Annotated in this window: 97 protein-coding genes, 4 tRNA genes and 1 pseudogene (2 of these 102 only partly in view); 52 read left to right on the forward strand and 50 right to left on the reverse strand. The window is 66.2% G+C overall.

Going from position 1 to position 113,955, the window contains the following annotated elements:
- Positions 1–516 carry the 5' portion of a tetratricopeptide repeat protein gene (locus METUNV1_RS03155; RefSeq protein WP_008058765.1) on the reverse strand. It extends 366 nt beyond the left edge of the window, so 516 of the gene's 882 nt are visible here — the first part of the coding sequence; its start codon is at positions 514–516; its stop codon lies beyond the left edge, outside the window.
- A 208-nt stretch (positions 517–724) separates the two neighbouring features.
- Between METUNV1_RS03155 and purL the strand changes: the two genes are divergently transcribed.
- Complete coding sequence (gene purL / locus METUNV1_RS03160) at positions 725–4,696, forward strand: phosphoribosylformylglycinamidine synthase (RefSeq protein ID WP_008058767.1); 3,972 nt, start codon at positions 725–727, stop codon at positions 4,694–4,696.
- Between the two features lie 297 nt (positions 4,697–4,993).
- Positions 4,994–5,932 carry a GGDEF domain-containing response regulator gene (locus tag METUNV1_RS03165; RefSeq protein WP_008058769.1) on the forward strand — a complete coding sequence of 313 codons (939 nt, stop codon included), beginning with the start codon at positions 4,994–4,996 and terminating at the stop codon, positions 5,930–5,932.
- Between the two features lie 3 nt (positions 5,933–5,935).
- On the opposite strand, the gene METUNV1_RS03170 is transcribed toward METUNV1_RS03165, so the two are convergent.
- The 7 genes from METUNV1_RS03170 to METUNV1_RS03200 all read right to left on the reverse strand — a co-directional run bounded on the left by METUNV1_RS03170 (position 5,936) and on the right by METUNV1_RS03200 (position 14,576).
- Positions 5,936–6,961 carry an ADP-ribosylglycohydrolase family protein gene (locus tag METUNV1_RS03170; protein WP_008058770.1) on the reverse strand — a complete coding sequence of 342 codons (1,026 nt, stop codon included), beginning with the start codon at positions 6,959–6,961 and terminating at the stop codon, positions 5,936–5,938.
- The gene (locus tag METUNV1_RS03175; protein ID WP_008058772.1) at positions 6,961–7,767 is read right to left on the reverse strand and encodes a phosphatase PAP2 family protein; all 807 of its coding nucleotides are present in this window, start codon (positions 7,765–7,767) and stop codon (positions 6,961–6,963) included. Before METUNV1_RS03175 ends, METUNV1_RS03170 begins: the two co-directional genes overlap by 1 nt.
- Before the next feature lie 3 nt (positions 7,768–7,770).
- Complete coding sequence (locus METUNV1_RS03180) at positions 7,771–8,565, reverse strand: metallophosphoesterase family protein (RefSeq protein WP_008058775.1); 795 nt, start codon at positions 8,563–8,565, stop codon at positions 7,771–7,773.
- Between the two features lie 19 nt (positions 8,566–8,584).
- A complete protein-coding gene (locus METUNV1_RS03185; protein ID WP_008058777.1) occupies positions 8,585–9,535 on the reverse strand; it encodes a diacylglycerol/lipid kinase family protein in 951 nt (316 codons plus the stop codon).
- 55 nt (positions 9,536–9,590) lie between these two features.
- The gene (locus tag METUNV1_RS03190; RefSeq protein ID WP_008058779.1) at positions 9,591–10,523 is read right to left on the reverse strand and encodes a ketopantoate reductase family protein; all 933 of its coding nucleotides are present in this window, start codon (positions 10,521–10,523) and stop codon (positions 9,591–9,593) included.
- Between the two features lie 153 nt (positions 10,524–10,676).
- On the reverse strand, positions 10,677–14,111 hold the full coding sequence (mfd, locus tag METUNV1_RS03195) for a transcription-repair coupling factor (RefSeq protein WP_008058780.1): 3,435 nt from the start codon (positions 14,109–14,111) through the stop codon (positions 10,677–10,679).
- Between the two features lie 102 nt (positions 14,112–14,213).
- A complete protein-coding gene (locus METUNV1_RS03200) occupies positions 14,214–14,576 on the reverse strand; it encodes a nucleotide pyrophosphohydrolase (protein ID WP_008058782.1) in 363 nt (120 codons plus the stop codon).
- Between the two features lie 125 nt (positions 14,577–14,701).
- Between METUNV1_RS03200 and METUNV1_RS03205 the strand changes: the two genes are divergently transcribed.
- Both METUNV1_RS03205 and METUNV1_RS03210 read left to right on the forward strand, forming a co-directional pair.
- Complete coding sequence (locus METUNV1_RS03205; RefSeq protein ID WP_008058783.1) at positions 14,702–16,582, forward strand: potassium transporter Kup; 1,881 nt, start codon at positions 14,702–14,704, stop codon at positions 16,580–16,582.
- A 141-nt stretch (positions 16,583–16,723) separates the two neighbouring features.
- Positions 16,724–17,254: a cytochrome b gene (locus tag METUNV1_RS03210; RefSeq protein ID WP_008058784.1), complete on the forward strand. Its 531-nt coding sequence runs from the start codon at positions 16,724–16,726 to the stop codon at positions 17,252–17,254.
- Between the two features lie 25 nt (positions 17,255–17,279).
- Here METUNV1_RS03210 and METUNV1_RS03215 read toward each other — a convergent pair whose 3' ends face one another.
- The 4 genes from METUNV1_RS03215 to mtnA form a co-directional block, all read right to left on the reverse strand.
- A complete protein-coding gene (locus METUNV1_RS03215; RefSeq protein ID WP_008058785.1) occupies positions 17,280–17,849 on the reverse strand; it encodes a rhodanese-like domain-containing protein in 570 nt (189 codons plus the stop codon).
- A 52-nt stretch (positions 17,850–17,901) separates the two neighbouring features.
- Entirely contained in the window at positions 17,902–20,517 is a 2,616-nt protein-coding gene (locus tag METUNV1_RS03220; RefSeq protein ID WP_008058786.1) for a response regulator, read from the reverse strand.
- Positions 20,518–20,632: 115 nt separating this feature from the next.
- Positions 20,633–21,262: a class II aldolase/adducin family protein gene (locus METUNV1_RS03225; RefSeq protein WP_008058787.1), complete on the reverse strand. Its 630-nt coding sequence runs from the start codon at positions 21,260–21,262 to the stop codon at positions 20,633–20,635.
- A gap of 144 nt (positions 21,263–21,406) precedes the next feature.
- Complete coding sequence (gene mtnA / locus METUNV1_RS03230) at positions 21,407–22,462, reverse strand: S-methyl-5-thioribose-1-phosphate isomerase (RefSeq protein ID WP_008058788.1); 1,056 nt, start codon at positions 22,460–22,462, stop codon at positions 21,407–21,409.
- Between the two features lie 66 nt (positions 22,463–22,528).
- On the opposite strand from mtnA, the gene METUNV1_RS03235 reads away from it, so the two are divergent.
- Both METUNV1_RS03235 and METUNV1_RS03240 read left to right on the forward strand, forming a co-directional pair.
- A complete protein-coding gene (locus METUNV1_RS03235) occupies positions 22,529–23,695 on the forward strand; it encodes a methionine aminotransferase (protein ID WP_269746535.1) in 1,167 nt (388 codons plus the stop codon).
- An 8-nt stretch (positions 23,696–23,703) separates the two neighbouring features.
- Positions 23,704–23,916 (forward strand): RNA-binding S4 domain-containing protein, encoded by a 213-nt coding sequence (locus tag METUNV1_RS03240; protein WP_008058801.1) that lies wholly within the window; start codon positions 23,704–23,706, stop codon positions 23,914–23,916.
- A 49-nt stretch (positions 23,917–23,965) separates the two neighbouring features.
- On the opposite strand, the gene hpnE is transcribed toward METUNV1_RS03240, so the two are convergent.
- Genes hpnE through hpnC form a run of 3 tightly spaced genes read right to left on the reverse strand, consistent with a single transcriptional unit; the run spans position 23,966 to position 26,933 of the window.
- Positions 23,966–25,261, reverse strand: a complete 1,296-nt coding sequence (gene hpnE / locus METUNV1_RS03245; RefSeq protein WP_008058802.1) for a hydroxysqualene dehydroxylase HpnE — start codon at positions 25,259–25,261, stop codon at positions 23,966–23,968.
- Between the two features lie 8 nt (positions 25,262–25,269).
- Positions 25,270–26,103 carry a presqualene diphosphate synthase HpnD gene (gene hpnD / locus METUNV1_RS03250; protein WP_008058803.1) on the reverse strand — a complete coding sequence of 278 codons (834 nt, stop codon included), beginning with the start codon at positions 26,101–26,103 and terminating at the stop codon, positions 25,270–25,272.
- The gene (gene hpnC, locus METUNV1_RS03255; RefSeq protein WP_008058810.1) at positions 26,100–26,933 is read right to left on the reverse strand and encodes a squalene synthase HpnC; all 834 of its coding nucleotides are present in this window, start codon (positions 26,931–26,933) and stop codon (positions 26,100–26,102) included. The genes hpnD and hpnC overlap by 4 nt, the downstream gene beginning before the upstream one ends.
- 45 nt (positions 26,934–26,978) lie before the next feature.
- On the opposite strand from hpnC, the gene METUNV1_RS03260 reads away from it, so the two are divergent.
- Positions 26,979–27,063 (forward strand) — tRNA-Leu (locus tag METUNV1_RS03260).
- A gap of 33 nt (positions 27,064–27,096) precedes the next feature.
- On the opposite strand, the gene METUNV1_RS03265 is transcribed toward METUNV1_RS03260, so the two are convergent.
- From METUNV1_RS03265 to METUNV1_RS03285, 5 genes are all read right to left on the reverse strand, one after another.
- Positions 27,097–27,723, reverse strand: a complete 627-nt coding sequence (locus tag METUNV1_RS03265; RefSeq protein ID WP_008058811.1) for an SAM-dependent methyltransferase — start codon at positions 27,721–27,723, stop codon at positions 27,097–27,099.
- A 21-nt stretch (positions 27,724–27,744) separates the two neighbouring features.
- Positions 27,745–28,428 (reverse strand): GTP cyclohydrolase II, encoded by a 684-nt coding sequence (gene ribA / locus METUNV1_RS03270; RefSeq protein ID WP_008058812.1) that lies wholly within the window; start codon positions 28,426–28,428, stop codon positions 27,745–27,747.
- A gap of 88 nt (positions 28,429–28,516) precedes the next feature.
- Positions 28,517–29,236 (reverse strand): LrgB family protein, encoded by a 720-nt coding sequence (locus METUNV1_RS03275; RefSeq protein WP_008058813.1) that lies wholly within the window; start codon positions 29,234–29,236, stop codon positions 28,517–28,519.
- Complete coding sequence (locus METUNV1_RS03280) at positions 29,233–29,571, reverse strand: CidA/LrgA family protein (protein ID WP_008058814.1); 339 nt, start codon at positions 29,569–29,571, stop codon at positions 29,233–29,235. Before METUNV1_RS03280 ends, METUNV1_RS03275 begins: the two co-directional genes overlap by 4 nt.
- A 109-nt stretch (positions 29,572–29,680) precedes the next feature.
- Positions 29,681–30,709: a Fe(3+) ABC transporter substrate-binding protein gene (locus METUNV1_RS03285; protein WP_008058815.1), complete on the reverse strand. Its 1,029-nt coding sequence runs from the start codon at positions 30,707–30,709 to the stop codon at positions 29,681–29,683.
- 154 nt (positions 30,710–30,863) lie between these two features.
- Between METUNV1_RS03285 and METUNV1_RS03290 the strand changes: the two genes are divergently transcribed.
- A complete protein-coding gene (locus tag METUNV1_RS03290) occupies positions 30,864–31,184 on the forward strand; it encodes a DUF2325 domain-containing protein (RefSeq protein ID WP_008058816.1) in 321 nt (106 codons plus the stop codon).
- On the opposite strand, the gene METUNV1_RS03295 is transcribed toward METUNV1_RS03290, so the two are convergent.
- Positions 31,185–31,736, reverse strand: a complete 552-nt coding sequence (locus METUNV1_RS03295; protein ID WP_232416273.1) for a C40 family peptidase — start codon at positions 31,734–31,736, stop codon at positions 31,185–31,187.
- A gap of 224 nt (positions 31,737–31,960) precedes the next feature.
- Here METUNV1_RS03295 and METUNV1_RS03300 point away from each other — a divergent pair, with 224 nt between their 5' ends.
- Positions 31,961–33,133, forward strand: a complete 1,173-nt coding sequence (locus tag METUNV1_RS03300; protein ID WP_008058818.1) for a GGDEF domain-containing protein — start codon at positions 31,961–31,963, stop codon at positions 33,131–33,133.
- A 58-nt stretch (positions 33,134–33,191) separates the two neighbouring features.
- Positions 33,192–35,081 (forward strand): propionate--CoA ligase, encoded by a 1,890-nt coding sequence (locus METUNV1_RS03305; RefSeq protein WP_008058819.1) that lies wholly within the window; start codon positions 33,192–33,194, stop codon positions 35,079–35,081.
- A 65-nt stretch (positions 35,082–35,146) separates the two neighbouring features.
- On the opposite strand, the gene METUNV1_RS03310 is transcribed toward METUNV1_RS03305, so the two are convergent.
- Both METUNV1_RS03310 and METUNV1_RS03315 read right to left on the reverse strand, forming a co-directional pair.
- The gene (locus METUNV1_RS03310) at positions 35,147–36,004 is read right to left on the reverse strand and encodes a D-hexose-6-phosphate mutarotase (RefSeq protein WP_008058820.1); all 858 of its coding nucleotides are present in this window, start codon (positions 36,002–36,004) and stop codon (positions 35,147–35,149) included.
- Between the two features lie 44 nt (positions 36,005–36,048).
- Positions 36,049–36,480, reverse strand: coding sequence for a DUF1841 family protein (locus tag METUNV1_RS03315; protein WP_008058821.1), 432 nt, complete (start codon positions 36,478–36,480; stop codon positions 36,049–36,051).
- Positions 36,481–36,678: 198 nt separating this feature from the next.
- Here METUNV1_RS03315 and METUNV1_RS03320 point away from each other — a divergent pair, with 198 nt between their 5' ends.
- Complete coding sequence (locus METUNV1_RS03320) at positions 36,679–37,674, forward strand: glycosyltransferase (RefSeq protein WP_139026275.1); 996 nt, start codon at positions 36,679–36,681, stop codon at positions 37,672–37,674.
- A gap of 23 nt (positions 37,675–37,697) precedes the next feature.
- Here METUNV1_RS03320 and ppsR read toward each other — a convergent pair whose 3' ends face one another.
- Positions 37,698–38,510 carry a posphoenolpyruvate synthetase regulatory kinase/phosphorylase PpsR gene (gene ppsR, locus METUNV1_RS03325; RefSeq protein WP_008058823.1) on the reverse strand — a complete coding sequence of 271 codons (813 nt, stop codon included), beginning with the start codon at positions 38,508–38,510 and terminating at the stop codon, positions 37,698–37,700.
- 169 nt (positions 38,511–38,679) lie between these two features.
- Here ppsR and ppsA point away from each other — a divergent pair, with 169 nt between their 5' ends.
- A complete protein-coding gene (gene ppsA, locus METUNV1_RS03330) occupies positions 38,680–41,055 on the forward strand; it encodes a phosphoenolpyruvate synthase (protein WP_008058824.1) in 2,376 nt (791 codons plus the stop codon).
- A gap of 180 nt (positions 41,056–41,235) precedes the next feature.
- On the opposite strand, the gene METUNV1_RS03335 is transcribed toward ppsA, so the two are convergent.
- Entirely contained in the window at positions 41,236–41,439 is a 204-nt protein-coding gene (locus tag METUNV1_RS03335) for a cold-shock protein (RefSeq protein ID WP_008058826.1), read from the reverse strand.
- A gap of 382 nt (positions 41,440–41,821) precedes the next feature.
- Here METUNV1_RS03335 and METUNV1_RS03340 point away from each other — a divergent pair, with 382 nt between their 5' ends.
- Both METUNV1_RS03340 and METUNV1_RS03345 read left to right on the forward strand, forming a co-directional pair.
- On the forward strand, positions 41,822–42,727 hold the full coding sequence (locus METUNV1_RS03340) for a phosphate/phosphite/phosphonate ABC transporter substrate-binding protein (protein WP_008058827.1): 906 nt from the start codon (positions 41,822–41,824) through the stop codon (positions 42,725–42,727).
- Positions 42,727–46,347, forward strand: a complete 3,621-nt coding sequence (locus METUNV1_RS03345) for an EAL domain-containing protein (RefSeq protein WP_008058829.1) — start codon at positions 42,727–42,729, stop codon at positions 46,345–46,347. The genes METUNV1_RS03340 and METUNV1_RS03345 overlap by 1 nt, the downstream gene beginning before the upstream one ends.
- 10 nt (positions 46,348–46,357) lie before the next feature.
- Here the strand turns inward: METUNV1_RS03345 and cysN are convergent, their stop codons facing one another.
- Together cysN and cysD are read right to left on the reverse strand one after the other, a co-directional pair.
- Positions 46,358–48,268 (reverse strand): sulfate adenylyltransferase subunit CysN, encoded by a 1,911-nt coding sequence (gene cysN, locus METUNV1_RS03350; RefSeq protein WP_008058832.1) that lies wholly within the window; start codon positions 48,266–48,268, stop codon positions 46,358–46,360.
- A gap of 82 nt (positions 48,269–48,350) precedes the next feature.
- Positions 48,351–49,289: a sulfate adenylyltransferase subunit CysD gene (gene cysD, locus METUNV1_RS03355; protein WP_008058834.1), complete on the reverse strand. Its 939-nt coding sequence runs from the start codon at positions 49,287–49,289 to the stop codon at positions 48,351–48,353.
- 202 nt (positions 49,290–49,491) lie between these two features.
- Here cysD and cysQ point away from each other — a divergent pair, with 202 nt between their 5' ends.
- Together cysQ and METUNV1_RS03365 are read left to right on the forward strand one after the other, a co-directional pair.
- Complete coding sequence (cysQ, locus tag METUNV1_RS03360) at positions 49,492–50,268, forward strand: 3'(2'),5'-bisphosphate nucleotidase CysQ (RefSeq protein WP_008058835.1); 777 nt, start codon at positions 49,492–49,494, stop codon at positions 50,266–50,268.
- A gap of 8 nt (positions 50,269–50,276) precedes the next feature.
- The gene (locus METUNV1_RS03365; RefSeq protein WP_008058837.1) at positions 50,277–52,007 is read left to right on the forward strand and encodes an SLC13 family permease; all 1,731 of its coding nucleotides are present in this window, start codon (positions 50,277–50,279) and stop codon (positions 52,005–52,007) included.
- Positions 52,008–52,019: 12 nt separating this feature from the next.
- Here the strand turns inward: METUNV1_RS03365 and METUNV1_RS03370 are convergent, their stop codons facing one another.
- The gene (locus tag METUNV1_RS03370; protein WP_008058844.1) at positions 52,020–53,210 is read right to left on the reverse strand and encodes a BaiN/RdsA family NAD(P)/FAD-dependent oxidoreductase; all 1,191 of its coding nucleotides are present in this window, start codon (positions 53,208–53,210) and stop codon (positions 52,020–52,022) included.
- A 77-nt stretch (positions 53,211–53,287) separates the two neighbouring features.
- Between METUNV1_RS03370 and METUNV1_RS03375 the strand changes: the two genes are divergently transcribed.
- Complete coding sequence (locus METUNV1_RS03375) at positions 53,288–55,312, forward strand: cache domain-containing protein (RefSeq protein ID WP_008058846.1); 2,025 nt, start codon at positions 53,288–53,290, stop codon at positions 55,310–55,312.
- A gap of 54 nt (positions 55,313–55,366) precedes the next feature.
- Here METUNV1_RS03375 and METUNV1_RS03380 read toward each other — a convergent pair whose 3' ends face one another.
- Entirely contained in the window at positions 55,367–56,566 is a 1,200-nt protein-coding gene (locus tag METUNV1_RS03380) for a phospholipase A (RefSeq protein WP_008058847.1), read from the reverse strand.
- An 89-nt stretch (positions 56,567–56,655) separates the two neighbouring features.
- A complete protein-coding gene (locus METUNV1_RS03385) occupies positions 56,656–57,858 on the reverse strand; it encodes an ammonium transporter (RefSeq protein ID WP_008058849.1) in 1,203 nt (400 codons plus the stop codon).
- A 268-nt stretch (positions 57,859–58,126) separates the two neighbouring features.
- On the opposite strand from METUNV1_RS03385, the gene gdhA reads away from it, so the two are divergent.
- Positions 58,127–59,470, forward strand: a complete 1,344-nt coding sequence (gene gdhA / locus METUNV1_RS03390; RefSeq protein WP_008058851.1) for an NADP-specific glutamate dehydrogenase — start codon at positions 58,127–58,129, stop codon at positions 59,468–59,470.
- A 129-nt stretch (positions 59,471–59,599) separates the two neighbouring features.
- Here gdhA and METUNV1_RS03395 read toward each other — a convergent pair whose 3' ends face one another.
- Positions 59,600–60,805: an amino acid aminotransferase gene (locus tag METUNV1_RS03395; protein WP_008058853.1), complete on the reverse strand. Its 1,206-nt coding sequence runs from the start codon at positions 60,803–60,805 to the stop codon at positions 59,600–59,602.
- 170 nt (positions 60,806–60,975) lie between these two features.
- Between METUNV1_RS03395 and uvrB the strand changes: the two genes are divergently transcribed.
- The 3 genes from uvrB (at position 60,976) to METUNV1_RS03410 (ending at position 65,942) form a co-directional block, all read left to right on the forward strand.
- Entirely contained in the window at positions 60,976–63,024 is a 2,049-nt protein-coding gene (gene uvrB / locus METUNV1_RS03400) for an excinuclease ABC subunit UvrB (RefSeq protein WP_008058854.1), read from the forward strand.
- A gap of 148 nt (positions 63,025–63,172) precedes the next feature.
- Positions 63,173–65,287, forward strand: coding sequence for a protein-disulfide reductase DsbD family protein (locus METUNV1_RS03405; protein ID WP_008058856.1), 2,115 nt, complete (start codon positions 63,173–63,175; stop codon positions 65,285–65,287).
- A 37-nt stretch (positions 65,288–65,324) separates the two neighbouring features.
- Positions 65,325–65,942 (forward strand): redoxin domain-containing protein, encoded by a 618-nt coding sequence (locus METUNV1_RS03410; RefSeq protein ID WP_008058858.1) that lies wholly within the window; start codon positions 65,325–65,327, stop codon positions 65,940–65,942.
- Between the two features lie 182 nt (positions 65,943–66,124).
- Here METUNV1_RS03410 and METUNV1_RS03415 read toward each other — a convergent pair whose 3' ends face one another.
- The gene (locus tag METUNV1_RS03415; protein ID WP_008058860.1) at positions 66,125–67,042 is read right to left on the reverse strand and encodes a crotonase/enoyl-CoA hydratase family protein; all 918 of its coding nucleotides are present in this window, start codon (positions 67,040–67,042) and stop codon (positions 66,125–66,127) included.
- Between the two features lie 391 nt (positions 67,043–67,433).
- Here METUNV1_RS03415 and tfpB point away from each other — a divergent pair, with 391 nt between their 5' ends.
- Positions 67,434–69,224, forward strand: coding sequence for a type IV pilus assembly ATPase TfpB (gene tfpB / locus METUNV1_RS03420; RefSeq protein ID WP_008058863.1), 1,791 nt, complete (start codon positions 67,434–67,436; stop codon positions 69,222–69,224).
- 16 nt (positions 69,225–69,240) lie between these two features.
- Here tfpB and METUNV1_RS03425 read toward each other — a convergent pair whose 3' ends face one another.
- The 6 genes from METUNV1_RS03425 to METUNV1_RS03450 form a co-directional block, all read right to left on the reverse strand.
- Complete coding sequence (locus METUNV1_RS03425) at positions 69,241–69,903, reverse strand: FecR family protein (protein WP_008058865.1); 663 nt, start codon at positions 69,901–69,903, stop codon at positions 69,241–69,243.
- A 97-nt stretch (positions 69,904–70,000) separates the two neighbouring features.
- A complete protein-coding gene (locus METUNV1_RS03430) occupies positions 70,001–70,492 on the reverse strand; it encodes an MOSC domain-containing protein (protein WP_008058867.1) in 492 nt (163 codons plus the stop codon).
- 37 nt (positions 70,493–70,529) lie between these two features.
- Positions 70,530–71,984, reverse strand: a complete 1,455-nt coding sequence (locus METUNV1_RS03435) for a Y-family DNA polymerase (RefSeq protein WP_008058874.1) — start codon at positions 71,982–71,984, stop codon at positions 70,530–70,532.
- A gap of 32 nt (positions 71,985–72,016) precedes the next feature.
- Positions 72,017–72,739: a translesion DNA synthesis-associated protein ImuA gene (imuA, locus tag METUNV1_RS03440; protein ID WP_008058876.1), complete on the reverse strand. Its 723-nt coding sequence runs from the start codon at positions 72,737–72,739 to the stop codon at positions 72,017–72,019.
- A complete protein-coding gene (lexA, locus tag METUNV1_RS03445) occupies positions 72,736–73,344 on the reverse strand; it encodes a transcriptional repressor LexA (protein WP_008058878.1) in 609 nt (202 codons plus the stop codon). The genes imuA and lexA overlap by 4 nt, the downstream gene beginning before the upstream one ends.
- Positions 73,345–73,660: 316 nt before the next feature.
- A complete protein-coding gene (locus METUNV1_RS03450) occupies positions 73,661–74,155 on the reverse strand; it encodes an FxDxF family PEP-CTERM protein (protein WP_043358937.1) in 495 nt (164 codons plus the stop codon).
- A gap of 407 nt (positions 74,156–74,562) precedes the next feature.
- Between METUNV1_RS03450 and METUNV1_RS03455 the strand changes: the two genes are divergently transcribed.
- From METUNV1_RS03455 to METUNV1_RS03485, 7 genes are all read left to right on the forward strand, one after another.
- Entirely contained in the window at positions 74,563–75,123 is a 561-nt protein-coding gene (locus tag METUNV1_RS03455) for a peroxiredoxin (RefSeq protein WP_008058882.1), read from the forward strand.
- Positions 75,044–75,523, forward strand: a complete 480-nt coding sequence (locus METUNV1_RS03460; RefSeq protein ID WP_008058883.1) for an FKBP-type peptidyl-prolyl cis-trans isomerase — start codon at positions 75,044–75,046, stop codon at positions 75,521–75,523. Before METUNV1_RS03455 ends, METUNV1_RS03460 begins: the two co-directional genes overlap by 80 nt.
- A 116-nt stretch (positions 75,524–75,639) precedes the next feature.
- The gene (gene galE, locus METUNV1_RS03465) at positions 75,640–76,656 is read left to right on the forward strand and encodes a UDP-glucose 4-epimerase GalE (RefSeq protein WP_008058885.1); all 1,017 of its coding nucleotides are present in this window, start codon (positions 75,640–75,642) and stop codon (positions 76,654–76,656) included.
- Between the two features lie 130 nt (positions 76,657–76,786).
- Entirely contained in the window at positions 76,787–77,014 is a 228-nt protein-coding gene (locus METUNV1_RS03470) for a hypothetical protein (protein ID WP_008058887.1), read from the forward strand.
- A gap of 48 nt (positions 77,015–77,062) precedes the next feature.
- Positions 77,063–77,548, forward strand: coding sequence for a type II secretion system protein (locus METUNV1_RS03475; RefSeq protein ID WP_008058888.1), 486 nt, complete (start codon positions 77,063–77,065; stop codon positions 77,546–77,548).
- Entirely contained in the window at positions 77,548–77,934 is a 387-nt protein-coding gene (locus METUNV1_RS03480) for a type II secretion system protein (RefSeq protein WP_008058890.1), read from the forward strand. Before METUNV1_RS03475 ends, METUNV1_RS03480 begins: the two co-directional genes overlap by 1 nt.
- A complete protein-coding gene (locus METUNV1_RS03485) occupies positions 77,906–78,622 on the forward strand; it encodes a general secretion pathway protein (RefSeq protein WP_232416272.1) in 717 nt (238 codons plus the stop codon). Before METUNV1_RS03480 ends, METUNV1_RS03485 begins: the two co-directional genes overlap by 29 nt.
- Before the next feature lie 6 nt (positions 78,623–78,628).
- Here the strand turns inward: METUNV1_RS03485 and METUNV1_RS03490 are convergent, their stop codons facing one another.
- From METUNV1_RS03490 to METUNV1_RS03510, 5 genes are all read right to left on the reverse strand, one after another.
- On the reverse strand, positions 78,629–79,117 hold the full coding sequence (locus tag METUNV1_RS03490) for a DUF456 domain-containing protein (RefSeq protein WP_008058895.1): 489 nt from the start codon (positions 79,115–79,117) through the stop codon (positions 78,629–78,631).
- Positions 79,114–80,232 (reverse strand): YbdK family carboxylate-amine ligase, encoded by a 1,119-nt coding sequence (locus tag METUNV1_RS03495; RefSeq protein ID WP_008058898.1) that lies wholly within the window; start codon positions 80,230–80,232, stop codon positions 79,114–79,116. The genes METUNV1_RS03490 and METUNV1_RS03495 overlap by 4 nt, the downstream gene beginning before the upstream one ends.
- On the reverse strand, positions 80,232–81,404 hold the full coding sequence (locus tag METUNV1_RS03500) for a cation:proton antiporter (RefSeq protein ID WP_232416271.1): 1,173 nt from the start codon (positions 81,402–81,404) through the stop codon (positions 80,232–80,234). Before METUNV1_RS03500 ends, METUNV1_RS03495 begins: the two co-directional genes overlap by 1 nt.
- 226 nt (positions 81,405–81,630) lie before the next feature.
- Positions 81,631–83,166 (reverse strand): fumarate hydratase, encoded by a 1,536-nt coding sequence (locus METUNV1_RS03505; RefSeq protein ID WP_008058902.1) that lies wholly within the window; start codon positions 83,164–83,166, stop codon positions 81,631–81,633.
- A 79-nt stretch (positions 83,167–83,245) separates the two neighbouring features.
- Positions 83,246–83,770, reverse strand: coding sequence for a TIGR00645 family protein (locus tag METUNV1_RS03510; protein WP_008058903.1), 525 nt, complete (start codon positions 83,768–83,770; stop codon positions 83,246–83,248).
- Positions 83,771–83,990: 220 nt separating this feature from the next.
- Here METUNV1_RS03510 and acs point away from each other — a divergent pair, with 220 nt between their 5' ends.
- The 4 genes from acs to METUNV1_RS03530 all read left to right on the forward strand — a co-directional run bounded on the left by acs (position 83,991) and on the right by METUNV1_RS03530 (position 90,010).
- Complete coding sequence (acs, locus tag METUNV1_RS03515) at positions 83,991–85,961, forward strand: acetate--CoA ligase (RefSeq protein ID WP_008058905.1); 1,971 nt, start codon at positions 83,991–83,993, stop codon at positions 85,959–85,961.
- Between the two features lie 53 nt (positions 85,962–86,014).
- Entirely contained in the window at positions 86,015–87,505 is a 1,491-nt protein-coding gene (locus tag METUNV1_RS03520; RefSeq protein ID WP_008058907.1) for a DUF294 nucleotidyltransferase-like domain-containing protein, read from the forward strand.
- Between the two features lie 169 nt (positions 87,506–87,674).
- Entirely contained in the window at positions 87,675–87,935 is a 261-nt protein-coding gene (locus METUNV1_RS03525; protein WP_008058908.1) for a DUF4212 domain-containing protein, read from the forward strand.
- 2 nt (positions 87,936–87,937) lie between these two features.
- Positions 87,938–90,010, forward strand: a complete 2,073-nt coding sequence (locus METUNV1_RS03530; protein WP_008058909.1) for a VC_2705 family sodium/solute symporter — start codon at positions 87,938–87,940, stop codon at positions 90,008–90,010.
- Positions 90,011–90,370: 360 nt separating this feature from the next.
- Here METUNV1_RS03530 and METUNV1_RS03535 read toward each other — a convergent pair whose 3' ends face one another.
- Complete coding sequence (locus tag METUNV1_RS03535) at positions 90,371–91,006, reverse strand: transposase (RefSeq protein WP_008058910.1); 636 nt, start codon at positions 91,004–91,006, stop codon at positions 90,371–90,373.
- On the opposite strand from METUNV1_RS03535, the pseudogene METUNV1_RS03540 reads away from it, so the two are divergent.
- From METUNV1_RS03540 to METUNV1_RS03560, 5 genes and pseudogenes are all read left to right on the forward strand, one after another.
- A pseudogene (locus METUNV1_RS03540) lies at positions 91,006–91,194 on the forward strand (transposase); the annotation flags it as partial. The gene METUNV1_RS03535 and the pseudogene METUNV1_RS03540 sit on opposite strands and share 1 nt — an antisense overlap.
- Positions 91,195–91,407: 213 nt before the next feature.
- Positions 91,408–95,031, forward strand: a complete 3,624-nt coding sequence (locus METUNV1_RS03545) for an ATP-binding protein (protein ID WP_157257862.1) — start codon at positions 91,408–91,410, stop codon at positions 95,029–95,031.
- Complete coding sequence (locus METUNV1_RS03550) at positions 95,024–95,653, forward strand: condensin complex protein MksE (protein WP_043358945.1); 630 nt, start codon at positions 95,024–95,026, stop codon at positions 95,651–95,653. The genes METUNV1_RS03545 and METUNV1_RS03550 overlap by 8 nt, the downstream gene beginning before the upstream one ends.
- The gene (locus METUNV1_RS03555) at positions 95,650–96,867 is read left to right on the forward strand and encodes a hypothetical protein (protein ID WP_008058916.1); all 1,218 of its coding nucleotides are present in this window, start codon (positions 95,650–95,652) and stop codon (positions 96,865–96,867) included. Before METUNV1_RS03550 ends, METUNV1_RS03555 begins: the two co-directional genes overlap by 4 nt.
- Positions 96,864–97,727, forward strand: coding sequence for a DUF7281 domain-containing protein (locus METUNV1_RS03560; protein ID WP_008058919.1), 864 nt, complete (start codon positions 96,864–96,866; stop codon positions 97,725–97,727). Before METUNV1_RS03555 ends, METUNV1_RS03560 begins: the two co-directional genes overlap by 4 nt.
- A 249-nt stretch (positions 97,728–97,976) precedes the next feature.
- Here METUNV1_RS03560 and METUNV1_RS03565 read toward each other — a convergent pair.
- Positions 97,977–98,066: transfer RNA gene (locus METUNV1_RS03565), tRNA-Ser, on the reverse strand.
- A gap of 78 nt (positions 98,067–98,144) precedes the next feature.
- Positions 98,145–98,714, reverse strand: coding sequence for a lytic transglycosylase domain-containing protein (locus METUNV1_RS03570; RefSeq protein ID WP_008058921.1), 570 nt, complete (start codon positions 98,712–98,714; stop codon positions 98,145–98,147).
- 148 nt (positions 98,715–98,862) lie between these two features.
- On the opposite strand from METUNV1_RS03570, the gene gspG reads away from it, so the two are divergent.
- Genes gspG through METUNV1_RS03610 form a run of 8 tightly spaced genes read left to right on the forward strand, consistent with a single transcriptional unit; the run spans position 98,863 to position 106,780 of the window.
- Positions 98,863–99,279: a type II secretion system major pseudopilin GspG gene (gene gspG, locus METUNV1_RS03575; RefSeq protein WP_008058928.1), complete on the forward strand. Its 417-nt coding sequence runs from the start codon at positions 98,863–98,865 to the stop codon at positions 99,277–99,279.
- Between the two features lie 2 nt (positions 99,280–99,281).
- Entirely contained in the window at positions 99,282–100,466 is a 1,185-nt protein-coding gene (locus tag METUNV1_RS03580; protein WP_008058929.1) for a type II secretion system F family protein, read from the forward strand.
- Positions 100,463–102,160 (forward strand): GspE/PulE family protein, encoded by a 1,698-nt coding sequence (locus tag METUNV1_RS03585; protein ID WP_008058930.1) that lies wholly within the window; start codon positions 100,463–100,465, stop codon positions 102,158–102,160. The genes METUNV1_RS03580 and METUNV1_RS03585 overlap by 4 nt, the downstream gene beginning before the upstream one ends.
- A complete protein-coding gene (locus METUNV1_RS03590; protein WP_232416270.1) occupies positions 102,141–102,848 on the forward strand; it encodes a hypothetical protein in 708 nt (235 codons plus the stop codon). Before METUNV1_RS03585 ends, METUNV1_RS03590 begins: the two co-directional genes overlap by 20 nt.
- The gene (locus METUNV1_RS03595; RefSeq protein ID WP_008058933.1) at positions 102,845–103,393 is read left to right on the forward strand and encodes a hypothetical protein; all 549 of its coding nucleotides are present in this window, start codon (positions 102,845–102,847) and stop codon (positions 103,391–103,393) included. Before METUNV1_RS03590 ends, METUNV1_RS03595 begins: the two co-directional genes overlap by 4 nt.
- Positions 103,390–103,950 (forward strand): GspMb/PilO family protein, encoded by a 561-nt coding sequence (locus METUNV1_RS03600; RefSeq protein ID WP_008058936.1) that lies wholly within the window; start codon positions 103,390–103,392, stop codon positions 103,948–103,950. Before METUNV1_RS03595 ends, METUNV1_RS03600 begins: the two co-directional genes overlap by 4 nt.
- A complete protein-coding gene (locus METUNV1_RS03605; protein ID WP_008058939.1) occupies positions 103,947–104,453 on the forward strand; it encodes a hypothetical protein in 507 nt (168 codons plus the stop codon). Before METUNV1_RS03600 ends, METUNV1_RS03605 begins: the two co-directional genes overlap by 4 nt.
- On the forward strand, positions 104,450–106,780 hold the full coding sequence (locus METUNV1_RS03610; RefSeq protein WP_008058940.1) for a secretin N-terminal domain-containing protein: 2,331 nt from the start codon (positions 104,450–104,452) through the stop codon (positions 106,778–106,780). The genes METUNV1_RS03605 and METUNV1_RS03610 overlap by 4 nt, the downstream gene beginning before the upstream one ends.
- Positions 106,781–106,887: 107 nt before the next feature.
- Here METUNV1_RS03610 and METUNV1_RS03615 read toward each other — a convergent pair whose 3' ends face one another.
- Positions 106,888–107,181 carry a helix-turn-helix domain-containing protein gene (locus tag METUNV1_RS03615; RefSeq protein WP_008058942.1) on the reverse strand — a complete coding sequence of 98 codons (294 nt, stop codon included), beginning with the start codon at positions 107,179–107,181 and terminating at the stop codon, positions 106,888–106,890.
- Between the two features lie 327 nt (positions 107,182–107,508).
- Between METUNV1_RS03615 and METUNV1_RS03620 the strand changes: the two genes are divergently transcribed.
- The 4 genes from METUNV1_RS03620 (at position 107,509) to METUNV1_RS03635 (ending at position 109,867) form a co-directional block, all read left to right on the forward strand.
- Positions 107,509–108,747, forward strand: coding sequence for an aspartate kinase (locus tag METUNV1_RS03620; RefSeq protein ID WP_008058944.1), 1,239 nt, complete (start codon positions 107,509–107,511; stop codon positions 108,745–108,747).
- A gap of 82 nt (positions 108,748–108,829) precedes the next feature.
- Positions 108,830–108,923 (forward strand) — tRNA-Ser (locus METUNV1_RS03625).
- A 68-nt stretch (positions 108,924–108,991) separates the two neighbouring features.
- A tRNA-Arg gene (locus METUNV1_RS03630) sits at positions 108,992–109,068 on the forward strand.
- Positions 109,069–109,537: 469 nt separating this feature from the next.
- Positions 109,538–109,867, forward strand: coding sequence for a hypothetical protein (locus METUNV1_RS03635; RefSeq protein WP_232416269.1), 330 nt, complete (start codon positions 109,538–109,540; stop codon positions 109,865–109,867).
- Positions 109,868–109,910: 43 nt separating this feature from the next.
- Here METUNV1_RS03635 and METUNV1_RS03640 read toward each other — a convergent pair whose 3' ends face one another.
- The 3 genes from METUNV1_RS03640 to METUNV1_RS03650 are packed head-to-tail and all read right to left on the reverse strand — an operon-like array spanning position 109,911 to position 112,843.
- Positions 109,911–110,906 (reverse strand): cytochrome d ubiquinol oxidase subunit II, encoded by a 996-nt coding sequence (locus tag METUNV1_RS03640; RefSeq protein WP_008058948.1) that lies wholly within the window; start codon positions 110,904–110,906, stop codon positions 109,911–109,913.
- The gene (locus METUNV1_RS03645; protein ID WP_008058955.1) at positions 110,903–112,288 is read right to left on the reverse strand and encodes a cytochrome ubiquinol oxidase subunit I; all 1,386 of its coding nucleotides are present in this window, start codon (positions 112,286–112,288) and stop codon (positions 110,903–110,905) included. Before METUNV1_RS03645 ends, METUNV1_RS03640 begins: the two co-directional genes overlap by 4 nt.
- A gap of 9 nt (positions 112,289–112,297) precedes the next feature.
- Positions 112,298–112,843: a GbsR/MarR family transcriptional regulator gene (locus tag METUNV1_RS03650; RefSeq protein WP_008058957.1), complete on the reverse strand. Its 546-nt coding sequence runs from the start codon at positions 112,841–112,843 to the stop codon at positions 112,298–112,300.
- A gap of 221 nt (positions 112,844–113,064) precedes the next feature.
- On the opposite strand from METUNV1_RS03650, the gene ndk reads away from it, so the two are divergent.
- Positions 113,065–113,490 (forward strand): nucleoside-diphosphate kinase, encoded by a 426-nt coding sequence (gene ndk / locus METUNV1_RS03655; protein ID WP_008058959.1) that lies wholly within the window; start codon positions 113,065–113,067, stop codon positions 113,488–113,490.
- Between the two features lie 10 nt (positions 113,491–113,500).
- Positions 113,501–113,955: the beginning of a dual-specificity RNA methyltransferase RlmN gene (gene rlmN, locus METUNV1_RS03660; protein ID WP_008058962.1), read on the forward strand. 655 nt of this gene lie beyond the right edge of the window; only the first 455 of its 1,110 coding nucleotides appear in the window; the start codon lies at positions 113,501–113,503; the stop codon falls past the right edge of the window.

A 113,955-nucleotide genomic window follows, 5' to 3' on the forward strand; every position in this document is an offset into this window, starting at 1 on the left:
CAGCCGGCCGAGCGCGATCAGCGCCTCCACCCGGCCGAGCACCGCCGGCTCGAAACCCGGATCGATCGCCAGCGCACCCTGGAACAGGCCGAGCGCCGCGGTCGAATCGCCGCGGGCCAGCGCGGCCAGCGCTTCGTCGAAAGCGGGCAGCGCCGGCGAGGGCAGCAGCGTGTCCATGAAGGCGTGCAGTTCGCGGTCCGGCAGCACGCCGGTGAATTCATCGACCACCACGCCGCCGACGAAGGCCTTCACGTTCGGGATGCCGCGCACGCCGAAGCGACGTGCCAGTTCCGGGTTGTCGTCCGAATTGATCTTGGCCAGCCGCACCCGGCCGGCGTAGTCGGCCGCCAGCGCCTCAAGACGCGGCGTCAGTGCGCGGCAGGGCTGGCACCAGGGCGCCCAGAAATCGACCAGCACCGGCATGTGCTGCGAGGCGTCGATCACGTCGCGCTGGAAATTGGTCAGGTTGACCTCGATCACGTCGGCGCCGGGGCTGGCCGGGGCGTCTGCGGACATGTGCACTCCTTCTGGATACCGGTTCGGCACGCGCAGCCATCGGTCGCTCGCGTGCGGATGCAATGGTACAGGGGCCGGAGGCCGCTCCGGGCAGGGCGGTCTGCCTGCGAAGCGCAACAGCCCCTAGGGTGGCCGTGCCATAGCCTTTATAATTGACGTTTTGGCCGCACCGTCGCCGGTGCCCGCCGACCATCCCTCCGCTTCCTTCATGGCCCACATCCTCAAGCTCCGCGGCACGCCCGCCCTTTCCGCCGCCCGTCTTTCCCGTCTGGCCGACGCCTGCCGTATCGCAGCGCCCAAGCTGCGCGACCTGACGGCCACCCAGTACTTTTTCGTCGAATGTGCGGCCGAGCCCTCGGCCGAAGAGCGGGCGCGTCTGTGCGCGCTGCTCGCCGCGCAGCCGGCAGAGGCGGTCGAGGGACCGGCGCTGCTGGTGACGCCGCGTCTGGGCACGATTTCGCCCTGGTCGTCCAAGGCCAGCGACATCGCGCGCAACTGCGGCCTGACGGGCGTGCAGCGCATCGAGCGCGGCGTGCTGTACGAGCTGACGCTGTCGCGCGGCCTGCTGGGCGGCGGCGCACTGGACGACGCGGAGCGCGCGGCGCTGGCCGGCCTGCTGCACGACCGCATGACCGAATCGGTGTTCGGCAGCCTCGCTGACGCGGAGGCGCTGTTCAGCCACGTGCCGCCGCGCCCGCTGGTGAGCGTGTCGCTCGCCGAAGGCCGGGCCTCGCTGGAGCGCGCCAACGTCGAACTGGGCCTCGCCCTGTCCGACGACGAAATCGACTATCTGCTCGATGCCTACACGAAGCTGGGCCGCAATCCGACCGACGTCGAACTGATGATGTTCGCCCAGGCGAACTCAGAGCACTGCCGGCACAAGATTTTCAACGCCAGCTGGACCATCGACTACCAGCCGCAGGACATGAGCCTGTTCGGCATGATCCGCGAAACCCACAAGGCCACGCCTCAGCACACCGTGGTGGCCTATTCGGACAACGCGGCGGTGATCGAGGGCGCGACCACCGAGCCGGTGGCCCGCTTCTACCCGGACCGCACAGGTCGCTGGGGCTGGCACGAAGAGTCCATGCACTTCCTGGCCAAGGTCGAGACGCACAACCATCCGACCGCGATTTCGCCCTTCCCGGGTGCGGCCACCGGCGCCGGCGGCGAAATCCGCGACGAGGGCGCGACCGGCCGTGGCGCCAAGCCGAAAGCCGGTCTGGCCGGCTTCTCGGTGTCCAACCTGAACATTCCGGGCTTCGAACAGCCGTGGGAGCGTGTCGACGGCGAACTGTACGGCAAGCCGGAACGCATCGCCTCGGCGCTGCAGATCATGATCGACGGCCCGCTGGGCGCGGCCGCGTTCAACAACGAATTCGGCCGCCCGAACCTCGCCGGCTACTTCCGCACCTTCGAACTGCCCTTCATGGGCGAAATGCGCGGCTATCACAAGCCCATCATGATCGCTGGCGGCATCGGCAACATCGCCGCCCGTGATGCGCTGAAGATCGAATTCCCGGCCGGCACCAAGCTGGTCGTGCTGGGCGGCCCGGCCATGCTGATCGGTCTGGGCGGCGGTGCTGCGTCGAGCATGACCACCGGCACCAATACCGCCGACCTCGATTTCGCGTCGGTGCAGCGCGGCAACCCGGAAATCGAACGCCGGGCGCAGGAAGTGATCGACCGCTGCTGGCAGATGCAGGACGACAACCCGATTCTCGCGGTGCATGACGTCGGCGCCGGCGGCCTGTCGAACGCATTGCCCGAACTGGCCTATGGCGCCGGTCACGGCGCCTGGTTCGATCTGCGGGCGATCAACAGCGAAGAGTCGGGCATGAGCCCGGCCGAACTGTGGTGCAACGAATCGCAGGAGCGCTACGTGCTCGCGATCGGCCCTGAGCGCATCGCCGAATTCGAGGCGCTGTGCGTGCGCGAGCGCTGCCCGTACGCGGTGCTGGGCGAGGCGACCGCCGACGGTCAGCTCACGGTGGCCGATCCGCTGTTCAATACGAAGCCGGTCGACATGCCAATGGACGTGCTGCTCGGCAAGCCGCCCAAGATGCACCGCACGGTGTCGCGCCGCCCGGCCTATGCGCCGCCGATGGACGTGGCCGGCTACGACCTGAAGGACGCCGCCTACCGCGTGCTGCGCATGCCGGCGGTGGCCAGCAAGTCCTTCCTGATCACCATCGGCGACCGCTCGGTCGGCGGCCTCACCGCGCGTGACCAGTTCGTCGGCCCGTGGCAGGTGCCGGTGGCCGACGTCGCGGTTACCAGCGAGAGCTTTTCCGGCTACCGCGGCGAGGCCTTCGCGATGGGCGAACGCACGCCGGTGGCGCTGCTGAACGGCCCGGCCTCCGGCCGCATGGCGATCGGCGAAGCGATCACCAACCTGATCGCCGCCGACGTGCGCAGTTTCGAGCGCATCAAGCTGTCGGCGAACTGGATGGCGGCCGCCGGTCACAAGGGCGAGGACGCCGCACTTTTCGATACGGTGAAGGCGGTGGCGCTGGACTTCTGTCCGGCGCTGGGCCTGGCGATTCCGGTCGGCAAGGACAGTCTGTCGATGAAGACCCGCTGGTCTGACGGCGACACGCAGAAGGAAGTGGTGGCGCCGCTGTCGCTGGTCATCACCGCCTTCGCCGGCGTCGAGGACGTGCGCCGCACGCTCACGCCGCAGCTGCTGATCGACCCGGAAATCGAAACCGAACTGCTGCTGATCGATCTCGGCCAGATGAAGAACCGCCTCGGCGGTTCGGCCTTCGCCCAGGCTTTTGGCGTGGTCGGCGAACATGCGCCGGACGCCGACGCGGTCTTGCTCGGCCGGCTGCTGCCGGCGATCAGCCGTCTGCGTGACGCCGGCCTGGTGCTGGCCTACCACGACCGCTCCGATGGCGGCCTGTTCGCCACGCTGTGCGAAATGGCGTTCGCGTCGCATGTCGGCCTGTCGATCAATCTCGACACGCTGGCCTATGACCCGCTGCTGGTCGATGTCGATTCGCTGGCCAAGAAGCCGGACGCGGTGCGCGGCCGCTTCAACGACCGCACCTTCTCCGCGCTGTTCGCCGAAGAGCTGGGCGCGGTGATCCAGATCCGCGTCGATCAGCGTTCGCAGGTGATGGACATCCTGCGCGAAGCCGGTCTGTCCGGCGTCACCCACGGCCTCGGCAATCCGAACGACCGCGACGAAATCCGCTTCTGGCACAACGCCAAGGTCATCTTCAGCGAATCGCGGGTCGACCTGCAGAAGGCATGGACCGAAACCAGCCACCGCATCGCGCTGCTGCGCGACGACGCCGACTGCGCGCGCGAGGAATTCGCGCTGCTGGACGACAAGTCGGACACTGGCCTGTTTGCGGCGCTCACCTTCGAGCCGCAGGAAGATGTCGCAGCGCCTTACGTCAGCAGAGGTATCCGCCCGCGCATCGCCATCCTGCGCGAGCAGGGCGTGAACGGTCAGGTCGAAATGGCGGCCGCCTTCGACCGCGCCGGTTTCGACGCGCAGGACGTGCACATGTCCGACCTGATGGCCGGCCGCGTGAAGCTGGCCGACTTCAAGGGCCTGGCGGCCTGCGGCGGCTTTTCCTACGGTGACGTGCTGGGCGCAGGCTCCGGCTGGGCCAAGTCCATCCTGTTCCATCCGGCACTGCGCGACGCCTTTGCCGAGTACTTCGCCCGACCGGACACCTTCGCGCTGGGCGTGTGCAACGGCTGCCAGATGATGAGCCAGCTGGCCGACATCATTCCGGGTGCTGCGCACTGGCCGCGCTTCGAGCGCAACCGCTCGGAGCAGTTCGAGGCGCGCTTCACCCAGGTTGAAATCGTCGATTCGCCGTCCATCCTGTTCCGTGGCATGGCCGGCTCCAAACTGCCCATCGTGGTGTCGCACGGCGAGGGCCGCGCGGTATTCGCCGACGCACAGGCGCAGAAGCTGGCACGCGTCGCCATGCGCTACATCGATCACGACGGCAGCGTGGCCAGCCGCTACCCGCGCAACCCGAACGGCTCGCCGGACGGCATCACCTCGGTCACCAGCGACGATGGCCGCGTCACCATCCTGATGCCGCATCCGGAGCGCATCTTCCGCACCGTGCAGATGAGCTGGCACCCGGCGCACTGGGGTGAGGACAGCCCGTGGATGCGCATGTTCAGGAATGCGCGGGTCTGGGTCGGCTGATTGCAGACGCCGGTGAATGCACGACAGAAGGGCCTGCGCAAGCAGGCCCTTTTCTTTTGTGCCCCTTGGTTGAGTGAGCTCATCGCGGCTCCGATGCCGCTGGCGGAATGGCGCAGGGCTGCCGGCGGAATATCCGGAGGGCGCACGGCGCACCGGTAACATGGGCGAAGGCGGGTGCCCTGTTCGTGAGCGCTTCAGTTCCACCGCTTTTGGCCGATAGCCGAAAGATCGCCGGATGCAGGTGTTTCGGGGGAAGCACGCTCCGCACCGGCCGACTTTCTGCGCAGTGGTGAAACGATGAAGATTCTGCTGGTCGAGGACAGCCGGGCCATGGCTGCGGTCATGTCTGTCCGCCTTGCGTCCTTCGGGTATGAAGTGAGCGTGGCCGAGAACGGTGAAGTGGCGGTGGCCCGCTTCGCCGAGGTGGCGCCCGATCTCGTGCTGATGGACATCGAAATGCCGGTCATGAACGGTTTCGAGGCGACCGCGCGCATCCGCGCGATCGAGGCGACCCAGGACTGGGCATGGACGCCCATCCTCTTCCTGACCGCATCCAATACCCAGGAAAACCTGATCACCGCGATCGAGGCGGGCGGCGATGACTTCATCGTCAAATCGGTGCCTGAAGCGGTGCTGCAGGCCAAGATGAAAGCCATGGCGCGGATCGCCGCGCTGCGCAAGCGGCTGTCGGTCGCCAACCGGCTGCTCAGGGAACAGGCCAGCCGCGACGGGCTGACCGGGCTGTGCAACCGCCGTCACATGGACCTGACGCTGGATCTGGCCTGGAGCGAGGCGCGCAGCAGCGGGGCGCCGTTCGCACTGCTCATGCTCGATATCGACCATTTCAAGAAGTACAACGACTACTACGGTCATCTTGCCGGCGATGACTGTCTGCGCACGGTGGCGCAGACGCTGGCTTCGGTGGTCGACCGCTGCAACAGCGAGCGGCTGACCGACGGCGCCTTCGCGGCGCGTTACGGCGGCGAGGAGTTCGCGGTGCTGATGCCCCAGGCCAGCGCCCAGGCCTACGAGCGGGTGGCGCACGGCGTGATCGAGGCGGTGCGCAGCCTGGGCATACGGCACGAGCGCAATGCCGACTGGGGCGTGGTCACCACCTCGGTCGGCGGTGCTTTCGTACCTGCCGCCAACGACGAACTGATGCACGTGTTCCGGGCCGCCGACGAGCGGCTATATGCCGCCAAGGCGGCCGGACGCAATCGCGCCGTGCTGAGCTGAGGCTCAGCCGGGCAGGCGATCGCGCAGCCGCTCCAGCAGCACGCGCAGTTCGCTCTGGCCGTACAGGCCCTTCACCCATTCCGCTGGCCAGACCGCACCGGCGGCACCCAGCAGCGTGCCCAGCACCGCGCCGCGGTGACAGTTGTCACCGCCCAGCCGCACGTTGGCGAGCAGGCCGTCACGCGGCGCCGCCGCATATTTCAGCGCGAGATGCAGCGTGGCCGGCAGCGCGTCCTTCAGATAGCAGGCGGGGCTGAACTGCGCGCCGATCACCTCGTCGTCCGGTCTGCGTTCCGCCCATGCGCGGTAAGGATGGCGCAGCGCCGGGTGCTCGGCCGGCGCGGCCGCCGCCAGCGCCTCCTCCATGGACCGGCCGTGCAGCAGATGGAAGGCGAGGTCCGCGTACAGCGTGGCCGCCGCCGCCGTCTCCGTCCCCTTGTGGGTCAGCGCCACGTGTTCGGTGACCGCCGCCTGCAGCGCATCGCGGTCCTGCGCGTGGAACAGGATGAGCGGCGCCAGCGTGGCCAGCCCGCCGATGTGGATGTCCTCGACGCCGCAGTCCTCGACCTCGATACCCTGACCGTAGTGACGGAAGAAGGCGCGGTGGCATTCCTCGACATAGGTGTCGCCGTGGCTGCCCGGGGTGAGCATGAAATCGACGTAGCGCCGCGCGTAGTCGTCGCGGTCGTAGCGACCGCATTCCAGCAGCGATTCGGCCAGCAGCCGGGCCAGCTGCAGGTTCAGCGTGTTCTCGCCGGCGTGCAGGAACTGGTGGTAGTGGATGTCGCGCGGCCCGCTCCACCAGCGCTTCTGCTCGTGCAGGATGTCGTCGGTCGGCCCGGTGCAGGCGTACTGGCTGCGCCACAGGAAGCTGTCCGGATGCGGGTTGTGCGGCGGCAGATAGCCGGTGATGTCGCCGTAGTCCTGCGGGATGCGTTCGCGGCTGTAGTACCAGTGCACCGGCATGGCCAGCGCGTCGGCGATGAAACCGCCCCACCAGGCGGCGTCGAAGCGTGCAGGATCGATCATCAATGTTTTCCGTCGGTTTGTATCGGCGCGCGTCTGCGTACCCATTCGGCCACCGTGATGCACAGCGCCAGCCAGGCGCTGCCCGAGCACAGCCCGGCCAGCACGTCGCTGGCGAAATGGACCTGCAGCACGATGCGGCTGAGGCCGGTGGTGAGCGCGATCGCGACCGCGATCCACAGCACCGGCAGATGCCAGCGCGCAGGCAGCAGGCGCAGCGCCACCCAGGCGAGCACACCGTAGGCCACCAGCGTGCCCGAAGCGTGGCCGCTCGGGAAGCTCCAGCTTGTTTCGGCCGCGTAGCCATGCTCATGTACAGGGCGCACCCGCTGGAACATCGCCTTCAGGCTCACGTTCAGCAGCGAATTGCCGGCGATCGCGGCCACCCAGGTGGCGGCCAGCAGATGCTGTCTTCGCCACAGCAGCAGCAGTGCGCCGGTCACGCCGAGCGCGGTCAGCGTTTCGGTGTCGCCGAAACGGGTGAGCCGCGCGAACAGGTGCAGCGTATGTGCGTCCAGTGAACGGCTCAGTGCGCCGACCAGCGCATCGTCGAAATCGACCAGCACGCTGCCGTTATTCACCGCCAGTGCCACTGCGGTAAAGCCGGCAGCGCCGTACAGCATGACGGTGATGCCGATCTGCGCCACCCGGCGGCGGCTGTATGCGCCGTTCGCATGCAGGCGCCCGTTGGCGAACTGCAGCGCGGTGACCAGCAGCAGAGCGCTGGCCAGCAGCGCGGCGTGCAGCAGCGGCAACTGGCTGGCGATCAGGGCGGCCAGTGCTTCGGGCGAGGATGGAAAAGGGGGCATGGTTCAGTCGTTCAGGGGCAGGGCGCTCAGTGCAGCCAGTTCGAAGCGGTCATCGGCCGCGCGATAGTCCCAGCGTTCGACCGTGGCGACCCGCCGGCCGTGCGTCCGGCCGGCCCGGATCAGGTTGACCGAATTGCCGGCGTCGCGACGGGTGCGGTGCGATACCGCGGTACCCGCCTGCACCGCCCACAGCGTCCGCTCTCCGTCCGGCAGCCGGCGCACCGATGGCAGATGGATGTGGCCGCCGAGTACCAGATCGGCGCCGGCTTCGCGCCAGCGGGCGATCGCTTCGCGGTGGCCGCGTACCCGGTTGTGCCTCTCGGTGTCGCGATTGACCGCCAGCGGATGATGCAGCGCCACCACCTTCAGCACGGTATCGGCCGGCGTGGCCCGCAGCAGTTCGGCGGTCGCGGCGATCTGCACGGCCGACAGTTCGCCGTCGGAATGGCGCCAGCGGCGGGTGGAATCCAGCCCGATCAGGCGCATTCCGTCGACATCGGAGAGCGCATCGTGCGCCGGGCCGAATGCGCGACGGTAGCGGGCGTATGGCGCGAACAGCCGCAGCGGCAGATGGAACAGCGGCAGATCGTGATTGCCGGGCAGCACCATGCGGTGCGCGATGCCCAGACTGTCGGCGAAGGCGCGGGCGGCGGCGAACTGCGCCGGCCGGGCGCGCTGGGTGAGGTCGCCGCTGAGCAGCAGCAGCCGCGGCTGTTCGGCCTGCGCCAGCCGGCGCAGCGCGGCGCAGACTTCGGGCTTTTCGGTACCGAAGTGCGGGTCGGACACCTGCAGCAGCAATGGGATCACGATGGCCGGGTCAAGCGGTTTCGTCGTCGGGCACGATCAGCGACAGCGCGTCGGGCAGTGCGCGGAATTCGATCGGCGCACGCATCCAGCTCACCTCGCCATCGGTCGCCACCTTGATGCGGCTGCGCCGGCGTCCGCGCCGCAGCACGCTCAGCCGCAGCGATGAAAAGCTGAAGGACTGTACCTCATCCGCCGCCCCGAGCCGGCCGAAAGCGCCGCGCGCCAGCAGCCACAGCATGGCCAGCCGGCCGGTGGGGCGCAGCGCCAGCGCGGCCAGCCGGCCCTGATCCAGCGCGTCGGCGCCGTCGAGGCCGGTCTGTTCGAGCTGCAGCCGGTTGTTGCCGACAAACAGCGTGGACGTATGCAGCGTGCGCAGGCGGCCGGCGTGTTCCATCTCGAGCGTCATCCGGCGATGACCGCGCAGCAGCGTCACCACACCGGCCCACAGCGCGACGACGCGGCTGCGGCCGAACTGGCGCTTCCAGTCCTCGCGGTTCTCCAGCAGTACCGGGTAGAGGCCCAGGCTGGCATTGACCAGGAAGATGCGGTCGTTGACGCGACCCACCTGCACGCTGCGCAGCCGCCCGTTCAGCAGCAGCTGCACGGCGGATTCGGTGTCCGCCGGAATGCCGTACTCGCGCGAGAAATAGTTGAAGGTGCCCTGGGGCAGCACACCGAAAGGCAGTCCGCTGCCGAGCACGGCCTGAGCCACGGCGTTGATGGTGCCGTCGCCGCCGGCCGCCACCACGATGCCCTGCTGCATGCGTGCTTCCTGCACCGCCTGCCAGGCCACGGCCGGCAGGCGACGGCCGTCCTGAACCGGCAGCACCCGATGGCGTCGGCCGGCCTCGCCCAGCAGCCTTTCGATCACCTCTCGCGTATGTCCGGCGTCCTGGCTGCCCGAGCCGGTGTTGAGCACGATGAACAGCGGAGCGTCGGCGGGTGAGCGGGCTGCGGGCATCGGTGTCCGTGATGATGACGATGGCCGCGCAGCCTACGCGGCCCGGGCGCATCGATCAGCCAGCGGATTCCGACACGCGCCGCCGCCGGGCCTCGGCCGCCTGCAGGTGGGCGTGCGCCAGATCGAGCCAGGGCGTGGCCAGCGCATGCCGCGCGGCACGTGCGCGCAGATCGCCGAAGATGTGCTCGGCTTCGGTCGGCGCGTCGCGCTGAAGGTCGCGCAGCATGGACGCGGTGAGCGTGGAGCCGGGCTGGGTCAGGGTGGCGCGGTAGTCCTCCATCCGCGCGGGCGTGGGCGGATGACCGCAGGCGGTGGCGATGGACGCGCCCTCGGCCAGCAGGCCGGCGATCAGTGCCGGTCCGGCGCAGCTGTCCAGGATGTCGCCGATGGTCGCGCGCATCAGGCAGGTGGCGCCGGCCAGCGTGGCGATGAAAACCAGCTTGTCCCACATCGCCTGTTCGATGTCGGCGGATACCGTGTAGTCCGGCGACAGCGCAGCCAGCCGGTCGCCCAGCGCGGCGATGACCGCCTGCTGTGCCGGGTCGCGTGCGCCGACGATCAGCTTTTCGGTGGCGTTCAGGTGGCGGATGCCGCCGTCTGCCTCCAGCGTGAGCGCGAGGTGGGCCACACCGCCGGCCACCCGCGCCCGGCCGAAGTGTGCGTCCAGCCGGTCGAGATGGGCGACACCGTTGAGCAGCGGCAGCACCACGGTGTGCGGGCCGACCGCCGGCGCGATCGCGGTCAGCGCCGAATCGAGGTCGTAGGCCTTGCACGACAGCAGTACGAGATCGAACGGGCTGTCGACTGCGGTCAGCAGCCGCGGGGTCACCGCCACGTCGCCCAGCGGGCTGTTCACCTTCAGGCCGCCCGCCTGCAATGCGGCGGCGCGCGCCGGCCGCACGAGAAAGGTGACGTCGCTGCCACCGGCCTGCAGCCGGGCGCCGAAATAGCCTCCGATGCCGCCGGCACCCAGTATCAGTATCCGCATCTTTCGGTCTCCATGGATGGCTGAGGGACGGTCCAGCATAAGCCGGTGCGGCGCGCGCTGTACGCCCTGCCCGGGCGCGTCCTGCGCACTGTGCCGGTACGCCCGGCGATACATTTGACGCGCTGGGGCGGCCCTTGCTCCGCAGCGACGGTGTCAGCCGGCCAGCTTCTTCATCAGTTCGCGCACTGCGGCCACCCGGGTGTCCAGATCGGGGCTGGCCTTCTTCCACGACAGACGGTCCTGACCGGCCAGCTTGAAGTTCCGGTCCTTCTGCACCAGCTGGATGATGCGTATCGGTTCGATCGGCGGATTCGGCACGAAGGTGAACAGGATCTGCGTTTCGTGGGCATCGATCTTCAGGATGCCCAGCGGCCTGGCGGCGATGCGCAGACGGTGGGTTTCCAGCAGCGCGCGGGTCTGGTCCGGCATCTGGCCGAAGCGGTCCACCAGCTCTTCGCGCAGTTCGCCCAGTTCGTCGTCCTTCTCGCAGTTGGCCAGACGCTTGTACAGCGTGAGCCGCTCGTGCACGTCCGGGCAGTAGTCGGTGGGCAGCAGCGCCGGCATGTGCAGATTGATCTCCGACACGATGTCCAGCGGCTGGGTCAGGTCGCCGGCCTGTTCGCCCTTCTGCAGCGCCTTCACCGCGCTCTTGAGCATTTCGGTGTAAAGGTTGAAGCCGACCTCCTGCATTTCGCCGGACTGCGAATCGCCCAGCACCTCGCCGGCGCCGCGGATTTCCAGATCGTGCATGGCGAGGAAGAAGCCGGAGCCCAGCTCTTCCATCATCTGGATGGCTTCGAGCCGGCGGCGGCCCTGTTCGGTCGGCTTGGCGTGCGCGTCGGTCAGCAGATAGGCGTAGGCCTGGTGGTGGCTGCGACCGACCCGGCCGCGCAGCTGGTGCAGCTGGGCCAGGCCGAAGCGGTCGGCGCGGTTGATGATGATGGTATTGGCGTTCGGGTTGTCGATGCCGGTTTCGATGATGGTGGTACACAGCAGCAGGTTGTGCCTGCGCTGCGTGAACTCGCGCGTCACCCGCTCCAGCTCGCGCTCCGGCAGCTGGCCGTGGCCGACCACGATGCGTGCCTCCGGCAGCAGGTCGGCCAGACGGGTTTTCATCTCCTCGATGGTGTCGACCTCGTTGTGCAGGAAGTACACCTGGCCGCCGCGCTTGAATTCGCGCAGCACCGCCTCGCGGATGAGGCCGCGAGACCACGGGCTGACGAAGGTCTTGATTGCAAGCCGCTTCTGCGGCGCGGTGGCGATGACCGAGAAGTCGCGGATGCCTTCGAGCGACATGGCCAGCGTGCGCGGAATCGGCGTCGCGGTCAGCGTGAGCACGTCGACCTCCGCACGCAGCGCCTTCAGCGCCTCCTTCTGGCGCACGCCGAAGCGGTGTTCCTCGTCGATGATGACCAGGCCCAGACGGGCGAACTTCACGTCCTTCTGCAGCAGCCGGTGGGTGCCGATCAGCACGTCAATCTTGCCTTCGGCCGCTTCCTTCAGCGCCTGCGTCTGTTCCTTCGCGCTCTTGAAGCGCGAAATCTCGGCGATGCGCGCCGGCCATTCGTGCGCCACCTGGGCGAAGCGGTCGCTGAAGGTCTGGTAGTGCTGTTCGGCCAGCAGCGTGGTCGGCGCGAGCACCGCCACCTGCTTGCCGTCGGCCACTGCGACGAAGGCGGCGCGCAGCGCGACTTCGGTCTTGCCGAAGCCGACGTCGCCGCACACCAGGCGGTCCATCGGCCGGCCCGAGGTCATGTCGCCGACCACCGCATTGATGGCATTGATCTGGTCCGGCGTTTCCTCGAAACCGAAACCTTCGGCGAAGGCGTCCATGTCGTGCTGTCTGAAGCCGAAGGTATGGCCCTTGCGTGCCGAGCGCTGGGCGTACAGCGCCAGCAGTTCGGCCGCGGTGTCACGCACCTGGGCGGCCGCCTTCTTCTTCGCCTTTTCCCACTGTCCGGAGCCGAGCTTGTGCAGATGCACCTGGTCGCCGGGCGCGCCGCTGTAGCGGCTGATCTGGTGCAGCTGGGACACCGGCACGTACAGCTTGTCGCCGTCGGCGTATTCCAGATGCAGGAATTCGGTTTCGCCTTCGCCGAGATCCATGTGCATCAGGCCGATATAGCGGCCGATGCCGTGCTGCAGATGCACCACCGGGTCGCCCACCTTCAGTTCGGTCAGGTCGCGCAGGAAGTTCTCGGCGGTCACCTTGCGGCCGTCGCGCTTGCTGCGCGAACGGGCCTGCGACGGGTAGAGCTCGCTTTCGGTCACCAGCGCCATCGGCGGCGCGGTGAGGGCGAAGCCCTCGGCCAGCGGGCCGACCACGATGGCCAGTTTCGCGTCGACGCCCAGTGCTGCGTCGAAGCTGTCGACCGCGATGTTGGGCAGGCCGTATTCGTTGAAATAGTCGGTCAGTGTTTCACGCCGGCCGGCCGATTCGGCCACCACCAGCACGCGCTGGGCCGCGATCAGCGCACGCAGCCGGAACAGCGGGTCGTCCGACTTGCGCTCGACCGCCACGTCCGGCAGCGCCGCGACATCGGCCACTTCGTCGCCGCGGCCCAGACGCACGATGGGCCGGTTGGCCAGCGACACGTGGAACTGCTCTTCCGACAGGAAGAGGTCGGACGGCGGCAGGATGGGGCGGGCGCGCTCGCCCTTCATCAGGTCATGACGGCTTTTCGTGTCGCGCCAGAAGTCGGCGATCGCGTCATTCACCTCGAAATCGAGCGCCACCACCGCGTTGGCAGGCAGATAGTCGAACAGCGTGTCGGTGCGCTCGAAGAACAGCGGGATGTAGTACTCGATGCCAGCGCTGGGCACGCCGTTGGACACATCCTTGTAGATGGTGGACTTGGTCGGGTCGCCCTCGAAGGTTTCCCGGAAGCGCGAGCGGAAGGCCGCCCGCGCCTTGTCGTCCATCGGGAATTCGCGCGCCGGCAGCAGGCGGATTTCCTTTGTCGGAAATACGGTGCGCTGTGTATCGACGTCGAAGGTGCGGATGCTTTCGACCTCGTCGTCGAACAGGTCGATGCGGTAGGGCAGGGCGGAGCCGGTCGGATAGAGGTCGACCAGGCCGCCGCGCACGCTGTACTCGCCCGGTGCCACCACCTGGGTGACCGCGCTGTAGCCGGCCACCGTGAGCTGCAGCCGCAGGCCTTCGACGTCGAGCTTCGATCCCTGCTGCACGAAAAAGGTGTGGGCGGCCAGGTATTCGCGCGGTGCCAGCCGGTACAGCGCGGTCGAGGCCGGTACCACCAGCACGTCCAGTTCGCCGCGCATCAGCGCGTACAGCGTTTCCAGCCGCTCGGACACCAGATCGGCGTGCGGCGAGAACTGGTCGTAGGGCAGGGTTTCCCAGTCCGGCAGCTGGAAGGCGCGCAGGCCCGGGGCGAACCAGCGGATTTCGTCGAGCAGGCGCTGGGCGTCCATCGGGCGGGCGGCCACGATGACCAGCGGCGCGCCCAGGTCGCGGGCAAGCTGGCCCAGGGCGAGGGCCTGGGCGCCGCCCGGCAGTTTCGGCCAGTCGGTACGGCCGCCGGCGCGCGGCCGGGGAAGGCGGGACAGCAGGGAGGGCGATGAAGTCATGAGCGGGCAGAGCGGTGGGGCGCCGGAAAGTTCAGGCGCCGCCGGTGACGGCAGAGGCGGGATTATCGCGGAAACGGCCGGCCTGCTGCGCCCGGCAGACGCTCATTCGTACTCGTCGTACTTGCGTGCGTCGCCGCGCACCCGGTCCGCCGGGTATTTCTCCCGGTTCAGCTGCATCTTCTCGGCCACCGCGGCCGGCAGGTCGATGTCCAGCACGTCGGCCAGGCGCACCAGATAGACCAGCACGTCGGCCAGTTCGTGGCCAACCGCGGTGCGCTTGTCGTCGGCCAGTTCGCGGCCGGTGGGCAGCCACTGGAAATGTTCCATCACCTCGGCGGCCTCGATGCTCATCGCCATCGCCAGATTCTTGGGCGTGTGGAACTGTGCCCAGTCGCGTTCATCGACGAACTGGCGGACGAGGTCACGCAGGCGGTCGAGGCGGGCGGTGTCGGCGTCATGCGGCATGGTCTGTGTCGAGTTGTGGCAGGTGTGCGATTGTTGCAAAACTGCCCCTCCGCGTCGCCGTCAAGACTTGATCTTGCCAATGGTGCGGCGCAGTATCGGCAGCCTCTCTTACGCCCAGATACCCGATGACCCAGGCCAAGCACGAATCCAAGGCATTGGCGCCGCTGATGATTGCGGCGCTGGGCGTGGTTTTCGGCGATATCGGCACCAGTCCGCTGTATGCCTTCAAGGAGGCGTTCGCCGGCACCCACGGTCTGCCGCTGTCGGAAGCGAATGTGCTGGCCACGCTGTCGGCCCTGTTCTGGGCGGTCACGCTCATCATTTCGTTCAAGTACGTGTTCATCGTGCTGCGCTTCGACAACGAGGGCGAGGGCGGTTCGCTCGCGCTGGCCTCGCTGGCGCAGCGCTCGGCGCGGGTCGGCGTTCAGCGCCGGGTGGCGGCGGTGACCGCGGCCGGCGTGTTCGCGGCGGCGATGTTCTACGGCGACGCGGTGATCACGCCGGCCATTTCGGTGCTGTCCGCGGTCGAAGGCATCGCGGTGGTGGCGCCGACGCTGGAACATTGGATCGAACCGATCACCATTTTCATCCTGGTCATCCTGTTCTGCGTGCAGCGCTCGGGCACTGCCGTGGTGGGCCGCTTCTTCGGGCCGGTCACGGTGATCTGGTTCGCGGTGCTGGCCCTGCTCGGTGCCTGGAGTATCGCGCAGACGCCGGAGGTGCTGCGCGCGCTCAACCCCATGTACGCGGCCAGCTTCGTGGCCGAGAAGCCGGGCCAGTCCTTCCTGCTGCTGGGCGCCATCTTCCTCGCGCTGACCGGCGGCGAGGCGCTGTATGCGGACATGGGCCACTTCGGCGCCCGGCCGGTGCGCATGGCCTGGTATTTCATCGTGTCGCCGGCGCTGCTGATCAACTACTTCGGCCAGGGCGCGCTGGTGCTGCGGTCGTCCGAGGCGGTGAGCAATCCTTTCTTCATGCTGGCGCCGGAAGACTGGCGCCTGCCGCTGGTCGCGCTGGCGACCATGGCGACGGTGATCGCGTCGCAGGCCACCATCTCGGGTGCCTTCTCGATCACCGCGCAGGCCACCCGGCTCGGCTATCTGCCGCGCCTGCGCCAGCTGCACACCTCGGACACCGAGCGCGGACAGGTCTATATCCCGGCCGTGAACTGGATGATGCTGGTGGCGGTGGTCGTGCTGGTGCTGGAATTCGACACCTCCAGCGAACTTGCGGCGGCCTACGGCATTGCGGTGTCCGGCGACATGATCATCACCACGCTGCTCATGCTGTTCATCACCACCATGTCGCAGCGCCGGCTCAAGACGGTGCTGCTGGTGGTGCTGGGTGGCTTTCTGGTGGTGGAGGTGCTGTTCTTCGCGTCCAACCTGACCAAGTTCATGGCCGGCGGCTGGCTGCCCATGCTGCTCGGCGGCGCGCTGTTTACGATGCTGACCACCTGGAAGCGGGGCAGCAGCCTGATCACCCGCGAGCGCCGGCGCATCAACATCCCGATGAAGGATTTCGTAGGCGGCCCGCCGCTGGACGTGCCGCGGGTGCCGGGCACCGCCATCTACCTCACCTCGGACACCGAAACCGTGCCCAGCGCGCTGTTCCACAACCTGAAGCACTTCAAGGTGCTGCACGAGCGGGTGTTCTTCCTGCACGTGTCGATCGAGGACGTACCGCGGGTGCCGGACATCGACCACATCGAGGTGCATGAACTGGGCGGCGGCAACTACACGGTGGAAGTGCGATACGGCTTCCGCGAGGAACCGAACATTCCGGAGGCGCTGGCCGCGCTGGCCGATCTCGGACTGGTGCTGGAACCGATGAGCACCACCTACTTCGTCGCCCGCGCCACCGTGGTCGAAGGCCAGGGCAACGACCTGCAAGCCTGGCGGCGCGCGCTGTTCGGCTGGATGATGCGTCAGTCCGAAGGCCCGGCGAACTACTTCCACCTGCCGCCCAACCAGGTGGTGGAACTGGGCACCCAGATCAGCCTGTGACCCGGGAGGGCGACCGCACCGGGAAATTTTCCCGGCCGGTCGCGCCCGGGCTTCCGCCGGAACTGCCGCGCATTGACAATGCCGAACCTTCGGGCTGCCGCTGTCGGCCCGCACATCCTCGCTCCCCACAGGACAAGAAGAATGCGCTACACCCGCACCGCGATGTCGCTGCACTGGCTCATCGCACTGATGATCATCGGCCTGTTCGCCTTCGGCCTCTACATGGTCGAACTGCCGCTGTCACCGCAGAAGCTGAAGTACTACTCGTATCACAAGTGGGCCGGCGTCACGGTGTTCCTGCTGGTGCTGCTGCGGCTGCTCTGGCGCATCACCCACCGGCCGCCCGACCTGCCGGCCGGCATGCCCCGCTGGCAGGTGAAGGCGGCTAAGGCCGGTCATCATCTGCTATATCTGCTGATGGTGATCGTGCCGCTGTCCGGCTGGCTCATGAGTTCGGCCAAGGGTTTCCAGACCGTGTGGTTCGGTGTGCTGCCGCTGCCCGATCTGCTGTCCAAGGACGCGGCGCTGGGTGATGCGCTGCTCTGGGTGCACCGCCTGCTGAACTGGCTGTTCATGGCGGTGGTGGCCGGCCACATCGCCGCGGCGCTCAAGCACCACTTCATCGATCGCGACGGGACGCTGGCCCGCATGTGGCCGGGGCGGCGAGACTGAGCTGAGCGTCGGTGCCGGCTACGCCTCAGCGGGCGCCGGGCGGCACCCAGGCCTGGGCCGGCTCCAGCCGGTAGCTCCAGGGCAGACCGGCGTTCTTCCAGCCATTGGCGTTGCGGCGGCCCTCGACCAGATCGCCCTCGAAGCCATCCACCACATTCCACACCCGGCTGAAGCCGGCTGCCGCCAGCACATTCACCGCGCTGGTGGTGCGGTCGCCGGAGCGGCAGATGAGCACCACATCGGCGTTGCGGTCCAGCCCCTTGGCCTTGAGCAGCGCCTCGACCGCCCGCACGAAATCCGGATTCCGGTGCAGCGTGTAGCTGCGCGTCTTCGGGTCGAAATGGTCGAAGTCGATCAGCAGGAAGGGGATGTTGGCATCCATGCCGGCCGGGACGCCGACATAGCTCACTTCCGCCGGCGTGCGCACGTCGATGAACAGGGTACCGGCCGGATTGGCGTCCACCATGCGATGGGCTTCGGCGGCGCTCAGGTAGCGTTCGAGCACGGTACGGCGATTCTGCGCGACCGCATCCGGTTCGAGCGCGACGGCCGGGAGGCTGGCGCACAGCACCAGCAGGGACAGAAGGCGTTTCATCGGAGCGTCCTCCGCTTCTTGACTGCGTACCCCGCCTCGGTGGCGGGCATTATCAGGCCACGCTGAGACGCGGCTTGCCACGCAGTCGACTGCGCAGCGGGCGGTCGAGTTCGTTCAGGCGGGTGGTCAGCGTGTCCATCAGCGCTTCGCGCGACACCGACTTCGACACGAAGCAGCTGGCGCCGGCTTCGTGGGCGGCCCGTTGCCAGGCCGGATCCTCGATGCCGGACAGCAGCACGATCACCAGCTGGTCAGGCGTGTAGTGCTCGCGCAGCGCGCGGCAGGTGGCGATGCCGTCCATGCCCTGCATCAGGCCATCGAGCAGCAGCACGTGCGGGCACTGCTGGCCGACCAGCAGCAGCGCTTCCTCGCCGCTTTCCGCCTCGCGGATGCGGGTACAGCCGGCACGTTCCAGCGAACGGCGCATCAGGAAGCGTTCGGCCTCGTCGTCGTCGACGATGAGGATGTCCAGCGCGTCCGGCAGTTCGGCATTGCCGCCAGCGCCGTCGAGGCTGCATTCGATCACGCGGCGTGCGGATTCGAGCTGCATGCGGCTGGCGATCGGCACCAGCGTGGTGGCCAGCGCCCAGTCCTTTTCCATCGCGGCGGCCTCAAGCCGGCGCATGGTGTCGTGCAGGTCGAAGGCCTGGGCATGTACCGCCAGCGATTTCAGCGTGTGGGCGGCGCGGCGCAGCGTGCTTTCGTCGCGTTCGCGCAGCGCCTCCTGCAGCGACAGCACGTTGCGCTGCGATTCCTTTTCGTACAGCGCGGCGAAGCGCGCGCGGTCGGATTCGCCGATGCTGTCGATCGAGATCGACGAGGTGCCGGACACCGCGCCGTCCGGCAGCCACTTGCGCACGATGGCGTACAGGTCGTCCTCGCGGAAGGGCTTGGCGAGGTAATCGTCCATGCCGGCGGCGATGCAGTTTTCGCGGTCGCCGTCGTTGGCGCCGGCGGTCAGCGCGATCAGTGGCGTGGCCGGCAGGCCGACCAGCTGTTCGCGGTCACGGATGCGCTTGCAGGCCTCGAACCCGTCCATGCCCGGCATCTGGCAGTCCATCAGCACCACGTCGAAGCGGGCGTGTTCCAGCTGCTGCAGGGCCTGCCGTCCGTCATGCGCCTGGGTTACCCGCAGACCGAACGCTTGCAGCATGTGACTGGCGACTTCGGCATTGACCGCGCTGTCCTCGACCAGCAGCACGCTGCCGGCCAGACGCGGCAGCTTGGGCAGTGACAGCCCGCTGTGGCTGTCGTCCAGCGTGGTGTTCACCACCTTGCACGGCAGCGTCAGCGTGAACGTGGAGCCGATGCCCTGGGCGCTGCGCAGCGCGATCGAGCCGCCCAGCATTTCGGCCAGCTGGCGGGAAATGGCCAGACCGAGGCCGGTGCCGCCGAAACGGCGGGAGGCGGTGTTGTCCGCCTGTGCAAAAGCATCGAACACCCTGCCGTGGTCGCCGTCGGCGATGCCGATGCCGGTGTCGCGGACCGCCATCACCATGCGGATCGAACCGCTGGTCGGGCGTTCCTTCAGCAGCAGGTCGTCGTCGGCGGAATGGGCGCGCAGCGCGATGAATACGCCGCCATGCTCGGTGAACTTGATGGCGTTGCCGATCAGGTTCACCGCGATCTGGCGCAGACGGCCCGGGTCGCCCTCGATCCGGGCCGGGATCGCGTCATCGACATCCAGCGCCAGCGTCAGCCCCTTTTCGCGCGCCTGGGCACTGAGCAGTTCGGTCACTTCGCGCAGCGTGCGGCGCGGATCGAATTCGCTGCGCACCAGATCGAAGCGGCCGGCTTCGATCTTGGACAGATCGAGAATGTCGTTCAGCAGATCGAGCAGGTTTTCGCCCGAGCGGTACAGTGTTTCCAGATAGCGCCGCTGTTCGCCGTTCAGTTCGCTGCGCAGCAGCAGCTGGGCCATGCCGAGCACGCCATTCATCGGCGTGCGGATTTCGTGGCTCATATTGGCCAGGAACTGGCTCTTGGCCTGGTTGGCCTGTTCCGCGGCTTCCTTCGCTTCCTCGTTTTCCTGCGCCACCTGTGCGTGATGCAGCCGCAGGCGGATGAATTCCGCGGTGTTGCGCTGGAAGCGGCGGGCATTGACCACGGCGATCAGCAGGAAGAGCAGGATGAAGCCGCCGAGCACCTCGCGCTCCGGTTCCGGCGAGGACAGGTAGAACACCGCGGTCGGCAGCAGCGTGGGCAGCGCCATGCACACATAGGCCTTCCACATGCCGGTGAGCGAGAACAGGCCGACCGCGGACACCGCGACCAGACACAGCGGCACCACCATCTCATAGGGATGGCCGGGCGGCGGCATCAGCGTCACGCCCAGTGCACCCCAGGTGCAGCCAGCCGCCAGCACGCCCAGCATGAACAGCCATTTCCAGATCAGCGTTTCATTGATGCCCGGCGACACGTGGCGCCAGGCCAGGATGAGGCCGTAGCGGCCGACGTTCACCACCACCATCGCGGCCAGCCACAGCGTCAGTCCGTGTGTATCCACCACCTTGTGCAGCACGCCCCAGATCAGGCTGGACAGCACGATGGCCATCAGCAGCGTGAAGGGCGTGAGGCGATAGGCGAGCGCGACCAGTTCCGCCTCGACCTGGCGTTCCGTACCTTCGTTGCGCGGCGTGCTGCCGTGTGTAAGGAGGGACGTGGGCATGGCGCTGCTCAGGTCGGTCGCATCCGGACCGCGAGGTCCGCTCGGTAAGGGGATGACCGGTTCACGACGACCACGGGGCTTTCTTTAGCCTCAGCGCCACGGCACACCGGCGCAATCACTGGCCGTAGCTCCCGAACTTGGCCAGTACCCGGCTCATTTCCTCGGCATCGAGCAGGCGCGGCGAACCCACCTGCAGCGCGCGCCAGTACTGTTCGCACAGCGATTCGAACTCGACCGCGAGCGCCACCGCCTGCTTCAGGTCACGGCCGCACACCAGCATGCCGTGGTTGGCCATCAGACAGGCGCTGCGCCGGTCCAGCGCTTCCAGCACCGCGTCCGACAGCGCCTGTTCGCCGAAGGTGGCGTAGCGCGCGCAGCGCACGGTACTGCCGCCGAAGCGGGCAATCATGTAGTGAAAAGGCGGGATGTCCGCGCCCAGGCAGGCCAGCGAGGTGGCGAAGGGCGAGTGGGTATGCACGACCGCACCGAACTCCGGTCGGGCGGCGTAGATGTCACGGTGGATGCGCCATTCAGACGACGGCTTCAGACAGCCGCTCCAGCGGCCTTCGAGGTCGACCTCGACCATATCGTCCGGCGCGCAGTCGTCCGGTTCCATGCCGCTCGGCGTGATCAGGAATGCGGAACCGCGGCGCGCGCTGACATTGCCAGCCGCCCCGCGGTTGAGCCCGCACGTTTCCAACCGGCGAGCCGCATTGAGCACCTCGGCGCCGCTGACCTCAGTCATCAGGGTGTGCCCCTGTATTGTGGAGTGAGGCCGATTATCCTGACAACGCCGCGGAATACAAGCGTGTCGGTATGAAATGTTGACGAAGTGCCTGCCGCGGCGCGGCATCATCCGGCGCAAACCCTTGCCGGACAAGGAAGCCGTCTATCTAGAAACCACTTTAAGTTCTGTGGATGAGGGCGTCCGGCCGGCGGCGGTGTCGATCACGCCGCGCTCGGTCACGATGGCGCTGACCAGTGCAGCCGGGGTCACGTCGAAAGCCGGATTGGCGACCTGCCGGCTGTCGTCGAGCACGGTGATGCCGCCTTCGGCGCCGCGCACCACGCGCACCTCGTCGCCGCTGCGTTCCTCGATCGGGATGGCGTCGCCGTCGGCGCACGTCAGATCTATGGTCGACCACGGCGCTGCCACCCAGAAGGGCCGTGCGTGCGCACGCGCCGCCAGCGCCTTGAGATAGCTGCCCACCTTGTTCGCTGTGTCGCCGTTGGCGGCGATGCGGTCGGCGCCGATCACCACCGCGTCGACCTTGCCTTCGCGCATCAGCTGGCCGGCCGCGTTGTCGGCGATCACGGTGTGCGGCACGCCGGCGCGCGCCAGTTCCCACGAGGTGAGCAGGCCCTGGTTGCGCGGCCGGGTTTCCGACACCCAGACGTGGAGGTCCAGCCCCGCCTGCCGCGCCAGGTAGATGCCGGACAGCGCGGTGCCCCAGCCGGTGGTGGCCAGCCAGCCGGCGTTGCAGTGGGTCATCAGATTGATGCGGCCGGTCGCCGGCAGCGCGTGGATGAGCGTCAGCGTGTGCTCGCCGATGGCGCGGTTGGCGGCGCGGTCCTCGTCGCAGATCGCCAGCGCCTCGTGCCAGGCAGCGTCGGCGCGGGCGGAAGGTGCCAGCGGCTGCACCGCGCGCGCGACCCGGTCCAGCGCCCAGGCGAGGTTTACCGCGGTCGGCCGGGTGGCGGCCAGCATGCGTCGCGCGGCGTCGAGCGCCGCGTCGTCGGCCGCCTCGCGCAGCGCCAGCGCCAGACCGAAGGCGCCGATGGCGCCGATCAGCGGCGCGCCGCGCACCTGCATGGTGGCGATTGCGTGCGCCGCCTGCGCGGCCGTGTCGATGCGCAGTTCGTGCTCGGCGAAGGGCAGGCGGGTCTGGTCGAGAATGTGGAGCACATCGTCAGCGATGCGCAGCGGACTGGGTGTGTCGTTCATGGATTGGGCCGGGCGGGCCGTATTGCGTCGGGGCCTGAAGCATAATCCGGGCTCCAAGCCAGATCGATGTCTGCCATGCAGGATTTCAGCGGCCGCGTGCCGTCCAAGCTGCCCGACGTGGGCACCACGATATTCACCGTCATTTCGCGCGAAGCCGCCGAACTGGGCGCACTCAACCTGTCGCAGGGCTTTCCCGACTTCACCGCCGGGCCGGAACTGTTCGACGCGGTGGCGCGCCACATGCACGCCGGCGACAACCAGTACTCGCCGATGGCCGGCCAGCCGGCGCTGCGCGCCGCGGTGTCCGCCAAGATGGCGGCGGTGTACGGCGCACAGTACGACCCGGAGACGGAGATCACCATCACCGCCGGTGCGACGCAGGCGGTCTATACCGCGATCACCGCGCTGGCCGGGCCGGGCGACGAAGTGATCATTTTCGAGCCGGCCTTCGACAGCTATCTGCCGGGCATCCGGCTGGCCGGGGCCATACCGGTGTTCGTGCGGCTGGAGGCACCGCATTTCATGCCCGACTGGAACGCGGTGGCGCGTGCCATCACGCCGCGTACCCGGCTCATCATCACCAACACGCCGCACAATCCGACCGGCGCCACCTGGTCGCTCGACGACCAGCGCCGGCTGGCCGCGCTGTGCGACGGCCGCGACATCCTGGTCATTTCGGACGAGGTGTACGAACACATCATGTTCGACGGCCGCGAACACGCCAGCGCCTGCCGTGTGCCGGAACTGGCAGCGCGCACGCTGCTGGTGTCCAGCTTCGGCAAGACCTTTCACGTGACCGGCTGGAAGGTGGGCTTCGTCTGCGCGCCGCCGTCGCTGACCGCCGAATTCCGCCGCGTGCACCAGTTCAACGTGTTCGCGGTGAACACGCCCTGCCAGCTCGGCCTGGCCGACTACATGGCCGACGCTTCGCGCTATCTCGATCTTGGCGCCTTCTACCAGAAGAAGCGCGACGACTTCCGCGCCCGCATGGCCGGGTCGCGCTTCGAACTGCTGGACTGTGCCGGCACCTATTTCCAGCTCGCCCGCTACGATGCGATCAGCGACGAGCCGGACGCCGCATTCGTGCGCCGGCTGATGCGTGAAGCCGGTGTGGCCACCATACCGGTGTCCGCCTTCCACCACGATGGTTTCGACGCGAAGCTCATCCGTTTCTGCTTTGCCAAGAGCGAAGCGCTCATCGCACAGGCCTGCGAGCGCCTGTGCGCCTATTGAAAGCTGCAATGGAAAACGTCGATTTCGAACTGCGGGGCGAATACGTCGCCCTGTGCGACCTGCTGAAGATCGCCGGTGTGGTCACCAGCGGTGGCGAGGGCAAGGCGCGGGTGGATGCCGGTGGCGTGATGGTGGACGGTCAGCCGGAATCTCGCCGCACCGCCAAGATCCACGCCGGTCAGGTGGTGGAGTGCGACGGCGTGCGGATTGCCGTTCGGTGAAGGGCAGCTTCAAGCTGCAAGATTCAAGTTGCAAGGCGCGGCGGGTCTTTTACGTGCCGCTTGAGTCTTGCGTCTTGCAGCTCGCTCTGGCGAGCCGGCTGGCAGCCGTCAGGCCGCTGCGCACCGCCGCTTCCAGCGTGGCCGGGTAGTCGGGAATGAGGTAGTCGCCGGCCAGCGCGATGCGCGGGTCGGCAGGCGGCTCGATGGCGGCCCGGCCGGGCGTGCAGCGGAAGGTGGCGCGGCGTTCGCTGATGGTGCGCACCCACAGCGGTTCCGGCAGCGCCGGAAACTGGCGCTTCAGCGCGGCCAGCACCCGGCTTTCGACCTCTTCGCGGCTGCCGCGGGCGGCGGACACCACGCAGGCCAGCAGACCGGGCGGGCCGCCGAGCGCGCCGCGGTCGAATACCCAGTGCGGTTCGCCGTCAACGAATCCGGTCATGGCGGACGGCAGGCGCGTTTGGGCATCGCAGGCCACATAGACGGTGCTGATGGCTTCGTACTCCAGCGCGTGCACCGCGCGCGAGATCGGGTCCAGCGCCGGCAGGCCGTCGAGCAGCGCCGGCAGCTGGTGCGGGCTGGTGGCGAACACCACCCGCTCCGCGCTGTGAAGCTGTTCGCCGCAGTCCAGTTCGAAGCCGGTGGCTGTTTCGCGCACGCTGCGCACCCGGGTGCCGCAATGCACCGCCACGCCGCGCGCCCGCAGCCAGAACAGCGCCGGCTCCGGCAGCAGGGCGCCGAGATCGGCACGCGGCAGCAGCAGGTCGGCCGCACCGGGCTCGCCCATCAGGCTGTCGGCCAGCACCCGTGCGAACACTCGGGCACTGGCGTCGTCGATGCCGGTATTCAGTGCTGCCACGCACAGCGGCGCCCACAGGTGGCGTATGCAGCTTTCGGTCTGGCTGGTGCGGGCGAGCAGGGCGGCGACGCTTTCGTCCGCAGGCGGCGGCCGGCGGATCGCGCCCATCAGGCGCAGTGCGGCCAGGCGGTCGCGCCAGCCCAGGCCGCGCGCGCCGATGAAGGCCAGCGCCAGCGCAAGTCGCGACGAGCCGTGCGCGCGCAGCGCGAAGCCGTCGTCGAATTCCAGTGCCAGCGGCAGGCGGTCGAACAGCGTGTCCGGGTCGGCACCGACGGTGCGCATCAGCGCCAGCGTTTCGCTGTAGGCGCCGATCAGGATGTGCTGGCCGTTGTCCAGCGGCAGGCCGTCCATGCGCACGGTGCGCGCACGACCACCCGGCTGCGGCGCCGCTTCGAACAGCGTGGGCTGCAGGCCGCGGCGCACGCAGTCGACCGCGCAGGCCAGCCCGGCCCAGCCGGCGCCGATGATGGCGATCGAAGTGCCTGGCACAGGAGCGCTCAGTTCTTCAGCCAGGTTTTCCACGCCAGCCACAGCTTGCGCAGCGGCGTGAGCGCGATGCGCCGGTCGAGCACGCGGCAGCCGTCGCGCTCGATCTCGTCGAGCAGCGTGCGGTAGATGGCGGCCATCACCAGCCCCGGGCGCTGGGCCGAGCGGTCCTGCGCCGGCAGCGCAGCCATCGCCTGTTCGTAGTATTGACGCGCACGCGCGATCTGGAATTCCATCAGCTGCCGGAATGCGTCGCTGTAGCGCGCGTTCAGGATGTCGGCCGCGCGCACGTTGAAGCGCTGCAGTTCTTCCACCGGCAGGTAGATGCGGCCGCGCCGGGCGTCCTCGCCCACGTCGCGGATGATGTTGGTGAGCTGGAAGGCGATGCCCAGGTCGTGCGCGTACTTCTGCGTGTCGCGGTGGGTGGAACCGAAGATCTGCGACGCCAGCAGACCGACCACCGAGGCGACCCGGTAGCAGTAGAGCTGCAGGCCCTTGAAGTCGAGATAGCGCGACTGGTCGAGGTCCATTTCCATGCCGTCGATGATTTCGAGCAGCTGTTCGCGCGGCAGGCCGTAGTCGCGGATGGCTGGCAGCAGCGCCAGGCAGACCGGGTGCTCCGGCGCGCCGTCGAAGCAGGCATTGATCTGGCCACGCCACCAGGCAAGCTGGGTGCGGGCGATGCCGGCGTCGTCGGTTTCGTCGACCACGTCATCCACCTCGCGGCAGAAGGCGTACAGCGCGGTGATCGCGCGGCGGCGCGGCGGCGGCAGGAAGAGGAAGCTGTAATAGAAGGACGAGCCGCTCTTTGCAGCCTTGTCCTGACAGTATTCGTCGGGGGTCATCGGTCGGTCAGGGCCCTGAACAGGATCAGCGGCCAGTCGGTACGGCCCAGTTTCGGGCGATGGCGGAAGACATCGTAATCGACCTGCTCGATGCGCTGCAAAATGCGCAGCCCGCCCTGCACGATCAGGCGCAGTTCCCAGCCCAGCCGGCCGGGCAGGCGGCGGGTGAGTGGCAGGCCCGAGCGCATCAGCGCGCGGGCCTCATCGACCAGGTGTTTCATCATGGCGCGGAAGGCGTCGTCACAGCGTGCTTCGCGCAGCTGCGACTCGGTCACTCCGAAGCGCGCCAGCGTGTCCAGTGGAATGTAGATGCGGCCGGGCGGGATGCCGTCCGGATTCTTCTTCAGATCGATGGCCACGTCCTGCCAGTGGTTGATCACCTGTAGCGCGCTGCAGATCGCGTCCGACTGCGCGAGGCTGGTCGCGTCATCGACCCGGTACAGGCAGAGCAGCAGCCGGCCGATCGGGTCGGCCGAGCGGCGGCAGTAGTCGCGCAGTTCGGCGTCATCGGCGTAGCGGGTTTTCACCACGTCCTGCGCGAAGGCGTCGAGCAGGTCGTGCAGCAGCGGCAGCGGCAGCGACCAGGCGCGCACCGCACGGGCGAGACGGGCGTGTATCGGGTCGTCCGGCATGCCGCCCTGCTCGATGATGCGCAGCTGGGCGCGGCAGTTTTCCAGCGCGGCCAGACGGGCTTCGGGCGCGGCATCTCCTTCGTCGGCGATGTCGTCGGCATGGCGGGCGAACCAGTAGAGGGCCGACACCGGCTCGCGCAGCGCGGGCGGCATCAGCACGGACGCGACCGGGAAGTTTTCGTAGTGATCGACCGACATGGGGCGCCGAGTATACCGGGGGCGGGTGTACAATCCGCGCCGCGTGCCCAGGTGGCGAAATTGGTAGACGCACTGGATTTAGGTTCCAGCGCCGCAAGGTGTGGAGGTTCGAGTCCTCTCCTGGGCACCAGCCGGACGACCCGGCCGGTTACGCAGATGCAGGTCAGGCCGGCTTTCTGGCCACCATGCCGATCACTGCCGACCGCCCGCAATGGGCGCTGCCCTCGTCGAGTTCGTCCTCGTACTCGTCCAGGCGTTCGATCTCCAGCCCGGCAAAGGCCTCGCGCAGCAGTGCGGCGGTATACAGGTTCTCGACCGCGGACGGCCCGCCGGTGCGGTATTCGAGCTGTTTCGGCGTATAGCCCTGCAGCACGATGCGGCCGCCCGGGCGCAGCGTGCGCTGCAGCCGCTCGAACAGCGCCGCGCGCTCGTCCGGCGCGGCGAACTGTATGAATACCGCCACCACCAGATCGAAGGCGTCGTCCGGATAGATCCAGTTCAGCGCATCGGCCAGCGCGAAATCCACCTTCACGCCGCGCGATGCGGCCAGCGCCTCGGCCTTCTCGATGGCCACCGGCGACAGTTCGGTGGCGGTCACGTCCAGCCCCTGTTCCGCCAGCCAGACCGCGTTGCGGCCTTCGCCGTCGGCCACGCTGAGCGCGCGCATGCCGGGGGCGAGCAGGGCGGCCTGGGCCGCCAGATACCGGTTGGGTGCGGTGCCGAACAGATAGGCCTCCCCGGCCGCGCGGTAACGGTCGGACCAGAAATCCTGTGCGTCAGCGAAGCTCATCGCGTGTGTCCGTGAGGCGGTTCAGTCCTGGATGTGGCCCATGCGCTGGGCCTTGGTGGCCAGATAGCGATGGTTCATCGGGTTGGCGCCGGCATGCAGCGGAATGCGCTCGACCACTTCGACACCTTCGTGCTCCAGCGCCCGCACCTTGAGCGGGTTGTTGGTGAGCAGCCGGGCCTGACGGATGCCGAGGCTGCGCACGATGTGAGCGGCGTAACGGTAGTCGCGCGCGTCGTCCTCGAAACCCAGCATGCGGTTGGCGTCCACGGTGTCGGCGCCGGTGTCCTGCAGCGCATAGGCGCGGATCTTGTTGATCAGGCCTATGCCGCGGCCTTCCTGCCGCAGATAGACCAGTGCGCCGCGGCCTTCCGCCGCGATCGCGCGCAGTGACGCTTCGAGCTGAGGACCGCAGTCGCAGCGCAGGCTGAACAGCGTGTCGCCGGTCAGGCATTCGGAGTGCAGGCGCAGCATGACCGGTGCGCCGTCGCTGAAATCGCCCAGCGTCAGCGCCACGTGTTCGAGGCCGGTGGACGGGTCCTGATAGCCGTGCAGCGTGAAATCGGCCCAGCGGGTGGGCAGGCGGCACACGACCTCCGACGGCGCGCCGGCCTGCGGCAGGGCATCGGCCGGGTGCCGGCCTGCGGTATCGCCATCCGGCAGGTGGCCGATGGCGCGGTACTTCTTTTCACTGGATTGCGTGCTCATGTGCTGCTTTGTGTTGGGGCCTGAAGGGACATGCAGGGGCAGGCCAAGGGGCGTAAGTATGGCCCATGTTGTGCTCCGGGCGGCACGGTCAGCTTAACCAGCGGGCGATCAGCGGCACGACAATTGCCGTGACGACACCATTCAATCCCATTGCAAGCGCGGAGAAGGCGCCCGCCGTCTCACCGAGCTGAAAGGCGCGCGCGGTCCCGATGCCATGGGCGCTCATGCCGATGGCGAAGCCGGTCACCGCCGGGTCACGTGTACCGGTGGCCCTGAGCAGGGCCGGGCCGATGACCGCGCCGACGATGCCGGTCAGGATGACCAGGATGGCGGTCAGCGAGGGCAGGCCACCTATCTTTTCGGAAATGCCCATGGCGATCGGTGTGGTGACCGATTTCGGCGCCAGTGAAAGCAGCGTACGCGGCTCGGCGCCGAGCGCCCGGGCAACCCACCACACCGACAGCACCGACGCCACTGATCCGGCCAGCAATGCCAGCATCGTCGGGCCGAACAGCTGCTTCAGCCGCGGCAACTGGGCATACAGCGGCACCGCCAGCGCGACGGTGGCCGGGCCGAGCAGGAAGTGTACGAACTGGGCGCCGTCAAAATAGACGTCGTAGGGCGTGCCGGTCAGCGTGAGCAGCGCGACGATGAGCGCTACCGCCAGTGCGACCGGATTGGCCAGCGGGTGTGACCCGAGCTTGAGGTAGAGCGCGTGCGCCGCCTGATAGGCCAGCAGCGTCAGCGTGAGGCCGAGCAGCGGGCTGGCCGCCAGATAGACCCACAGCTCGCGGATTTCGCCGCTCATCGCCCGCGCGCTCCGAGGCGCAGCACGGCGGCGGTGACCAGCAGCGTGACCGCGCAGCTCAGCACCACGGCGGCCAATGTCGGCAGCCACTCGCGGGCGAGCAGCCCGGCGTGCACCATGATGCCGGCGCCAGCCGGTACGAACAGCAGCGACAGGTGCTGCAGCAGGGTGTTGGCGGTCTCGCGCAGCGGCGCAGGCGTGTCGCCGCGGATCACCAGAGCGGCGAACAGCAGGGCCATGCCGACCACCGGACCCGGCACCGGCAGCCCCAGCCACTGGACCAGTACTTCCCCGATCAGCTGCAGCACCAGCAGCAGGGTGAGCGACGCGAGCATGGCGACCTCCGGCGGCAAGACATGGCCGGATTCTACGGCGTCCGCAGATGTGCCAAGGCCCCGGTCCTTGCGCTACCGGGGCCTTGTCTGGCGGGTTTCTATCGCCGGATCAGCGATAGCCGGCGCGGTCGAACACCTTCTGCGCCTGGGCGGTGGTGCGGGCCAGTTCGCCGACGTTGAGCGTGTCCGCCTTGAAATTGCCGAGCGACTTCAGTTCGGGATTGGACACGACTGCCGACTTCACGACCGGCCATTCGTTGTTGCCGTTGGCGAAATACGCCTGCGCTTCGTCGGACGCCAGATATTCCAGGAACTTGACCGCCGCCTCCTTGTTCGGCGCGGTCTTCAGCATGCCGCCGCCCGAAATGTTGATGTGGGTGCCGAAGCTGGACTGGTTGGGCCATACCACACCCACCTTTTCCATCATCGCGCGGTCTTCCGACTTGGTCGAACGCAGCAGCCGCACCAGATAGTAGGTGTTGGACACCGCCACGTCGCATTCGCCGACCGCCACCGCCTTGATCTGGTCGGTGTCGCCGCCCTTGGGCGCGCGGGCGAAGTTGGCGACCACGCCGCGTGCCCATTCTTCGGTCTTCGCTTCGCCCCAGTGCTGGATCAGCGCCGCGCCGAGCGACACGTTGTACGGGTGTGCGCCCGAACGCGAGCACAGCTTGCCTTTCAGCGACGGCTTGGCCAGATCTTCGTAGTTGGCCACGTCCGAGGACTTGAGCTTGAGCTTGTTGTAGATGATGACGCGGGCGCGGGTCGAGAACGCGAACCAGCCGTTTTCCGGGTCGCGCAGATGGGCCGGAATGCGTTCTTCCAGCACTGCCGACTTGATCGGCGCGAACAGGCCCATCGCGTCAGCCTGGGCCAGACGGGATGCGTCGACCGTGATGAACACGTCTGCCGGGCTGTTCGCACCTTCGTTGCGGATGCGCTCGACCAGTTCGTCTTCCTTGCCTTCGATGCGGTTGATCTTGATGCCGGTCTGGCGGGTGAAGTTCGAGTACAGCGCTTCGTCGGTCTGGTAATGACGCGCGGAGTAGAGATTGAGCACCTTTTCCTGGGCGATGGCCGGGGACAGCGCCAGAGCGGCGGCCACGGCGGCGGCGATGCGGATCATGCGGGCTTTCATGAGAACTCCGGAAATGTGCGGTTCGGTGCGGGCAGGCGCGCGGAGGGCGGCCACTGCCGACGCGGGCCGGAAATTATCAGAAGCATTTCGTAATTGCAAACCATTCGCAATTGCATTATTGTAAATGCGAATCGTTCTCATGAAGGATATTTGCATGGACGCAGTGCTGGTCGGGGCCGATCGCCTCGGCAACATTCCCGATGTGCTGGCCGAATTCGGCCTGAAGATCCGGCATCACATCACCGGTCGCGATCCCAAGCATCAGCGGCAGGCGCAACGCCTGCCCGGAGGCACCGACGTGGTGATCCTGTTCACCGATTTTCTCGGTCACAACGTGATGAAGGCGTTCCGCGACGCGGCGCGCGAAAGTGGCGTGCCGGTGGTGGCCTGCCGGCGTTCGGTGTGCGCGCTGAAGTCGGCGCTGGAGGGGTGCGGAGCGGTGCGCTGCGCGGAGTGTCCGCGCAGCCGGGGATGATCAGCGCAGCGACATGCCCGAGGTGTCGTCCACCTCGATGCGGCGCGCGCCATTGAAGCGCTTGGCCCAGTAGCGGCCGGTCATGTCGTCCACCCGCACGCCGCCGCCGCGGGAATTGGCGTGCATGAACTTGTTGTTGCCCAGGTAGATGCCGACATGGGAGAAGGAGCGGCGCAGGGTGTTGAAGAACACCAGATCGCCCGGCTGCAGTTCTTCCTTCGGCACGGTTTCACCGACGCGCGCCATTTCGACCGCGGTGCGCGGCAGCAGCACGCCCAGCGCATCCGAGAACACGTGGCGCACGAAGCCGCTGCAGTCAAAGCCGCTCTGCGGCGTATTGCCGCCGAAGCGGTAGCGCACGCCGAGCAGAGAAAGACCGCTGTCCACCAGATCGGTCACCGCGTCCGCTGCTGCCGCGGCGTGCTCGGCGATACGGTCGGCGGGCAGATACTGGGAGAAGGAGAACTTGCCGGATTCCGTGGTCGTGGCCGTGGCCGGTGCCTGGACCGGTTCGGCGTGGGCGGGTGCGACGGCCAGAGCAATACCGGCCACCGCCGCACACAACCACATGCGGAGAAGGGGAATTCGGATCATGGGGCCGGACTATACCGGTGCGATCCCGTACTGCCAAGTTTTCCGACACTGACCGTTTTCCGACACTTTCTTCCGTCCCGGGTGCGCCGCCGTTGCACCGTCCGCGTACTTGTTGCCCGCCATCGGGCCCGCTTCGCCCTTACAATCCGCGTTCCGATGACTTCACGGCCCGTCCGCGTTTCATGAGCGATCCGCAGCCCAGCGATGATGTGATGCACGCCAAGGTGCTTGTCGTGGACGATTCGCGCATGGTCCGGGCGTCCATCATCAAGCGCATCCGCGACCGTTTCGAGTGCCGTGAAGAAGCGGACGGTGAAGCCGGCTGGGCGGCGCTGCTGGTGGATGACAGCATCCAGGTGGTGCTGTCCGACCTCAGCATGCCGCATCTGGACGGCTACGGCCTGCTCGAGCGCATCCGCGCGTCCAACATTCCGCGCATCGCGGAAATCCCGGTCATCATGATTTCCGGCGACGAGGACGACTCGGCGCGCGAGCGCGCCCGGGCGCTGGGCGCCAACGACTTCATCACCAAGGGCATCGGCACGGTCGAACTGCTGGCGCGCATCGAATCGGCCAGCATGCTGAGCAAGGCCAGCCGCCAGCTCGCCGACAGCCGGGAGGCGCTGGCGGCCGCGTCGCCGATCGACCCGGAATCCGGTCTGGCCACGCCGCAGTACATGCAGATCCACGGCGAGCAGCTGCTGTCCGCCGCTGCGCGCTATCACGGCCAGGTGAGCGTGCTCATCGTCGGCATCGACAACTTTGCCGACATCGTGCGCAACTTCGGTCGTCACGTGACCGACCTGATCATGCGCAAGCTGGCCAAGGTGCTGGCCACCAAGGTGCGCAAGGAAGACACCTTCTCGCAGATCGGCGACGGCCAGTTCGCCATCATCACGCCGGACATCAGCCTGCAGAGCGCCGAGCAGTTCGCCAACCGCATGCGCAGCGTGATCGCCGCGACCGCGATGCAGTACCGCGGCCAGACGCTGCGCATCAGCCTGAACATCGGCGTCGCGAACAGCGTGGCCGACGGCGCGGAGTCGGTTTCGCAGATGCTGGGCCTGGCGGTCGCGCGGGCCGACATTGCGCACCGCGAAGGCGGCAACACGGTGCGCAGCAGCGGTGGCGAGCCGCAGAAATTCGCCTGGACCGCCGGCATCGTGAGCATCGAGCGCGCGCTGCTGCTGATCAAGTCCGGCGCGCAGGCGGAAATTGAGCCGCAGCTGCCGGCGCTGATCTACCGTCTGCTGCCGCTGCTCGAGTTGATCGACGTCAAGCACGAGTGCAACTTGCCGCTGGAGCGCTTGCGCGCGCTGGCCGCCGAGGCCGATACTTCGCTGCTCGGCAAATAAGCACACAACAAGAACAACCACATCAATTCAATGGATGTGCGGGGGTTGGAGGAAGTGAATGTCAGCAAGCAAGGAGTTTCGCGCCCGTTCCATCGCTCAGCGTGATGCATTCTGGGCAGAGCAGGCCGAACTGATCGCCTGGCAGGCGAAGCCGCAGCAGATCTGCGATTTTTCCCGCCCGCCGTTTGCCAAATGGTTCGTCGGCGGCACCACGAACCTGTGCCACAACGCAGTGGACAGGCATGCCGCCGAGCGCCCGGACGCCCCGGCCCTCATCTTCGTATCGACCGAAACCGATACCGAAAAGACCTATTCGTTCGCCGAGTTGCAGCGCGAGGTCGAGCGCACTGCAGCCATCCTGCAGTCGCTGGGCGTTGGCCGTGGCGACCGCGTGCTCATCTACATGCCGATGATTGCCGAGGCGGCATTCGCGATGCTGGCCTGTACCCGCATCGGTGCCATCCACTCGGTGGTGTTCGGCGGATTCGCGTCCGGCTCGCTGGCCACCCGCATCGATGATGCGAAGCCCAAGGTCATCGTGTCGGCCGAAGCCGGCATGCGCGGCGGCAAGGTCGTACCCTACAAGCACCTGCTGGACGAAGCCTGCGCGCTGGCCCAGTTCCCGCCGGAAAAGGTGCTCATGGTCGATCGCGGACTGGAAAAGGATTTTCCGCGTACCGAAGGCCGCGACGTCGATTACGCGACGCTGCGCGCGCAGCACATGGACGCGAAAGTGCCCTGCGTCTGGCTGGAATCCAGCGAACCGTCCTACATCCTGTACACCTCCGGCACAACCGGCAAGCCCAAGGGCGTGCAGCGTGACACCGGCGGCTACTGCGTCGCGCTGGCCGCGTCGATGAAGCACATTTACTGCGGCAATCCGGGCGAAACGATGTTCACGACATCGGACATCGGCTGGGTGGTCGGTCACAGCTACATCATCTACGGCCCGCTGATCGCCGGCATGGCCACGCTGATGTACGAGGGCACGCCGCTGCGCCCGGACCCGGGCATCTGGTGGAGCCTGGTCGAGAAGTACAAGGTGTCGGTCATGTTCTCGGCGCCGACCGCCGCCCGCGTGCTGAAGAAGCAGGATCCGGCCTATCTGAAGAAATACGACCTGTCGTCGCTGCGCCAGATCTTCCTGGCGGGCGAGCCGCTGGACGAGCCGACCCACGAGTGGCTGATGACCGCGCTCGACAAGCCGGTGATCGACAACTACTGGCAGACCGAAACCGGCTGGCCCATCCTGTGCGAACTGCCGGGGGTCGAGAAGACGCCGGTGCAGCTCGGTTCGCCCGGTCGCCCGGCCTACGGCTACGACCTGCGCATCTTCCGCGAGGACGGCAGCGAGTGCGGCCCGAACGAGAAGGGCATCGTCGGCATCGTGCCGCCGCTGCCGCCCGGTTGCCTGTCCACCGTGTGGGGCGACGACGACCGCTTCGTGCGCACCTATTTCTCGCTGTTCAAGTCGCCACTGGTGTATTCGTCCTTCGACTGGGGCATCCGCGACGAAGCCGGCTATCACAAGATCCTGGGCCGCACCGACGACGTGATCAACGTTGCCGGTCACCGGCTGGGCACCCGCGAGATTGAGGAAGCCATCCAGGCGCACTCGGCGATCGCCGAAGTGGCGGTGGTCGGCGTGGCCGATCAGCTCAAGGGCCAGTTGCCGCTGGCTTTCGCGGTGGTGAAGGATCCTGCCCGCATCGCGACCGCGGACGACCGTGCGAAGCTGGAAAAGGAAGTGATGCAGACCGTGGATGGCCTGCTGGGTGCGATCGCGCGTCCGGGCCGGGTCATGTTCGTGAACGGCCTGCCCAAGACCCGGTCCGGCAAGATGCTGCGGCGTTCCATCCAGGCGATCGCCGAAGGCCGTGATCCGGGCGATCTGACCACGCTGGACGATCCGAGCACGCTGGACCAGGTGCGTGCCGCGCTGGGCTGACGCTGTACGCAGGTCATGAAAAAGGCACCCTGCGGGGTGCCTTTTTCATTGCTGCGCAGCGCCGCTCAGGCCGCCAGTATCGTGTGCTGGCCCGACCAATGCTCGCCCGGGGCCAGCGTCATCGTCTTTTCGGCAATCGCCGGCTCGACGCACAGCATGCGGCGGAAATCCAGATCCGGCATGTCGGCGAGCGCCTTGCACTTGTGTTCCCACGGGTTCCACACCACCAGATCCGGGAAACCGTGGCTCTGGAAACCGAGCGCGCGCCCGCTGTCGTGCAGCACCACGGTGTCCGGCGCGTCGCGGTACAGGCGGTCCACCTCGTCCTCGACGATGAGGGCGTCCAGCCGGTCATCCTTCACCGTGTCGCCGGCGGTCGCGTCGAGATAGCGGGTGTTGCGCAGACCTTCGAGACGGCAGTTCTCGACCTCCTTCACCCGCAGATAGCTGTGCAGTGCGGCGGCGAAATCGAAGGCGGCGTCGCCGGTGTTCTCGACATCCAGTTCCAGATCCAGCCGGTTGCCGCTGACCACCACGGTCAGTTCCAGCGCGAAGTCGTGCGGCCACAGCGCACGGGTCGCGTCGTCGGTCACCAGCCTGAGGGTCGCGGTGGCGAAATCCTTCGACACCCGGCTTTCATCGACCTGCCAGACCCGGGTCCGGGCGAAGCCGTGGCGCGGCCCGTTACCGCGCTCGGCGAACTGCGGAAAGATGACCGGTATGCCGCCGCGCACCGCGCTGCGGCCATCGAAATGCGCCGCCGGCGACAGGTAGAGCCGCTCGCTGCCGCCCGCCGGTATCCAGGACAGCAGCTGTCCGCCGAACAGACTGATCAGGCAGCGTGCGCCATCGGGCGCGGTCAGCTCCAGCGCGGGCTGGCCGTGGAAATCGATGGTCAGGACTGAGGCGGAAACGGTGTTCATCGGCAATGGAGATCGGTGAGAAAGGCGGCGGATTCTAGCCGCGTTCAGGCGTCCAGACCCTGGCGCACGCAGGCCACATAGGCGGCGCCGTCCGGCGGCTGACGATCACGCTGCGCGCGCCAGATGGTTTCGCCCAGACAGTCCAGCACCCGGTGCAGCGCCGCGTGTTCGTCGCCCAGTTTCGCGCGCTGCGCCTCGAACGCCGCCCGGATGCCCGGCGGCTGGTCGATCGCCAGCTGTTCCTCTATCGCCAGGTGCAGCGACATGTGCAGGAAAGGGTTGGTTTCGCCCAGTTCCGGCGGGTATTCGCGACTGAGTGCGCGCTCGCCCTGGTCCATCAGGGACTGGTATTCCGGATGGCGGCCGATGATGGTGAGTGCGAGCACTTCCATCTGGGTCAGCGGCTGCGGACCGTTGCGCTTGGCCCAGGTGTCGAGGAAGAACTGGCGCGCCTGGTCTCGGGTCGGGTTGTACATGTGCAGGTGAAAAGCGGTGCGCGGACCGCGTATTGCAACACAGCGGCCGCCGGATGCCCAACTTCACCCTGTTGTGCGATATGTACTAGGACATATGAATTATTTCTTTCGGCCTTCACGCGCCCTAAGGTAAGTACAGCGCGCAGCCGGCCGTACGCCGGATGTGCCCGGACACGGAGGTGGCGTATGGCGTGCCAGATGGAGAGGCCGGCGGACAATCCGCCGGAGCGCGACTGGGAACCCGCGGACTGCTTCCGCCTGCTGCTGGTCGGCGGTGCGGAAGACCGGCCGCCCGCCGCGCTGGCTGCGCACTGGGCGGATCTGGCGGGCTGGGAGATCGAACAGGTCAGCAGCGTTCAGGAGGCCTGCCGCGGTCGAAGCCGCTACCGGCCGCACGCGGTACTCGCTGAAGTCGCCTCGGCCGGGGCCGCGCAGCTGCTGCGCCAGTTTCCGGAAGCGCGTCAGGTGCTCTGGCTGGACGAATGCACCGACCCGACCGCCGCGGCCGGCTTCGATGCCGCGGTCTGTGCCCACTGGTGGCAGCGCGCCCGCTACCCGGCCTCCCTGCGTGCGCGCACCGAAGTCATCCATCCCGGGCTGACGGTGCGAGACGCAGCCTTGCCGGGTACGCGCGATCCCTATGGTCTGGCGCTGCGGGCCGACGAATGGCGGACCACTTCCGAACTCGACTGGCTGGCCGGTCTGTTGCCCGGACTGGCGTCCTCACCGGTCCGCTTCGTCGTGTCCGGCCGTCCGGCGCCGGCGCTGCTCGATCTGCTGGCGCCGTTCTCGCCGCTGATCACCGCAAGCGATCGCGACGCTCAGGGGCGGGCGGCGGTGTCGCTGCATGCGGGCGGTCACAGCCAGCCGCTGCTCGAAGCGATGGCCGCCGGTTGCGCAGTGGTCGCCGCTGACCGCGAGCCTGCGCGTGAGGTGGTGCGCGACAGCGTGAATGGCGCGCTGATCGGCGACAGCGAGCAGGGCGCGGCGCGCCTGCGCACGCTGTTCACGTCGCCGGACCAGGTCAGGCGCATGGTGCGTGAGGCGCAGGATGATCTGCGGCGTGATTTCGACCCGCTCGCCGCCGCGCTGCGGTGTGCGCGGCTGCTGTCGCAGGGTCACGTCGATCCGCAGCGGATGGACCGCTGGGCCACCGGCTCGCTGCCCGGCGAGTGGATCGCGCTGCACGCCTGAACCGGCGGCCGGGGTGGCGGCGATCAGTAGCTTTCGTCGATGTCGACCGCCTGCAGCACGATGGCCGCGATTTCCTCGATCGACTTGTGGGTGGAATCCAGCCAGCGTATGCCTTCCATGCGCATCAGTTTCTGCGCCGCGTCCACCTCGAAGCGGCAGTTGTCCAGCGATGCGTAATGGCTGTTGCGGCGGCGCTCCTCGCGGATCTGGGACAGCCGATCCGGTGCGATCGTGAGGCCGAACAGCTTGGGGCGGTACTTCACCAGTTCGGTCGGCAGCTTGCCGCGCTCGAAATCCTCGGGAATCAGCGGATAGTTGGCCACCTTCACGCCGAACTGCATGGCCATGTAAAGGCTGGTCGGTGTCTTGCCGGAGCGCGACACGCCGACCAGGATCACGTCCGCCTGTTCCAGTTCCTTGTGTGACATCCCGTCGTCGTGGGCCAGCGAGAAATTGATCGCCTCGATCCGTCGCTGGTAGTCGGCACTGTCTTCCATGCCCTTCGCGCGGCCGACGCTGTGGCTGGACGGCTGCCCCAGTTCCTCCTCCATCGGTCCGACGAAGTGCTCGAACATGTCGAGGAAGAGGGCGTCTGCCTGGCGTACGGTGCGCGCCACCTCGGCATTGACGATGGAGGTGACGACGATGGGCCGGACGCCGTCGCGCATCTTGGCTTCGGTCAGGCGTTCCACGCAGTCCAGCGCGTTGTCGACCGAATCGACGAAGGGCACCCGGGTCTGGCGGAACTTCACGCCTTCGAACTGCGAAAGCAGGCTGCGTCCCAGGGTTTCGGCGGTGATGCCGGTGCTGTCCGATATGAAGAAGACGGTTCTCATGCGGGTCCGATCAGGAATCTGAACATAAACATCACGTTGCGCCCAAAAATTTCCGCAGCGCAGCAGCGACTTTAACTAGAATGCCGGGTTCCCGTGCGCCCACCCGGTGCGCGGGAACGTACACGGTCGCCGCAACAAGCGATCGCCCCATGTTCAAGAGAGGATACCCATGTCTCGCTACGTCATCCCGTTCGAACAGCTGCGCATGACTGACGTCGAAAGCGTCGGTGGCAAGAATGCGTCGCTGGGCGAAATGATCAGCCAGCTCCCCAAGTCCGTGCGCGTTCCCGGAGGTTTTGCCACCACGGCCGAAGCCTTCCGCGAGTTCCTGGCACAGGACGGCCTGGCCGGTCGCATCCACGCTGCGCTCGACGCGCTGGATGTCGATGACGTCAATGCGCTGGCCCGCACCGGCGCGCAGATCCGTCAGTGGATGATGGACACCCCGTTCCCGGCCCAGCTCGAAGCCGAAATCCGTAGCTTCTACGCGCAGCTGGACGCCGCCGGCAACGGCTCGTTCGCGGTGCGCAGTTCGGCCACCGCCGAAGATCTGCCGGACGCCTCGTTCGCCGGCCAGCAGGAAACCTTCCTGAACATTTCCGGCATCGACAACGTGCTGCACGCGATCCGCGAAGTGTTCGCCTCGCTCTACAACGACCGCGCGATCAGCTACCGCGCGCACAAGGGCTTCGTGCACGCCAATGTGGCGCTGTCGGCCGGTGTGCAGCGCATGGTGCGCTCGGACAAGGGCGCCGCCGGCGTCATGTTCACGCTGGACACGGAATCCGGCTTCCGTGACGTGGTGTTCGTCACCGCCAGCTATGGCCTGGGCGAAACGGTGGTGCAGGGCGCGGTGAATCCGGACGAGTTCTACGTGCACAAGCCCATGCTGGCCCAGAACCGCCCGGCGGTGATCCGCCGCAATCTGGGCAGCAAGATGATCAAGATGGAGTTCGCCGCGACCGCCGCTGCGGGCCGCAGCGTGCAGACCGTGGACGTGGCCGAGGCCGACCGTCACCGCTTCTCGCTGAGCGACGAACAGGTGCTGGAACTGGCCCGCTATGCGATGACCATCGAAGCGCACTACGGCCGCCCGATGGACATCGAGTGGGGTCTGGATGGCGTCGACAACCAGCTCTACATCCTGCAGGCGCGCCCGGAAACGGTGAAGTCGAACGAAGTCGGCATGACTCAGCAGAAGTTCCGCCTGAAGCAGTACGGCAAGGTGCTGGCCAGCGGCCGCGCCATCGGCCAGAAGATCGGCGCCGGCCCGGTGCGCATCGTCGATGACGCGTCGCAGATGGACAAGGTGCAGGCCGGCGACGTGCTCGTCACCGACATGACCGACCCGAACTGGGAACCGGTCATGAAGAAGGCTGCCGCCATCGTGACCAACCGCGGCGGCCGTACCTGCCACGCGGCCATCATCGCGCGCGAACTGGGCATTCCGGCCATCGTCGGCTGCGGCGACGCGACCGAAACGCTGACCGAGGGCGAGGAAGTCACCGCCAGCTGCGCCGAAGGCGACACCGGCAACATCTATCGCGGTCGCCTGGACTACGAGGTGGTGACCTCCGACCTGTCCAATCTGCCCGATCTGCCGCTGAAGGTGATGATGAACGTCGGCAATCCGGAGCTGGCCTTCGATTTCGCCCAGCTGCCGAACGCCGGCGTGGGTCTGGCCCGCCTGGAATTCGTCATCAACAACACCATCGGCATCCACCCGAAGGCGATTCTGGAAATCGATCAGGCGCCGGCGCGTCTGCGCGAGGAAATCCGTCGCCGCGCCCGCGGCTACGCGAGCCCGGAAGCCTTCTTCGTCGACAAGCTGGTCGAGGGCGTGGCCACCATCGCCGCCGCCTTCTGGCCCAAGCCGGTCATCGTGCGTCTGTCCGACTTCAAGTCCAACGAGTACAAGAAGCTGCTCGGTGGCGACATCTACGAGCCGGACGAAGAGAACCCGATGCTGGGCTTCCGCGGTGCGTCGCGCTACATTGCGCACAGCTTCCGCGACTGTTTCGAGCTGGAGTGCCGCGCCATGCGCCGCGTGCGCGACGAGCTGGGCCTGACCAACGTCGAACTGATGGTGCCTTTCGTGCGCAACACCGGTGAAGCGGCCGAGGTGGTGAAGCTGCTGTCCGAGCACGGCCTCAAGCGCGGCGAGAACGGTCTCAAGCTCATCATGATGTGCGAGATTCCGTCCAACGCGCTGCTGGCCGAACAGTTCCTCGAGCACTTCGATGGCTTCTCGATCGGCTCCAACGACCTGACCCAGCTCACGCTGGGCCTGGACCGTGATTCCGGTCTGGTCGCCGGTGCATTCGACGAGCGCGACCCGGCGGTCAAGCAGCTGCTGTCGATGGCCATCCGCACCGCCAACCGTCTGGGCAAGTACGTTGGCATCTGCGGCCAGGGGCCGTCGGATCACGCCGACTTCGCGCTGTGGCTGATGGACGAAGGCATCCAGAGCGTGTCGCTGAATCCGGACACCGTGGTGGATACCTGGCTGAAGTTCGCCGCCCACGGCAAGGAAAAGCAGGGCTGACGACGGGATTGCGGCGCGCCCTGGCGATTGCCGGCGGCGCGCCGCCTGTTCGCGGGTGGGTAACCCATGCGGACATGATCACCGGCCGGCGTACCGGCAACCGGCGAAAAAAAGCGCACCGCAGGGTGCGCTTTTTTATTTGGCGGGCTGTCCGGAGACAGCCTCAAACCGCTCGAAAAATCAGAGCGGCTTGATTTCCGAAGCCTGCAGACCCTTCGGGCCACGCGTCACTTCGAACGACACCTTCTGGTTTTCTTGCAGCGAACGGAAGCCATTGCCCTGGATCGCGGAGAAGTGCGCGAACAGGTCTTCACCGCCGTCGTCCGGGGAGATGAAGCCGAAACCTTTGGCGTCGTTGAACCACTTGACGGTACCAGTTGCCATGTGTGTATTTCCTTTGAAACTGAGTTGTGAACAAGTCACCGCGTCATGCGATGACCGTAGCGCAGGGAAACCTCAAGGGGAATATGGCAAGCGGAGTACTGACTTGAAAATCGAGAACCGACGCACAACACGTTCATGCTTGAAATCACCTACAGCCGTGCTTATACGGGAATAGTGCGCGCGACGCAAACGATATTTGCGTATCGCCGCTGACTTCAGCTCTGGCGCAGGCCTGACGTTAGAGACATGGCCGCTCGCTGACCTTACGAAACGGAGTGCGGAAGGGGGCGGCAGCCGTGGTCCATTCCGCTTGAGGGCTTGCGGATTTCGGGGGCATGATGGCTTGATCCGACTATCGTCTATTCGTTGCAGGAATGCCTGCGTGCATACCCTTTGCAAGGCGCTGCTGTGGTGCGCTGCCTGCGTGCTGGCTGGCTGTTCCGACGGCGGGCCGAAGGTGATTCTTCCGCAGTACGCGAGCCCGGCGTCGGCAGAGCCGGCGCATGTGCTCATTCTGGGTATCCACCCGCTGCACAATCCCGGGCGGCTGGACGCCATGTACGGCCCTCTGGTGGCGGCGGTCAGCGATGCGGTGCCGGGCGTCACGCTGCGCCTTGAAGCGTCGCGCGACTACGCGGAGTACGAGCGCAAGCTGCGCGACGGCCGTTTCGATCTTGCGCTGCCCAATCCCTATCAGACCGTGGTGGCCGCCGCGGCGCAGTACCGGGTATTCGGCAAGGTGGCCCGTGACGACGATTTCCGCGGCCTCATCATCCGCCGCCGCGACAGCGCCGTGAGTCAGCCTTCCGATCTGCGCGGTGCCGCCTTCAGCTGTCCGGCCCGCACCGCGGTGGCGGCCTGCATGCTGCCGCTGCTCTGGCTGCAGCAGAACGGCCTCGATGTCAGACGCGATCTGGAGGTTCGCGAAGTGGGCTCGCAGGAATCCAGCATCCTCAACGTGGTGCAGGGGCGCGTCGCGGCGGGCGCGACCTGGCCGCCGCCCTGGCGGGCCTTCCAGAAGGATTACCCGGAGCTGGCCGCCCAGGTCGAGGTACTGTGGCAGACCGATACCCTGCCCAACAACAGCCTGATGGCACGCCGTGATCTGGACGAAGCGCTGGTCAGTCAGGTGGCGCAGGCGCTGTTCGAACTGTCGTCCACGCCGGCCGGACAGGCGCTGCTGGAAAGGGCCGAGATTGCCGGTTTCGAGCCGGCGAACGCTCTGACCTATGCGCCGGTCGGCGTCATGCTTGACCGCTACAGGACGGCGATCGGGGAACTCCGGTGATGTTCAGCGAAACCGTGCGTCGCCTCCTGTCCGGCAGTCTTTCGCGTCGTCTCGCGCTCGCGATATCGCTGGTGCTCGGCGGCCTCATCACGGTGTTCGTGATCGCGCAGATCCGTCACGAAAGCGAGGTGCTGCTGGAGCGCTCGCGCGCGTCCCTGCTGGCCGAAGTCGATCTGCTGTCGCGCAGCGGCCGGGAATGGGTACTGTCCAGCGATGTCGCCGGGCTGGATGAATTGCTGGCCCCGGTACGCAGTGCCCCCGGCCTCGAATACGCGATGTATCTCGACGCGTCCGGTCGTGTTCTGGTGCATTCGGAACCGCGTCGGGCAGGCGAACTGCTGGTCGATCCGCTCAGCCGTGCCGCGCTGGCCGATACCGCTGCCGGCACGCGCCTGATCCAGCAGACGCGTGACCTGAGCGACGCCCTGGCGCCGGTGCGGCAGGGCGAACGGCTGATCGGCTGGGTCCGGGTCGCCCGCAATCACGGCGCCGAGGTGCTCGCGCTTCGCCAGGCGGTGCGCGACGGCGTGCTCTACGCCTCGGCCGCCCTGCTGCTCAGCGCGCTGCTGGCCATGGTGCTCGCCCGTGGCCTGACCGGCGATCTGAGGCGGGCGCAGCGGCTGTTCGAGCGGGTGAGGGAAGGGGATCTGTCGGCGCGCATCCAGCATCGTCGGCGCGACGAGCTGGGTGACCTTTTTTCCGGCATCAACGACACGCTGGATGCGCTGCAGCGCAACGAACACATCCTCCAGCTCACCCAGGAACGGCTCGAACTGGCGATCAGAGGCTCGAACGACGGCATCTGGGACTGGGATCTGCTCAGCAACCACGTCTACTACTCGCCGCGCTGGAAACAGATGCTGGGCTACGCCGACCATGAGCTGGACAACCGGCCGGACACCTTCCTCGACCGTGTCCACCCGGACGAACTGCCGCTGATGCTGGACCGCATCAACGATTACCTCGAAAACCGTGTGCCGGCATTCGAACTGATCATCCGTGCGCGCCATCGCGACGGCAGCTGGCGCTGGATACTGACGCGCGGTCTGGCGGTACGCGGTCGTGACGGGCGCGCGCTGCGCATGAGCGGTACCCATACCGACATCACGGCGCTGAAGCAGGCAGAGGCCGGCCTGGCGCTCGAGCGTTCGCGTCTGTACAGCCTGCTGGCCCATCTCTACACCGGGGTCATCATGGAAGACCGGGACGGGCGCATCGCGGTGTGCAACCGGGCCTTCTGCGAACTGTTCCCGCTGGTCGAGAACCCGGGCGAGCTGGTCGGTCGCCGGCGCGAAGAGGTGCTGACCGAGGTGCGCGGGCAGTTCGATGACGGCGATGCGATGCTGCAGCGGATCGACGCGATCCTGCAGCGTGGCGAGCCGGTGATCGGCGAACGGGTGCAGCTCGCCGACGGACGGGTGATCGAGCGCGACTGCCTGCCGATCCGGGTCGGCGAACTGCGTCAGGGCGTGCTGTGGACCTTCCGCGACATTTCTTCCCGGATCCGGATGGAGCGCAGCCTGGCCGCGGAAAAGGAAAGGTTGCGGGTGACCCTGCTGTCCATCGGTGACGCGGTCATTTCCACCGATGCATCCGGCCGCATCGATTTCCTGAACCCGGCGGCGGAAGCCCTGACCGGCTGGCGCAACGAGGACACCACCGGACGCCGGCTGTCCGAGGTGCTGCAGCTGATCGATCCGGTGCTCGGGCGTCCCCGGCCCGACCTGGTGGAAACCCGCCTGGAGGCCGGCGCGGCGCCTGGCGCCGGCGAATCCGTCATCGTGGCGCGCGACGGGCAGGAGAGGGTGGTGGAGCACGCGAGTTCGCCGATCCGCGACGCGGTCGGCGACATCAGCGGCACGGTTGTCGTGCTGCACGACGCCACCGACCGCTACCGCATGCAGGAGCGTCTGCGCTGGCAGGCCACGCATGACCCGCTGACCGGTCTGGCCAACCGTGTGCTGCTCGAGGACAGGCTCACCCAGGCGATGGCGCGCGCACGGCGGCAGGACAGGATGCTCGCGGTGTGCGTGCTCGATCTGGATGATTTCAAGGCGGTCAATGATCGTCTTGGGCACGAGGCCGGCGACGAGCTGCTGCAGGAAATCGCGCGCCGGCTCGAACATTCGGTGCGTGCCGACGATACCGTGGCGCGCCTGGGCGGGGACGAATTCGTGGTGCTGCTCGGGGCGCTCAAGGATGTCGATGAAATGGACAGCTGCCTGCAGCGCATGCTGGAGGCGCTGGCCGCACCGGTCGCCATTTCCGGGGAAGAGGTGGTCACGCCGGCCAGCATAGGCGTGACCCTGTATCCGCTGAACGACAGCGACGCCGATGCGCTGCTGCGCCATGCCGATCAGGCGATGTACGAAGCCAAGCAGAGCGGCGGACGCTGTTACCGCCTGTTCGATTTCCTGAACAGCCAGGTGTCGGTGGAGCGCCTGCGACAGCGCGAGCGGATCGGGGAGGCCATCAGCCGCGGGGAAATGCGGCTGCATTACCAGCCGCGGGTGGACATGCGGGAAGGTCGCATGATGGGCGTGGAGGCCCTGGTGCGCTGGCAGCATCCGGAAGACGGTCTGCTGCCGCCCGACCGCTTCCTGCCGCTGATCGAGCACGATCCGGAAATTCACCGTCTGGGCGAGTGGGTGATCCGCACCGCGCTCGCCCAGCTGGCGGCCTGGCGCGCCGAAGGTGGCCGCTTCGGCGTGTCGGTCAATATTTCGGCGCCGCATCTGCTGTCGCCCGGCTTCGTCACCCGGCTGTCGGAACTGCTGGCCGAACAGCCGCTGCTGCCGCGCCAGGCGCTGGAAATCGAGGTGGTGGAATCGGTGGCGCTGGACGACATCGAACGCGCGGCCGCGGTGGTGCGCGACATCCGGCGCCTTGGGGTGCGGGTGGCGATCGACGATTTCGGCGTCGGCTATGCCTCGCTGGGCTATCTGCGCAGGCTGCCGGTCGATGTGGTGAAGATCGACAAATCCTTCGTGCTCGACATGCTCGAGGACGAGGACGATTTCGAGGTGGTGCAGGCGGTCATCGCGCTCGCGCAGGCGCTGCGGCGCGAGGTGGTGGCCGAAGGCGTGGAAACCGCCGAGCACGGGCTCATGCTGCAGCGCCTGGGCTGCAGCCAGATCCAGGGCTACGGCATCGCCCGCCCGCTGCCGGCGGACGCACTGATGCCCTGGCTGGCCGCATGGCGACCGGATCCACGCTGGGCGGAATGGCAGCAGTCAGGCAGCGGCAGCAACGATCTGCCGCTGTTCTCCGCGGTGCGCGAATTCAATCGCTGGACCGAACAGGTGCTCGGCCTGGCTGAAGGCCGCCCGACCCGGCTGGCTGACGAAGAGATCCGCGACCCGACGCGTTGCCGTTTCGGCCTGTGGTTTCATGAGGGCGGCCAGCAGCGCTATGGCGATTTCGAGGAATACCGCGCGGTCGATCGCTCACACCGTGCGCTGCATGAACTGGCCGTCCGTGTTGCGGACAGCAGCGCACACGGTGACTGGGCGGCGGCGCAGGCGGCCGCAGTCAAGCTGCGGGCTGCGCGCGATGAACTGAGCGTGCGCATCGAGGCCCTGCAGCGCGCGGCTCGCCGCCGCGCGCTGACCGATCTGTAGAGGCGGCGTTTCAGTCCGCCAGCAGTACGCCGCGCTCGCGCAGACGCAGCATCAGTTCATCCACGCACTGGTCGATGCTGCGGTCGCTGGTATCGATGCGGATTTCGGCGTTCTCCGGTGCCTCGTACGGTGAATCGATGCCGGTGAAGTTCTTGATTTCGCCGCGGCGCGCCTTCTTGTACAGACCCTTCGGATCGCGCTCCTCGGTCACCGCGATCGGCGTGTCGACGAAGATTTCGATGAACTCGCCGTCTTCCATCAGGCTGCGCGCCATCCGGCGTTCGGCCCGGAACGGAGAAATGAAGGCGGTCAGCACGATGAGGCCGGCATCCACCATCAGCTTGGCCACTTCCGCCACCCGGCGGATGTTCTCCACCCGGTCGGCCTCGGTGAAACCCAGATCCTTGTTCAGGCCGTGCCGCACGTTGTCGCCATCCAGCAGATAGGTGTGGCGGCCCTGCGCGGACAGTCTTTTCTCGATCTGGTTGGCCAGCGTCGACTTGCCAGCGCCGGACAGGCCGGTGAACCACAGCACGCAGGGCTTCTGGCCCTTCATCGCGCCGCGCGCCGCCTTGTCCACATCGACGTGCTGCATGTGGATGTTGTGCGAGCGGCGCAGCGCGAAGCGCAGCATGCCGGCACCGATGGTGGCGTTGCTCAGGCGGTCGATCAGGATGAAACCGCCGGTTTCGCGCACCGACTCGTAGGGGTCGAAGGCGATCGGCCGGTCCAGGCTCAGCTTCACCTGCGCGATCTCGTTCAGCGCCAGCTGTTTCGCCGCCAGATGTTCCAGCGTATTCACATTCACCTTGTGCCGGATTTCGGTCACCGTGGCGGTCACCGTGCGCGTGGCGGTCTTCAGCAGATAGGCGCGGCCGGGCATCATCGGCTCGTCCTGCATCCACACCAGCGTGGCTTCGAACTGGTCGGCCACCTCGGCCGGTGCATCCTTGTGCGAAATGACGTCGCCGCGCGAAATGTCGACCTCGTCCTCCAGCACCAGCGTGACCGACTGGCCAGCGATGGCGCGCGGCAGGTCGCCGTCGGCGGTGACGATGCGCTTCACCGTGCTGGTGCGGCCTGAGGGCTGGACGCGCACCGGTGCGCCCGGTTCGATCACGCCGCTCGCGATGGTGCCTGCGAAGCCGCGGAAATCGAGATTCGGCCGGTTCACCCACTGCACCGGCAGCCGGAAGGGGCCCTGCAGGCGTCGCTTCTGGTCGACCTCGACCGTTTCCAGATAGCCCATCAGCGTGGGGCCGTGGTACCAGCCCATCTGTTCGCTGGGTGCGGTGATGTTGTCGCCCCTGAGCGCCGACATCGGAATGGCGACGATGTCCTCCAGCCCGAGCTGGGCGGCGAAGGCGCGGTAGTCGTCGAGGATGCGCTGGTAGGTGGCTTCGGAATGGCCGACCAGATCCATCTTGTTGATGGCGACCACGACGCGCTTGATGCCGATCAGCGACACCAGATAGCTGTGGCGGCGGGTCTGGGTCTGCACGCCGTGGCGCGCATCGACCAGGATGATGGCCAGATCGGCGGTCGAGGCGCCGGTGACCATATTGCGGGTGTACTGCTCGTGACCCGGCGTGTCGGCGACGATGAACTTGCGCCGGTCGGTCGAGAAGAAGCGATAGGCGACGTCGATCGTGATGCCCTGCTCGCGCTCGGCGGCCAGACCATCGACCAGCAGCGCGAAGTCGAGGTCACCACCCTGGGTGCCCACCTTCTTCGAGTCGGCTTCGAGTGCGGCCAGCTGATCCTCGAACAGCATTTTCGATTCGTACAGCAGGCGGCCGATCAGCGTGCTCTTGCCGTCGTCGACGCTGCCGCAGGTGATGAAGCGCAGCAGGCTCTTGTGCTCGTGCTGCTTCAGGTAGGCGCCGATGTCCTGCGCGATGAGGTCGGATACGTGTGCCATCAGCAGGCCTCCTGCAGGGCCGCCCCAAAGACGGCCTGAGCCCCCTCGAGGGGCAACGAACGAATGTGGGTGTGGGGGCGCATCAGAAATACCCCTCCTGCTTCTTCTTTTCCATCGAGCCGGCCGAATCGTGGTCGATCACGCGACCCTGACGTTCCGAGGTCTTGGTCAGCAGCATTTCCTGGATGATTTCGGTCAGCGAGGACGCGTTCGACTCGACCGCGCCGGTCAGCGGATAGCAGCCGAGGGTGCGGAAGCGCACGTTGCGCATCTGCGGCACTTCGCCGGCACGCAGCGGCATCCGGTCGTCGTCGACCATGATGAGCGTGCCGTCGCGTTCGACCACCGGGCGCGGGGCCGAGAAGTAGAGCGGCACGATGGGAATGTTCTGCAGGTAGATGTACTGCCAGATGTCGAGCTCGGTCCAGTTCGAGATCGGGAACACGCGGATCGATTCGCCCTTGTGCTTGCGCGCGTTGTACAGGTTCCACAGCTCCGGGCGCTGGTTCTTCGGGTCCCAGCGGTGCTGCGCGGTGCGGAAGGAGAAGATGCGCTCCTTGGCGCGCGACTTTTCCTCGTCGCGGCGCGCACCGCCGAAGGCCACGTCGAAGCCGTACTTGTCGAGCGCCTGCTTCAGGCCCTCGGTCTTCATGATGTCGGTGTGGATGGCCGAGCCGTGCGTGAACGGGTTGATGCCCTTGGCGACGCCGTCCTCGTTGATGTGCACGATGAGGTCCATGCCGAGCTTCTTCGCCATCTCGTCGCGGAACTGGTACATCGCCCTGAACTTCCAGGTGGTGTCCACGTGCAGCAGCGGGAAGGGCGGCACCGCCGGGTAGAAGGCCTTCATCGCCAGGTGCAGCATGACTGCGCTGTCCTTGCCGATGGAATAGAGCATGACCGGGTTTTCGGCCTCGGCCACCACCTCGCGCATGATGTGGATGCTCTCGGCTTCCAGCCGCTGCAGGTGGGTCAGGGTGTCGGGATCGATGTCAGGGGTGTTCGCAGCCGTATGTGCCATGGTCACTCTCGCAGGGATGGCCGGATGATGGCCGAGTGCACGGGCGCCCGCGTTCGACGGCGTCACGCCCGGCGGTCGATAGTCGCCGCCCGCGGCGCCATTCGTCACGGACTTCACGCGGCAGCCGGTTCAGACTGTGCGCCGGCCAGCGTTCCCGCGGGCCACGACAGAGGCGGCCGGCCACGGCCGCCGGGGATGGCGGATGACGGATCGAGCTGAACTGAAGGCGCTGCACGCGGCGCTGCTGGACATCGTGCGCGAAGCGGGCGCATGCGTAATGGCGGTCTATGCGACCGATTTCGACGTGGCGGACAAGGCGGATGCGTCACCGGTCACCGAGGCCGACCGCAGCGCGGATGCGCTGATCGTCGCGCGGCTGAAGACGCTGACGCCGGACATTTTCATCGTGTCGGAAGAGTCGACCGAAGCCGGTCAGCGCCCGGCAGACGGCGCACCGTTCTGGCTGGTCGATCCGCTCGACGGCACGAAGGAGTTCATTAATCGCAACGGCGAGTTCACGGTGAACATCGCGCTGATCGAGAACGGCCAGCCGGTGCTGGGCGTGGTGCTGGCCCCTGCGCTGGGGCGGTTGTTCTCAGGCATCGTGGGCGAGGGCGCCTGGCTTGAGGATGAGGGCGGGCGGCGCGAAATCCGCTGCCGGATACCGCCGGCCGAGGGTCTCACCGTGGTGGCCAGCCGCTCGCACGGCGATGCGGCCGCGCTGGACGCCTATCTGGCCGGCCGCAATGTGGCCGATGTGCGCAACGCCGGCTCGTCGCTGAAGATCTGTCTGGTGGCGGCCGGCGAGGCCGACGTCTATCCGCGTCTCGGACGTACGATGGAATGGGACATCGCTGCCGGACACGCGGTGCTGGCCGCCGCGGGCGGCCGCATCGAACAGGTGGAGGGTGCGCCCTTCACCTATGGCAAGCCGGATTTCGCGAATCCGCATTTCGCTGCCTGGGGTCTGGGGGCCTGAACGCCGCGATGACCGCCTGGCTGGTACTTGGCTCGATCGGACTGCTGCTGGCGCTGCTCGTACACGGTCGCGTGGCGCCCGCGCCGCTGTTCACCGGGCTCGCCACCTGTTACTACTTCGCCGGTCTGCTGGATCAGAAAACCTGGCTCACCAGCTATACCAATCCGGCGCTGGCCATGCTGGTGCTGCTGCTGCTGGTGTCGATGGTGGTGGAGCGGGCGCCGGTGCTGGAGCGTGTGTCGGACCGTCTGCTGCGCGGCTCGCCAGGCTGGGCGGTGGTGCGCTTCACCTCGGTCACCACGCTGTTCTCCGCTTTCCTGAACAACACCGCAGTGGTCGGCGCGCTGCTCGGCGTGGTGACCCGGCAGCGCCACCATCCGGCGTCGCTGCTGCTCATCCCGCTGTCCTTTGCCGCCATTGTCGGCGGCATCACCACGCTGGTTGGCACCTCGACCAATCTGGTGGTCAGCTCGCTGATGGTGAACGCGGGGCTGCCGCCGCTGGGCATGTTCGACCCGACCTGGGTCGGCGTACCGGTGGCGCTGGTGTGCGTCGGGGTGATGGCGCTCGGCGTGCGGCTGCTGCCGCGGCACGAGGCGGATGACCGCGAACTGCAGCAGGCCTATTTTCTGGAAGCGCGGGTCGACCCGGCCTCCAGTCTGATCGGCCGCAGCATCGAACAGAACCGGCTGCGCAATCTTGAAGGCCTGTTCCTGCTGGAAATCCTGCGCGAGGGTCGACTCATTTCGCCGGTGGCCCCGACCGAAGTGATCGAAGCTGGCGACGTGCTCATCTTTACCGGCGAAATCGACAAGGTGCAGACCTTGCAGCGCTTCGACGGTCTGCAGGTATTCGGCATGGAAGCGAACGCGCTGCTGCGCTCCAACCTGCTCGAAGTGGTCATTTCCAGTCAGTCGGACCTGGCGAACAGGACCTTGCGCGAGGTCGATTTCCGCACCATGTTCGATGCCGGCGTGGTTGGCATACGGCGCGGCGACAAGCGGCTCACCGGCCAGCTCGGCCGGGTGCCGCTGCATGTGGGCGACAGCCTGCTGCTGGCGGTCGGGCCCGATTTCGCGCACCACCGCAATATCGAACGCAATTTCCATCTGGTCGGCGGCACGGTGCGGCCGCGGCTGACGCCTGTTCAGAGCCGGTTCACGCTGGGCGGTTTCGCAGCGGTGATCGCGCTGTCCGGCTTCGAGATCGTGCCGCTGTTTACCGGCCTGCTGGTGCTGATGATCGCGCTGGTGGTGAGCGGACTGCTCACGCTGGGCGAGATGCGCCGCCGCTTTCCGTTCGACCTGGTGCTCACCATAGGCTCGTCGCTGGCCATTGCCAGCGTGCTCGAGAACAGCGGGGCGGCCGAACTGATGGCCGGCGCTCTGCGTGCGCTGTACGACGGCCATGGCGTGCTGGGCGCCTTCGTCGGCATCTACCTGCTCACCGTGCTGCTGACCGAACTGGTGACCAACAACGCTGCAGCCGCGCTCGCCTTCCCGATCGCACTGTCGACCGCGCGCGCCTTCGACGCTGATCCCATGCCCTTCATCATGGCGGTGCTGTACGGCGCCAGTGCCGGCTTCCTGATTCCTTTCGGCTACCAGACCCACCTGATGGTGTATTCGCCCGGCCGCTACCGGATGATGGATTTCGTCCGCGTCGGCCTGCCGGTGTCGATCGCCTATGGCGCCACGGTGCTGCTGCTGGTGCCGGTGTTCTTCCCGTTCACCCGCTGACCCGGCGCCGGGTCAGGCCGCCTGGCCCGCGCTCCAGCCGGAAGACCAGGCCCACTGGAAGTTGTAGCCGCCCAGCCAGCCGGTCACGTCCACCACCTCGCCGACGAAGAACAGGCCGGGCACGCGGCGGGCCGCCATCGTTTTCTGGTCGAGGTCGCGCGTGTCCACGCCGCCCAGCGTCACTTCCGCCTTGTTGTAGCCCAGCGTGCCCGACGGGTGCAGCGGCCAGCCCTTGAGCTTCGCGGCGATGTCGGCCAGCGCCGCCCGCGGCAGTTCGGCCAGCGCGACATTCCAGCGGCCTGCACCCTCGAAATCCACCCACTGCTGCGCGAAGCGCTTCGGCAGGTGGTCTGCCAGCAGCGTGGCCAGCGCCTGCCTGCCGGCTCGTGCCGTCTGCAGCCAGCTTTCGGCATCGGCCACCTCGGGCAGCAGGTCGATGTGCAGCGCTTCGCGGCCGCCGGCCTGCTGCCAGTAGCTGGACGCCTGCAGGATGGCCGGACCGGACAGGCCGCGATGGGTGAGCAGGGTCTGTTCGCGGAACTCCGGGCCGTCGCACCAGGCCACCGAATCGAAGGAGGCGCCGGACAGTTCGCCGAAACGCGCCAGCCAGTCCGGATCCAGCGCCAGCGGCACCAACGCCGGCTTCGGCGCCACCACCTTAAGGCCGAACTGCTCCGCCACCCGGTAGCCGAAAGGCGTGGCGCCGATCTTCGGGACCGTCAGCCCGCCGGTGGCGATCACCAGCGAGGCGGCGAAGCGTGCGCCCTGGTCGGTATCGACCCGGAACAGATCGCCTTCCCGCGACACGCCGCTCACCGCTGACGGGCGTTGCCAGCGCACGCCGCCGGCGTCGCACTCCGCCTTCAGCAGGTCGATGATCTGCTGCGAACTGTCGTCGCAGAACAGCTGGCCCAGCGTTTTTTCGTGATAGCGGATGCGGTGTCGCTCGACCAGCGCGATGAAGTCGCGTGGCGTGTAGCGCGACAGCGCGGAGCGGCAGAAATGCGGGTTCTGCGACAGGAAGCAATCGGGCCTCAGGTCGCGGTTGGTGAAATTGCAGCGGCCGCCGCCGGAAATGCGGATCTTCTCGGCCAGCTTGGGTGAGTGGTCGATCACCAGCACGCTGCGGCCGCGGCTGCCTGCGGTGGCGGCGCACATCAGGCCGGCGGCGCCGGCGCCGATCACGATCACATCGACGTGCATGGACGGACAGAGGAAGACGAAAGGCGCGAGTGTAGCGGCGCTCAGCGCAAACCCGGGGGCTGAAGTAGCATCGCCGGATGCGATTCATCCATTCCCTGAGACGCGGTTCGGTGCGCACCCGGCTGGTGCTGCTGGTACTGGCCCCGCCGCTGCTGATGCTGCCGCTGCTGATCGCGCTGGTGGTGCATTGGGGCAATTCCGCCTACGACCAGCTGCTCATCTACAAGGTGAATGCGGAACTGACCATCGCGCGCCAGTATTTCGACCGGGTGCTCGACAGTCAGCGTCAGACCGTGTCCGCGATCGCGGCCTCCGGCAAGCTGCGCAGCGTGCTGGGCGCGCCGGCCTCGCTGGCTGCCCTGCTGAAAGCACAGGCCGAGGCGCAGCAGTTTGACTACCTGTACGTGCTCGACGGCGAGGGCCGGGTGCGCGCGGCGTCCACCCACACGCGGCCGGGCGAGGTGCTGAGGGAATCGCGCACCGACTGGCCGGTGGTGCGGGCGGCGCTGGAAGGCGAATCGCGCATCGCGCTGTCGGTGTTCGACGCCGCCCGACTGGCGGCCATCGGCCCGCAGCTGGTCGAGCGCGCACGGCTGGCGATCGTGCCGACCGCCAACGCCACACCCGACCCGCGACACGAGGAGGAGCGCGGCATGATGATCCATGTCGCGGTGCCCATCCTCGACGCCCAGGGCGAACAGATCGGGGTGCTCGAAGGCGGCCGGCTGCTGAACCGCAACCTCGATTTCGTCGACACCATCAACGACCTTGTCTACAACGACGGCGCGCTGCCGCTGGGTTCGCGCGGCACCGCCACGCTCTTTCTCGACGATGTGCGCATCGCCACCAATGTGCGCATGTTCGGCGGCGACCGCGCGCTCGGCACCCGGGTGTCGGCGGCGGTGCGCCACCGGGTGCTTGACCGCGGCGAGCGCTGGCTGGACCGCGCCTTCGTCGTGAACGACTGGTATGTGTCGGGCTACGAACCGGTGGTCGATGGCGAGGGCCGGCGCATCGGCATGCTCTATGTCGGCTTTCTCGAAGCGCCTTTCCGCGAGGTGAAGCAGAACATCCTGGCGGCGCTGATCGGCCTGTTCGCACTCATCATGGCGGCCGGCGTCGTGCTGTCGCTGCGCGGCGCGCGCAGCATCTTCCGGCCGATCGAGCGCATGGACGCCACCATCGGCGCGGTCGAGAAGGGTGACGCGACGGCCCGCACCGGCAGCGTCGAAGGCGGTGAGGAGATCGCGCGTCTGGCCGGTCACCTCGACACGCTGCTGGATACCGTGGCCGCGCGCGAGGCGGAGCTGAAGCAGCTCAACGCCGAACTGGACCAGAAGGTGGTCGAGCGCACCGCCGAACTGCGCGAGGCGCAGCGCCAGCTGGTGCGCTCGGAAAAGCTGGCGGCCATCGGCCAGCTCACCGCGGGCGTGGCCCATGAAATCAACAATCCGGTGGCGGTGATGCAGGGCAATCTGGACCTGATGCGCGAACTGCTGGGCCCGGCTGCTGATGGCGTGAGCACCGAAATCCGGCTGCTGGACGAACAGATCAACCGCATCCGCGTCATCGTGACCAAGCTGCTGCAGTACGCGCGACCGGGCGAATTTGCCGGCTACGTGTCCGAACTGGACACCGGTGCGCTGCTGCAGGACACGCTGCCGCTGGTGCAGCACCAGGCGCGCAAGAACGGCGTGGACATCGTGCTCGACACCCGCGCCCGCACCCGTGTGCGCATCAACCGCGAAGAGCTGCAGCAGGTGCTGGTGAATCTCGTCGTCAATGCGCTGCACGCCATGCCCGACGGCGGCACGCTTACGCTGAGCACCGAAGACGTGTCCGATCCGGCCGGGGTGCGGCTGGACGTGCGCGACAGCGGCCACGGCATCGCGCCGGAACACCTGGGCCGGGTGTTCGATCCCTTCTTCACCACCAAGCGCTCCGAAGGCACCGGTCTGGGCCTGTCGGTGTCGCTCGGCCTGATCGAGCGCTATGGCGGCACCATCACCGTCGCCAGCACGCCGGGCGAGGGCACCTGTTTCAGCGTGCTGCTGCTGTCCGAGCCGCAGTTCCGCGGCGCCGAGGGCCCGGCGCACGCCTGATCCGGCAGGCGTGCCGGGGAGGACGGTGCGCCGGCCCGGCCCCTGTGCCGGCCGTCAGCGCACGATCGAGAAGCCGACCCGTATCTGCGCCGGGCCGCTCCGGTTGTAATCCAGCAGGCTTTCGCCATAGCCATTGAAGTACTGGAAATGCAGGAAACCGCCGGCGCCGGCGTCGGCCAGCAACCGGCGCTTCAGGCGATAGGACAGGTCGAGCTGCAGCGACCCCTGGTTGCCCGGATAGCCTTCGGCTTTCAGCAGCCAGCCGTCGTCGTTGCCGACTTCGAGCCCGAGCAGCGCGTAGCCGCGGTATTTCGCGATGTCGCGGTTGGTAGGGTCGCGATCGGTGTAGTCGAACAGCTTGGCCGAGGCGCCGACATGGGTGTTGTGGTCCACGTCCCAGCGCCAGGAGGGCTTCACGAACAGGGTGTCGATCGAGCGCGAGTCAGCGCCGTCGCGGCCGTTGGACTGGTGCTCGTAGCCGGCCTGGGCGCTGAAGGTGTGGCGCGAGCCGATCTGCCGGTAGGGACCGAACTCGTAGAAGAAGCTCGGCTTGTAGGTGGTGTCGCGGAAAGGTTTCGAATCGCCGCTCCAGTCCCAGATCGAGGTCTGGGTGTAGCCGAAGTGCAGGCCGGTGAGCAGGTCGCCCAGCGGCAGTTCGGTGGCCCAGCCTTCCGGATCGAAGATGCGGTACTTGAACGAGATCTGGAAGCGGGCCGTCGTGTCGCCGCGCGAGCCGGCGACGAAATAGACCGGTTCGTGGGTGCCGAGACCGATGCGGTTGCGACCCAGATTCACCACGCCGGCCGGTTCGGCCCCGGTCGTTTCGGCGGCGGCCGCCCGCACCGAAGAGGATGGCACCACCGCCACCGCACCGGCGGCCAGCGGTGCCGGCTTGAGCTGCACCAGCAGCACGCTGGACGCCGCAGAGGTCAATTCCAGCCGGCCGGTGCCTTCGAGGTCGGTCGGGAACACCGCAGCGTAATCGCGGCGGCCGTCACGCGCCGGGGCGGACGCGCGCAGGGTGAGGTCGGCCGCGCGAGGACCGGCGATGACGCGCCCCTTCAGTTCTTCCGGAAGGGCTTCTCCGGCCGTCGATACCACGGTGAGCGTAAGCGGCAGCCCCGGTTCGACCAGAGTCTGCCGGCTGGCGAGCAGCAGGTCGGCGCGGGCCGGAGCGGCCAGCATAAGGGCTGCAAGCGCGATTGCGAGCGGGGCGGCGAATGCGCCGGTGCGGCGCAGCGGTGAACGGTTCATGGCGGGACTCCATCAGGACTGCCCGCGATTCTGCCTGCTGCGCGGCCTGGCGGGCTGTCAGCCGTAGCTGACTGCCCGCCGGCGAGGTCCTACCAGAGCGTTTCGCGCTCCGGCGATGCGCTGATGCGGTGAATGGCCAGGTCGGCGCCCTCGAACTCCTGTTCCGGATCCAGACGCAGTCCGGAGAAGGCCTTGATGGAACCGTAGATGATGGCGCCGCCGGCCAGTGCCAGCGCGACGCCGGCCACGGTGCCGACCAGCTGGGTCATGAAGCTCACCTTGCCCAGCCCGCCCAGTGCCTCGAGCCCGAAAATGCCGGCGGCGATGCCGCCCCAGGCGCCGCACAGACCGTGCAGCGGCCATACGCCCAGCACGTCGTCGATCTTCCAGCGGTTCTGGGTCAGCGTGAACATGAGCACGAACAGGCCACCCGCGATGCCGCCGGTGAGCAGCGCACCGAGCGGGTGCATGAGGTCGGAGCCGGCGCAGACCGCGACCAGGCCGGCCAGCGGACCGTTGTGCACGAAGCCCGGGTCATTGCGCCCGGCCACCAGCGCCACCAGCGTGCCGCCGACCATGGCCATCAGCGAATTGACCGCCACCAGTCCGTTCACCGCTTCCAGCTTCTGCGCGCTCATCACGTTGAAGCCGAACCAGCCCACGGTCAGTATCCAGGCGCCCAGCGCGAGGAAGGGAATGCTCGAGGGCGGATGGGCGGCGATGCCGCCGTCGCGCGAGTAGCGGCCGCGTCGGGCGCCCAGCAGAAGCACCGCCGCCAGCGCGATCCAGCCGCCGAAGGCGTGCACGACCACCGAACCTGCGAAGTCGTGGAAGGGCGCGCCGAAAGTGCTTTCAAGCCACGCCTGGAAGCCGAAGTTGCCGTTCCAGATCATGCCTTCGAACAGCGGATAGAGCAGGCCGACGATCAGTGCGGTGGCGCTCACTTGGGGCCAGAAGCGCGCGCGTTCGGCGATGCCGCCCGACACGATGGCCGGGATGGCGGCGGCGAAGGTGAGCAGGAAGAAGAACTTCACCAGATCGTAGCCGCCGGCCTGGGTCAGGCTGGCCGCGCTGCCCAGAAAATGAACCCCGTAGGCGATGCCGTACCCAATGAAGAAATACACCAGTGTGGATACCGCAAAATCCACCAGGATCTTGACCAGCGCATTGACCTGGTTCTTGCGGCGTACCGTGCCCACCTCGAGGAAGGCGAAGCCGGCGTGCATCGCCAGCACCATGATGGCGCCGAGCAGGATGAACAACACGTCGGCCGATGTCTTGAAACTGTCCATGAAAGCTCCGGAAATCACGATCGAGGTGCAGATAGCAAGAGCTGCACCAGCAAGTGGCGGAGGTCGGGGCGGGTGGCACGGAAGTGGGGCGCAGTGCGGCCTTCAGACCGATCCGGAGAGGCGGTCATGCCCTCGCGTGTGACAACACATGCGCACTTTCCAGGGGCAAAATAGCGTGTTGCGCACAAAAAATGTGCGCAGTGAAACAAACTCGATCAAAATGCCCGGCTTTGGTGCATAAGTCCGTCAAGGGCAGTGGGAGACAACTTTGAAGTACGGCAATTTCAGCGATTTCGTGGCGCGGGTGGATGCGCGCAATCCGGGTCAGCCCGAATTCATCCAGGCGGTGACCGAGGTGATGGAAAGCCTGTGGCCCTTCATCGAGGCGAATCCGCGCTACGCCGAACAGGCGCTGCTCGAGCGGCTGGTTGAACCCGAGCGGGTGATCATGTTCCGCGTCTGCTGGGTCGATGACCGCGGCGAGGTGCAGGTGAACCGCGGCTACCGCATCCAGCACAGTTCGGCCATCGGGCCGTACAAGGGCGGCATCCGTTTCCACCCGTCGGTGAATCTGTCCATCCTGAAATTCCTGGCGTTCGAACAGACCTTCAAGAATGCGCTCACCACGCTGCCCATGGGCGGCGGCAAGGGCGGTTCCGATTTCGATCCCAAGGGCCGCAGCCAGGGCGAAATCATGCGTTTCTGCCAGGCCTTCGTGTCCGAACTGTTCCGCCACATCGGTTCGGATACCGACGTGCCGGCTGGCGACATCGGGGTCGGCGGCCGTGAGGTCGGCTACATGGCCGGCATGATGAAGAAACTCAGCAACCGTGCCGACTGCGTGTTTACCGGCAAGGGCCTGTCTTTCGGCGGTTCGCTCATCCGTCCGGAAGCGACCGGTTACGGCACCGTCTATTTCGCCGAGGAAATGCTGTGCCACGCCGGCCGCTCGATGGCCGGTCTGCGGGTGTCGGTGTCCGGTTCCGGCAATGTCGCGCAGTACGCGGTGGAAAAGGCGATGGCGCTGGGTGCCAAGGTGGTGACGGTGTCCGATTCCGGCGGCACCGTGATCGACGAGGACGGCTTCACCACTGAAAAGCTGGCCATCCTGATGGATGTGAAGAACCGCCAGTACGGCCGCGCGAGCGACTACGCCAAGCAGGTCGGTGCGCGCTTCGAGGAGAACGTGCGTCCGTGGCATGTGCCGGTCGACGTGGCGCTGCCCTGCGCCACCCAGAACGAACTGGACGAGAGCGACGCGCGCACGCTGATCGCCAATGGCGTGAAGTGCGTGGCCGAAGGCGCCAACATGCCCTCGACCATCGAAGCCGCGAAGGCCTTCGAGGCGGCCGGCGTGCTCTACGCGCCGGGCAAGGCTTCGAACGCCGGTGGCGTGGCGACCTCGGGTCTGGAAATGAGCCAGAACGCGATCCGCATGAACTGGACGCGCGACGAGGTCGATACCCGTCTGCTCCAGATCATGCAGGGCATCCACGCCGCCTGCCTGCAGTACGGCAAGCGCAAGGATGGTCGCCTGAGCTATGTCGATGGCGCCAACGTGGCCGGCTTCGTCAAGGTGGCCGAGGCCATGCTGGGGCAGGGCGTGATCTGATCTCAGTGCAGTCCCGGCCCGCCCGCGCCGTGCGGGTGTGGCCAGGGCGGAAACGCATTTCCGGCGACGTCCCGGAAACAAAAAGCCCACTCCGAGGAGTGGGCCTTTTTTGCTGGAACGGCGTTTCGATTACTTCAGGATGGTCGCGAGCGAGTCGGCCACGTAATCGATGTTCTTCGAGTTCAGCGCGGCCAGGCAGATGCGGCCGGTGCTGACGGCGTAGATGCCGAATTCGTCGCGCAGGCGATCCACCTGGGCCACGGTCAGACCGGTGTAGCTGAACATGCCGCGCTGGCGCACGACGAAGGAGAAGTCACGGGCCACGCCGCGGGCCGACAGCTTGTCGACCAGGCCAGTGCGCATCGCGCGGATGCGCTCGCGCATTTCGCCCAGTTCCTCTTCCCACATCGAACGCAGCTCGGGCGTAGCCAGCACCGATGCCACCACCGCGCCGCCGTGGGTGGGCGGGTTGGAGTAGTTGGTGCGGATGGTGCGCTTGAGCTGGCTCAGCACGCGGGCCGATTCGTCCTTCGACGCAGTCACGATGGACAGGGCGCCGACGCGCTCGCCGTACAGCGAGAAGGACTTCGAGAACGAGCTGGAAATGACGAAGCTCAGGCCGGACTGCACGAACTGGCGCACCGCCACGGCGTCCTGGTCGATGCCGTCGGCGAAGCCCTGGTAGGCCATGTCGAGGAAGGGCACCAGGTTGCGTGCCTTGCACACCTCGACCACTTCGGCCCACTGGGCGTCGGTCAGGTCGGCGCCGGTCGGGTTGTGGCAGCAGGCGTGCAGCAGCACGATCTGGCTGGCCGGCAGCGCCTTCAGGTGGGCGATCATCGCGTCGAAGCGCACACCGCGGGTGTCGGCGTCGAAATAAGGGTAGACATCGACTTCGAAGCCGGCGGCTTCGAACAGCGCGCGGTGGTTTTCCCAGCTCGGGTCGCTGATGTAGACCTTGGCCTGCGGCAGCAGGCGCTTCAGGAAATCGGCGCCGATCTTCAGCGCGCCGGTGCCGCCCAGGGCCTGCGCGGTGACCACGCGGCCGTCGGCGGTCAGGGCCGCGCCCTGGCCGAACAGCAGGTCCTGCACCGCCTTGTTGTAGGCCGGCGCACCTTCGATCGGCTGGTAGCCGCGCGGCGGCGCATTCTTCATGCGCGCCTCTTCCGCGGCACGCACCGCACGCAGCAGCGGCAGCTTGCCCGCGTCGTCGTAGTACACGCCCACGCCCAGGTTCACCTTGGTGGTGCGGGTATCAGCGTTGAAGGCTTCGGTCAGGCCCAGGATGGGGTCGCGCGGGGCCATCTCGACGGTCGAGAAGACGGACGGGTTCATGCGTGCTCCGGTGTGCAGGGTTGGTGTGCCCGGGTCGGGCGGTGCGTCGTGCTATTAAAGATAGGTCGAAAAAACGACAACAATCGCGCTAATGTCCGCTTTTGCCTGAACGCCGCCGAAGTCCTGCGGTCATCAGGCTGCAAACGATTTGTGCAACGCAAAATTCTACCATGTCGGAAACTGTCGCCGCACCCGCCCTGTTAACCTTTGACAACAGTCCCTATCGCCTCCATCAGCCCTTTCCGCCGGCCGGTGACCAGCCGGGCGCGATCGACAAACTGGTCGAGGGCATCGAGGACGGGCTCATGTTCCAGACCCTGCTCGGCGTCACCGGTTCCGGCAAGACCTACACGATGGCCAACGTGATCGCGCGCACCGGTCGCCCGGCCATCGTGATGGCGCCGAACAAGACGCTGGCCGCCCAGCTGTACTCGGAATTCCGCGAGTTCTTTCCGGAAAACGCGATCGAGTACTTCGTGAGCTACTACGACTACTACCAGCCCGAAGCCTATGTGCCGTCGAAGGACCTGTTCATCGAGAAGGACAGCGCCATCAACGAGCACATCGAGCAGATGCGGCTGTCGGCGACCAAGAGCCTGATGGAGCGGCGCGACGTGATCATCGTCGCCAGCGTGTCGTCGATCTACGGCATCGGCGATCCGGTGGATTATCACGCGATGATTCTGCATCTGCGCGAAGGCGGCACGCTGCACCAGCGCGACATCATCGCGCGGCTGGTGCAGATGCAGTACCAGCGCAACGACACCGACTTCAAGCGCGGCACCTTCCGGGTGCGCGGTGACGTGATCGACATCTTCCCGGCAGAACACGCCGAGAACGCGCTGCGGGTGTCGCTGTTCGACGACCAGATCGAGGAACTGTCGCTGTTCGATCCGCTGACCGGCCAGGTGCGCAGCCGCATCGGCCGCTTCACCGTCTATCCGTCCAGCCATTACGTGACGCCGCGCGCCACCGTGCTGCGCGCGATCGACGCCATCAAGGCCGAACTGGAGATCCGCTCGAAGGAATTCGTAAGCCAGCACAAGCTGGTGGAGGCACAGCGCATTGAGCAGCGCACCCGTTTCGACCTCGAAATGCTGAACGAGCTCGGCTTCTGCAAGGGCATCGAGAACTACTCGCGCCACCTGTCCGGCCGCCAGCCGGGCGAGCCGCCGCCGACGCTGATCGACTATCTGCCGCCGGACGCGTTGATGTTCATCGATGAGTCGCACGTCACCATTCCGCAGATCGGCGGCATGTTCAAGGGCGACATGGCGCGCAAGACCAATCTGGTCGATTTCGGTTTCCGGCTGCCGTCCGCGCTGGACAACCGGCCGCTCAAGTTCGACGAGTTCGAGAAGCTGATGCCGCAGACCGTGTTCGTGTCGGCCACCCCGGCCGCCTACGAGGCGGCCAATCAGGGGCAGGTGGTGGAGCAGGTGGTGCGGCCGACCGGCCTGGTCGATCCGGTGGTGGAAATCCGCCCTGCCTCGACCCAGGTGGACGACCTGCTGGGCGAGATCCGCAAGCGGGTGGACGCTGGCGAGCGCGTGCTGGTGACCGTGCTCACCAAGCGGCTGGCCGAGGACCTGACCGACTACTTCAGCGAGAACGGCGTGCGGGTGCGCTATCTGCATTCGGACATCGACACGGTCGAACGGGTGGAAATCATCCGCGACCTGCGGCTGGGCGAATTCGACGTGCTGGTGGGCATCAACCTGCTGCGCGAAGGTCTGGACATCCCCGAGGTGTCGCTGGTCGCCATCCTCGACGCCGACAAGGAAGGTTTCCTGCGCTCCGAGCGCAGCCTGATCCAGACCATAGGCCGGGCCGCGCGTCACCTGAACGGCACCGCGCTGCTGTACGCGGACAACATGACCGACTCGATGAAGCGGGCCATCGCCGAAACCGAGCGCCGGCGCGCCAAGCAGATCGCGCACAACGAGGCCCATGGCATCACGCCCAAGGGCGTGGTCAAGCGCATCAAGGACATCATCGACGGGGTCTATGACCAGGAAGAGGTGGCGCGCGAACTCAAGGTGGCCGAGGAGCACGCGCGCTTCGAAGCCATGAGCGAGAAGGATCTGGCCAGGGAAATCAAGAAGCTCGAGAAGGAAATGGTCGAGCATGCCAAGAACCTGGAGTTCGAGAAGGCGGCCGAGGCGCGCGACCGGCTGTTCAAGCTGCGCAGCGGCGCCTTCGGCGCGGCCGCGCACTGACACCGTGGCCGCACGGCAAGGGCGGCGGGGCGCTGCGGCGCCCGTCGGCCCCGGCCGGTGCTGATCCCTTCATTCCGCTGAGTCCTTCATTCCGAAATCATCCCGCTGCCGGGCGGAACTTGCCGCGCCGGCCGCACTCCCTGCGAACATGGTCCACATCACCGCTTTCTTCCGCCCTCTGCTCGTCGCACTGCTGAGCCTGCTGCCCGCGCTTGCGCCGGCCGCCGAGAGCGCGCCGTCCACCACCCCGCGTGCCACTGTGTCGCTGCTGTCGGCCAGCGATGCGCTGGCGCCCGGGCAGACCGTCGAACTGGCCCTGCATTTCCGCTTCCAGCCTGGCTGGCACATCTACTGGATGAACCCGGGCGATGCCGGTCAGGCGCCGCGCATCGAGGTGTTCGCGCCCGCCGGCAGCACGGTGGGCGATGTCCGCTGGCCGGCACCCGAGCGCCACGTCGACGGACCGATCACCACCTTCGTCCATCAGGGCGACGTGCTGCTGCCTTTTCCGCTGACGCTGCCGGCGTCGCTGTCCGGCACCACCGCGCTGTCGGTGAAGGCCAGCTGGCTGGTGTGCAAGGACATCTGCATTCCGGAAGAAGGCGTGTTCCGGCTTGAACTGCCGGCCGGTGCGGCTGAGCCCGGCAGCGACGCGCCGCTGTTCGAGGCGGCGCGGGCGGCCGCGCCGGTGCGCACCGACTGGCAGGTGTCGGTCGACGCGACCGGCCAGCTCACGCTGCGCGGCGCTGGCGCCGGTACGCTGAAAGCGGCGGATTTCTTTCCGGCGGACTGGGGGCGGATCGAACACGGCGCCGCCCAGACGCTGACGGTCGAGGGCGACCGGGCCCGCATCGCGCTGGTGCCGGGCGCCGAATTCGATGCCGCCAAGCCTCTGGAGGGCGTGCTGCGCGCCACCGGCGCCGACGGGGTGGAGCGGGCGCTGTGGCTGTCCACCGCGGATCAGCCGGTCGTCCGCACGCCGGTGGTGATGCTGGCCGCCGGCGACGCGCCGCCTTCGTCGGGGGGGACTGCACCGCCGATCCAGTCCTCGGCCGCAGGCGAAACCGGGGGGCTATGGCCGCTGCTGTTCGCCTTTGCCGGCGGCCTGCTGCTCAACCTGATGCCCTGCGTGTTTCCGGTGCTGGCGATCAAGGCGCTGTCCTTCGCCCGAGCCGGCGGGGGCGAGGCGGCGCGGGTCAGGCGGCATTCGCTGGCCTACTGCGCCGGCGTGGTGCTCAGTTTCGTCGCGCTGGCCGGCCTGCTGCTTGCGCTGCGGGCCGCCGGAAGCCAGGCCGGCTGGGGCTTCCAGTTCCAGTCGCCGGTGTTCGTCGCGGCCATGGCCACGCTGCTTTTCGCCATCGGTCTGAACCTGTCCGGTGTGTTCGACGTGGGCGGACGCCTGGCGTCGGCGGGCAGCGGGCTGGCGGAGCGCGGCGGACTGGCCGGCAGCTTCTTTACCGGCGTGCTGGCGGTGGTGGTGGCCACGCCCTGTACCGCACCCTTCATGGGCGGCGCGATCGCAGCGGCGCTGAGCGCCCCGGCCGTGGTCACCGTGGGCATCTTCGTCGCACTCGGTCTGGGCATGGCGCTGCCCTATCTGCTGCTGGCCTTTTTCCCGGCGCTGGCCCGGCGCATGCCGAAGCCCGGTGCCTGGATGGAGCGGCTGAAGCAGGCGCTGGCCTTCCCGATGTATGGCGCGGCGGCCTGGCTGGTGTGGGTACTCAGCCAGCAGAGCGGCGCGGATGGCGTGCTGCACGTGCTGGTGGCCCTGCTGCTGGTGGCGCTGGCCGCCTGGCTGGCCGGCAGCGCGCAGCGCGGCGCGCCGAGAGCCTGCCTGTGGCGGGCTGCGGCCGTGCTGGCGCTGGTGATCGCTGCGCTGGCGGTCGGACGCACACCCGCAGCGCAGCCGGTCGCCGCGGCTTCGGCCGAAGGCGCTTACTCGCCGCAGCGGCTGGCCGACCTGCGCGCCTCCGGCAAGCCGGTGTTCGTGAACATGACCGCCGCCTGGTGCGTCACCTGCCTGATGAATGAAAAGGTGGCCTTGTCGACGGCCGAGGTGCAGGCGGCGTTCGCTGCGCGCGGCATCGTCTACCTGAAGGGCGACTGGACCCGGGCCGACCCGGACATCACCGCCTTCCTGCAGTCCCATGGCCGGGACGGTGTGCCGCTCTACGTCTATTACCCGGCGGGCGGCCAGCCGGTGCTGCTGCCGCAGATCCTGACGCCGGGCGTGGTGCTGGCGCATCTCGAACCCGGGCCGTAAGCGTCAACGATTCGAGCAATCACCGAGGAGATCCGACATGACGACAGCGATCAGCCACCGATCCGCGCTGCTGGCCCTTGCACTGGGTCTGAGCGCGGCGATTGCCCACGCCGCACCGCGGGTGGGCGAGCCTGCGCCCGCGTTCGCCGCGGTCGATTCCAATGGCCGCAGCGTCAAGCTGGCTGACTTCGCCGGCCGCACCGTGGTGCTGGAATGGACCAATCACGGCTGTCCCTATGTGCAGAAGTGGTACCAGGGCGGCATGCAGGCGCTGCAGAAGGATGCGACCGGCAAGGGGGCGGTGTGGCTGACCGTGCTCAGTTCGGCGCCGGGCACCCAGGGTCATGTCGATGGCCCGACCGCCAACCGGATGATGAAGGAGCAGGGAGCTGTGCCCACCCACTATCTGCTGGATCCGGAAGGACGGGTCGGCCGCGCCTACGGCGCGCAGGTCACGCCGCACATGTACGTGATCGCCCCGGACGGCCGGCTGGCCTACGCCGGCGGCATCGACAGCATCGCCTCTGCCGACGTGAGTGATATTGCGAAGGCCGAACCGCTGGCCAGGCTGGCCATCGATGCGGTGCTGGCCGGCAGGCCGGTGGCCAAGGCGCAGACGCGACCCTATGGCTGCTCGGTGAAATACGCGAACTGAGGGACGCGAACTGACCGACACGAACTGACCGACACGAACTGACCGACACGAACTGACCGACACGAACCAAGGCTGAAGGTCGGGGTGCTCAGGCGTGCCCGGACGGATGGGGCTCGGCTGCTTGGGATGAGGGGCGGGCGGCCCACGGTCGGCGCAGGGCGCCGGCCGTGGGGGGGTACAGGTCAGGCGCTGACGCTGCCGGTGCCCGGGTGGTTGGCCGCGTGCATGCGGTTCTGCGCCTTGACCAGTCGTTCCATCGTGCGCAGGTCCTTGCGGTCCAGCTTCATCGCGCCGCGCACCCACTCGCGGGTCACGTCTTCCAGTTCCTGATAGGTCAGGCGCACATAGGCGTGCATCTTGGCGCGCTGGAAGGCGCGGAACCCCTTGAGCTGGGTGGACATCTGGCGCATCACGTCGCGCGCCACCCATTCGCCACGGCCCGGTTCGGCAAGATGGTCGACCAGACCCAGTTCGTGCATCTTCTCGGCCGGCAGCACGCGGGCGTTCAGGATCAGGTCCTCGGCCACACGCGGACCGGCCTTGCGCGCCACCAGGCTGTAGGCCCCCATGCCCGGGAAAAGGTTGAACAGCATTTCCGGGAAGCCCATCTTGGCGCCGCGTTCGGCGATCACCACATGGCAGGACAGCGCGGCCTCGAAGCCGCCGCCCAGCGCGTCGCCCTGGACCACCGCCATCGACACCGCGTCGGCGTGCAGGCCGGCAACGTTGTTGTTGATGGCGCGGATGCAGGCCTCCGCATAGCGCATCAGCCCGTCCTCGTCGCCGGCCTCGACCAGCTTCTGGAACAGGTCGAGGTCGCCGCCGAGGTTGTATACGCCGGACACGCCGGAGCAGTTCAGGAAGAAGTCGACCGTGCCCGGCGCCAGTTCGACCTCCTGCTGCTGGGCCAGCACGTCGGCCAGCAGTTCGGGCGTGAAGCAGGGGCGGCCGGTCGGATGTGCATACATCCAGAGCGCACGCGTATCCGCTTCATAGCGCGAAGTGAGCAGTGGGGTGGACAGCAGGCGCGGAGCATTGGCCGCCATGCCGGGCAGCGGCACGGTGTGCAGGTGAGCACGGGAGCGATCAATGATCTGCATGGCACACCTCCAGACGAATGTCATGAGGGGCAGCCGCAGCAGTGTCGCTGCTCTTCAGGCGATGTGACGGCTCAAGGCGCCGTTCTGCTCCATGGCACGGGGTCATCTGGTTCATTTCAGCCTCCGTCGGCATATCCGACTTTAAGCATGCTGAAAACAATCGCCCTTGCAGGCGGATTGGAGAGGCAGTTTTCTGCCTTTTTTTCCTGCTGCCCGGTGCACGAATCCGGACAGAGTCTGACCCTGTAAGCGCATGTTACGACAAGGCGCAACGGTTTTGCTTGAAAATTTGATTGCACCCGGGAGTCTGGTATCCACTGGGCTATAGTCGGCCGGAAAACGGGGTGCGGCGGCCCGCAGCGGCCTGCTGCGCCGCGTCATGGAGAATCGGATGAAACAGCTTCCGTCCGGCAAGGACGCAAGAGAACACAAGGTCACCCTGCAGGAGCTGGTGGACGGCATGGTGGCTGACGGCCTGCTCGGCGAGGCGGTGGCCCGGGATTTCCTGCACGAGCGGCGCTACTGGCGTGGCGGCGATCACCCGCTGGTGGTGCTGGCGGCGCAGAAGTGGCGCGGGCTGCATCCGCCGCACCGTGCCCTCAGTCTGGACGTGCTGACCGAATGGATGGCCGGCTGGAGCGGCCACGACTATTTCCACATCGATCCGCTGAAGGTGGATTTCGCCGCGGTGACCGAAGTGGTGTCCAGCGCCTACGCCAACCGCTTCCGCATCCTGCCGGTACAGGCCTCGGCGCGCGAGGTGGTGATCGCCACCGCCGAGCCCTTCATGACCGAGTGGGAAAAGGAACTGGCGCCCATCCTGCGGCGGCCGATCCGGCGCGTGATCGCCAATCCGGACGACATCGCGCGCTACGTGGTCGAGTTCTACAGCCTGGCGAAGTCGGTGCGTGGCGCCGCCAAGCGGGGTGATGTCAGCGGTGCCGGTGCGTCAAACTTCGAACAGCTGGTCGAACTGGGGCGCAGCAATCGCCCACTCGACGCCAACGACCAGCACATCGTCACCATCGTCGACTGGCTGTGGCAGTACGCCTTCGAGCAGCGCGCGAGCGACATCCACATCGAGCCGCGCCGGGATTTCGGCATCGTGCGCTTCCGCATCGACGGCGTGCTGCATCAGGTCTATCAGATTCCGATGCCGGTGCTGGGTGCGATGACCTCGCGCATCAAGATACTGGGCCGCATGGACGTGGTGGAAAAGCGCCGCCCGCAGGACGGCCGGATCAAGACCCGCGCGCCGGACGGTCAGGAGATCGAACTGCGGCTGTCCACGCTGCCCACGGCTTTCGGCGAGAAGCTGGTGATGCGGGTGTTCGATCCGGAAGTGCTGGTGCGCGACTTCCGTGACCTCGGTTTTTCCGACGAGGACGCGCGGCGCTGGAAGCAGATGACCACGCAGCCGAACGGCATCGTGCTGGTGACCGGCCCGACCGGCTCGGGCAAGACCACCACGCTGTATTCGACGCTGAAGAACCTGGCCACCCCCGAGGTCAACGTCTGCACGCTGGAAGATCCGATCGAAATGATCGAGCCGGCCTTCAACCAGGTGCAGGTGTCGGCGGACATCGGCGTCACCTTTTCGGCCGGCATCCGGTCGCTGATGCGGCAGGACCCGGACATCATCATGGTGGGCGAGATACGCGATCTCGAAACCGCCGAGATGGCGATCCAGGCCGCGCTGACCGGCCATCTGGTGCTGTCCACGCTGCACACCAACGACGCGCCGTCGGCCATTACCCGGCTGCTCGACCTGGGCGTGCCCAGCTATCTGCTGAACGCGACGGTGCTCGGGGTGATGGCGCAGCGGCTGGTGCGCACGCTGTGCCCGCACTGCCGCAAGCCGGCCGATCCGCAGACCGCCGACCCGCAGGCCTGGGATGACATGGTCGCACCTTGGAAAGCCAGCCGGCCCGAGCGCTTCATGCAGGCGGCCGGCTGCCTGGAGTGCCGGATGACCGGCTATTCCGGCCGTATCGGCATCTACGAAATCCTGCTGATGTCGCCTGACATCCGCAACCTGATCGGGGCCAGCGCCGACATTGCGGCGCTGCGTGACCAGGCTTACCGCGAAGGCATGTACCCGCTGCGGGTGTCGGGCGCGCTGAAGATCGCCCAGGGACTCACCACGCTGGAGGAGGTGATGAAGGTGGCGCCACCGGCCTGAGCCGGAGGGCGTACGCTCAGTAGCCGTTGTCCGGCGGCCAGCCGGCACCGGCGAAGGGCGGCTTGCGGCCGACCAGACCTTCGAGCAGTGTCAGTTCGGCGTCAGTGTGGTTGATCACGCCGGCGGCCGACATCATGTCGCCCCCCGGTTTGTCGCTGAGCCACAGCGGCTTGTCGTGATGCCGGGTGCGCACGATTTCGCGCTGCGCCGGGTCGCTGTTGCGGGCCAGTTCCGCCTCGCCGTAGCACAGACAGAAATAGGTGCGCTCTTCCGCCGCCTCGATGTAGCAGCCGGTGCCGCGTATGCCTATCGTGGCAGCCGGCGTGGCGATGCGTCGCTGACCCTTGTCGAACACCGACAGCAGCTTGCCGGTGATCACCCGCATCAGGCTGGCGGCTGCGCCGCTGCCGAACACCACCTGCGAGTCGCCGCGCTGCAGGAAGGCGTCGCGTCCCAGCACGTAGATGGCTTCCGAACCGGGGCCGGTGCGTATCGTGTCGCCCGGCCGTATTTCCATGTTGAAGCCCGCGGGTGCGCCGTTGATGCTCACCTCTCCGCGGAAGCCGCGCAGCCCGGTGCGGCTGTCGCGCGCCAGCGCGTCGCGCACCAGTGCCTCGAAAGCAAAGGGCGTGGCGGCACCTCCGGCCAGCAGGGTGGTGAGCATGCGTCGTCGGTCCATCGTCGGTTCTCCGTCTGTCTGTGCGGCGGATTATCGCCCGGCGGAGGGCACCGTGCGGACGCATCCGTGCGGGACGGCCCGGACATCCGGGCGCAGGTCACGCGGCCGGCGTGTCGTCCGGACTGACCGCGTCGCCGAGCCGGATCAGCCCGCCGGAAATGACGCGCGCAGTGATGCCGCCGTGACCACGCATCACGTTGTAGCCGCCCTTGCCCAGATTGCTTTCCATCCGGGAGCAGGGATCGCAGGGGCCGGTGTATTCCAGCAGCGCGTCGCCGACGCGGAAGCGCTTGCCCTTGAGCGCCAGCAGGTTCAGCCCGCTCACCACGATGTTGCGGCGGACCAGACCCGGATCCAGCGTGCCCATGCCCAGCAGGTCGGCCACGGTCTGCAGGTGTTCGGCCTGTATCAGCGTGACCTGACGCTTGCCGCCCGGGCTGGCGTAGCGGTCGCCTTCCAGGCCGACTTCCTCGACCGCCTGCACGCGTTCGAGCACGCGCAGCGGCTGCACCCGTACCGGGCGCACGCCTATCCATTCCACCCGTCCGGGCTGTGCGAAGGTGGCCGTGAGGGACTGCAGGGTATCCATCCGTAAGCTCTGTCGTTGGCGGTCTGCGGATGCTACTTCAGCCGAACACCCCGTGTAGATACCACCTATGGGGTGGGTGGTGCTCGCGGTAGATCCACAGCACCTCCTGCCGCGGACCGATGGCGATGCGGTAGTCGCGCAGCGCCTCGTTTGCCGCAAGCGGGGCGTCCAGACCGTCCCACCAGCCGGCTTCGATGCGCTCGCTGTCTTCCAGGCAGTGCAGCGGCCCGTGACGCCAGGGCTGACCGTCGCGTTCGGCCAGCGCCTCCGGTTCGGTCAGCAGCCACAGCGGACGTCGCGTGCGGGCCTGTCCGGGGCGGGCCGCGCCAGGCTCCGCCGGCTGTTGCGCACATTCCGGGCGCGGATCCGCGCTGCCGGACAGCGCATGCACCTTGTCATGACCGAGCCGGGCGCGCAGCCGTTCGACCAGCAGTGCGGCGGCCGCGCGGGTTTCCGCCAGCGAGGGTGCCTGGGCGCCGAACAGGTCGCGGCTGCGTCCGGGCATCAGCAGCCAGTCCGTCGCCTGCAGCCGCAGCGCAGCCACCGGTGCCGGCAGCGCGATGCGGGCCAGATGTTCACGGGCGAGACCGGCGAGCACCCGCGGGTCGCGCGTGGGCTGGCCGGTACGCAGGGTCAGTACGGTGGGCGGCTGTCCTTCATGTTCCAGTTCGAGCGCGCACTCGCCGACGCCGGACTGGGCGGCCGCCAGCCGGGCGCAGGCGGCACTGAACAGCCGGCTGGCGGCGAACAGCAGCACGTCACTGTCCTGACGCGGCACCGGCAGTTCGATACGGCTGTCGAGCCGGGGTGGCGCGCTGTGATCGACTCGCAGATCGGGGCGCCTGCCCAGTGCCTGATCGAGCAGGGTGAGCAGCGGACCGGCATCGCGCAGGGCCAGCGCGCTGCGGGGCAGGGCCATCAGTTCACCCAGCGTGCGCAGCCCGGCATCGCGCAGCGGGAGCAGGGCGCCGCTTCCGGCGCCGGTCACCTCCAGCGGAAGCGGCGCCAGCGCGCCGGGCAAAGCGGCGACGTTGCGCACACGCTGGCCCGGCGCGCCGAGCGCGAGCCAGCGCGCGGCCCGCGGCGTGGGAGCGCAGGCAGACACCGATTCGAAGCCGGCGGCGGCCAGTGTGCGCTGCAGTGTCCGCAGCAGCGTGTCCAGCCCGCCGAACAGTTTCAGGCTGCCGGACAGTTCCAGCAGCAGCGCGTCGTCATCCAGGGATACGTGGGGCGTGAAATGCAGTGCGCAGCCGGCCGCATCCTGCAGTGCAGCGGTTTCGGCCGCCGGCTCGCGGCTGCGGATGACGAGGTCCGGTGCTAGTGCCAGTGCGTCGGCCAGGCGCTGGCCGACGCGCACGCCCTGAGCCAGCGCAATCGCATCCAGCGCGATAACGCGCTGCCCCTGCGAGACCGCAAGGGGCCGCGTGCCGTCGCGGGTACGGAAGCGGGCCTGAAGAGGCCATTCGGGAAAGACCAGGGCCAGCCAGAGCATGTCGTGCGTGCAGTCGTCATCGTGCCATCCGGTCAGGCGATCAGCGTAAGCGCCGGCCGGCGGATCGGGCCGGCGGCGGGCGAGGGCAATGAGGGAGAGGACAAAGGGGGCGGCATGCTGAAGGCACGGGTGCGCAGGTACAGCGGCGTGCTGGCCGGTCGGCCGCGGCGCTTCAGGATGTCCACGCGCAGTGCGTGCGCCGGACCGGGCGACAGCTGCAGACGCAGGCCTGCCGGCGAAGGCCGCTGTCTGTCATGGGCAGGCCGGAACAGCAGCACGGGCAGGGGAGTGGCGCGTGCGGCCAGCTGGAGGCGGCGCAGCATGGCGGTGTCCGCCTTGTCCAGCCAGCCGGCCAGTCCGGTACAGGCCCCGGATTCCAGCGCCTGGCGCAAGGCCCACACGCGTTCGGCCGGTCGCTCGGCGTCAATCAGCAGCAGGCGGGGTGTGTACAGACCCGCCGCGGCGAGCGCGGGCAGGTGAGGGCGCGCCGGCGGGCTCACCCAGACCAGCCAGCCTTCGCGACGGCTGGCGGCAGCCATCCACGGCAGCAGCAGCGACATTTCGCCGTGCCCCTGGCAATCGCTCAGCACTTCGGTCAGTTCACCCACAGGCCAGCCTCCGCCCGGCAGCTCGGCATCGAGTGCGGGATGGCCGCTCGGGATGCCCGGCTGCGCGGAGTCCGGCAGATCATTCGCGGCCCAGATGTCGCTGCGCTGCTGCAGCACCGGCGCGAGCGCGGCGTTGCGGTGCTTCATTTTGAGCCGCCGTTGCGGATGAGGCCGACCATGACTCCTTCGATCACCAGCGGTTCGTGCCGGGTGTCGACCACGATGGGGCTGAAGTCCGGATTTTCGGGCAGCAGTTCGACCTGGCTGCCGGTGCGTCTGAAGCGCTTGACCGTCACTTCGTCCTGCAGCCGGGCGACGATGATCTGCCCGTTGCGTGCTTCCGGCGTGGCATGCACCGCCAGCAGGTCACCATCCAGGATGCCGGCGTCCCGCATGCTCAGGCCGCGCACCCGCAGCAGGTAATCGGCGCGGGGCGAGAACATCGATGGATCGACCTGATAGCGACCCTGTACGTGGGCATCGGCGAGGATGGGGTTGCCGGCAGCCACCCGGCCCACCAGCGGAATGCCCGGCGCTTCGGCAAGACGTATGCCGCGTGCGCGCCCTTCATCGAGGCTGATGGCGCCCTTGCGCGCCAGCGCTCGCAGGTGGGTTTCAGCGGCATTCGGCGAACGGAAGCCGAAGGCCTGTGCAATTTCGGCGCGGGTCGGCGGGCTGCCGCGTTCGCTGACGGCGTCGCGGATCAGTTGCAGGATTTCCTGCTGACGGGGGGTCAGGCTGTCGTTCGACATGGCGCCAGAGCGTATATTTTCCGATGACTGTATTTTTATACAGTTATCGGCGCCGGGGCAAGTGTCGTGCGAACGGATTGTCGAGAATTGTTACATCAGCCGGGTCAGGCGCTGGTCCGCATGAGCCGAACGGCTCATCTCCGGTCATCGCCAGCTTCATGAAACTGCAGGGTTTTGTCGCAATGCACCATCGCTGTCCTAGGACTTTGGTCTGAGTGAAGGTGTGTCGGACAGCTTTACAGCGGGTGCCGCAGGCACGGCTGTGGACAACAAAAAAGCACCCGAAGGTGCTTTTCTGTTCTGAGGCCGGTGAAGCTCAGCTCATGCGACGCTTGGCCATCAGACCCAGCATGCCGAGGCCTGCGAGCATCATGGCGTAGGTGTCGGCTTCCGGCACCGGGGCGAGCGGTGCAGTGGTCGACGTCAGCGCCAGAACACCACCCAGGTTACCGGTCGTGCTGCCCGTCACCTTGTAGTAGTAGTCGCCGGCGAGCAGGCCGTTGGCGGTGAATGCAGTGCCGAAGCTGTATGCGGACAGGAACTGGTCGACTGCACCGGTTTCCTTGTACAGCCAGACGATGCTGTCAGCGCCCAGCCCGAAATACGGGCTCGCTTCGACCGATACGGCAATCGTGGTGAGCGACGTGGTCGGTGCAGTCAGAGAGAAGTTGAAAATCTCGGTGAACGATCCGTTGAGCGACTTGATACCGGTTTCGATCGGGTCGTGAGTACCCCAGTTGGTCGTCGCTGCCTGCGCAGCGCCCACCATCAGGAGACCGCCGACTGCTGCTGCGATCAAGGTTTTCTTCATTTCCTGTCCTTTCACAAAAAGTGACAAAGTGGAGTCCTGATTTTTGCAAGAACATCAGTCACCTACAATCTTCGACCGGTCGCTCATTTGAAACGACAAGTAAGCGGTCGGACAGTGTCCGGCAGGTGACGTCTGGTTCTGGAGATACTGCTATGCAAGATGCAGGCCAGATATGTCCTTGGCAGATCCATTCTGAAGAGGATTCTTCAGGTTATTGAATCCGAAGTGAATCCTAGTCGGGGTGTCCTCTGTTCATCTGTCGGTGTCCGCTGACTTTCTGGTGCATCGCGCACACATTTGTGCAATGCGGCGCCGGCTTTTTTTACAGGGCCGTGAACGCCGCTGATAGAATCCGGACGTCTCCGGATCACCGGATTCCGGTCGCTCGCCGGGAATGGGAGGTGCGCATGCTCAGTGCAGGACAACCCGCTCCGCTGTTCGAACTGCCGGATGCCGATCTGGAACTGTTCAATCTGCTCGACGCCCTGGGCCGGCACCTGATGGTGCTGTATTTCTACGCCAAGGACGACACGCCGGGCTGTACGGCCCAGGCCATCGAATTCAGCGATCTGGAAGAGGAGTTCAGGCGCTGCGACTGTTCCGTGCTCGGTGTGAGCCGGGACGAATGCTTTACCCACGCAGATTTCCGCGACAAGCATGGCCTGACCGTCCGCCTGCTGTCGGACCTCGAGGGCGAGGTCAGCCGGCGCTATGGCGTCTGGCGCGAGCGCGAGATCGACGGAAAGCTGCGTTTCTGCATGACCCGATCGACGTTCATCATCGATCGGAAAGGTGTCATACGACACGCCGAATATGGCGTGAATCCGCGCGGGCACGCGGGAGAAATACTGGAGCGCGTGCGCGCACTGCATACGAAAGGAATCAGGAATGCTCATCAGCAAGAACTCGGTCGTCACCCTCAAGTACAGCGTGACCGATCCGGACGGCAACATGGTCGATCCGGGTGAGGCGCCGCTGGCTTATCTGCACGGCGGCTACGGCGGCATTTTCCAGCCGATCGAGGAAGCGCTGGAAGGCAAGCAGGTGGGCGACGAGGTGGTCGTGAAGCTGCAGCCGGAAGATGCATTCGGTGAATACGACGAGGACCTGGTGGAGATCGAGTCGCGTGCCAACTTCCCGGACAACATCGAAGTGGGCATGCAGTTCGAGCGCGTCAGTGAAGACGGCGAGGAAGAAGGCCTGTACACCGTGACCGACATCGCCGAAGACCGCGTCGTGATCGACGGCAACCATCCGCTGGCCGGCACCGCCCTGGTGTTCTCGTGCTCGGTGGCCGCGGTGCGTGCCGCCTCTGCGGAAGAACTTTCTCACGGTCACGTGCACGGCGAGCACGGTCACCACCACTGAGACTGATACGCTGCGCCGGCTGTCGAAAAATGACAGCCGGCAGCTGATTCATCGCGCCCGTCAGGGCGTGCCTGCCGCACCCCCACCCCTGTACCTCATTCACCTGCGGAGCATCCATGTCGCGCGTGCTGGTCACCGGTGGCGCGGGCTATATCGGCTCGCACACCTGCATCGAACTGATGGCGGCAGGCCACGAAGTGGTCGTCGTCGACAACCTGTGCAACAGCAAGCACGAGTCGCTGGTGCGGGTTGAACGCATTGCCGGCCGGCCGATCGCCGCCTTCGTGCAGGCGGACATCCGTGACCGGGCAGCGATGCGCGCGGTGTTCGCGGCCCATGCGATCGACGCGGTGATCCATTTCGCCGGCCTGAAAGCGGTCGGCGAGTCGGTGGCCAAGCCGCTCGAGTACTACGACAACAACGTCAGCGGTACGGTCGCACTGTGCGAGGTGATGGCTGAGGCGGGCGTGAAGACGCTGGCCTTCTCGTCGTCGGCGACCGTGTACGGCGATCCGGCTTCGGTGCCGATCCGCGAGGACTTTCCGACCGGGCCGACCAATCCCTACGGTCGCTCGAAGTGGATGGTGGAATACCTGCTGCGCGACCTGGTCGCGGCCGATCCGAGCTGGCGCGTCGCGCTGTTGCGCTATTTCAATCCGGTCGGCGCGCACGAATCCGGCCTGATCGGTGAAGACCCGAACGGCCTGCCGAACAACCTGATGCCTTTCGTGAGCCAGGTGGCGGTCGGCAAGCTGCAGGAACTGCGCGTGTTCGGCGGCGACTGGCCAACGCCTGACGGCACCGGTGTGCGCGATTACATCCATGTGCTTGACCTGGCTCAAGGCCATGTCAAGGCCATCGACTACCTTGTGAAACATCCGGGCCTGCTGACGGTGAATCTGGGTACCGGCCGTGGCTACAGCGTGCTCGAAGTGGTGCGTGCGTTCGAGGTGGCCAGCGGTCGCCCGGTGCCCTATCGCATCGTCGACCGCCGGCCCGGTGACATCGCGCAGTGCTATGCCGACCCGGAGCACGCAAACCGGCTGCTGGGCTGGAAAGCAACGCGTGATCTTGCGCAGATGTGCGCCGATGCGTGGTCCTGGCAGCGTGGCAACCCGCAGGGCTACGCCTGACGGGGCTTCCGTCCGGACGGCCCGATCGACCGGTCGGGTCGCGATAGATGCGGCCGGCCGCTTCGTGTTACATCAGCGCCTGCGTTGTGTTCAGATCCAGCCCGGGAGGATGTCCATGCACCTTCAAGTCATGTCCGACAAAGCCCATGCGTCCGACCAGGAGCACTGTGCGCGGATCTTCCGTCAGCTGCTGGATGCCCTCGAGCACGACACGCCTTTCGATTTGCAGCTGCTCTATCAGCTGCCTTATGCCGACTTCGACCTGGCGCTGAACGCGCTGCGCGAGTGGCGTTCGCAGCGCTACGTGTGGCTGCTTGAACATCCGGTCGAAGGCGCCTGGCGCAGCCACGCCAGCTGATTCCGTTCTGTCACGGAGCGGTGACAGGGCTGTGTTAGCCTGCGGCGCATGTCGCGCCTTTACCGACTTTCCCGCGGTTTCACGCTGATCGAGCTGATGGTGGTGGTGGCCATCGTCGGCATTCTCGCCACCATGGCCATGCCCATGGTGGAACTGGCGCGCGTGCGCGCCAACGAGGCGGAACTGCGCACCGCGCTGCGGCAGATCCGCACCGCGCTCGACGACTACAGGAAGGCCTGGGACGAAGGCCGGATCGAGAAAAAGACCGGCGCCAGCGGCTATCCGCCCAGTCTGGATGTGCTGGTCAATGGCGTGCGCGACGTGAAGCAGCCGAACGACGCGAAGATCTACTTCCTGCGCCGCGTGCCGCGCGACCCTTTCAATGCGGACATGAGCGTACCGCCGGAACGGACCTGGGGGCTGCGCAGCTATGCCAGTCCGCCGGACGAACCGGCGCCCGGGGCCGACGTGTTCGATGTGTATTCGCTGTCTGGCCGGACGGGCCTGAATGGCGTGCCCTACCGGAACTGGTGATGTCCCGATTCTCACGCGCGCGTGCTTTCACGCTGATCGAACTGCTGGTCGTGATGGCCATCATCGCGGTGCTGCTCACCATCGCCGCACCGCGCTATTTCGAACATCTGGACCGTTCGAAGGAAGCCACGCTGAAGCAGACGCTGTCGGTCACCCGCGATGCCATCGACAAGTTCCGCGGCGACCGCGGCGCGTGGCCGCAGAGCCTGCAGGAACTGGTGGAGCGCCAGTATCTGCGCAGGCTGCCGTTCGATCCGGTCACCGACAGCAGCGAAACATGGATACTGGTTCCGCCCAGGGATGCGGCCACCGAAAGCGGTGTCGCCGACCTCAAGAGCGGGGCCGAAGGACAGTCGCGTGACGGCGTGCCCTACGCCGATTTCTGAGCGCGTGGCCGGCATGCGCGCGGAGCAGGGCGGCTTTTCCTATCTGCTGCTGCTGTTTGCGGTGGCGGCGCTGGGCATTGCCGCCGCAGGCAGTTCGGTCATGTGGAGCGCGCTGTCGCAGACCGAGCGCGAGCGCGAACTGCTGTTCATCGGCGGCGAGTTCTCGCGCGCACTGCAGCGCTACTACGACGCCTCGCCGGCCGAGCCCAAAGCCTATCCGTCCCGCCTGGAAGACCTGCTGGAAGACAAGCGCCAGCAGGTGCCGGTGCGCCATCTGCGCAAGCTGTATGTCGATCCGTTCACCGCGCGCGCGGACTGGGCGACCGTGGTGGTGGGCGGTCAGATCAGGGCGATACACAGCCGTTCGGAAAAGGTGGCGCGCATCCAGGTGCTGCCGCCCTGGGTCGATGCCGGCACACGTGCCGAGGGTACCGTGCCGCCGGCAAAACCGCCGGTTACGCCCGCCACGGCGCAGACCGGTCCGCGTGCGGTGACGCCGGTCCCGCTTCCGCGTGCCAGCCTGGCGGGCGACATCCGTCATGCCGACTGGTTGTTCGTGCCAGTGGCGACCGCACCGGCCGGCGATGCCGGTACTGGCGCTGCCCAGCCTCCGCCGGCGCTGCCCGGTGAAGGGGGCGTGCCGACCGGCGATCCGGCCCTGCCGCCGGTTTCGCGCGGCGCCGACTGAACGCGTTCACAACAGCCAGGCCGCCAGCGCCACGCCCAGCATCATGAAGGCGATCGCCACTTTGGCGACTGCGCCGATCACCATGCCCAGCCAGGTCGCCACACCGACCCGCGCCGCCTGAACCGCGTCGCGTCGTGCGATGAATTCGCCGACTGCGGCACCCGCCAGCGGCATGAACAGCAGGCCGACCAGACCGCCGAACAGACCGAGCACGGTGCCGATCGCCGCGCCCGCCAGTGCCAGCGTGCTGGCGCCCACGCGCTGGGCGCCGACCACGCTGGCGGCGAAATCCACTGCAACGGTCAGCGCGGTCAGTGCTCCGAGCACGACCAGCGTTGCCGGGCCGATGCGGGTGAAATCGTCCAGCCAGGCCAGCAGCAGGAAGCCGCCGAACATGAAGGGCACGCCGGGCAGGGCGGGCAGCACCACGCCGGCCAGCCCGACCAGCACCAGAAGTCCGGCCAGCACGTACAGCAGCAGATCGATGCCGTTCATCGTGCGAAGGCGCCGACCGCGTGGTCGACCACCGCGAGCAGGGTGCCGGTGCGGCCGTGAACCTCGCGCAGCTGCGCGGCATCGTTGCCGCCACGGCATACGAGTTCGCGCAGGGTCGCCAGTGCGTCGACACAGTCGAGCGCATCGGCATGCGGCGCCAGCCGGTCCAGCGTGTCGCGGATGTCGTCGCGCAGCAGGTGTGTGGCGTGGCTGCGCGGATGCACGATCAGACCTTCGAGGCCGAAGCGGCAGGCCTGGAAGCGGTTGTAGGTGTACACGAGATAGTCGTCCTCGATCGGTTCGGGATCTTCGCCGGCCAGGATGAGGCGGCACAGCGCCTGCAGATAGACCGCGATCTGCGCCGCACGATCCACCGTCAGCGGCGTGTCGCACACCCGCAGTTCGATCGTGCCGTACTCCGGCTTGGGCCGGATGTCCCAGTAGAAGTCTTTCATGCTGCGCACGATGCCGGTGTCTTCCATGCGCACGAAGTAGTCGCGCTCGAAGCGCGACCAGTCGAGCACGAAGGGCGCGCGGCCGCTGAGCGGAAAGGCGAAGACCGAATTGAGCCGGGCCGAATCGAACTGCGTGTCGCTGCCCTGGGAAAAGGGCGAGGACGCCGACAGGGCGATGAAGTGCGGCACGTAGCGACCGAGCGCGTGCAGCACGCGCAGCGCGCTGTCCGGGTCGGGCATGCCGACGTGCACATGCTGGCCGAAGATGGTGAACTGCTTGGCCAGATAGCCGTACAGCCCGGACAGCTGCTGGAAGCGCGGCGCCGAGAAGATGCGCCGCTCGTTCCACTGCTGGAACGGATGCGTGCCGCCGCCGCACAGCGACACGTTGAGACGGGTCGCATCGGCCACCAGCGCGTCGCGCATGCGCACGAGCTGGGCGTGCAGCGGCGCATAGGCCGTGTGGATGCCGGTCGCCACCTCTATCATGCTGTCGGTCATTTCCGGCTTGATGTCGCCCGGAAATTCGCGCCGCTGGGCCAGTTCGAGCAGATCGTCGGCGGCCGAGGCGAGATCGCGGTCGTGTTCGCCCACCAGTTGCAGTTCCAGCTCGACGCCCAGGCTGAGCGCGGCGGACGGGTGAAAGGTTTCCAGCGGCATCAGGCGTCCTCCGTCCGTTGCGTCTCGCCGGCCAGCACCAGCGCCCACTGCGCGAATACCGGCCCGAGGAACTCCATCACGATCACCATGCCGGCGATGGCCGCCAGCGCGCCGTCGGCCAGACCGAAGCCGGCGGCCCGGCTGTACTCCAGCAGCAGCAGCGCGAAGGTGGACAGCGGTGCGAGCGCCAGCCCGGTCAGTGCGCCCTTGCGCGTACTGGTGCCGCTCACGTGGGCAAAGACCGCGGTGGCGGTCATCTTCGCGGCCACCCGGCCGAGAGACAGCAGTACCGCCAGTGCGAGGCCGACGGCGCTGGTGGGCCATACCGCCATGCCGGCCACATAGACGAACAGGAATACGGTGAGCAGGTCGCCGAGCACGCCGAAGTTGCGCTGGGCAGGGGTGAGCACCAGCCGGTTGCGACGCATCAGCACGCCCAGCGTCAGCGCGGCCAGCAGCGGCGATACGTTGACGCCCTGGGTGAGTACGGTCACCAGCATCACTGCCAGCGCGAACACGATGGTGACGCCGCGCTCGTCCGCCCGCAGCTGCCGGAGCAGCCAGGGCAGCGGCACGCCGACCAGCATGCCGCAACCGACCGATACCGCGAGGATGGCGGCGCTGTTCCACATGGCGCTGACCAGGCTGCCGGATGCCAGCAGCTGCCAGTAGCCGATGGCGCCTTTCATCAGCAGCACCGAAATCAGGCAGTTGATCGCGCACAGGTGCAGCGCCCTTTCGGTCACCTGGCCGGAGCCGCGCAGATCGTTGACCACACGTACCAGTGCGGCCGGCGAGCTGGCCACCGACAGCGCCGCGATCACCATCGCGATGTCCGCCGGCTGGCCCATGGCGACCGCGATCGCGCGCACGACCACGAAGGTGAGCAGGGATTCGGCGATGCCGCTCAGGGTGATCCAGGGATTGGTCACCAGCCAGCGCAGATTGATGCGGTGGCCCAGTTCGAACAGGAAGAGGCCGAGCGAGAAATTGGCGAGGAAGGTGAAGGCGGCCCGGGTGTCTCCGTCATGCGGCAGCCCGCCCCAGTGACCGTAGACGATGCCGGCCAGCGAGTAGGCGCACACGCGTGGCACGCGTAGGCCGCGGTGGGCGATCTCGCCGGCCAGCCACGCGGCCAGCAGCACCGCTGGCCAGCCGACCAGGGAAAACATGCGTCCTGCTTCAAAGAGCATCGTCGCCTCCGTTCTGAGCGCGACAGCGCGCGCGGGAAAACAGGCGCCGTGCCCTGCGCGGCACGACGGCGGATGGACTTCGGATGTGCATGGGCCGCTGGGGATGCGGCCTCTTGTTGCAAGGTGCTGCGGTGGCCGGGACCGGCGTGGGCCGGTCCGGCTGCAGATGCCGGGCGGTGCCGGCGTCAGAGATGGGCGCAGCGTATCACGCGGTGGCGACCGGAATCTTGCCGATCTTCGCCTGCCATTCCTTCGGGCCGGTGTTGTGTACCGAGGTGCCACCGGCATCGACTGCCACCGTCACCGGCATGTCGACCACGTCGAATTCGTAGATCGCTTCCATGCCCAGATCCTCGAAGCCGACCACCTTCGCCGCCTTGATCGCCTTCGACACCAGATAGGCCGCACCGCCCACCGCCATCAGATAGGCGCTCTTGTGCTTGCGGATGGCCTCGATCGCCGCCGGGCCGCGCTCGGACTTGCCGACCATGGAAATGAGGCCGGTCTGGGCCAGCATCATTTCGGTGAACTTGTCCATGCGGGTGGCGGTGGTCGGGCCGGCCGGGCCGACCACTTCGTCGCGCACCGGATCGACCGGGCCGACGTAGTAGATGACGCGGTTGGTGAAATCGACCGGCAGCTTTTCGCCCTTCGCCAGCATGTCGGCAATGCGCTTGTGCGCGGCGTCGCGGCCGGTGAGCATCCTGCCGTTCAGCAGCAGGGTCTGACCCGGCTTCCAGGACGCCACTTCCTCGCGGGTCAGGGTGTTCAGGTCCACCCGCTTCGAGGTCTGGGTGTCAGCCTGCCAGGTCACCGCCGGCCAGTCTTCCAGGCGCGGTGCTTCGAGCTTGGCCGGGCCGGAGCCGTCGAGATGGAAATGCACGTGGCGGGTGGCCGCGCAGTTCGGAATCATGGCCACCGGCAGCGAGGCGGCGTGCGTCGGGTAGTCGAGAATCTTCACGTCGAGCACGGTGGACAGGCCGCCCAGGCCCTGGGCGCCGATGCCCAGCGCGTTCACCTTCTCCATCAGTTCCAGCCGCAGCTCCTCGATACGCGTGAGCTTTTCGCCGCGCGCGGCCTTGTCGGCCACGACCTGGATGTTCACCGGCTCCATCAGCGATTCCTTGGCCAGCAGCATGGCCTTTTCCGGCGTGCCGCCGATGCCGATGCCCAGCATGCCCGGCGGGCACCAGCCAGCGCCCATGGTCGGCACCGTCTTCAGCACCCAGTCCACGATGGAATCCGAGGGGTTCAGCATGACCATCTTGGACTTGTTTTCCGAGCCGCCGCCCTTGGCCGCACAGATCACCTCGACGTGGTCACCCGGCACGATTTCGTAGTGGATGACCGCAGGCGTGTTGTCCTTCGAATTCTTGCGGCTGCCTGCCGGGTCGAGCAGCACCGAGGCACGCAGCGTGTTGTCCGGGTGCAGGTAGGCACGGCGCACGCCTTCGTTGACCATGTCGGTCACGCTCATCGTGGCGTCCCAGCGCACGTTCATGCCCACCTTCAGGAAAACCACCGCGATGCCGGTGTCCTGACAGATCGGGCGCTTGCCCTCGGCGCACATGCGCGAGTTGGTCAGGATCTGCGCGATCGCGTCACGCGCGGCCGGCGACTGTTCGCGCTCGTAGGCCGCACCCAGCGCCTGGATGAAATCCAGCGGGTGATAACAGGAAATGAACTGGAACGCGTCGGCGACGGACTGGATGAAATCGTCCTGGCGGATGGGCTGGCTCATGGAAATGTCCTCGGATGGGAATGAAGGCCGCTTGTGGCGGCATGCACGAAAGGCCGCGGGTGTCGGCCTTTCGTACGGGTCAGTGATGCTGCTTGTTCAGCACCAGTGTCTGGGTCATCAGCTTGTCGGTGTAGGCCATGGCCATCGCGGACACGACGAACACCATGTGAATCGCGACCTGCCACATCACCACGCGGTCCTCGAGCTGGCCGGCATTGATGAAGGTCTTCAGCAGGTGAATGGCGGAAATGCCGATCAGTGCGGTGGCCAGCTTCACCTTCAGCACGCCTGCGTTGACGTGCGAAAGCCATTCCGGCTGGTCCGGATGGTCCTCGAGATTGAGCCGCGACACGAAGGTTTCGTAGCCGCCGACGATGACCATGATGAGCAGGTTGGCGATCATCACCACATCGATCAGGCCCAGCACGATGAGCATGATGTCGGTCTCGGTCAGATTGCCGATCCGGTGGATCAGGTGCGACAGCTCGACCATGAAAAGATAGACGTAAACCGCCTGCGCGACGATCAGTCCGAAATACAGCGGAGCCTGCAGCCAGCGGCTTGCGAAGATGCAGCTTTTTAGAACACGTCCAAGATTAGTCATGCGCAATCAAACATAAGACAAAAGACCGCGCCGATATTACCATCCACCTGTTGCAGCCCGGCCGCTGCGGACCGTAAGCGGTCTGTAAGCCACGATGGCTGTAATCGTTGGTAGAAAAAAGCGCGATCGACATCGCGCCTGTCGGCAGCCCACAAGGCTGCACGGTGCACGGCGGTTTCCATCCGCCTGCGAGCAGATTTGAAATGACGGAGGAGGTTGTATGTCTGAAGCTACGGAAGTTCGCGTTTACGAGCCCTCGGCGGAACTGGTGCGCAATGCGGCCGTGTCCGGCATGGATGCCTACAAGGCTCTGTGCGCCGAGGCGGAACGCGACTATGAAGGGTACTGGGCTCGTCTGGCTCGCGAGCATGTGACCTGGCAAACGCCGTTCACGCGTACCCTGAACGAGGACAACCGTCCGTTCTTCAAGTGGTTCGAGGACGGCAAGCTGAACGTGTCCTACAACTGTCTGGATCGCAACATCCAGGCAGGTCTCGGCGACAAGACCGCCATCATTTTCGAAGCGGATGACGGCACCGTCACCCGCGTCACCTACAGCGAACTGCTGGTCCGCGTGTCCCGTCTGGCCAATGCGCTGCGGGCCAAGGGCGTCAAGAAGGGCGACCGCGTCGTCATCTATCTGCCGATGTCGATCGAAGGCATCGTCGCGATGCAGGCCTGCGCCCGCATCGGCGCGACCCACTCGGTGGTGTTCGGCGGCTTCTCCGCCCAGTCGCTGCGCGACCGCATCAGCGACGCCGGCGCGGTCATGCTGATCACCTCGGACGAACAGTGCCGCGGCGGCAAGAACATCCCGCTGAAGCCCATCGTCGACGAAGCTTTCGGCATGGGTGGCTGCGAGTCCTGCAAGACCGTCATCGTCTACAAGCGCACCGGCGGCGCCTGCAACATGGTCGAAGGCCGTGACGTGTGGCTGCACGACGTGCTCCAGGGCCAGGCCGACACCTGCGAACCGGAATGGGTCGAAGCGGAACACCCGCTGTTCCTGCTCTACACCTCGGGTTCGACCGGCAAGCCGAAGGGCGTCCAGCACTCGTCCGGCGGCTACCTGCTGCACGCCATCCTGACGATGAAGTGGACCTTCGACATCAAGCCGACCGATGTCTTCTGGTGTACCGCCGACATCGGCTGGGTCACCGGCCACACCTACATCACCTACGGCCCGCTGGCCTGCGGTTCGACCGAAATCGTGTTCGAAGGCGTGCCGACCTACCCGGACGCCGGCCGCTTCTGGAAGATGATCCAGGACCACAAGGTGAGCGTGTTCTACACCGCGCCGACCGCCATCCGCTCGCTGATCAAGGCCGCCGATGCCAACGAGGCGGTGCACCCGAAGAGCTACGACCTCTCGTCGCTGCGCATCCTGGGTTCGGTCGGCGAGCCGATCAACCCGGCCGCGTGGGAGTGGTACTACCAGAACGTCGGCGGCAGCCGCTGCCCCATCGTCGATACCTTCTGGCAGACCGAAACCGGCGGCCACATGATCACGCCGCTGCCGGGCGCCACGCCGATGATCCCGGGTTCGTGCACGCTGCCCTTCCCGGGCATCCAGGCCGCCATCGTCGACGAAACCGGCAATGACGTGCCCTGGGGCCAGGGCGGCATTCTGGTGGTCAAGAAGCCGTGGCCGTCGATGATCCGCACCATCTACGGCGATCCGGACCGTTTCGTGAAGAGCTACTACCCGGCCGATTTCCAGGGGCGTTACTACCTGGCGGGCGACGGCGCGATCCGCGACGCAAAGACCGGTTACTTCACCATCACCGGCCGCATCGACGACGTGCTGAACGTGTCGGGTCACCGCATGGGCACGATGGAAATCGAGTCGGCGCTGGTCGCGCACCCGCTGGTGGCCGAAGCCGCCGTCGTGGGCCGTCCGGACGACCTGACCGGCGAAGCCATCTGCGCCTTCGTGGTGCTGAAGCGTTCGCGCCCGACCGGCGACGAAGCCAAGCAGATCGCCAACGAGCTGCGCAACTGGGTGGGCAAGGAGATCGGTCCGATCGCCAAGCCGAAGGACCTGCGTTTCGGTGACAACCTGCCGAAGACCCGCTCGGGCAAGATCATGCGCCGCCTGCTGCGCTCGATCGCCAAGGGCGAGCAGATCACGCAGGACACCTCGACGCTGGAAAATCCGGCCATCCTCGATCAGCTGGCGCAAACCCTCTGATCGGACCCCGCGGCGCGCCAGCGCCGCGGGCGCATGACCCGGATGCGGCGTCGATGAATACCTCCGACGCCGCGTCCTCCCCCGCCTTTCTGTCCACCCCCTCGGGGCCCGGACTCCATCTCCCGCTGCAGACCCTGATCCGCCGGCCGCCGGTGTGCGTCGCGCCGGATGCGCCGCTGCGCGAAGCGCTTGAACGCATGACCGCCGAACGCGTCGGTTCGGTCTTGGTCGCAGTCGATGGCCGCGCGGTCGGCATGCTCACGCTGCCCGATCTGCCGGGGCAGGTACTGCTGGCCGGTCAGCCGCTCGACACGCCTGTGCGTACGCTGATGCAGACCCGACTGCACACGCTGGGCGCGGAACACAGCGGTGAGGACGCGGCCCGGCTGATGGCGCGACACGAGGTGCGCCACGTCATCGTGACCGATGCCGACGGCCGGCTGCTGGGCGTCATCTCTCAGAGCGACCTGTACGCGCGGCTGCGGCAGGACGTGCATACGCTGGGGGCCCGCATCCGTGATGCGTCGGATGCCGACGCGCTGATCGAAGCCGCTGCCTCGGTGCGCCGTTTCGCCCGCCAGCTGCTGCAGGACGGCACCTCGGTCGAGGCGCTGATGCTGCATCTGTCCTCGCTGAACGACGCCCTGAGCGCGCGCGCCATCGATCTGGTCAGGGCAAGCCATCCGGACGGCGAGGTGTTCGACCGTGTGCGCTGGTGCTGGCTGGCTTTCGGGTCCGAAGGGCGCATGGAACAGACCTTTGCCACCGATCAGGACAACGGCCTGCTGTTCGAGCCACCGCCCGGCCTGAGCGCCGAAGCGGTGCGGCCCGCGCTGATGCGGGTGGCGGCCGGGGTCAACACGCTGCTGGTGCGGCTGGGCTTTCCCGCCTGCGCCGGTGGCATCATGGCCGGTGAGGCGCGCTGCTGCCTGTCCTTTGACGAATGGGCGCAGGCCTTCGCCCGCTGGATCGCGACGCCGCATCCGGAGGCGCTGATGTCGGCCGCCATCTTTTTTGATCTGCGGCCGCTGCACGGCGACAGTGCGCTGGCCGAGGCGCTGCACCGGCAGGTGCGGGCGCAGGCGCGGGCGAACCGTACTTTCCTCCGTCTGCTGGCGGAAGCCGCGCTGCAGGCGCGGCCGCCGCTCGGTCTGTTCAGCCGTTTCCGGGTCGATTCGGTCGATGGTGCGCCGCACACGCTGGACCTCAAGGCCGGGGCCGCCCGCGTGTTCGCCGATGCTGCCCGCCTGTATGCGCTGAGCGAAGGTGTGCATGAACAATCGACCGCCGGCCGGCTGCGCGCGCTTGCCCGCAGCAGCCGCTTCGCGGCGGACGATCTGCCGGGCGCGGCGCGCGCCTTCTTCCTCATCCAGCGCCTGCGGCTGCAGAAGCAGGCGGGCGAGGGCGACACGCCGTCGCTCGATACCGCCAACCGCATCGATCCGTCGTCGCTGGCCGACATGGACCGCATGCTGCTGCGCCATGCGCTGAAGCGCGCACGGCAGCTTCAGACCCGCATACGCCTCGACTGGCTGACAGGATGATGGCATGTTGCGGCGCGCAAGTTCCCGCGCTGTAAGCGGCTCGTAAGATTGGACTGCATGATGTGCGTCACGTCATGCAGGCATCGTGCGCCCGGCGCCGGCATCCGCATGACGACAACAAGTCCGGGCAATGACCCGGTCTGGCATCCGCCACAGGAGGAGAACCTGAATGCAGCTGTCCGAGCGGCACCGGGCGTACTGGCGCCGTAACCTGCGCATGACCGCGACCCTGCTCGCGATCTGGTTTGCGGTCACTTTCCTGCCCATCTATTTCGCGCGCGAGCTGAACGACATTTCCTTCTTCGGCTGGCCACTGGCCTTCTACATGGGCGCGCAGGGTTCGCTCATCGTCTACGTGCTGCTGATCGGCTACTACGCCTGGGCGATGAACCGCCTCGATCACGAATACGGCGTGAACGAGGACGCCTGACCATGCCGCATTCACAGGGCACGTTCCGCCAGCAGCTGAAGAAGATGTACGGCTGGTACACCGGCGGCTTCGTCGTGTTCGTCGCATTGCTGGCGGTGGGCGAGCAGCTGGGCATGTCTTCGCAGTGGATCGGCTACACCTTCCTGTTCGCGTCGATCGCGCTGTATGCGGCCATCGGCGTCATGAGCCGTACCGCCGACGTGGCCGAGTACTACGTGGCCGGCCGCCGGGTGCCGGCGCTGTTCAACGGCATGGCCACCGGCGCGGACTGGATGTCCGCCGCGTCCTTCATCGGCATGGCCGGCACGCTCTATTTCAGCGGCTACCAGGGCCTCGCCTTCGTCATGGGCTGGACCGGCGGCTACTGTCTGGTCGCGCTCTTCCTCGCGCCCTATCTGCGCAAGTTCGGCGAATTCACGATTCCGGATTTCCTCGGTGCGCGCTATGGCGGCAACCTCGCGCGGATGATAGGCGTGGTCGCCGCCATCCTCGCCTCCTTCACCTATGTGGTGGCCCAGATCTACGGCGTCGGCCTCATCACCAGCCGTTTTGTCGGCCTCGAATTCGAGGTCGGCGTGTTCGTCGGGCTGGCCGGCATCCTGGTGTGCTCCTTCCTCGGCGGCATGCGCGCGGTGACCTGGACCCAGGTGGCGCAGTACATCATTCTCATCATTGCCTACCTGCTGCCGGTGGTCATCCTGTCCACCAAGGTGACCGGCGTGCCGGTGCCGCAGGCCATGTACGGTCAGGTGCTGCAGAAGCTGTCGGCCAAGGAAAGCGAGCTGTTCGCGTCGCCCAAGGAGCTGGAGGCGAACGCGCTGTTCAAGGCGCGCGCCCACGACTACGAAGAGAAGATACGCGGGCTGCCGGCGTCGCTCGACGCCGAGCGCGCGAAGCTCACCGCCAAGCTCGACGCGCTGAAGGCGGCCAATGCGCCGGCGAAACAGATCGCGGCTGCCGAGATGGCTCTGCGCAACATGCCGAAGACCGAGGCGGATGCGCGCCGCAAGTGGGGCGAGGCGCGCCGGCTCGCGGAAAGCAAGGCCAAGCCGCCGCTGCCGCACACCGCCGCCCACGCCGGCCGTGATGAAGCCGACGCCTCGGTAAAGCGGCTGAACTTCATCGCGCTGGTCATCGTGCTCATGGTGGGCACCGCCTCGCTGCCGCACATCCTGATGCGCTACTACACCACGCCCAGCGTGAAGGAGGCGCGCGACTCGGTGTTCTGGTCGCTGTTCTTCATTTTCCTGCTGTACGTGACCGCGCCGGCCTATGCGGTGTTCGCGAAGTGGGAGGTCTATACCAATCTGGTCGGCTCCACCATTTCGACACTGCCCGGCTGGGTCGCGTCCTGGGGCAAGGTCGGGCTGGTCAAGATCGACGACATCAACGCCGACGGCATCCTGCAGCTGGCCGAACTGACGCTGAATACCGACGTGATCGTGCTCGCCACGCCGGAAATCGCCGGTCTGCCCTACGTGATTTCCGGCCTGGTGGCGGCCGGCGGCCTCGCTGCGGCGCTGTCGACCGCGGACGGCCTGCTGCTCACCATCGCCAACGCGATGTCGCACGACATGTATTACAAGGTGATCGACCCGGACGCCTCCACCCAGCGCCGGCTGGTCATCTCGAAGGCGCTGCTGCTGGTGGTGGCGCTGGTGGCCGCCTACACCGCCTCGCTGAAGCCGGACAACATCCTGCTGATGGTCGGGCTGGCCTTCTCGATCGCGGCTTCCGCCTTCTTCCCGGCGCTCGTGTGCGGCGTGTTCTGGGCGCGGGCGAACAAGGCCGGCGCGGTCGCCGGCATGATGGCCGGCCTGGGCATGTGCATCTATTACGCCGCCACCACCCATCCCTTCTTTGGCGGCGACAGCGCGAATGCGTGGTTCGGCATCGAACCGATTTCCTGCGGCATCTTCGGCATTCCGCTCGGCTTCGCGGTGCTCATCGTAGTGAGCCTGCTAACGCGCGCGCCGGACGAGGACACCCGCGCGCTGGTGCAGTACGTCCGCTATCCCAATCTGGGCGAATCGCCCCGTCAGCTGCCGAGAGGCGGCGGAGTCGATCACCACTGAAGGCAACACCCCGCCATACGACAGACCGGCGCCGCAACCCGCGTCAAGCCGGCAGACGCAACGGACAAGGCCCGCCAAAAGCGGGCCTTGTGCTGTCTATGGAGTGCGCCAAACAATAAGCCCGCGAGCTCCTGATGGACGGAGATCTGCGGGCCTTCGATGGGTGGCGGCGGAAGTATGAAGTTGCCCCTTTTCGGTGGACACCTGACCCTAACAGGCTGGTGAGAAACCCTTGAATCCTTCCTGATCATGTCCTTCCGCTCGTTTTTTCCGGCACCGGAAGTGCGCCATGGCGTGTGATCAGGGCTCTCTCACCCTCGCATCCCGCTGCTCGCGAGGCAGCGGACGCATCTATTTCCTCTACGCGGCAGCCACTCTCATCAGGCTCAGCATTCGGGTCAGGTTGTACGCCGCGAACGCAAACAGCGCCTGACCCGAGAGCTTCTCCAGCCCCTTATGCCGCGTCTTGCGCAAACCACCTACCGTCTTGATCCAGCCGAAGGCCTCTTCGATCATCTTCCGCCTGCGCAGGCTCATCGCGTAACTCTTGCCACGCGCCATGCGTCCATCGACGGCGCTGCCGCTGACCTTGCGCGCCACGTGCGCCTTGATGCCGCGTCGTTCGAGTGCGGCCACGAACTCGGCCGTGTCATAGCCTTTGTCCGCACCCACCGTCGCACCCGGTTTGCGCACGCTGCGATCGATCATCCGGATAGCAGCCTCCCACTCGGCACGACCCGTAGCCTGGGTACTCTCGACATCGACGACGAGCCCTTTTCGGTTCTCGGACAGTGCGTGCGTCATGTCGCGCAGCTTCGCTTCTGCGAACTCGCCCTTCTTGTAGAGCCACGCCTGCGGGTCGGTTGTGCTCTGGTGCGTGGCGTTGCTGCGCTTGTTGCCTTTGAAGTCGGTTTCCGGGTTGCGCCCGGCAGGCCTGTCCGGACCACTGCCGTCCTTCGACACGAAGCTCTTGTGACTGGCCCAGGCCTCGATCATCCACGGAAGGCAAACGGATGATCGCCGCGCGCTTCGCCACGGTAGAACCGGTGTTCGGCAACCTGCGGCACAACAAGCGGCTCACCCGCTTCACGCTGCGCGGGCGCACAAAGGTGGATGGGCAGTGGAAGCTGTACTGCTTGGTGCACAACATCGAAAAGCTCGGGCATCACGGCTACGCAAATTAGGTAAGCTCGCGGACGGGCCACGACGACGGCATCGCGCCGGTCACTGGCAAGGGCTGAGGTCAGGAGACGACGATGAAACGAAGATCGAGAGACTGAAATGAGGATGAACGACTTCGGACCGGCCAAGGCCGGATGCAACCGCTTGCCCCGGAACGAGGGTATTTTTACAGCGTCGTTATGGTGGGGGCTCGTAAAGGGAGGTAGTGATCATTGTTGAACACGTCGGAAGCTGATTATTTTGCCCTGCGGCGGCTCATTCTCATTGATGCCTACCGCAAAGGCGCCATCACTGAATTGAAGCTTGATGGCCATACCTCCCTCACAGGAGCGAATGGCGTGGGCAAGACGTCGCTGCTGCGACTGATTCCCTTGTTCTATGGGGAAAGCCCGAACAAGCTGGTGCAGGGCGGAGGCGTTAATCAGTCCTTTGTGCAGTACTACCTGCCCCACACCACCTCTTTCATCGTGTTTGAGTACAGCCGGCGCGGCAAGGTCTGCATGGTGGTGTTACATGCTTCCCGCTCCGGCGAAAGCGTTTACTACCGTTTCATTGATCAACCATTCGCCTTGGAGCGGTTCCGCGACGAGTTTGGTGACCTTGTCATTGGCCCCGATCTCAACCGCCACATCCGGAAGCGAGGCGAGTTCTGTTCGGAGCAAATCACCGCTCTCTCGGATTACCGGGCCATCATTCAGAACGCTGTTTCTGGAAATCGCGATCACCGGACGCTGGCAGCGAACTTCTCATTCGTCGGGCCGGGTAGCCGTCTGAGCCATGTCGAAAAGATCGTGACCGGCATGTTTTCGCGGGTGACAAATTTCCGCGACATTAAACGGATGATCGTCTCCTGCATTGTTGATGACAAGACCAGTATCCGGCTTGAATCCAGCAAGACGACCATGAAGGACTGGGTGCGCGAGTACCGAGCCTACGCAGTGGTGATGGAACAGGCCGGTCGCATGAAGGATTTCCAGGCAGCGCAAATGCGTCACGAAGCGGCTGCGCGGCAACTTCAGCTTGTTCACACCGATTTTGCCCGCCTGCAGCAGGTGCAAGAAACTGCAATCGAGCAGGCAAAATCCAGGGCGGGTGAGATCCAGGGCGAAATGCAACTCCTGGAAGACCAAACCAACGCTCAGTTGCGCGAAATCAGCAGTCAGCTTGGTGTGGCCGAAGGGCAGGTTAAGAGCCTGAAGGGCACCCTGCAGGGTTTGGATAAGCAATACCGCGCCTACGAGAAGGAAGATCTTCCTGGCCTTGCACGTTTGGTCGATGCCTTGCCGCAGCTAGCCGACGATCTGGAAACGAAAGACAAGCGGGAGAAGGCGCTACTCGGAGAGTCGCAGAATCTGGCCAACCGTTATGCCGAGATGCGCAATTTGCGTATCGAAGCCTTCCATACGCTGGAGCGAGAAAAGAATGCGCTGAAGGAGCCAATTCGAGTCAGAGGTCGAGACGAGGAAGCGCAAGCGCGGCAGTCGGCTGATGAGACATGGCAGGCCATCGTCGCGGAATTCGATCGACAGGAAGAAGCGATCAGCAACGCGAAGGAGCGGCTGGTCGAGCAATTGGGCGGGCTAAAGCAGGCAGCTGAGTATCCGCAAGCCAACCCCCAGGTCGTCGCAGCCAAAGAGCAGGCTTACACTGAGCGTGACACAGCAGCGGAGGCTGCTGCCACGGCGCTGTCGGCATATGAGGAAGCAAAGACGGCGCACCAGGCAGCCACAGATGCGTTCCGTGCCATCGATGACCAGATTCAGGATCTACGAGAGCGAGAAAAGAAGGATCAAGCGGCGCGGGCGCACCTGCTCTCGCTCAGAGACGCCGCACCAGGCACGTTGCTTCACTTCTTGCGAGAAAACCGTCCAGACTGGACCAGGGACATCGCAAGGGTGGTACCCGAGGAGCTGTTGTTGCGCACCGATCTCACGCCCACGTTGGTCAGTGAGGATGCCCTTTCTCTGTATGGCATCGGCCTGGATCTGGCTGCGCTCGATGTTCCGAGGGCAGCCGACGAGGAGGTGCTGCGGCAGAAAATCGAGGAAGTCGATCGGGCCATCGGGCGCCATCAGCGAGATGCAAAGGCCAAGGAAAAAGAACTGGAAGCGCAATCCGATCGTGTCCGCCAGGCGAAAACGGCCTCTGACGACAAGCAACGCCTTCATGTCCAGGCCGCGAATGCAGCACGGTCATGCCAGACAGCCTTCGAAGCGACGGAACGGGCGTTGGCAGAGGATATTCGTCAGGCCGGCATTCGTGCCCGACAGCAACTGCAAGAAGTCCAGCAATCTGTTGAGAAGAATAAGCAGGCCCTGAACACACTCAAATCAACCCGAAACGCACGCAAGCAGAGCCACGAAAGCGAGCTGAAAAAGCGCTTGGCGGCAATTGAAGCGCAGGTTAAAGCCGACATCGGTGAGATTGATCAGGTCATTGCATCGGCAAAATCAACCTGCGATCAGGACATCGGTGCGCTGAATAAGGAGTTGGACTCGGCGTTGAAGGCACAGGGCGTCGACACCGCTTCGCTCGAGAAGCTTCAGAAGGAGAAGTCGGAGGCGCAGGAGAGGTTGCAGAAAGCCCGGTCCAATGAGGCTAAGGTCGGCGATTGGCGGCGTTGGCTGAAATCCGAGTGGGAAACCCGCTCAGAGAAAGAAGCTGAATTGAAGGTGGCGGAAGCCAGTGTCCAGCAGTTACTGGAGCAGGAGTCCAAGGCCCGCAAGGCTCGTGAGATCAAGCATGGCGAGCTGGATAAGGCGCTCAGCCAAGTCAATCAGGAAAAGGCCAAGGTAGAGAAACTACATGGCTTCGTGGTCAAGCGCCGAGAGAAGCTGACCCGTTGGCCGGCGGATCCCATCGGGCCGCTGGCCAAGCCGCTGCGAGACCAAGATGCCTTGGAAGCAGATATGGATCGGCTGCTTCTGGATATTCATGGTGAGGAAGCGCGAGCTCGAGAGGCGTTGGCACCGATCAAGCGAGTATTCTTTGAGTCACCGGGCACCACGCCCTATCAGTTCTATGACAAGAAGCGTCTGGAGTTGGGGCCGGATCAGGACGGAGCTTCACCATTCCTGTGGGTGGCCCCCATGCAAGAATGGTTCGAGGCCGAACACGAAAATGCCCGCAGGTTGCTTTTGAGTCAGTGTCGTAACTTCGCCTCGGGCATCCATGAGTTCCATGATCGGCTCGATGGTTTCAAGCGCAAAGTCGGCATCTTCTCGAAGGACTTGCAGGAGAACATGGCGGCATCGACGCGTTTCCGCTTCATCAGCAGTGTGGCGGTGCGTATCACCACTTCATTCGATGGCTTGGATGGTTGGGAAAAAATCAAGCTGCTGGACGAGGAGTACAGCGTGTGGGCCGGCAAGGACAGCAACGATTTACCCGGCCCCGCGTTCGCTGATGCGGTCGATCAGGTCAGCGATTGGCTACAGGGCCGCCATACCCTGGATGTGAAGCTGGAAGACCTGCTGGGTCTGGAAATCGACATCGAGGAAGCGGGGCAACCGAAGAAGACGGTAAAAGATGAAGGGCAACTGCGAGATGCTTCCAGCAACGGACTTTCCTATCTCATTCTCTGCGTCGTGTTTGTCGGCCTGATCAACAAGATTCGTGCCGGCCAACCCGTACAACTGGTCTGGGCCTTGGACGAGTTGCGCGATCTTGATCTCGACAACGTGAGAGTTCTACTGGATATGTTGGCGGACAATCAAATTCACTTGATTTCCGCCTTCCCCGATCCCGAGCCTGAAATCCTGGCCCTCCTGAAGAATCGGTACGCCATCCAGGAAGGGCGTCGCCTTGCAACGTTCCAGCCGGAGGTGGCCAATGTTTGAAGCGACGGTCATCAAGCTTCTGGAAGGGGCGTTTATTTGCCGGACGGCATACCCCGATCTCTTTTCCTTTCTGGAGGATGAATCAACCCGCCGCCAGGTGGACGGTTATCTGACCCAGATCGGCCGTCGTCTGGCCGCGACTTCCCATGGCGAGGCGTACTACGCAGCCCACAGAGCGGTTGGCCCCAGCGAACGAACGGAAATCAGATCCCTGTTCAAGGAAGTGAAACACGAGCTTCGGCCTGTGCTGGGTTTCCTTAACCTGATCATGCAGGCACAGCGTGCCGACCGAACCCTTGGTACGGGCGATGTGATCGATTTCCCCAAGACGCTGCTACACATCTCCGAGAACCCACATCTGGGTGAGATGTTGCGGGGCTTCGCGGCGCTGGGGAAAGAGTTCGCATCCAGTGATGCCAATTTGCGCACCTTGCTGGATCGGTTGTTGCAGCAGATGGTGAAGACTGGCTACCTCATCCCGGATCGCCAGGGCGACCGCTTCGAAGTCACCGGCAAGATCGATTACTTCTACGAAGTCGTGGATTTCCTCGCCGAAAATGAGCAGGCCATTCGCGAGGCACAAGACCAAGAATCCGAGGGCGAGACTGGGAGGTTGTTTTGAGTCGGGATGGTGTAAAGCACCTGATCGGCCGCCTGGCCACTCACCAGCATCTGGTTTCCCACGCCTATTACAACAGCGAGTTGATTAAGGACGAGGAGAACGCCCGAGGGATTGAGTTATTGCAACAGCACAAGGTGCTGATCCCGCGCGGCGACGATGCCTACACCCTTCACACGACCTTCCGCCGCTTTCTGGATGCCGCACTGAATATCGAACGGCTGTACGGCATTGGCTCCGATCTTGGCGTTGCGTTTGAGCGGCTGGAGCAGCTGACGAATGCGCTGTTTGATGTCGCTCATGAAGGGAAAATGGAAGACCGCGAGCGGATTGAGGATGAGATCCGTCAGTCCATCTATGAGATATCCGACAACCTGGCAGCCGATCTGGCGCATCTCAGAACACTGGTCGAAAACCGTTTTGGCAATGTGAGCACCCTGGCCGAGAAGAAACGCCAGAATGCCTATTACATTGGCCGCACGGAAAAGGTAGTACGGGCAATTGAACTCTTCACCCTTTCCGATCTGGGCGAGCGGATTCAGACACAGGGAGCGTTTGCGAACATCGCTGCCATGTTCCGTGCCCAGCTACAGGAGCGCCTGCCTTCATTCCGGCAGAATCTGAGCGACATCCTGGAAATTCTGAAGCAGTATCTGTTTGAGTACCGCGAAATCGAGGAGCGGACTCGGCGGGTGCGTAGCCTATGGCTGTATCTTGAGCGTCATCCTGTTTATGAGTTGCAGGAATGGGACGAAACCGCTCATCCCCAGCCCTGGCTGCTGAAGGCATCGGGACTATCAATACGCAGCCATCCTTGGGTGCGAGATTCGGAATACACAGACGCTCTTGCAGATCTCGCGGGTGACATTGCACCACCGCCCCTTCGCTTGCCGGTTGAGCGACCTCGCGGAACACTGATTGAGGATGATCCTGCCCCGTCGGTAATCCTTCAGATCAAGCCTTACCAGTGGGCTATCGAGAATCTCATCACCACCTGCAAGTCGCAGAATGTCCGCGCATCCGCCTTGGAGTGGTATTTCGACCACCCCAACGACCTCGGCGGCATGAGCGTTTCGGTCTGGCTGCAATGCGTGCTGGAAGATCTCGGGCCAAGAAAGAAGAAAGAGCTCGGAATCGCTGTGGTCGCCGAGGAGTCACCCGATCCCATATTTACCGGCAATGTCATGGTCAGTGATGTGCATGTGGAGCCGGCGTGATAGATAAGCGGCTTATCAATACCTTGCTGCGGATTTTTCATTCCCCGGACACCCGCTTCGCCTCCGGGCGAGCAATCAGTGCCTTTTGTGCTGAGTACAACCTTGGCGTCAGGCAGAGGAGTTCCCTAGTATTCAATGATGCACACAAGGCGGAGATCGGGCGGATCCTCAAGGGAGAGCTGGGTATTGATCCGGCGGCGACGACAGCCGATAGCTGGAAGGGCTTGGGTAGAGCTGAAAGTCTGATGCTTGCTAGGGATGAGAAGCTCACCAGTCGTACCGTCGGGGAGGGCAGATTGAGGTTGAAAACATTGCCCGGGCGGGTTCTGCAGGTTGCTGGTGGTAGCTGGTCCCTGCCGAATCGCGCCGATCTTGGGCTGGATCTGAGCGCAGTTCTCGAGAGTGAAATCGGCCACGATGCCCTGCTGATCGTCGAGAACCTACAAACCTTTGATGACCTCCATACGGTAGGTCCGGAAGTGATGGGCAATTTGTCCGCGCACGATCCGCTTGTGATTTATCGTGGCGATACCCAAGGTGGCGCGCGAGCAGATGCTGTTCATGCGCTGGTTAGCGGTACGGGGCTGCCGGTTATCGCGTTTGTTGATTTTGATCCCGCCGGCCTGGTCATTGCGTCTCGCTTGCCAAGACTGGATACGGTGTTGGCCCCCTCTTTGAAGGAATTGGCGGAAATTATCCAGGCCAGTGGTATTGCCAAGCGCTATCTCGAGCAAGTGGCGATGGCGGCTCACGCTATGCAGCGGATTCAAGGGGACCCCCGTATGGCTCCTCTGTGGCATGTCATCGATGCGGCTGGCAAGGCGCTTCCACAAGAGTATTTTCATCGCCACGCAAAATAGCTGATTGGGCTCATAATTTGAGCCAGTACCACCTGGGCAATACGCACATGCGAGAAGGTGCGAAGACAGTGGGCGATTCAGTTTCGTGGTCGCAACAGTATCCGGCTGAATGCTTGATGGCCAAACCGGCGCCGCGAGAGCGGCACAAGTCGCTCGGCCTGCTCTGACCCTCAAGCGCTTCCGGTGGGTGGTGGGGGATGCTGGGTACAACAAAAAAGCGCCCCGAAAGGCGCTTGGTTGCTTGCTCTGTGGCGGAGAGGGCGGGATTCGAACCCGCGTTAGGCTTTCACCTAAACACGCTTTCCAGGCGTGCGACTTAAACCACTCATCCACCTCTCCGCGAAAGCGCGCGACTATAGCAGAAAGCCCCGATGTTTGCCGCATCCGTGAGGCCCGGCGGCGGTCGGCGTGCGGGGCTCACATCTTCCGCCGATAGCGCTCGATCACCCGCGGTACATAGCGACGGGTTTCGGCGTAGGGCGGAATGACGCGGCCGTGGCGTTCGACTGCACCTTCGCCAGCGTTGTAGGCCGCCAGCACCAGTTCCAGCCGGTTGTCGAAGCGCAGCATGAGGTCGCGCAGGTAGAGGGCGCCGCCCATCACGTTCTGGTCAGGATCGAAGCGGTCGGCGACGCCGTAGCGGCGCGCGGTGTCCGGCATAAGCTGCATCAGGCCGGCGGCGCCCTTGGGCGACACCGCGCGGGCGTTATGGCCGGATTCGACCGAAATGACCGCGTGCAGCAGATGCGGATCCACCCCCGAGGCGCGGGCGGCGCGCGCGATGCTTTCCGGATAGCGGACGTTCGGGGCCAGGGGCGGCAGGCCGGCGTCCGGTACGTCTATCAGCAGTTCGAAGCCCGCCTCCTGCGGCGCATCGGTCAGGTGCAGCGCACCGCCCGCGTCCTCGCGCACATATACATCCGCGCGTGCAAGCGAGCAGGCGAACAGTGCAGCGATCATCAGGCAGGCGGTGCGGGGCGTGTTCATCTGGGGGCAATACAGCGGGTCTAGAATCCGCAAAGTTTCAATTCCGCGTCCGAATGCTTACAGTCGCGTTGTCACATGGCGTTCAGAGTGCATGCTCAAGGCTGCACCATCATGACGCGATTTCCATCGTATGCACAGGATCCGCCCCATGCACAGAAATACTCGCCACGCCGGTTTCACGCTGCTCGAACTGCTGGTGGTGATGGTCATCATCGGACTGCTCGCCGGTTACGTCGGACCGCGCTTCTTCAGCCAGATCGGCAAATCCGAAGTGAAGGCGGCCCGGGCACAGATCGACGGGCTGGAAAAGGCGCTCGATCAGTACCGTCTGGATAACGGCCGCTACCCCACGACAGAAGAGGGTCTGAAGGCACTGACCGAGCGGCCGTCCACCGCGACCAAGTGGTCCGGTCCCTATCTGAAGAAGGCGGTGCCGCTCGATCCGTGGGAACGTCCCTATATATATAAGGCACCGGGTGAGCACGGCGAGTACGACCTGAGCTCGCTCGGCAAGGACGGTCAGCCGGGCGGCACCGACGAAGCGGCCGACATCACGAACTGGTGACAATGCAGTTCCGCATCCGCGCGCTTGACGTCACCCAGCGCATCATCCAGCTGCAGATCGACGCGGCCGACGAAATGTCGGCGCGCGCGCAGGCACAGGCCGACGGCCTGGTCGTGCTGTCGGTCGCGCGTGCGCGATCCCTCGCCTGGGCGCCCGGAAGACAGCGCTTTCCGGTGCTGCTGTTCTGTCAGGAACTGCTGGCGCTGCTGCGCTCCGGCCTGTCGCTGGTCGAGGGGCTGGAGGTGATGGCCGAGAAGGAGGGGCGCACGCTGTCGCGTACCGTACTGACCGCGCTGATCGACGCGCTGCGCCAGGGCAAGACGCTGTCGATGGCGATGTCGGCGCAGAACGCCATCTTTCCGGATCTGCTGGTGGCCATGGTGCGCGCGTCCGAACGGACCAGCGATCTCGACCAGGCGCTGGAGCGCTACGTCGCCTACAGCGAACAGCTGGACAGCCTGCGCGGCAAGCTGGTCGCCGCTGCCACCTATCCGGTCATCCTGCTGGTGGTGGGCATGCTGGTGGTGCTGTTCCTGCTGGTATTCGTGGTGCCCGAATTTTCCAAGGTGTATGAGGACATTTCGACCGAACTGCCGCTGGCGTCGCAATGGCTGCTGGCCTGGGGGCATTTCGTGAAGGCGCATTCGGCAGTGCTGGGCCTGGGCTTCGTGGCCGTGGTCGCCTCACTGGTCTGGACCTTCGGCCAGCCGGCAGTCCGTCAGGGCCTGCTGGCGCAGTTCGAGCGGATGCCGGGCATCGGCAGCCGCATGCGGGTATTCCGTCTGGCCCGTTTCTTCCGCACCGTGGGCATGCTGCTGCGCGGCGGCATACCGGTGGTGCAGTCGCTCGAACTGGTGCGCGAACTGCTGCCAATTCCGATGCAGCAGAGCCTTACCCGCGCGCTGCTCGCCATCCGCGAGGGCAGGGCGGCGTCCGATGCCTTCACCGACAACGACCTGAGCACCGCGGTCGCCTCGCGCATGCTGCGCGTCGGCGAGCGGGCCGGCAATCTGGGCGACATGATGGAGCGCATTGCCGCCTTCCATGACGAAGAGATGACCCGCTGGCTGGACCGTGCGACCCGCCTGTTCGGGCCGCTGCTCATGCTGGTGATCGGCCTGGCCATCGGCGGCGTCGTGGTGCTCATGTATCTGCCCATCTTCCAGCTTGCGGAAAGTCTGCAATGAGCGCGCAGCCCCTCACACCGCCCCCTTCGATCCCGGTGACCGAACTGTCGCCTGATCTGCTGGCGCGTGCCCGGGCGCGCGCCGGCCGCGGCTCGGTCATGCAGGCTTTGATCGACCTGTCCGGTGCGTCGCCGGAGGACATGCGCGACCGCGTGGCCAGTCGGCTCGGCGTGCCTGCGCTGCGCAGCGCCGATCTCAATTCACTGGCCATGAATCTGGGCAGCATCCGCTTTTCCGAGGCGCTGTCGCGCTCGGTGGCGGTGGCAGAGGATGCCGGCGGCGGGCGTATCGCGGTGGTGGCCGACCCCTACGACCTCGCGCTGCAGGACTGGCTGGCCGCCGCGCTGCACGACCGCTTCGAGCTGTGTCTGGCCACCCGCGACGACATCACCGCAGCGCTCGCCCGCTTCGAGGACAGTCAGCGAGCGTCCGCCGGTCTGCTCGACGAGAACGCCCAGGCCGGCAGCAGCGCCGCCGAGGTGCTGTCGCTGGCACGCATCGCCGATGATTCGAGCCCGGTGGTGCGGGTGGTCAATTCCACGCTGTACGACGCGCTGAAGCAGGGCGCGTCAGACATCCATCTGGAATCGGTGCCCGCCGGCATGCAGGTGAAGTATCGGGTCGACGGCGTGATGGTGCGCATCGGCCAGATCGCCGGTGCCGATACCGCGGAGCAGGTGATTTCGCGCATCAAGGTGCTGGCCGAACTGGACATCGCCGAGCGCCGCGTGCCGCAGGACGGCCGTTTCAAGGTGGCCTATGCCGGCCGCGACATCGATCTGCGGGTGTCGGTCATGCCCAGCGTGCACGGTGAGGACGCCGTGCTGCGGGTGCTGGACAAGGAACACCTGACCGAAGAGCTGCAGGCGCTCACGCTGGAAAGCCTGGGCTTTGACGACATCGCGCGCGCCGCCATGCGCAAGCTGGCCGCCGAGCCCTACGGCATGCTGCTGGTGACCGGCCCGACCGGTTCCGGCAAGACCACCTCGCTGTACGCCACCATCGGCGAAATCAACCACGGCCTCGACAAGATCATCACCATCGAGGACCCGGTCGAGTACCAGCTGCCGGGCGTGCTGCAGATTCCGGTGAACGAGAAGAAGGGCCTCACCTTCGCGCGCGGCCTGCGTTCGGTGCTGCGCCACGACCCGGACAAGATCATGGTGGGCGAGATCCGTGACGGCGAAACCGCCGAGATCGCGGTGCAGGCGGCGCTGACCGGTCACTTGGTGCTGACCACGGTTCACGCCAACAACGTGTTTGACGTGATCGGCCGCTTCCTGCACATGGGCGTGGACCCGTACAACCTCGTGTCGGCGCTGAACGGCATCGTGGCTCAGCGCCTGCTGCGCCTGAACTGCCGGCACTGTGCGGTGCCGCAGGTGCCGGACGCAGCCCTGCTGGAAGAATCCGGTCTGGCCGGCCTGATCGGTGCCGGCGGCTACGATTTCCGCGCCGGCACCGGCTGCGGCCACTGCCGCGGTACCGGCTACAAGGGCCGGCGTGCGATCGCCGAACTGCTGGTGCTGGACGACGAACTGCGCGAGCTCATCGTCACCCGCGCACCGATGCGGCAACTGAAGGAGGCCGCGCGGGCGCGCGGCACGCGCACCCTGCGCGAAGCCGGACTGGCCCTGGTGGCCAACGGTGAAACCAGCCTCGCGGAATTGAACCGTGTCACTTTTGTCGTCTAGGGCGCTCCAGCTCGATCTGGGCCCGCACGGACTGCAGCTCGCGCGCGCGGGGCAGGTGCTGCATGCCTCCGCTCAGGTACTGGCGCTGCAGGCCCTGCCCGCCGCGCTCGATGCGCTGCCGCCGGCCGCCACGCCGAGACGCGCCGCGCTGTCGGTCGGCATCGACAATGCGTGGGTGCGCTGGCAGGTGATCGACATTCCGCCCGCCGTGTCGGGCCGCGAAGAGCGCGCGGCGCTGGTACGCGCGCGCATGGCCGAGGTGTTCGGCAGCGCGGCCCAGGGCTGGGCGGTGGCCTGGGACGACCGGCCGGCATCGACCGTGCTGGCCTGCGCGCTGGACGCCGGTGTGCTGCAGCACCTGCAGGCCTGGACTACGGCGCGCGGACTGAGACTGCAGAGCGTGCAGCCGGCCTGGCTGCGCGGTTACGCGGCGCTGCGCGGTGACGCGGCGCTCGGCGGCTATGCCGAACTGAGTCACGGCTGGCTGTGCCTGGGCCTCTGGTCCGGCGGCCGCTGGCTGCACGTGCGCGGCGAGGCGATGAGCGACCCGGCCGGGCTGGCCACCGTGCTCGAACGCCGGCTCGCGGCCTTCGACGGTGATCTGGATGGCGGCCGGCTGTTCCTGCGCGGCATGCCGGCGGTAAGCCTGCCGCGGGGCTGGCAGTGCGTGGCGGGAGCCGACCGATGAGCCGTCGTCCGCCGCTGCCGGAACTCGATTTCGTCGTCCGCCGTCGCGCGCCCGGCTGGCTGGGCTGGCTGGTGCTGGCGCTCGGCGTGGCCGCCGGACTGTGGGTGTTCGAAACGCATCAGGTACTGACCGGGGAGGTCGAGGCGCTGCGGCTGGACAATCGCCGCGCCGCCCGCGCGGCCGAACAGGCCCGGGTGCTGGCCCGGCGCGAACAGGAAGATCCGGCGCTGCGTGCCCGTTTCGAGGTGGCGCGCAAGCTGTCGCAGCAGATGGCGCGTGACTGGCAGCCGCTGTTTGCCGCGCTGGAAGCGCGTGCCGGCGAACATGCCCAGGTCGCGCTGCTGTCGGTCGAACCGGACGCGACCCGCGGGCAGCTTCGGGTGACCGGCGAAGCCAAGGATCTCGACGCGCTGTTCGCCTACGCCGAATCCTTCGGCGCGGCTGGCGTGCTCGCCGCGCCGCGCATCGAGGTGTTCGAATTCAAGCAGCGCGAGGGTGTGCAGGTGGTGGCCTTTTCGCTGCGACTGAACTGGAGGCGGGCATGAAGGCCCGGGGCGAGGCGGGCATGGGCGTGCTGCAGACCCGATTGACCCATGCGGTCGCGCGGGCCGGCTGGGCGGGCGCGCTGGGTGCCGGACTGCTGGCCTTTGCGCTGGCACTGCATCTCGGAGCCAGTGCGCCGCTGCAGGCGGAACGCCTGACGCTTGAAGCCGAGCGCGATGCGCTGGCGCGCAAGGTGGCGCAGGGCGTGACCGTGGAGTCGCCACGCGAACAGGTGGAGCGTTTCGACGCCGCGCTGGTCGAGCGCAGCCGGCTGCCTTCGCTGCTGGCCGACCTGTCCCGGCTGGCGACCGCAGGCAAGCTGTCGCTGGCCCGGGTGGAAAGCCGCGAATCCCAGCCGCTCGGCTCGGGTTACGCCCGGCAGGAATATCTGTTCCCGTTGCGTGGCAGCTATCCGGCGCTGCGCACCTGGCTGGCCGACATCCAGCGGCTGTCGCCGTCGGTGCTGGTCGAGGACGTGAATCTGCGCCGCGAGGATGTGGGCCGCGACGCGGTCGAAGCGACGGTACGGGTGTCCATCGTCATGAAGGACGCGCCATGAACCGCGGTCTGCTCGCTGCGCTGGCGATTACGCTGCTGGCCGTGGCCTATGTGTCGCAGCAGGACGAGGCGGTGACCGATGACACCGTTGCGGCACCCCGCGCGGTTCGCAGCGCGGGCAGTGGCAGCCCGCGCGCCACGCCGCCGGCGGCCGCTGACGACGGTGCGCTGCTGGCTGCGGCCCCGGCCCGCGTCGCGGCTGAGGTCGGGCACGACCTCTTCGCGCCGCACAGTTTCCTGCCGCCCCCGCCGCCGGCCAGTACACGACCGGCACCGCCGCCGCCCCCGATGGCGCCGCCGCTGCCCTTCCGCTATCAGGGCCGCATGACCGAAGGCAGTTCCACCGTGGTGTTCCTGACCCACGGCGAGCGCGTGCTGGTCGCGCGTCAGGGCGATCTGCTGAACAACCAGTACCGGGTCGAGTCGGTCGGCCCGACCGCCATCACCTTCCTGTTCGAGCCGCTCAAGCAGCGGCAGACACTGTCCACCGGAAACACGAAATGAGCGCACCTGCCATGAGCGCATCGCTACTCCGCCGCCTGTACGCGGTCACCTTCGCCCTGCTGCTGCTGACGGTCGGTGGCTGCGCCACCAACAAGGCCTTCGAGGACGGCCGCCAGGCGCTGATGGCCGGCGAGCAGGACAGGGCGCTCAGCCTGTTCGAACAGGCCGCCCGGCAGTCACCGGACAACGCGGAAATTCGCGCGACGCTGATGCGGCAGCGGGAACTGGCGGTGGCGCGCGGGTTAGCCCAGGCAGAGGCGGCCCGGGCTGCCGGCAATCGCGAACAGGCTAACGCGGCGCTCGACCGCGTACTCGCGACAGACCCGCGCAGCCCGCGCGCGCTGGCGATGCGGGACCAGCTGATACGCGGCGTGAAGCATGACGCGATGGTGGCCGATGCCCGGACGATGTTCGCGCGCAAGGACGTGGCCGGTGCCGAGGCGCGGGCGCGCAACGTGCTGGCACAGGACGCGGGTCATGCCGGTGCACGTGAACTGCTGCGCCAGATCGAGGAAACGCGGCCGAAGCAGCAGGCGCCGGCCGTGCTGGGCGACATGTTCCAGAAGACGGTGACGCTGGAGTTCCGCGATACCTCGATGCGCAACGTGTTCGAGGCGATCGCCCGTTCGACCGGCATCAATTTCGTGTTCGACAAGGACGTGCGCCCGGATATCAAGGTGACGCTGTTCGTGCGCAACACGACCGTGGCCGAGGTGATGCGCCTCATCCTGATCACCAACCAGCTCGAGCGCGCGGTGCTGTCGGAAAACACGGTGCTCATCTATCCGAACACCGCCGCCAAGGTGCGCGAGTACAAGGAGCTGGTCACCCGCACCTTCTTCCTGGTCAATGCCGAGGCCAAGCAGGTGCAGAACCTGATCAAGACCGTCGTCAAGACCAAGGACATCTACATCGACGAGCGGCTGAACGTGATCGTGATGAAGGACACCGTCGACGCGGTGAAACTGGCCGAACAGCTGGTCGAATCGGTCGATGTAGCCGAGCCGGAAGTGATGCTGGAAGTCGAGGTGCTGGAGGTCAGCAGCAACAAGATGAAGGAACTGGGCATCGATTTCCCGGACCAGATCGGCTACGGCATCCTGACGCCGAACATCAGCAACTCGGTCAGCACGGCAGCCGGGATCACGACCACAACCACGCTGGGCGGCCAGTTGCTGCAAGGCAATATCAATCTGAAGGACACCAACGGGCTGGTGGTGCCCTATGTCAGCAATCCTGGTCTGATCCTGAATCTGAAGGCCACCGACGGCGCGGCCAACCTGCTGGCCAATCCGCGCATCCGGGTGAAGAACAAGGAAAAGGCCAAGGTGCATATCGGCGAGAAGCTGCCGGTGTTTACCACGACCTCGACCGCCAACGTCGGCGTGTCGGCGTCGGTCACCTATCTCGACGTGGGCCTCAAGCTCGACGTCGAGCCGCTGATCCATCCGGAGGACGACGTCGACATCAAGATGTCGATGGAGGTGTCCAGCATCGTCAAGGAAGTGACCGGCCCGCAAAGCTCGCTCGCCTATCAGGTCGGTACCCGCTCGACCGCGACCGCGCTGCGGCTGAAGGACGGCGAAACGCAGATCCTCGCCGGCCTGATCTCGGACGAGGAGCGCACCAGCGCGTCGCGTCTGCCCGGTCTGGGTCATCTGCCGCTGATCGGCAAGCTCTTTTCCAGCGAACGCGGCAGCAACAACAAGACCGAAATCGTCCTGCTCATCACGCCGCGCATCGTGCGCAATCTGAGCCGGCCGGCGCACATTTCGCCCGCGCTGCCGGCAGGTACCGAGGCGGCGGTGGGCGCTGCCGCGCTGTCGGTGCGGTCGGGCGGAAAGGATCAGGGGATGAGGCTGAGCAGCGGCGGTGGCGCGGTGCCCGGTGCGCCGGCGACACTGCCGGTGCCGTCGCGCATGCCGCAGCCGGAGGCCGCACCGGTGCCGGACGTCGTGCCGCCTGAAGAAGAGGGCGCGGCCGAACTGCGCATGCAGTCTTCCGGTGAAGTGACGCCGGGCGGCGAGGCCGGCGTCATCGTGTCGCTCAGTGCGCCGGGCGGGGTGAGAAGCGCGGTGATCGAACTGGCCTATGACCCGAACGTGCTGACGCCGCAGGGCAATGTCAGCGCCCCGGGGCGGGTCGCGCTCACCCTGAGCGGTTCCGGTCAGGAGGTGAGGGCGGAACTGCGTTTCCGTGCGCTGCCGAATGCGCCGGCCGGGGCCACCGGCATCCAGGTCGGCAATGTGATGGCCGTGGCGCCGGACGGCAATCCGCTGCAGGTCAATCCGCCGTCGCCGGTCGATATCGTGGTGAAGGGTCCGTAAGGAACGCCTGCAATTTCAGTGGTGCACGCAGCTTGGCGGGCGCCCAAAAGCAAAGGGGGAAGGCCATGCCTTCCCCCTTCTTTCAGGAGCGCTCCGTAAAGCGGCGATCAGCCGGCCTTGCGGTGCGCGCGGGCTTCCTTTTTGAGGCGCTTGAAGGCGTCAGGATCGGTCGCACGCAGGTACTCGATCACTTCCATGTCTTCGCGGCGGATCTTGCTGATGTCGATCTGTTCGACGTGCACCAGGCGCAGCAGGGCCTGGACCGGCTTGGGCATGTTGCGGCCGCTTTCGTAACGGGAACCGCCGCTCTGCGTGACGCCGAGGCGAGACCAGAACTGCGATTGGTTCATGCCCAGCTTCTTGCGAATTTCGCGTGCGTCGATGTTGTCGCTTGCTTTCATGCTCGTTGTCCTTGATGAGTTGAATACCGGACGATCGCGCCGTGCCTTTGAAATCCGGTTGCCGGCTGCGTCAGTTCCGCATCTCTGCGTACTCCCTTGCCTATAACTTAAGTTATAGACAAAACCCAGTATAAATGATCACAACGTCCTGTTCAAAACAGGTTTGCATATGTTTGCAAGCATGATCATCGGGTGAAGATGCGGAACGGATGAGCTGTTTCAGGCAGGCTGGCGGCGTTCGTTTGACCCCTGTTTCCAGCGGGGAATTTTCACCGCGAACGGATCGGATACAATTGCGGGTTTTCGTACAACGTCCCGGAAGTACAGATGGCACTCATCGTCCAGAAATACGGCGGCACCTCGGTCGGCAAGCCCGACCGCATCAAGAGCGTTGCCCGCCGGGTCGCCGGCTATGTCGCGCGCGGCCACAAGATGGTCATCGTCGTGTCGGCCATGAGCGGCGAGACCAATCGCCTGCTGGGCCTGGCGAAAGAGATTTCGCCGACGCCCGATCCGCGCGAACTCGACGTGATCGCCTCCACCGGCGAACAGGTCACCATCGGTCTGCTGGCCATGGCGCTCAAGGACCTCGGTCTGAAGGCGCGCAGCTACACCGGGGGCCAGGTCCGCATCCTGACCGACGATGCGCACACCAAGGCACGCATCCTGTCGATCGACGAGCAGAACATCAAACGCGATCTCGATGAAGGTCACGTGGTCGTCGTCGCCGGTTTTCAGGGCGTGGACGAGAAGGGCAACATCACCACGCTGGGCCGCGGCGGTTCGGACACCACCGGTGTCGCGCTGGCCGCTGCGCTGGGTGCCGACGAGTGCCAGATCTACACCGACGTCGATGGTGTGTACACCACCGACCCGCGCATCGTGCCGGAAGCGCGTCGCCTGGACCGCATCACCTTCGAGGAAATGCTGGAAATGGCCAGCCTCGGTTCCAAGGTGCTGCAGATCCGCTCGGTCGAATTTGCAGGCAAGTACAAGGTCAAGCTGCGCGTGCTGTCCAGTTTCGAGGACGAGGGCCATGAAGGTCCGGGCACGCTGATTACTGTCGAGGAAGACGTCAATATGGAACAACCCATCATCTCCGGCATCGCCTTCAACCGCGACGAAGCCAAACTGACCGTGCTGGGCGTACCGGACCGTCCGGGCATCGCCTATCAGATCCTGGGGCCGATCGCCGACGCCAACATCGACGTCGACATGATCATCCAGAACGTGGGCCATGACGGTTCGACCGATTTCTCCTTCACGGTTAATCGCGGCGAGTACACCAAGGCGATGGGCATTCTGGAAAGCGTGCGTCAGCACATCGGTGCCCGTGAAATCACCGGCGACAACAAGATCTGCAAGGTGTCGGCGGTTGGTGTCGGCATGCGTTCGCACCCGGGCGTGGCCAGCAAGATGTTCCGCACGCTGGCGGAAGAGGGCATCAACATCCAGATGATTTCGACTTCCGAAATCAAGGTGTCGGTGGTGCTCGACGAGAAGTACCTCGAACTGGCCGTGCGCGTGCTGCACCGCGCATTCGAACTGGACCAGCCGGCGCAGTAAGCGGCTGGAATAAGTTGCGCGCGGATTTGACCGGAGCGGGGCTTACCGGTATAGTTCGCGCGCTTTGAAGCACGCAGTAAACGGAGAGGTGGCCGAGAGGTCGAAGGCACTCCCCTGCTAAGGGAGCATACGGGCTAAAACCTGTATCGAGGGTTCGAATCCCTCCTTCTCCGCCAAAGCAACCATCGATCAAAAAATGGTTGCAGTGTTGAAAAAGTGTGCTATAGTTTTGCCTCTCTGCAGCGCGCCCGTAGCTCAGCTGGATAGAGTACTTGGCTACGAACCAAGGGGTCGGGCGTTCGAATCGCTCCGGGCGCGCCAAATTACCGCAGAGAAACAAAGAGATAGGCCAGTCAATTGACTGGCCTTTTTCTTTTTCAGCGCCGTTCAGGCGCGCCCCCGGCGCCACCGCCTGCGGCTCCACCATTTCCTGCTTTCAGCGATCAGTTCCCTTCGGGGCGCGTGTGTCGACGCGCGAAGGCGAGGGTGCGCCAGCCGGATGCCTCTCCGACGCCTGCTTTTTCCGCGCCCGGGTTCGGTCAAGCGGGGCGGTCGTCCCTTCTTCCAGCGCGTATCCAGTGATGAACGCCCGCACCGGTGCCTGCCTCGAGGTTCTTTCGCGGATCTGCATCGCAGTGCCTTCACCCGCGTGTTTTCGTAACGGCCGGGGTGACGGCGCGCCGCGCGTGTTCTTCACCGCGCTCACCAGCACTTCGCTGCAGTCACTGATCTCTGTAATATGACAAAGTCGTTACACGATGACGGCGCGACTTCTGTCTGGGAGGACACAGTGGTCAGAAAAGAAAAGCTTCCACGAGAGGAAGAGCAGGGCGAGGAGCCGTCCATCCGTCCGGTGGACTGGTTGAAGATGAAACTGGGCGTGCCTGCGCACGCGGTCTATCTGGGCTTCGGGGTACAGAAATCGGGCGGTGACTTCTTTCTGGGGGACTGCGATCTGACGCAGAAGTCGGAGCACTGGTTATGGTGCGCTTCGGTCGAGGATGCGCACCGCTTCGTCGGCTGGCGGGAGGTGCTGGCGGTGGCAGAACGCTGCGTCGGTGCCGAGGTGGTGCTGATGTTCGATTACGGCGAAGAGGTCTGGGTCTTTTCCGCGCGCTGACTGCCTTAGATGCGCCCCGCCGCCATGGGCGGGGCGCATGCGCTTACCCGTAGCGCAGCTCGGTCGCCTTGCCCCAGAACACGCGATGCGCGAACAGCGTGTAGGCGAGGATGGCGGGCACCGTGATGATGCAGCCGGCGAGGATGAGGTTCAGCGCCTCGGTTGCGCTGGCTGCCTGCCAGATCGTGATGCGGTCCATCACGACATAGGGGTAGAGGCTGTAGGCCAGGCCGAGACCGCCCATCAGGAACACGCCTACCGTCAGTACGAAAGGCAGCCAGCACAGCGTGCCCAGTGCGCGCTGGCCGCTCAGCGTCCAGCGCAGCGCGACGAAGCAGGCGAAGGTGGCGAACGGGATGGGCAGCAGGCCGATGAACTGCGGCAGGCTGAACCAGCGGCCGGCCACGGTTTCGCTCACCCACGGCGTGGCGATCGAAATGAGGCCCATGCCGATCACCACCGGCACCAGGGCCATGCGACCCCAGTGCGCCGCGCGCTGCTGCAGTTCGCCCTCTGTTTTCAGCACCAGCCAGGCGGCGCCCATCAGTACGTAGGCGCAGGGCAGGGCGAGGGCGATCGCCAGCGCGAACAGCGAATAGGCGAAACCGTCGGCGAAACCGGTGATGAAGCGGCCGAGCATCCAGCCCTGGGCGATCGCGGTGACGGTCGAGCCGGCGAAGAACACGAAATTCCACAGCGGCTTGTGACTGTCCTGCGCCTTGACCCGGAAATCGAAGGCCACCCCGCGCAGGATGAGACCGAGCAGCATGACCGCGATCGGCAGATAGAGCGCGGTCATCACGACGCCGTGCGCCTTCGGGAAGGCGATCAGCAGAATGCCGACGCCGAGTACCAGCCAGGTTTCGTTGGCATCCCAGAACGGGCCGATCGACGCGATCATCATGTCCTTCTGGCTGTCGTTCGCACGATGCAGCAGCATGCCCACGCCCAGATCGAAGCCGTCCAGCACGACGTAGAGGAACATCGAGAGACCCATCAGGCCCATGAAGATGACAGGCAGGAATTCGGCCCAGGTCATGCTGCATTCTCCTTGTTCGCAAACTGGGTAGGCAGGGGCGTCGCGGCGCCGCCGGTCGGGGCGGGGTCGTAACTGTCCGATGGCTTTTCGGCCATGTAGCGCAGCACGCTCACATAGGCGACGATGAGCAGCACATAGGTGATCAGGTAGCCGGTCAGCGTCAGCGCGATGTGCGGCGCGGGCGTGGTCGATGCCACGTCGGCGGTCTTGATCAGGCCGTGCACGATCCACGGCTGACGGCCGATTTCGGTCACGTACCAGCCGGCCACAGTGGCAATCCAGCCGGAAAAGGTCATCCCGGCGATCGCGCCGATGAGCCAGCGTGGAGCGCGGTCCGGCTGCCAGCCGTGTCGCCGCAGCAGCCACCAGCCCACCCAGCTCACCAGCAGCATCAGCGAACCGATCGCCACCATGATGCGGAAGCTGAAGAACAGCGGCCGGACCGGCGGATGAGCCTCGAATTCGTTCAGGCCCTTCAGTTCGCCATCCCATTCGTGGGTCAGGATGAGCGACGCCATCTTCGGGATGCCGATGGCCATATCGTTCCGCTTTTCCGCCTCGTTCGGCAGCGCGAACAGCAGCAGCGGCGCGCCGCGCTCGGTGTGCCACACGCCCTCGATCGCCGCGATCTTCTGCGGCTGGTGGTGCAGGGTGTTGAGGCCGTGCATGTCGCCGACGACGATCTGCACCGGGATGAGCACGGCCGCCAGTGTCAGGCCGGCGCGCAGCGCAAGCGGAGTGGAGGCGTTGGCGCGTCCGCGCAGCACCTGCCAGGCGGACACACCCGCGACCAGAAAGGCCATGGTGAGCATCGACGCGAGCAGCATGTGGGTGAAGCGGTACGGGAAGGACGGGTTGAAGATGATTTCCAGCCAGCTCTTCACGTGGAACTCGCCGTTGATGATTTCGTAGCCCACCGGCGTCTGCATCCAGGAGTTCAGCACCAGGATCCAGAACGCGCTCATCGTGGTGCCGAAGGCGACCAGAAAGGTGGCCAGCAGGTGTACCCGCTCGCTCACCCGGCCGTGACCGAACAGCATGACGCCGAGGAAGGTCGCTTCGAGGAAGAAGGCGGTCAGCACCTCGAAGCCGAGCAGCGGGCCTGCAATATTGCCCACCTTTTCCATGAAGCCCGGCCAGTTGGTGCCGAACTGGAAACTCATCGTGATGCCGCTCACCACGCCCAGCGCGAAGGTCAGTGCGAACACCTTGGTCCAGAAGCGGTAGGCGGTGAGCCAGGGCCGGTGATTCGTCTTCAGCCAGCGCCAGCGCATGAACAGCAGCATCCAGCCCAGCGAGATCGAAATGGTCGGGAACAGGATGTGGAAGGTAATGTTGGCAGCGAACTGCATGCGCGCCAGCAGGACGGGATCAAAATCCATGATGGGGTCTCACTCCTTGGTACCGGGTTTCAGCTGGCCGGTCAGCTCCAGCAGTTTCTGGACCCGTGCACCCATGCGCATCAGCTTGGCCAGTGTCTGGGCGTCGAGCCTCTGTACGTCGTCGAACCAGTTGCTCATCAGTTCGATCAGGTCGTGCATGCCTTTCATGCGCTCCTGCGCCACGCGGTCTTCCTCGCTGCTCGGGGTTTCCAGCAGGGCGCTGCGCAGCATCGACAGCGTGGGTTCCATCTCGCGCCGCCGGCGTTCTTCCGCCAGCGTGCGGAAAATCTCCCAGGCGTCGGTCGGCGCGTCGAAGTATTCGCGCCGGTCGCCGGGCATGTGGCGCAGCTTCACCAGTCGCCACGACTGCAGTTCCTTCAGCCCCATGCTGACGTTGGAGCGGGAATAGGAGAGCGTTTCCGCGATCTCGTCGGCGCAGAGCGGACGCGGGGATACGAAGATGAGCGCGTAGATCTGACCGACGGTGCGATTGATGCCCCAGCGGCTGCCCATTTCGCCGAAGTGCGCCACGAAGGCGTGTACCAGCGGGGTCACGATTGAAGTCCCGTCCTTTTCAAGAAGTATTTGAACAGGCTTTAATATAAATCAAATTTCAGAAAATACTGAAAATTCGGAAAACACAGGATGATCTGTACGGGCGGGGGGCACGCCGTACTTGCGCGCCGCAGCATCCGGGCTGACGGGGTGCTCCGCTATTGGTACAATCTCGGGTTGTCCTTCCGTTTCCTCACTCAGTCATCAATTCGGAGAGTTTCATGGCCGCTGAACGTACCCTTTCGATCATCAAGCCCGACGCCGTCGCCAAGAACGTGATCGGCAAGATCTACCAGCGTTTCGAAGACGCCGGCCTGAAGATCGTCGCCTCGCGCATGACCCAGCTGTCGCGCGCAGAAGCCGAAGGCTTCTACGCCGTGCACCGCGAGCGTCCCTTCTTCAAGGATCTGGTTGACTTCATGATTTCCGGCCCGGTCATGATCCAGGTGCTGGAAGGCGAAGGCGCCATCCTGAAGAACCGCGACCTGATGGGCGCCACCGATCCGAAGAAGGCTGCGCCGGGCACCATCCGCGCCGACTTCGCCGACTCCATCGATGCCAACGCCGTGCATGGCTCCGACGCGCCGGAAACCGCCGCCGTCGAGATCGCCTATTTCTTCCCGGCGCTGAACGTCTACTCGCGCTGAGAGCACACGCGTGACCCGCACCAACCTGCTGCAGTTTGACGCCGAGGGCTTCGCCGACTTCTTTACGGGTCTGGGCGAGAAGCCCTTTCGCGCGCGGCAGGTGATGCGGTGGATACACCGCAATGGCGAGGGCGACTTCGACGCGATGAGCGACGTCGCCAAGTCCTTGCGCGCCAAGCTGTCGGACATCGCCTGCGTCCAGGCCCCGGTGCCGGTGCGTGACAGCACCAGCACCGACGGCACGCGCAAGTGGCTGATCGACGTCGGTGCCGGCAATGCGGTGGAAACCGTGTTCATTCCGGAAGAGCGTCGCGGCACGCTCTGCATTTCGACGCAGGCAGGCTGTGCGCTCGATTGCGCCTTCTGCTCGACCGGCAAGCAGGGTTTCAACCGCAATCTCGAAGTGTCGGAAATCATCGGCCAGCTCTGGCTCGCCAACCGCGCGCTCGGCGCGGTGCGTGGTGG

Source organism: Methyloversatilis universalis FAM5, from assembly GCF_000214035.2.
Lineage (GTDB): Bacteria > Pseudomonadota > Gammaproteobacteria > Burkholderiales > Rhodocyclaceae > Methyloversatilis > Methyloversatilis universalis.

Bases quoted from the DNA above. Each gene is read 5' to 3' on its own strand.
- mtnA (WP_008058788.1), bottom strand. From the start codon at position 22,462: ATGAACGACACACCCAGTCCGCTGCGCATCGCTGACGATGTGCTCCAC.
- METUNV1_RS03405 (WP_008058856.1), top strand. From the start codon at position 63,173: ATGGTCCACATCACCGCTTTCTTCCGCCCTCTGCTCGTCGCACTGCTG.
- METUNV1_RS03580 (WP_008058929.1), top strand. From the start codon at position 99,282: ATGCAGTTCCGCATCCGCGCGCTTGACGTCACCCAGCGCATCATCCAG.
- METUNV1_RS03225 (WP_008058787.1), bottom strand. From the start codon at position 21,262: ATGACTGAGGTCAGCGGCGCCGAGGTGCTCAATGCGGCTCGCCGGTTG.
- METUNV1_RS03425 (WP_008058865.1), bottom strand. From the start codon at position 69,903: ATGGACCGACGACGCATGCTCACCACCCTGCTGGCCGGAGGTGCCGCC.
- METUNV1_RS03645 (WP_008058955.1), bottom strand. From the start codon at position 112,288: ATGGATTTTGATCCCGTCCTGCTGGCGCGCATGCAGTTCGCTGCCAAC.
- METUNV1_RS03215 (WP_008058785.1), bottom strand. From the start codon at position 17,849: ATGAAACGCCTTCTGTCCCTGCTGGTGCTGTGCGCCAGCCTCCCGGCC.
- METUNV1_RS03305 (WP_008058819.1), top strand. From the start codon at position 33,192: ATGTCAGCAAGCAAGGAGTTTCGCGCCCGTTCCATCGCTCAGCGTGAT.
- METUNV1_RS03415 (WP_008058860.1), bottom strand. From the start codon at position 67,042: ATGCAGATCATTGATCGCTCCCGTGCTCACCTGCACACCGTGCCGCTG.
- METUNV1_RS03585 (WP_008058930.1), top strand. From the start codon at position 100,463: ATGAGCGCGCAGCCCCTCACACCGCCCCCTTCGATCCCGGTGACCGAA.
- METUNV1_RS03640 (WP_008058948.1), bottom strand. From the start codon at position 110,906: ATGACCTGGGCCGAATTCCTGCCTGTCATCTTCATGGGCCTGATGGGT.
- METUNV1_RS03310 (WP_008058820.1), bottom strand. From the start codon at position 36,004: ATGAACACCGTTTCCGCCTCAGTCCTGACCATCGATTTCCACGGCCAG.
- METUNV1_RS03570 (WP_008058921.1), bottom strand. From the start codon at position 98,714: ATGAACACGCCCCGCACCGCCTGCCTGATGATCGCTGCACTGTTCGCC.
- METUNV1_RS03470 (WP_008058887.1), top strand. From the start codon at position 76,787: ATGTCCGACAAAGCCCATGCGTCCGACCAGGAGCACTGTGCGCGGATC.
- lexA (WP_008058878.1), bottom strand. From the start codon at position 73,344: ATGTCGAACGACAGCCTGACCCCCCGTCAGCAGGAAATCCTGCAACTG.
- mfd (WP_008058780.1), bottom strand. From the start codon at position 14,111: ATGACTTCATCGCCCTCCCTGCTGTCCCGCCTTCCCCGGCCGCGCGCC.
- METUNV1_RS03510 (WP_008058903.1), bottom strand. From the start codon at position 83,770: ATGACTAATCTTGGACGTGTTCTAAAAAGCTGCATCTTCGCAAGCCGC.
- METUNV1_RS03220 (WP_008058786.1), bottom strand. From the start codon at position 20,517: ATGCCCACGTCCCTCCTTACACACGGCAGCACGCCGCGCAACGAAGGT.
- METUNV1_RS03320 (WP_139026275.1), top strand. From the start codon at position 36,679: ATGGAGAGGCCGGCGGACAATCCGCCGGAGCGCGACTGGGAACCCGCG.
- METUNV1_RS03435 (WP_008058874.1), bottom strand. From the start codon at position 71,984: ATGCTCTGGCTGGCCCTGGTCTTTCCCGAATGGCCTCTTCAGGCCCGC.
- METUNV1_RS03315 (WP_008058821.1), bottom strand. From the start codon at position 36,480: ATGTACAACCCGACCCGAGACCAGGCGCGCCAGTTCTTCCTCGACACC.
- METUNV1_RS03345 (WP_008058829.1), top strand. From the start codon at position 42,727: ATGTTCAGCGAAACCGTGCGTCGCCTCCTGTCCGGCAGTCTTTCGCGT.
- METUNV1_RS03450 (WP_043358937.1), bottom strand. From the start codon at position 74,155: ATGAAGAAAACCTTGATCGCAGCAGCAGTCGGCGGTCTCCTGATGGTG.
- METUNV1_RS03375 (WP_008058846.1), top strand. From the start codon at position 53,288: ATGCGATTCATCCATTCCCTGAGACGCGGTTCGGTGCGCACCCGGCTG.
- METUNV1_RS03290 (WP_008058816.1), top strand. From the start codon at position 30,864: ATGGACGCAGTGCTGGTCGGGGCCGATCGCCTCGGCAACATTCCCGAT.
- METUNV1_RS03300 (WP_008058818.1), top strand. From the start codon at position 31,961: ATGAGCGATCCGCAGCCCAGCGATGATGTGATGCACGCCAAGGTGCTT.
- gspG (WP_008058928.1), top strand. From the start codon at position 98,863: ATGCACAGAAATACTCGCCACGCCGGTTTCACGCTGCTCGAACTGCTG.
- METUNV1_RS03240 (WP_008058801.1), top strand. From the start codon at position 23,704: ATGGAAAACGTCGATTTCGAACTGCGGGGCGAATACGTCGCCCTGTGC.
- METUNV1_RS03335 (WP_008058826.1), bottom strand. From the start codon at position 41,439: ATGGCAACTGGTACCGTCAAGTGGTTCAACGACGCCAAAGGTTTCGGC.
- METUNV1_RS03275 (WP_008058813.1), bottom strand. From the start codon at position 29,236: ATGAGCGGCGAAATCCGCGAGCTGTGGGTCTATCTGGCGGCCAGCCCG.
- cysQ (WP_008058835.1), top strand. From the start codon at position 49,492: ATGACGGATCGAGCTGAACTGAAGGCGCTGCACGCGGCGCTGCTGGAC.
- cysD (WP_008058834.1), bottom strand. From the start codon at position 49,289: ATGGCACATACGGCTGCGAACACCCCTGACATCGATCCCGACACCCTG.
- acs (WP_008058905.1), top strand. From the start codon at position 83,991: ATGTCTGAAGCTACGGAAGTTCGCGTTTACGAGCCCTCGGCGGAACTG.
- METUNV1_RS03530 (WP_008058909.1), top strand. From the start codon at position 87,938: ATGCCGCATTCACAGGGCACGTTCCGCCAGCAGCTGAAGAAGATGTAC.
- ppsA (WP_008058824.1), top strand. From the start codon at position 38,680: ATGTCTCGCTACGTCATCCCGTTCGAACAGCTGCGCATGACTGACGTC.
- METUNV1_RS03480 (WP_008058890.1), top strand. From the start codon at position 77,548: ATGTCCCGATTCTCACGCGCGCGTGCTTTCACGCTGATCGAACTGCTG.
- METUNV1_RS03285 (WP_008058815.1), bottom strand. From the start codon at position 30,709: ATGAAAGCCCGCATGATCCGCATCGCCGCCGCCGTGGCCGCCGCTCTG.
- METUNV1_RS03490 (WP_008058895.1), bottom strand. From the start codon at position 79,117: ATGAACGGCATCGATCTGCTGCTGTACGTGCTGGCCGGACTTCTGGTG.
- METUNV1_RS03495 (WP_008058898.1), bottom strand. From the start codon at position 80,232: ATGCCGCTGGAAACCTTTCACCCGTCCGCCGCGCTCAGCCTGGGCGTC.
- METUNV1_RS03365 (WP_008058837.1), top strand. From the start codon at position 50,277: ATGACCGCCTGGCTGGTACTTGGCTCGATCGGACTGCTGCTGGCGCTG.
- imuA (WP_008058876.1), bottom strand. From the start codon at position 72,739: ATGAAGCACCGCAACGCCGCGCTCGCGCCGGTGCTGCAGCAGCGCAGC.
- METUNV1_RS03505 (WP_008058902.1), bottom strand. From the start codon at position 83,166: ATGAGCCAGCCCATCCGCCAGGACGATTTCATCCAGTCCGTCGCCGAC.
- METUNV1_RS03205 (WP_008058783.1), top strand. From the start codon at position 14,702: ATGACCCAGGCCAAGCACGAATCCAAGGCATTGGCGCCGCTGATGATT.
- uvrB (WP_008058854.1), top strand. From the start codon at position 60,976: ATGTCGGAAACTGTCGCCGCACCCGCCCTGTTAACCTTTGACAACAGT.
- METUNV1_RS03615 (WP_008058942.1), bottom strand. From the start codon at position 107,181: ATGAAAGCAAGCGACAACATCGACGCACGCGAAATTCGCAAGAAGCTG.
- METUNV1_RS03370 (WP_008058844.1), bottom strand. From the start codon at position 53,210: ATGCACGTCGATGTGATCGTGATCGGCGCCGGCGCCGCCGGCCTGATG.
- METUNV1_RS03595 (WP_008058933.1), top strand. From the start codon at position 102,845: ATGAGCCGTCGTCCGCCGCTGCCGGAACTCGATTTCGTCGTCCGCCGT.
- hpnC (WP_008058810.1), bottom strand. From the start codon at position 26,933: ATGTCGGTCGATCACTACGAAAACTTCCCGGTCGCGTCCGTGCTGATG.
- METUNV1_RS03235 (WP_269746535.1), top strand. From the start codon at position 22,529: ATGTCTGCCATGCAGGATTTCAGCGGCCGCGTGCCGTCCAAGCTGCCC.
- METUNV1_RS03210 (WP_008058784.1), top strand. From the start codon at position 16,724: ATGCGCTACACCCGCACCGCGATGTCGCTGCACTGGCTCATCGCACTG.
- ndk (WP_008058959.1), top strand. From the start codon at position 113,065: ATGGCCGCTGAACGTACCCTTTCGATCATCAAGCCCGACGCCGTCGCC.
- METUNV1_RS03170 (WP_008058770.1), bottom strand. From the start codon at position 6,961: ATGATCGATCCTGCACGCTTCGACGCCGCCTGGTGGGGCGGTTTCATC.
- METUNV1_RS03600 (WP_008058936.1), top strand. From the start codon at position 103,390: ATGAAGGCCCGGGGCGAGGCGGGCATGGGCGTGCTGCAGACCCGATTG.
- METUNV1_RS03500 (WP_232416271.1), bottom strand. From the start codon at position 81,404: ATGTTTTCCCTGGTCGGCTGGCCAGCGGTGCTGCTGGCCGCGTGGCTG.
- ribA (WP_008058812.1), bottom strand. From the start codon at position 28,428: ATGAGCACGCAATCCAGTGAAAAGAAGTACCGCGCCATCGGCCACCTG.
- METUNV1_RS03455 (WP_008058882.1), top strand. From the start codon at position 74,563: ATGCTCAGTGCAGGACAACCCGCTCCGCTGTTCGAACTGCCGGATGCC.
- METUNV1_RS03280 (WP_008058814.1), bottom strand. From the start codon at position 29,571: ATGCTCGCGTCGCTCACCCTGCTGCTGGTGCTGCAGCTGATCGGGGAA.
- METUNV1_RS03535 (WP_008058910.1), bottom strand. From the start codon at position 91,006: ATGATCGAGGCCTGGGCCAGTCACAAGAGCTTCGTGTCGAAGGACGGC.
- METUNV1_RS03165 (WP_008058769.1), top strand. From the start codon at position 4,994: ATGAAGATTCTGCTGGTCGAGGACAGCCGGGCCATGGCTGCGGTCATG.
- METUNV1_RS03430 (WP_008058867.1), bottom strand. From the start codon at position 70,492: ATGGATACCCTGCAGTCCCTCACGGCCACCTTCGCACAGCCCGGACGG.
- METUNV1_RS03265 (WP_008058811.1), bottom strand. From the start codon at position 27,723: ATGAGCTTCGCTGACGCACAGGATTTCTGGTCCGACCGTTACCGCGCG.
- cysN (WP_008058832.1), bottom strand. From the start codon at position 48,268: ATGGCACACGTATCCGACCTCATCGCGCAGGACATCGGCGCCTACCTG.
- METUNV1_RS03385 (WP_008058849.1), bottom strand. From the start codon at position 57,858: ATGGACAGTTTCAAGACATCGGCCGACGTGTTGTTCATCCTGCTCGGC.
- tfpB (WP_008058863.1), top strand. From the start codon at position 67,434: ATGAAACAGCTTCCGTCCGGCAAGGACGCAAGAGAACACAAGGTCACC.
- METUNV1_RS03395 (WP_008058853.1), bottom strand. From the start codon at position 60,805: ATGAACCCGTCCGTCTTCTCGACCGTCGAGATGGCCCCGCGCGACCCC.
- METUNV1_RS03605 (WP_008058939.1), top strand. From the start codon at position 103,947: ATGAACCGCGGTCTGCTCGCTGCGCTGGCGATTACGCTGCTGGCCGTG.
- METUNV1_RS03190 (WP_008058779.1), bottom strand. From the start codon at position 10,523: ATGCGGATACTGATACTGGGTGCCGGCGGCATCGGAGGCTATTTCGGC.
- METUNV1_RS03550 (WP_043358945.1), top strand. From the start codon at position 95,024: ATGTTTGAAGCGACGGTCATCAAGCTTCTGGAAGGGGCGTTTATTTGC.
- ppsR (WP_008058823.1), bottom strand. From the start codon at position 38,510: ATGAGAACCGTCTTCTTCATATCGGACAGCACCGGCATCACCGCCGAA.
- METUNV1_RS03380 (WP_008058847.1), bottom strand. From the start codon at position 56,566: ATGAACCGTTCACCGCTGCGCCGCACCGGCGCATTCGCCGCCCCGCTC.
- METUNV1_RS03185 (WP_008058777.1), bottom strand. From the start codon at position 9,535: ATGCCCGCAGCCCGCTCACCCGCCGACGCTCCGCTGTTCATCGTGCTC.
- purL (WP_008058767.1), top strand. From the start codon at position 725: ATGGCCCACATCCTCAAGCTCCGCGGCACGCCCGCCCTTTCCGCCGCC.
- hpnD (WP_008058803.1), bottom strand. From the start codon at position 26,103: ATGACCCCCGACGAATACTGTCAGGACAAGGCTGCAAAGAGCGGCTCG.
- METUNV1_RS03200 (WP_008058782.1), bottom strand. From the start codon at position 14,576: ATGCCGCATGACGCCGACACCGCCCGCCTCGACCGCCTGCGTGACCTC.
- METUNV1_RS03460 (WP_008058883.1), top strand. From the start codon at position 75,044: ATGCTCATCAGCAAGAACTCGGTCGTCACCCTCAAGTACAGCGTGACC.
- METUNV1_RS03475 (WP_008058888.1), top strand. From the start codon at position 77,063: ATGTCGCGCCTTTACCGACTTTCCCGCGGTTTCACGCTGATCGAGCTG.
- METUNV1_RS03520 (WP_008058907.1), top strand. From the start codon at position 86,015: ATGAATACCTCCGACGCCGCGTCCTCCCCCGCCTTTCTGTCCACCCCC.
- METUNV1_RS03525 (WP_008058908.1), top strand. From the start codon at position 87,675: ATGCAGCTGTCCGAGCGGCACCGGGCGTACTGGCGCCGTAACCTGCGC.
- METUNV1_RS03410 (WP_008058858.1), top strand. From the start codon at position 65,325: ATGACGACAGCGATCAGCCACCGATCCGCGCTGCTGGCCCTTGCACTG.
- METUNV1_RS03620 (WP_008058944.1), top strand. From the start codon at position 107,509: ATGGCACTCATCGTCCAGAAATACGGCGGCACCTCGGTCGGCAAGCCC.
- METUNV1_RS03175 (WP_008058772.1), bottom strand. From the start codon at position 7,767: ATGCCCCCTTTTCCATCCTCGCCCGAAGCACTGGCCGCCCTGATCGCC.
- METUNV1_RS03610 (WP_008058940.1), top strand. From the start codon at position 104,450: ATGAGCGCACCTGCCATGAGCGCATCGCTACTCCGCCGCCTGTACGCG.
- galE (WP_008058885.1), top strand. From the start codon at position 75,640: ATGTCGCGCGTGCTGGTCACCGGTGGCGCGGGCTATATCGGCTCGCAC.